We start from the raw sequence: 115343 nt of genomic DNA on the forward strand, positions 1-115343 counted from the left end.
GCGTACTCGGCGTGTACTTACTTTTCTATACCTTTAACTGGGCGGTGGAGCAGTATCCGGAGCAGGTGCGGCGGAAGGTGTTGCCGTATATTTTCATCGGTCCGGCCGTGATTTTGCTGGGATGGCTGCTGGTGCTGCCTGCCGTACGGACGTTGTACTTGAGCTTCTTTAACGCCTCGTCGGAGAAATTCGTTGGGCTCGCCAACTATGCGGCGATCTTCACCGATAAGCTGATGGGAACGGCGCTGCGCAACAACCTGCTGTGGGTGTTCCTAGGCACGCTTGCTTGCGTCACGCTTGGGCTGCTGATTGCCATCCTCGCCGACCGCAGCAGCTACGAGAAAATCGCCAAGTCGATTATCTTTATGCCGATGGCGATCTCGTTTGTGGCGGCGGGCGTCATCTGGAAGTTTGTTTATTATTATCAGCCCGGCGACCAGCAAATCGGTCTGTTTAATGCCATCGTCACCGCTCTAGGCGGTGAAGCGCAAGCCTGGACCAGCATGCTGCAGCCGTGGAACAACCTGTTTCTGATCTTAATTCTGATCTGGATGCAAACCGGGTTCGCCATGGTCATTTTCTCCGCGGCGATCAAAGGGGTTCCAGAGGATATTTTGGAAGCGGCACGTGTGGACGGGGCCGGTGAGATCAAAATCTTCTTCCGCATTATCATCCCGTATATCTCGGTGACAATCCTGACGGTGACGACGACGATCATTGTGTTTACGCTCAAAATTTTCGACGTGGTCATGGTCATGACTGGCGGACAATACGGGACGGAAGTGGTGGCCACGCAGTTCTATCGGCAATTCTTCATGTACCGTAATTTCGGGTACGGGTCCACGCTGGCGATCGTCTTGCTGATTGCCGTAACGCCGGTCATCTTCTTTAATCTGCGGCAGATCCGCAAGCAGGGGGGATTCTAATGGCGGGCACGAAATTGCATAAACGCAAACGCGGCAAAACGGTAGTTAACCTCGTTCTCGGTCTCATCTGCTTATTGTGGCTCATCCCGACACTGGGGCTGCTGATCTCTTCTTTCCGGCCGGCGGCAGACATTTTGCAAACCGGTTGGTGGAACGTGTTCCCGCACCGGGAATGGACGAATGCGGAAACGATTCAGCTCTCCAAGGATATCGACTTGCGCGAACCGATTGAAGTGAACGGAGAAACCTACAGTGACGACGAGCTGAAAGCCGGGGTAGTAAAAGACGGACAGCGGCTGATCTGGGAAAATCGCCGGGCCCGCACGATCCACGTCCAGGAGCAGGGCTGGGAGTTCAAGCCGGCGCTGACGCTGGAGAATTATAAGAACGTGCTGTCCGGTAAGGAATATAAGCTGAAGCTCGCCGATGGCAGCGAATCGATTCAGAAAGGGACCGGGTTGTCCCAGGCGTTCTGGAACACGCTAACGATCGCCGTTCCGGCAACGGTGATTCCGGTGCTGATCGCTTCGTTTGCCGCTTATGCCTTCGCCTGGCTGCGGTTCCCTGGCCGCAAAACGCTGTTCGTGGTGATCATCGCGATGCTGGTCATTCCGCTGCAGGTTGCGCTCATCCCGGTGTTGAAGGACTATACGGCGCTGGGTCTGAACGGCAGCTATCTGGGGATCTGGTTGGCGCATACGGCCTTTGGTTTGCCGCTCGTCACGTACTTTATGTATAACTTCATCAGCCAACTGCCCAAGGATTTGTTTGAGTCGGCCTTTATCGATGGGGCGAGCCATTTTACGATTTTCTCCCGGCTGATCCTGCCGTTGTCGGTGCCGGCGCTCGCTTCGATCAGTATCTTCCAGTTCCTGTGGGTCTGGAACGATTACCTGGTATCGCTGATCTTCATCGGCAACCAGCCAAGCGTACAGGTGATGTCGATGAAAATCGCCGATCTCGTGGGTTCGAGAGGCAACGACTGGCATTTGCTGACGTCCGCCGCGTTTATTTCGATGCTGATGCCGCTCGCGATCTTCTTCCTCCTGCAGAAGTACTTTGTTAGAGGGCTGATGGGAGGCTCGGTGAAAGGATGAACGAGCAGCCTTATGAGCATTCGGCGGACCTGTCGCTGAGCAAATTCATTAGCGTTCATACGACCCGGGATACCCGGGAGGAAGAGCTGCGGATGCGAAGCGAAGAAGTGCTGCGCTTGGCCGAGAGCCGCGGCTTTGACGGGCTGGCTGAGGAGCAGCACGCTTACCTGGACGCGTTCTGGAGCCGCGCCGACGTGGAAATTGCCAGCGATCCCGCGCTCCAGCAGGGGCTGCGGTTTAATGCGTTTGGCCTGCTGCAGTCGGCTGGACGCGACGGCATGACCAGCATGGCCGCGAAGGGGCTCACCGGCGAAGGGTACGAAGGGCATTATTTCTGGGATACCGAAATGTACGTGCTGCCCTTCTTTACCTTTACGACGCCGGAGATCGGCCGAGCCTTGCTGGAGTTCCGCTACCGCACGCTGGAGCAAGCGCGGCAGCGGGCGAAGAGAACTCCGCCTATTTCCCGGCGGGCACCTGGTCAGCTAACGTAGCGTCAACTCTACCGATTGGATTCGCCATTTTTATCTATAAAGCCGCTGGCGTGTGGAACGCCGTGAACAAAAGCGACCCCTTTGCATAAAACAAAGGTGGCCGCTTTTATTTTGTGAGGAAGAAGGGAGGAAAAAAGAACTTAAGGTGTTTTGTACCCTTACGCGGCTGCAACTGCGGCGTTATGATAGGGAAGGATCAAGCAGGAAGTGTTTATCCAATTATGGAGATCTTTAACTAATGACGAAAAGGAGGTGGAGCACGATGTATCTGAACGACTTGGACGTTGCCAAACAGTATATTCGGGATCTTCGCCAGGAGCTGGACCGGTGTTTGCTGGCTGAGCAAATCCGGCGCAGGGAGCGGGAGAAGTCAAAGCGTGAGCGGTCTAAAGTACCCATAGGCTTCAACTCGGTACTGGTTACCATCCTCACCAGGATGAGAAAACGGCTGTAACCTCGGCCATCCCCTCTGGTATGTTCCCCGATACAAGAAAGACCGCCCCTCGTAAGGAACGGTCCTTCGCTTCGCAACGATTTTCCATTTTCCGTTTGTTTATGTCGTAAGTTCCCGGTTCTCAGTATCTAGTGTTTATCTGGATTTCCGCGTCCGAGAGGATTGATACAACTCATCGATGAGCCGCAGCGTTTTGAGGCCTTCTTCGCCGTCAATCGCAAAGCGAGTTCCTGTTCGGACGCGGTCATAAAAGTCGGCGATTAACAACTGATGGCTGGAGCCCCAGTAGGATTTGCCGATGATTTGTCCTGCGTCGTTAAGGTTCGCCGGCGGTTCGCAGACCAGGCTTTCCTGACCGTCCCGGGTCAAATACAGGCAATCGTCCCGCTGACGCAGCGTGCCGCCTTCAAACACCAGCTCCAGTTCAACTGGGGTGTTGGTGAGGTACGCATTGGTGGCGTAAAACAACCCGTGAACGCCGTCCGCAAACCGGAGGCTGGCATGCGCCGTATCCTCCACCTCGATCACGTCGCCAAGGGCGTCGGCAGTGACGCTCCCCTGGACGGAGAGGACTTCGCCGCCGAACCATTGGAGCAGGTCAAGCGTATGGATCGCTTGATTGATCAGCACGCCGCCGCCTTCCGTCGACCAGCGGCCCCGCCATGGGCTGTCGGTATAATAAGCTTCGTCCCGGTGCCAGGTGACGATGCCTTTCAGGCAGATGAGCCGGCCCAGCGTTTTCGATTCCAGGAATTCGCGGATTTTTCGGGATGAGTCGTTATACCGATTCTGAAAAACAACCCCCAGCTGTGCCTCGCTGCGCCGAGCTTCTGCCACCAGGTTCTCCGCCGCTTTGAGGTCATGTGCGAGCGGTTTTTCCGTCAGCACATGTTTGCCGGCACGGAGCAGCTGCGTCGCCATCTCCGCATGCAGGTGATGGGGCGTACAGAGGTGGACGACTTGAATATCGTCACGATCCAGCAAGGTCAGGTAATCGCTGGCCGCTTCGCAGGAATACGCCGCTGCGGCCTGCTCTGCCTTGGCGGCATCGCTGTCGACGACCACTTTCAGCTTCACGCCGTCCAGTTGCTGCACAGCCCCGGCATGCAGCGGAAAAATCGCTCCGCAGCCGATAATCGCCGCGCCGATCGGTTCTTGCATCGTCATCGTAAGGTCCCTTCCTGTCCTAGTAAGTTGGGGTGACGCGAAGTGCCTGCTGCTGAGCTTTTAGACACAGCTCTGCGGCTTTGAAGGCGTGCTCCTGGGTCATGGCGTTTTCCGTGCGGTTCAGGCAATCCAGAATCAGCTCGCCAAAGAACGGATAGCCCACCTGCCCGCGTACGGCAAAATGCTGCTCCCCGTCCTGATTCACCAGGTAGACATGGTCGCCCTCCGCATCCCGGGCGAGGTCGACGTATTTGCGCAGCTCAATATACCCTTCGGTGCCCAAAATGAACGTCCGTCCGTCTCCCCAGGTGCTGAGTCCGTCCGGCGTAAACCAGTCCACGCGGAAATATTGCGTCGCCCCGTTATCTCCAACCAACGTCGCGTCGCCGAAGTCCTCCAGCTCGGGGTATTCGGGATGATGATAGTTGGCTACCTTGCTGTGCAGCACTTGGGCATCCTTGCACCCAGTATAGAACAGAAACTGCTCGATTTGATGACTGCCGATGTCGCAGAGAATACCGCCGTATTTTTCCTTCTGAAAAAACCACTCCGGCCGCGAACCCGCATTCAGCCGGTGCGGACCAAACCCGGTCACCTGCAGCACGCGCCCGATCGCCCCTTGCTGAACGAGCTGACCGGCATACACGGCGGATTCCACGTGCAGGCGTTCGCTGTAATAGACCATATATTTGCGTCCGGTTTCGCGTACCTTCTGACGCGCAGCTTCCAGTTGGGCCAGACGGGTGAACGGCGTCTTGTCGGTAAAATAATCCTTCCCGGCGTCCATCACCCTAAGCCCCAGCGGACCGCGCTCCGACGGCACCGCCGCTGCAGCGACGAGCCGCACCTCGGGGTCGGAGAGCACTTGATCCAGGCTGTCTGCCCGGGCGGCTTGCGGGTACTGCTCCACGAACGCCTGGACTTTGGCCGGGTCGGGATCATACACCCACTTCAAGGTCGCTCCGGCTTCGACCAGGCCGCCGGTCATGCCGTAAATATGCCCGTGGTCGAGGTGCACCGCAGCAAATATAAATTCACCGGGTTTCACGACGGCATGGGGACGTCCCTTCGGCGCATAGTTCATTCCGTCCTTCGCTTGAAAAGAGGGCTTCTGTTGTTGTGCATACATCGTATCGCCTTACATCCTTTCGTGGATAAACTCGGCAAATTGGCGGAGCATTTCTTTCGAGCCGTAGTGGCCGCTGAAATCCTCGATCCCCAGGTAGCCGTCGTAGCCGACGGATTTCAGGTCCCGGAGCAGGCGGCTGTAATCGATCACGCCGTCCGCCAGAGGCGACCACTCGCAGCGCCAGGCTGCGGTGCCGTCCTCGCGCGTACCGGTCTGCGACCAGGCGGCGTTTTTGACGTGGACATGTGCGAGATAGGGGCCCAGCAGCTCAAGTCCCATTTTGAATTGCTCATACCCTTCGTGCACCATGTTGCCCGGATCGTACAGGACGCCGATCTGATCGGGATCGCAGTGGCTGACGAGCCGATGGGCCAGGCTGGCGCTGGGCGCGATCGTCAGATGATGCGTTTCCACGACCCCTTTGACGCCGTATTGCTTGGCCAGGCGCTCTGCTTCCTTCAGATAGCGCACCGTTTTGTCGTACAGCTCAGGGTAGGGGGTGGTGCCGTCATATCCGGCCGCGCCGACGCGGATCATTTTGGCGCCGAGCAGGCGGGCGACGGAGAATACGCGCTCCGTTTCCTCGGCGGTTTTCAACCGGAAAGCGGCCTGCCTTTTGAACAATCGATCACCAAGTTCATCGACTATGTGCATGCCAAAGGGCTGAAAGCGGGCGGATATTCGACGCCGTTTACGATTTATGAGGAGTGGATCGACCTGCCGATCGAGGGGACGGGATTAACCCATCGTGACATCTGCCTGAAGGACGAGCAGGGGAACTTGATCAAAACCTATCTGAACACGTACGCGCTGGACCTCAGCCATCCGGTAGCTCAGCAGATTGTGAGTGCGAGGCGCCATTCAAATTGTTTTTGACGGTGAGTGTCTCAAGCTTGTCACCGTCAGCGTTCATGAAACACGCTTCGAGCTCTTGCGAGCTCACGTCAATACCGACAAAAAGCTTCAAGTGAAATTCCTCCTTTCGCTAGGGATTCAGGGAATGGACGCTCCGGGATGCCTCCGGCGCACGCGCAGATCTATCACCCTCGCGTATGAGGACACACTTCGGGCCATGAGCTGCCCCGGATCTGCTAAAACCGGGCATGGGATGCCGAAGGGAACAGCCAGCGGGTAAGAAGCTCAGACGCGTACCGGAGAAACAGACTTAAGGAGTAGACGATGCTACTGGAGGCAGAAGGATTTCCCCGAATGGACCCTACGTTCCATTGTCCAGAGGCATACCGGAAAGTCCAGTCCCTGATAGAATTTTCAAAGAACAAGCTGAAAATTTGGAGGCTGTTTTCCATCCCCCGGGGGGATGGAAATGAACCTAAAAGAGCTTTTTAAAGATACTATACGAGGAGGAAATGAAATGAATTATCGGATCGTAGACAAAGATGCTTTTCGGATCGTCGGCCTGCACAAGCGGGTGCCGGTTCAATTTCACGGAGTAAATCCGCATATCGCAGAAATGGCGCAGCAGTTAACCCCGGAGAAGATCGCTCAGCTGAAGGGGTTGTCCAATCTCGAACCGGCCGGGATCATCAGCGCGTCGATTAATTTCTCGGAAGGGCGCATGGAGGAGCAGGGGGAGCTGGACCATTATCTTGGCGTGGCGACAACGCAGGTTTGCCCGGACGGCTATGCATCGCTTGCGGTGGCCGCTTCGACATGGGCGGTGTTCACTGCCGTCGGCCCATTCCCGGATGCGCTGCAGAACGTTTGGGGACGGATTTATTCCGAGTGGTTCCCGTCCGCTCATTACGAGCTGGTCGAAGGACCGGAGCTCCTATGGAACGAGAGCCCGGACACCTCCCTGCCCAACTATCGAAGTGAAATCTGGATTCCGGTGGTGCGCAAAGGCTGAAGCTTCGACTGAGCTATGGTTGTTCTCCGGCTTAACCTATAGTACTATCTGCTAAGAGAGAGTGTTGAGCAGATAGGTGACAGGAAGGAAGAAGGAGAACCATGGAAAACGAGAAGCGCAAAGTGGGAGTGTTGTTTGTATGCCTGGGGAACATTTGCCGTTCGCCCATGGCGGAAGCCGTCTTTCGGCATCTGGTGAACGAAGCTGGATTCAGCGAACGGTTTGTGATCGATTCGGCGGGAACCGGCAACTGGCATACAGGCAATCCGCCGCATCACGGCACGCGCCGCATTTTGGATCAGTACGGCATTTCCTATGAAGGGCTGAAAGCGCGGCAGGTGGCGCAGGACGATTTTGCCAAGTTTGACTATATCATTGCGATGGATAACCAGAACGAACGTGATTTGAAGGCGTTGGCCCGCAAGACCGATGCCCGGATCGTGAAACTCTTGGATCTGGTGCCGGAATCGCAGCTAAAGGAAGTTCCCGATCCGTATTACACCGGGAATTTCGAAGAGGTCTACGGCCTGGTGCAGCAGGGCTGCCGCGCTTTACTGGAATTGATCCGGCAGGAGCACGCCCTTGGCTAAGCCCAGATCAGCCTAAACAAGAGCCAACCACAAACACAGAACCCGTCCGGCAATCGCCGCGACGGGTTTCTTAATTGTTAGCTTTTGATCGCGCCCATCATGATCCCTTTGACGAAATATTTTTGCACGAACGGGTACACCATGATGATCGGCAGCGTCGCCACCATCGTGACCGCCATCCGAATGCTTTCGCTGGAGACCGGGATGCGCTTGGCGTTTTGCGCCAGCTGCTGGGCATCGGTCATCATCGCGCCGGTCTGGAATTGGTTAAGGATCTTGACCAGAACGGCCTGCAGCGTCTTAAGCTCCGGTTTATACGTGTAAATATAGGAATCGTACCAAGCATTCCAGTGGCCGATGGCCAGGAACAAGCCAATCGTCGCCAGCACCGGTACACACAGCGGAAGAACGATGCGGACGAAAACCTGCAAATCGTTGGCGCCGTCGATTTTGGCCGATTCCTCGATTTCGCCGGGCAACTGCTCGATGAAGGTGCGAACGAGGATCATCAGAAACACTCCGATCAGCCCCGGGAAAATAAACACCCAGAACGAGTCAATTAACCCCAACGCCTTGATCACCATATACGTTGGAATCAAGCCGCCCCCGAAATACATCGTAAACACAAAGAAGAACGAAAAATACTTCCAGCCGAGCAAATACCGTTTGCTTAAGGAGTAAGCCAGCATGGAGATACAGATAATCGACACCGCGGTCCCGATCACTGTCCGCAGCGCCGTCACCTGCAGCGCACTCCAGATTTCCGGGTTGCGGAAGATGGTAATATAGCTGGCTGTCGTAAACTCTCGCGGCCAGAAATACAGGTTGCCGCGCAGCGAGTCCGTCGCATCGTTCAGCGAGATGATCAGGATGTTCCAGAACGGATAAAACGTGACGAGAAAGATGCACGTCAGGAACAGGTACAAGGCCGCATCAAACAGATGCTCGGTCATCGTTTTTTGATTTTTCATGCAGTTCCCTCCATGCCAGGTTTAGAATAAGGACTGGCCGTTGATTTTTTTCGCGATTTGGTTGACGATCACCACGATGATAAAGGCGACCACCGAGCTGAACATGCCGACAGCGGAAGCGTAAGAGAACATCCCGTTCTGGATCCCGTAGCGGAACGAGTAGGTTGAGAGCACGTCGGAGTAATCCTTCGTCAAATCGTTCCCGAGCAGGAAGTGCTGGTCGAACCCGGCGTTCAGAATGCCGCCCATGGCCAGAATCAGCAGGATGACGATCGTCGGCTTTAGATGCGGGAACGTGATATAACGGATTTGCTTAAACCGGTTGGCCCCATCCACCTTGGCCGCTTCGTACAATTCCGGGTTGATGGAAGAGATCGCCGCCAAATACATGATCGAGCTGTAGCCCATATCCTTCCACGTATTGCCCAAGGCGACAATCCACCAGAAGTACTTGCCGTTTTGCAGGAACAGGATGCTCTCATTGGTAATATGGAAAAACTTCAGCAACGCGTTCACCGCACCATCCGAGGACAGCAGCGTAACGATAATGTTGGCCGCGATAACCCAGGAGATGAAATACGGCAAATAGGAGGACGTTTGCACGATTTTTTTGAATTGGACGTTTTTGATTTCGTTAATGGCCAGCGCGATCAGGATTGGCATCGGAAACGAGAACAGGAGTGTAATCAACGTCGAAGCCAACGTGTTGCGCAGGATGATCAGGAAATCGCCGTTATTAAAAAAATAACGAAACCACTGCAATCCCACGAATTCGCTGTGGAACAGACTGTACCAGAAACGGCCGAGCGTGGGCTGGTAGTTCACGAACGACATATACAATCCGGCCATTGGAGCATAGGCGAACAGGATCGCCCAGATGAGCGCCGGCAGCATCAAGAGGAACAGGTATTTTTGTTGTTTGAAGACGGGCCAAACTTTCCGGCGCGGGAGGTTCAGGTCCGTGCCTTCACGTAGCTTCAAGTCGGTTTGCATAGCGGCACCTCGCATTGGTTTTCTAGTTCAAGTTCAAGTCAGGACGTCCAGCCTATGGCTTAAAAAAATTATAAGACCCCCGAAAAATCCGTGTCGATAAAGCAAAACATCGAATCATGCTTGAAAATAACTTTCATGCGAAAGGAGGATTCAGCTCCCGAAGATGTAAGCGCTATAATTAAAGTGGACGCAGGAAGTCGTAAGTTGAAAGGACCGTCCTCCCAGGACGGTGATCAGGCATAGAAAGACAACCGAAGGGGGCTTGCGGCATGTACAGCATTTTTCTGGTGGACGACGAGCAATTGGAATTGGAGATGATGCGGGACTTCATCCGTTGGGAGGAGATGGGGATATACGTCGCCGGCGTCGGCATCAACGGGAAGGATGCCCAAGAGAAGATCCAAGCCATTCAGCCTGACATTGTGCTGACAGACGTCCAGATGCCCTTCATGGACGGCCTGGAGTTGGCAAGGTGGGTCAGGGAGCAGTATGACTGGATGCAGATTGTATTTCTGACCGGTCATGACGAGTTTAGTTATGTGAAATCAGCCTTGCACGTCGGAGCGGTCGGTTATTTGCTTAAGCCGCTGGATCTGGAGGAAATCTCCGGAGTAATGGCGCGGGTGAAGCAAAAGTGCGAAGAGGTACGTTTAAAATATAAATCGGTTCAGATGACGAAAGCCAAGTTGTTGAAAGAGCTACTCCACGAAAAATCACCGGTTCGGCAGGAGCAGCTCACCGCCGAGCTTCGCAAGCTGGAACGGGGAGGAGCCTCCGGCCCTTCCTATTCGCTGGCGCTTTGCAGCGCGGACCGCAGCGCAAGCGGCATCAACGGCGGAGAGCCCGACGGCACAGGGGAGGCGGGTTCGTTGGAAGCCGCGATCTCCCGTCTGCCCGAGGTGACGGAGGAATATTTCCACGCCGTCCGTAAGGACGCGGTGGTTGCTGTGCTGCAGGAAGGGGAGCTGGCGATCTTTATCGCGGCTGAACCCGAAAGCGGAAGCCAGCCCGCCATGACGCGAGAGCAGTGGGGGACGCTGCAGCAGACGGTCCGGGGATTGTTGGGGCTGTCAGTCACGCTCGCCATCGGCAACGAAGCGGTCGAACCGGCCGGCATCGCCCAACTGTATGAACGGGTGCGCAGCTTGCGAGACGAGCGTTTTTTCCTTGGGCCGGGGCAGATTTTGGTCGCAGGTGACGTCAAACCGGGATACCGCTACGGCACGCTGCCGCCCTTCCCGGAGCAGGCGTGGCTGGAGGCGCTGCAGCAGCTGCGCAGCGAAGAGGCGGAAGCGATGTTGCATGATTATCTCATAAACGTTCGCCAGCTGCGGATCGATAAATCGCTTGTGTACGAGTGGGCGATCGACCTGCTGGACCGCTTGGAGGAACAGATTCACAGTCCGAGCTTAAACGGCCAGGCCGAACCGGTCAAACGTGCCGCCCTGTATCAATCGGTTTACGATTGTCAGACGCTGCAGGAGATCGAAGCGGCGATTTGGCGGGCGGCAGCGCATTATTTGGAGCTGCTGATGGAGCGGGCCACGGACAAGAACGCCAAGCTGGTGCATCAGGTCTGCCAGATCATCGATAATACGTATCATGAGCCGATCACCATTCAAAGCTTGTCCAGCCAAGTGTATTTGTCGCCGAACTATCTGCGCTCGATCTTCCGGGACAAAACCGGGATGACGATTCACGACTATCTGACTCGCATCCGCCTGGAGAAAGCGAAGGAGATGCTGGCGGATCCATCGCTGAAGGTACAGGATATCGCCCAGAAAATCGGTTACGAGAGCACGTCCTATTTCATTTCCTTATTCGTGAAAAACCAAGGAGTCACGCCAAATGAATATCGAAAAAATCTTTAAAGGGACGGAAGGAATGAACCCGATCGCTCGGCGGTTGTCCTTGTTCAGGCATCATTGGTTCGCCAATCTTCGGCTGCGCAACAAGCTGTTTATTATTTTCCTTCTCGTGTCTTTTATCCCGTGCTCCGTGCTGATTTATTATTCCTATACCTCCACGCGGAACACGATTACGGAGCAGACGTACGCTTCGTTAAGCGGGACGCTCAATCAGATCAATACGAACCTTGAAAACCGGCTGGGGTATTATGAGCAGCTGACCAATATTTTGTATATGGATGCGCAGCTGCGGAACTTTTTGTCCAACGATTACGAACAGGCCTATTATTATCTCGATGCGTTCCGCTACATCAATCGGACGATGTCCTCCATGATGATTTCCAACGCGAATATTCAGGGCATCACCATTTACATCGATAACAAGACGTTGTATTCCGATAAGCAGTACATCCGATATACCGAGGAGCTGCCGGAAACGGTGAAGCAGCAAGCGCTGAATGCGGCCGGGAGTCCGGTTTACACCCATATCGAAGATCCGCAAACCGGCACGTCCTATGTCACGCTGGCCCGTTCGCTCAGTTACTTTAGCTTGTCGCACCCTTACGGCATTCTAACGATCAATATCGACGACAAGGAAATCTATTCCCTGATCGAAAAAGAGAACGTTAATAAGAGCGTCTACATCATCGACGAGACCGGCCGCGTGATCAGCTCCGGTGATGCGGCGATGAAGGGGAATCAGCTGTTTGACCTTTATCCCATTCAAGCGGATTTAACGTTGTCCAGCGGGAAATTTGATAAGCGGATTGGCGGACAGGAGTTGTTTTTTACCTACAAAAAGCTACGCAACGGATGGACGACGGTAATTACCGTCCCTTATGACGAACTGCTCGCCAATACGAATAAAGCGACTAAACGGATTGTCTGGATTTCGGTCACTGTGATCGCGGTTGCCGCCCTGCTCATTTTCGTGACGGCGAAGGTGATCACGAAACGGATTGAGGGGCTGCTGCAGCAAATTCGCAAGGTGGAGCGGGGGAATTTCCAGGTTCAACGCATGCCGATGGGAAACGATGAGATCGGGCAGCTGTCGTACGCGTTCCAGAAGATGGCGGCGCGTATTCAGGAACTGATTAATGAGGTATACGTTAAGGAAATCGCCGTAAAGGATTCGGAGCTGACGACGCTGCAGGCGCAGATCAATCCGCATTTTCTATACAATACGTTGTCCTCGATCTCCTCGCTGGCTTTGAAGGAAGGCAGCATGCAGGTCTATCAGATGGTTAACCATTTATCGAAGTATTATCGAATCTCGCTGAACAAGGGCAAACGGGTGGTGTTGCTGGAACAGGAAATCCAGTTAGTCAAAAACTACGTTTCTATTCAGGCCATCCGGTTCCGCGGGATGCTGCATATGCACTACGATTTGGACGAGTCGTTGTTTAACCGGACGGTGATCAAGTTGATATTGCAGCCATTTATCGAGAACTGCATCCATCACGCGATCTGGAGTGAGACCGGCATCAACATTATCGTCAAGCTCAAGGCGGAAGGAGAGGATCTGTTGCTGCAGGTTATCGACGACGGACAGGGCATGACCCGCCAGCGGCTGGAGGAGGCGTTTAATAAATCAAGCAATCAATCCGGCTATGGTATCAAAAATGTCGACGACCGAATCAAACTGGCTTACGGGGAACGATATGGGGTGGAAATCTTCAGCCGGCTTGGCATCGGGACGAATGTGACGATCCGCCTGCCGCTGAATCCGAACGCGTCCGAGCTGGAAACGCGGCTGAATACGGGGTGATAACGAGCTATAGCAGGGGTTCAAACTGAGGGGAGCCGATGAAAGTCGTTTTCCATTATGAATAGTAACATTGCGTTATGGATATACATGGGGGCGCTTTTTACAATTGAGTTGAGCTTGAGGTCCAAGCGCAAATGTACAAGAGAGGGGTTTACGCAAATGAAGAAGAAGCTGCTATTCATGGTATCCTCTATGATGATCCTTGCCCTGCTCGCTGGCTGCGGGTCCGGGAACGCCCCGTCGGCGGGAGGAAATTCTCCTGCGGCGAACGGAGGGACAAACGGAGAGGCGGCAGATGATAAGTCGCCGATCACGTTGACGTTGTTTGACCAGAACACCGGGGATCCGTTTACGAACCCTGTGGCGAAAGCGATTACAGAAAAAACCGGCGTGACCGTAGAAATCCAGCAGCCCACCGGGAATCCAGCGGAGAAGCTGAACCTGATGCTGGCAAGTAACGATTTGCCGGACATCGTGCTAATGAGCCGCGGAAGCGACATCATGAACAAGTATATCTCCTCGGGAGCCGTGATCCCGCTGGACGATCTGATCGAGAAATACGGACCGAACATCAAGAAAATGTACGGGGATACGCTGAAGAAAACGCGCAGTGCGGACGGGAAGAACTACTATCTGGCCAACTGGTACGGCCTGGAGCAGTACCCGGTGTTTGGCTTCCTGATGCGGATGGACTTGATGAAGGAGCTGGGCGTTGGGGATAAGGTGAACAACGGCGAGCCGTTTACAGCCGAAGAGTTCGAGAACCTGTTAAAGGCGTTTAAGGAGAAGTACCCAACGATTGACGGCAAGGAAACCATTCCGATGACGTTAAATGGCGACAACATGAGTGGAGTTACCGGTACGTTCAAAGGAATGTATGGCATTATGCCGTATTACGAGAAGGACGGCAAGCTGCTGAAGGATATCCGCGATCCGCGGTATTTGGAAATGATGAAATTCATGAACTCCTTGTATCGCCAAGGCCTGCTCGACAAAGAGTGGGTGACGATGAAGACGAAGCAGTATGAGCAGAAGCTGGCGGCGGGGAACGTATTTGCTACGGCGGATGCCAGCTGGAACGTGGGCGGAGCGAACGGTTTGCTGAAGGCGGATGCTCCGGACCCAGCTAAGGCGGAGGAAAGACAGTTCTATCAATATAAGGTGCTGGCACCGGGGATTGGACCGGACCAAACGACGTATGGGCCGAAGAGCTCGTTGGGTTGGGACGGTATCTCCATCACCAAGACGAACAAGGATCCGGTCCGTACGATCAAGTTCTTGGATTTCCTTGCCAGCGAGGAAGGGCAGTATTTGATGATGTGGGGCGTGGAAGGCGTGCATTGGGACATGAAGGACGGCAAGCACGTGCCGCGTCAAGAAGTGCTGGACGCCTTCAAGAAGGATTGGGCGGAAGCTTCCCGCACGACCGGGATCCGCAAATGGACCTGGACGATCAAGAACGGACCAGGCTCCGACGGCACGCCGTATGACCTGATCGGCCGCGGGATGAGCGATCCGACGACGGACCTGGCGATCAAGAACCTCGCGGATACGTCGTTTGATACGGCGCCTTATGACAGCCTTGGCCCGGACGGCGGTACACCGGAAGCGATTATGGAGACGAAGGTCAACGAGACGATTAACGAGTACTTCCTGAAGATGGCCCTGGCTCCTAGCGAGCAAGACGTGGTAACCTTGTACAACACCATGATGAAGCAAGTAGAGGCTGCAGGCTTATCGAAACTGGAAGAAGTGTATAACAAGAAGTATCAAGAACGTATGGAATTGTGGAAATAAGACGGCCGTGACACGAGCGGCGGGGGATGAAGGTCCTCCGCCGCTTGTTTTTTGTTTGCACGGTATCTCTAATGTTCTATCAACTTCCAATCAGAACGACAGAAATCCAACCGTTGTTGTATGGTTCCGCTTACATGGCGGCCTTATAATGATCCCCAAGAGGTGATCCGATGCTTACCAAACTTGCAAAATACCGCTGGCAATACGTCATGGTGCTGCCCGCCGTCGTCCTGCTGTTCCTGTTCAGTTACGTGCCTATGGTGGGCATCCAGGTGGCGTTTCGGGATTTCCAAATCGGCACAACGATGTGGAACAGTCCTTGGGTGGGCTTCGAGAATTTTGCCTTTTTACGGGACGATCAATTTTGGCTGGTGGTGCGGAACACGGTGTACATCGCCGTTCTGAAATTCGTGTTCGGATTTCCGGCGCCGATCCTATTGGCGCTGCTGATCAACGAGCTGCGGCACAACGGGTTCAAGCGCTTCGTCCAATCGGTCAGCTATTTGCCGCATTTTTTCTCCTGGATCGTCGTTGCGTACATTTTGCAATCCTTCCTGACGCTGGACGGCGGGCTGGTGAACCAACTGATCGTGAATCTGGGCGGCGACCCGGTGTTCTTCCTTGGATCCACGGAGTGGTTCCGTCCAATGATTGTCGCCAGCAGCCTGTGGAAGGAAGTCGGCTGGAACACGATTCTGTACCTGGCCGCCATCACGACCATCGATCCGCAGCTGTATGAAGCGGCCAAGGTGGAGGGCGCCGGCAAATGGGCGCAGATGCGTCACATTACATTGCCGGGCATGATGCCCACCATTTCGATCGTGCTGATCCTCAGCATGCCAAGCTTGATCGCTGTCGGGATGGATCAAATTTATCCGCTGATGAACCCGGCCAATCAGCCGGTTGCGGACGTGCTGGATACGTATATTTTAAGAAGCGGCTTGCAGCAGGGGTATTTTGGAATGGCGACCGCCGTTGGGATGTTATCCTCATTGCTTAGCTTGCTCCTGGTGCTCAGCGCGAATCAGTTGTCTCGGAAAGCCAACGGAGAGGGGCTGTGGTAAACGATGCAAACTTCCACAAGCGATAAAATTAGTCAGGGCGTCATCATTTTCCTGATGCTGCTTCTCTGCGCCTCGGTCATCTATCCCTTCATGTATATGCTGTCGATTTCGCTAAACGTTGGCAGTGACGCAGCCAAAGGCGGGGTGTATTTGTGGCCACGGCAGTTCACTTGGGCCAATTACGAGATCGTATTGGGCAACGTCGTTATACGGCATGCCTACTTGATCACGGTAGCCCGAACCATTGTCGGCACGCTGGCCGGTTTGGTTGTGACGTTGCTCGCCGCATTTGGACTCTCTTACGAGCGGATGCCGTTTCGAAGCGCTCTGCTGACTTACGTGCTGATTACGATGCTGTTCAGCGGCGGATTAATCCCGTTTTACATTCAGCTCAACGAGCTTCATTTGCTGAACACGTTTTGGGTGTATATCGTTCCCGGGGCGTTCTCAGCCTGGAACATGTTCGTTATGCTGAAGTTCATTCAAGGAATTCCTGTGGCGCTTGTGGAATCCGCCGAGATTGACGGGGCCAACCCGGTCCGCGTACTGCTGTCGATCATCCTGCCGCTGTCGAAGCCGATGTTAGCCGCGCTTGCCTTATTTACGGCCGTCGGGCATTGGAACGACTGGTTTGCCGGGGCTTTTTTCGTCACGGACCAGAATCTGATCCCGGTGCAAACCTTCCTGCAGCAGCTGTTGTCGGCGCAAGACATGTCGACCGTGCTGGGCTCGAACAACAATATCGAAGCGCTTGCCCGCGGCACCCAGCTGTCCAATGTGACGCTGATGTCGATCAAGATGGCAACGGTGATGGTTAGCGCAATTCCGATCCTTTGCGTCTATCCGTTTTTGCAGAAATATTTCGTCAAGGGAGTGCTCATCGGCTCCGTCAAGGGGTGATGTGATCTCATAGAACACCACGGACCGGCAGAAGCATGTTGAATCATAAACGAAGGGGGAAACGAATTTGAATTCACGAAAATCTTGGACCCGAAAATGGATGGCCGCTGCACTCGCAGCGTTCATGCTCGCCATATCGGCTTGTTCCGGCGGCGGAGGGGGAAGTGAAGGGGCAGCAACGGGCAGCGCGGATGGAGGAAATGCAGGAACAGACGGCGGCGGCGTCGCATCCTTTAAGCTGTGGCTCGGCTGGACGGCGATGATCAACAACAACAGCATGGTGCAAAATTACTGGCGCGAGCATGAGCCGTTTATCGATCTCCAACTGGAATCCACTCAAGGCGATGCCATGACGGCGCTAAATCTGAAGCTGAACACAGGCGGCTTTGAGGATGCAGCGATCTTTGGACGCAGTGACATCGTTGATAACGCCATGATTCGCTCCAATACGATTCTGCCGCTGGAGCAATACTTCGATATGCCTGACAAGTACCCGGGGTTGGCTTCCATCCCGAAGGAATATTTAGAGCCCATGAAGGATGCGGAAGGCCATATTTGGTCGATTCCAACCTGGTTTGACCAGAATCCGGACGATCCCTGGCCGGGTTGGGCCTCCGGAGGCTGGTTCGTACGTACCGACGTCCTGGAGAAGGTCGGAATGACGATGGATGATCTAAAGACGCTGGACGGCGTGGAAAAATACTTAAGGCTGGCCGCTGAGCAAAAAGATGCCAACGGCAACAAGCTGATCCCGCTCAGCTTCCTGTCCGAGGCCAGCGACGAGAACGTCATTGTGAGCACTTTCGGCGTGACTACGGCGACGGCCGGCGGTGTCATCCCCGTAGAGAAGAAGGGTGACGACTACGTCTTCATCTACGACGACCCGCAATATAAGGCGGCTTATCAATGGATGAACAAGATGTACCGCGAGGGCTTGCTGGATCATGAAGTGATGACCGACAAGAAGGAGCGCTACAAGGAGAAAAACAAAACCGGACGTATTGCGATGAACGCCGGCGGTTTCTTTAATATGGACGCTCAGTTGTGGGAAATCCTTGACGGTCCGACGGAGCCGGCCTGGTATTATGAGACGATTCCGTACCCGCAGGTTGAGGGCGTTAGCAAGCCGGGTTATAACCAGATCATTAATCCGTACCCGGGAAATGACGTCTACATCAGCAAAAAAACGAAAAACCTGGAGGCGATCCTCAAGTTTTTTGATTACACGCTGCAGCCGAAGCCGGAACAACAGCAGGTGGTCAACGAAGGTCCGGCCGGCGTGTTCTGGGACTGGGTTGACGGTCCGCTCGGCAAATGGGAATACACGAACGCGGAATACCAAAAGCTGCACGACTCGGGAGATCAGGCGAAGAAGGTCAGCACCACGCCCGAACTCTATATGACCTCGTCCTACAGCAACGAATGGTACCCGTGGTGGAACTACAATTTGACCGAGCCGAAAGGCCGGCTCAAAACGATCGATTTCACCGAGAAAATCGGCAAAATGGGCACGATCCGCGTCGCGCAGCCGTATGACCGGGTCAAAGCGAAGGCGGGCGGCCTGTGGGAGAAATATTTGCCGGAGCTGGACGCCGTCAAAACGGAATACAAAGCCAAGCTGATCATGGCCAAGGACGAAGCGGCCTTCGAGGAGGCCTGGAACGAATTCCAGGCGGCGCTAGAGAAACGCGCCCACTGGAGCGAGCTGAAGACCGAATGGTATGAACAGCTGAATGTTGAAATGCAGAACGGGTAAAGTGGCCCCCTGCGCCAGAAACAAGGTTGCCCCGATCGATGGATGGATCGGGGTCAGCCCTGTTTTTGCTTGTGGAACGCGATGCGAATCCCGACGTGTGTAAAAGTCCACTCATCATCCGAGGGGAAGGAGTGCAGCTGACGTGAGAGCATGGCTAGAAAACCGTGTGATCCGCTTCACCCGGGGGATGAACCTCCGCAGGAAAATTTTTATCATGTACGGCTTGATTTTGCTGGTGCCCAGCCTGATTCTCGGCGGGGTCACGATGGGCATCGTCGTGCGCAGCTTTCACGAAAATTACGTGGCGACCGTCGACGAATCGATCAAACAAACGGCGATCAACATTGACTATAGCAAGAAAAGCTACGACTTGCTGGCGATCCGCACGGCGACCGACAGCGAGCTCATTGCCCGGCTGGGGCGGGAATATGCGGATATGACGCAGATCATCGACACCGTCGACTATCTGGATCGCAATTTTATGTTGACGAGCAAATATTTGCCTGGGATCGTGGATTTTCGCATCTATCATACCAACTCGACTTTGGTGGAGGACGGTCGGCTCTTGTGGCGGCCGCAGCAGCGGCTTCTGTCCGGTTTGGACGAACGAAGCTGGTACGAGAAGACGATGGCCTCCTCTACGCTGCTGCTCTGGAGCACGGCACCGGACGCACCGGGCCGGATCGTGCTGACGAGCAAAATTTTGAACAGCGCCGGGGAGCCGCTGGGCATGGTCTATATTTTGCTGGACTACAACGTCGTGTTTGGCAATTTGCTGAAACATCCTTTTGCCGATGGCGGCAGCTTGTACATCGTGGATGAGGAAAAGCGTATCTTAGCCACAACCAAACAGGATAAGATCGGCCTTCGCATTCTGGCGGAAGGCTGGCTGGAGGAGGGCGGAACGGATGACAGAAAGAGCGAAGGGGCAGGTAAACAAGCAGACGGAGGCGCCGCCGTTTATGACCTGACCGGGACCAAGCAGCTCGTGACGCTGGAGCCGCTGACCTCCGGGTGGTATGTCGTCGCTCTAACGCAGATGAAGTATATGGACGGACGGAGCATCACGTTGCTGGCGCTGATCGCCGGGACGGCCGTTTTGCTGCTGGCGTTGTCGATGTTTCTGATCACGACGATTATGAATAACGTCGTTCGGCGCATCCGGCGGCTGGGGCATCGCATGTTCGACCTGTCGCGCGGCGAATTTGACGTGACGATCCGCAACAAAGTACAGGATGAACTCGGCGATCTGGAGCTGATGTTTAACTCCATGTCGGAGCGGCTTGGCCATCTGGTGGAAGACATCCGAACAACAAGCCTGCAGGAACGAGAGCAAGCCTTTAAGGCGATGCAGGCGCAGATCAATCCGCACTTTATTTACAATTCCTTAAGCCTGCTGCGTTGGCGTGCGCTGGATGTGCAAGATGACGAGCAGGTCCGGATTATCGATGCATTGACCACCTTTTATAGGCAAACGTTAAACAACCAGGTTGCCGTCATTCCCATCCGTGAGGAATTAGAGCATGTAAAGGCGTATCTGGAGGTGCAGCAGCTGCGGTATCCAGGGCGGGTCCGGATCGAATGGGATATCGACGAGCAGGCTGGCTCCTTGTATACGTTAAAAACCTTGCTCCAGCCGATCGTGGAGAACTGTTACGCGCATGGGGCGATCACAAGGCAACAGGACGCTGTCATTCGGATCAGCGTAAAGCGCGAGGTTGGCTGTATGGTGATGACCGTGTTCGATAACGGCCAGGGGATTGCCCCGGAGCGGCTGGCTGCGCTGGAGGCAGGAACTTACCTTGGCAGCGGTAACGGGTTCGGGACGGCGAACATCCGGGAGCGGCTGGCATTATATTTTGGAGAGGCAGCGGCATTTAAGCTGGAGAGCGAAGCGGGAGCCTGGACGCGGGCGACGATCCGATTTCCGGCCTGTACCGAGCCGCCGATCCTCCGGAAGAAGGGGTGGATAGGAGATGGATTTGCTGAAGGTTCTGATCGTGGATGACGAGCCCTCCAACATTCAGGGCTTGGTGCGTTACATCCGGTGGCGGGAGCTGGGGTATGAGGAGCCGAAGACAGGAGAGTCGGGCGAAGAGGCGTTAGAAGCGATTAGGCAAACGCCCTTCGATGTATTGATCTCCGACGTGGCCATGCCTGGTATGAACGGCATCGAGCTGGTCGCCCGGACGAAGGAACTGCTTCCTCAGCTTCAAGTGCTGATGATCAGCGGGTACAACGAATTTGAATTCGTGCAGGATGCCATCCATGTCGGCGCGCAAGGGTACGTGCTGAAGCCGCTGAAGCTGGAGGAGGTATCCAGTCGCTTGACGGCAATGCGGGAAACGGTGGAGAACATGCGCAGGCTGGCCGAGCAAACCGAAGATTTGAAGCGAAAAGTGTCCGGCAGCCAGCGTCTGATCCAGGAACGGGTTCTCAGTGATCTGCTCGCCGGACTTGTTCCCGGGGAGGATAGGCAAGCCTCTTGGGACGGCTTGATGAAGCTGCCAGTAGGGGTTCGCGAACTCAACCTGTTCCTGTTCAGCCTGGATCACTTCTTGTCCCTGAAGCAACGGGCCGAAGAACGCGTGGTGCTGTCGGCCGCATTACGCCAGACGGTTGATGTGGCCTTGTCCGCGTTCAATTCGGTTTGGCTGGCGCAAACGTCCCCCGATGAAATGGTCGCCTTGCAAATGAACCCGACGGTGGAGGACAAAGCGCGGATGGAGAAGCAATTGAGGTTCGTTCAGGTGATTCTGCAGGAGCAGCATCACTCCACCGTAACGATTGGCTGCAGTCCAGCGGCAAGCACCTGGGAGGAGCTCCCCGATCTGTACAAGGAGATGAAGTTCCGCATCGCCCAGGCCCGCTTGATTGCAGATGGGCAAATTGTGCGGGGAGAGACGCCGGATGCCGGCGCGTTTGACGATTACCGTCTGCGGGAGCAATGGATGCCGGAGCTGATCCGGAAAATGGAGGAGGGAGATGCTGCTGCGGTCCGGGACACGATGAACCGGGTGGTGGATCTCCTGTCGGGGCAGCCTTCTTTTTCCTATGTGCAGGCCGTTGGCATGAGCTTTCTCAGCGAGTTGATCCGCACGCTTCGGCGGGGGAGCGAGGCAGACCGGGAAACGAATATCGTGCTTTGGCGTCGGATGCTGGATTGCAGCAGCACAGAGCAAATCATCGAATTCCTGATGGAATGCGTGGATCGGTACATGGCGGTGGAAGCGCGGGAACGGATGAATCAACAGCGCCTTTTGATCCGGAAGGTAGCCGCGTTCATAGACGAACGAGTGCGGGACAATTGGACGGTGAAGCAGCTTGGGGAGCAGTTTAATTTGAACGCCAGCTATTTGAGCGTGCTGTTTAAGAAAGAAATGGGCAAAACGATTTCCGAATACGTTCAAGAAACCCGCATCCGGCAGGCCAAGGAACTGCTGAGCGACCCGAACGTTAAAGTTTACGAGGTGGCGGATCGCGTAGGGATCCAGACTTCCGCTTATTTTACCTATCTGTTCAAGAAGCTGGTAGGCTGCACCCCTCAGGAGTTCCGAGATTATCGATAATCAAAAAAGGCATATCCCGTTATCAATCGGAACATCGTTGCATAGAACCCCGCAAGGTTCGACCTTATAATGGGGGCGAATAAGCGGAGAAGGGGTGGAGTTGAATGACCATAAACGGACCTATCACGGAAAAAGTTCGCTTCTGGGCGGAATCAGATACGCATAGGCATTTGGATAACGGGCTTGGCCGCTTAAGCTTTGATCTGGCCGGCGGCACCTTTGCCTGGACCTGCCGCGAAGCGCTGGTTTGGCAAGAGATTCGCAGCGCGTATCGGTGGCAGGGGAGGGAATACCATACCGGTCAGTATGAACGCCATGAAGTGATCGGGGAGCCGAAGGAGCTGAACGATGCTTTTGGGTATGGCCTGCAGGTGGGGATTCGTCATGAAAAACCGGGGTTACCGAAGTTGGAGCAGTATTTTTACCTTTATGAGCAGCAGCCTTTCTTCTTGATTCGGGTCGTTGTGGCAGGGGAGGCGGGGCTGAAGCTAAACCGCATTGCGGTGCTGCAGTCCGCCAAGCTGGATTTCGAAAAAGCCGATGGCAACGGGGAGGACCAACTGCATGCCCTGCGCATCCCATACGACAACGATAAATGGGTGCGTTACATCGCGAAGCCGCTGCCTTGGGAGACGGAAAGCTATGAAGCGGCAGCGTTGTTTTATCCGGGCAGCCGGCGGGGCTTCGTTACAGGCTCGGTGTCCCATGATGTTTGGAAAACGGGCATCCGCATCCGAAGCGAACGGGCTGGTAAGCTGGACGAGTTCGAGCTGTATGCCGGGGCAGCGGGCGAGATGACGCGGGATACGCAGCCGCACGGGTATGTGCACGGGCCGCGGGTCGAATCCCCGCTGGTGTTTGCGGGATACTACGACGATTACCGCGAGGGGCTGGAGGCATATGGCCGTGCTAACGCGGCGGTGGAGCCGCCGCTGAAGTGGGAAGGCGGCGTGCCGTTTGGCTGGAACAGCTGGTCGGCGGCGATGAGTACGCTGGATTACGAGTTGTATACGTCAACTAGTGATTTTCTGAAACGCGAGGTGCAGCCGCTGGGCTTTGAGAGCGGGGAGACGCTCTATATCAACTTCGACGCCTTCTGGGACCGGCTGACGGCGGAAGAGATGGCGGATGCGCTGCGCCGGGTGCGGGAGAACGGGCACAAGCCGGGCACGTATTGGACGCCGTTTGCGTTCTGGGGCAGTCCGGAGCAATTCAGCCGGGAAGTGGAGGGCACAAACGGCAAGTATACGTACGGCGAGATCCTGCTTCGCGATGCAGAAGGGGAGATCGTAGCCGACATTGCCGGCGGTTTGGCGATTGATCCAACGCATCCGGGGGCGCTGCAGCGGATCGATTGGTTTACGGAGAAGATCATTCGCGAAGGCTTCGAATACGTGAAGCTCGACTTCATGGCGCACGGGGCGCTGGAAGGGAAGCATTATGACCCTTCGATCACAACCGGCATCGCTGCTTACCGCCACGGCTTATCTTATCTGGCGTCGAAGCTGTCGCCGGAGGCGGTCGGACGGCCGTTTTTTATCAATCTGTCAATTGCACCGCTGTTTCCGTACGCTTTTGCCCATAGCCGCCGCATTTCCTGCGATGTATTTGGGCAGATCGGGGATACGGAATATTTGCTGAATTCATTGACTTATGGCTGGTGGATGAATGACCGCTTGTACCGATTTAACGACCCGGACCATACGGTACTGTACAAAAGCTTCAATCAGGAAGAGACAGCCTGGCACGAAGGGCGCAGCCGGCTGACGGCGTCGGTCATCGCCGGAACGCTGCTGCTGCTTGGCGACGACTTCCGCAAGGAAGGAGCGGCAGAACGCGCCAAAGCATGGCTTGGCAACCGCGCGGTGATGGACGTCGCTCGTTTGGGGCAAACCTTCCGCCCGTTGGAGTGGGGCTTTGGTGATCGGGCAGCCGATGTATTCGTGCTGGAAGCTCTCGCTTCAGAGACAACCGGCGGCAATGCGCTGTATGTGGCGGTGTTTAACTTCGACGGGACGAGGGGAGCCCGAAAGACGGTATCTCTGGCATGTGCGGGTCTCGATCCGAAGGTGCTGTACAAGGTTGATGATTTGTGGGAAGGCACGGAGCATGAAACCGCAGGTGAGTTGGTCGTTGACCTGAAACCGGCGGAAGCGAAACTATTTAAACTCAGCGGACGGTGATCTGAACATGGCAATTTGGGTGGATGAACAAAATCGATTATTTGCGTTGCAAACCAACGGCAGCTCCTACGTGTTTGGCCTGAATGAGAAGGGCCGGCTACAGCATTTGTATTGGGGAGCGCCGATCGATCCGGCAGAGGCATTGCCGCTGCTGGGGACGCGGGGGCATAGCTCCTTCGACGCGGAGATCGAACGGGAAGCGGAGGAGTACAGCTTCTGGGGCGGTGTCGGGTATGTTGAGCCGTCGCTGAAAGTGACTTGGCCGGATGGGGTGCGTGATTTTTGCCCGAAATATATCGGGTGCCGGGTCGATCAGCAAAATGGGAAAGATACGCTAACGCTGACGTTTCAAGATGAGGTGTATCCGTTTGAGGTTCGCTTGAGCTATGCGGCTATTGCCGAGCACGACGTGCTGGAGCGGTCCGCCAGCTTCGTGAATTTGGGAAGCGAGCCGGTGCTCCTGGAGACGACACAATCGGCTGCCTGGACGATGCCGGCGCTGCGGAACTATCGGTTTACGCATGTCACCGGGAAGTGGGCGGGTGAGTTCCAGCTGCGACGTACTTTCTTATCCGAAGGCAAAAAGGTCCTGGAATCGCGGCGCGGCTTCACCGACGGCCATGCCAATCCGTGGTTTGCCGTCGATGACGGGACGGCGGCGGAGGACCGCGGCGACGTCTGGTTCGGGGCGCTGGCGTGGAGCGGTAACTGGAAGATCGTCGCCGAACAAACCGCGTTTGGTCACGTTCGCGTCACTGGCGGCATCCACGACTTCGATAGCACGTGGCTGCTTGGCCCCGGCGAGACGTTTGCCGCGCCGATGTTTGTCGGCGGTTATAGCGCCGCCGGGTTCGGCGGGATGAGCCGGAAGCTGCATCGCTATCAGCACGATTACGTGCTGCCGAGCCGGGAGCCGCGCAAGGTGCTGTACAACTCCTGGGAAGCGACGTATTTCGATGTGAACGCCCAGGATCAAATGGCGTTAGCGGAGCGTGCGGCCAAGCTCGGCGTTGAGCTGTTCGTCGTTGACGACGGCTGGTTTGGGGCGCGCAATCACGATCGGGCCGGGTTGGGCGACTGGGTCGTCAACCGGGAAAAGTTCCCGAACGGGCTTGGCGAGCTGATCGATCGGGTGCAGGAGCTTGGCATGGAGTTCGGAATCTGGGTGGAGCCCGAGGCGGTGAACCCGGACAGCGACCTGTACCGGAGTCATCCGGATTGGGTGTACCATTTCCCGACGCGGGGACGGACGGAGCTGCGCAACCAGCTGCTCTTAAACATCTCCAAGCCGGAGGTCAAAAACTACATCCTGGAGTTCATGACCGATCTGCTTAGCCAGCATCAAATCAAGTTCATTAAATGGGACATGAACCGGACGGTGACGGAGCCGGGGATGAAGGATCATCCGCTGAACCGCCAGAAGGAGATTTGGATTCGGCACGTGCAAAGCCTGTATGAGATCTGGGCCGAGCTGCGCCGGCGTTTCCCGCACGTGGAATTTGAGACTTGTGCGGGCGGGGGATCGCGCATCGACCTCGGCATTTTCCGCTATGCCGACCAGGCTTGGCCCAGCGATAATACCGATGCCTTCGACCGGCTGAGCATTCAGGAGGGCTTCTCCTATGTGTATGCGCCGAAGATGATGACCTGCTGGGTGACGGAGTCCCCTACCGGGATGAACCGCCGCGTCCTGTCGCTGCCGTACCGGTTCCACAGTGCGATGATGGGGACGCTGGGCATCGGTGCGAACCTGAACCATTGGAGCGACGCGGAGCTTGAGGAGGCCGCCGGGTTCGTCCGGCAATACAAAGCGATCCGTCCGCTGGTGCAGTTCGGCGATCAGTACCGGCTGGATGCGCTGAGCCACCTGGGCGTGACGGCGGTCCAATACGTGGATAAGGCCCGCGGGGACAGCGTGCTGCTGGCGTTCCTGCATTCGCAGCGGCTGGGCGATCGCCTGCCTCGCTTGCGCCTGCAAGGCCTCGCGCCGGACAAAGCCTACGCGATCGAAGGGCTGCCCGGCACCTGGAGCGGCCGCAGCCTGATGCAAATCGGCATCGAGCTCCCGCTGCGCGGCGACTTCGACAGCGTGCTGTACCGGATTCGCGAAGCGTAGTGCGCGACCGAAACCCCAGCCGATAGAGGTTGGGGGTTCTTTACGTTGCCTGTTTAGCGGTAAAAATGTCCCTTATTTTCCACTCTACCTTGGAAATCGAGGAAATAAGGGACTTTTATGGTGCTATTTTGCAGAGAGAGCGACGAAATGGCGGAATTTCGACCAGCATCCGGAGAATAACGCCCTTTTTGGTCGTTATTTTCTGATATCTAGCCGATGAAGCCGCAATAACGGTAAAAAGTTCCGCTATTCCCGCTGAAAGGAAAATTTTTCTTGCCATACTCCCCAATTTAAGCCGGTGTTCGAAGAGGTGATCCGCAGCTTCTCGGCTTCATAAACTGATGTGGTTGTTCTTTTGAAGCACGATAAGCTATTTTAGAGGTAACTTATCAGATGAATCGGTGAACAAGGAGGGATGGATGATGCGGCAGGTGGATCTATCGGAAATGATTCGCCCGGCAAGCCGACGGAAGCAAAAGGAGATCATCCGTACTTCGGTATCTTTAAAGCCTGTACGATTGGAGGCCGAAATCAAGCTGTTAGCACGAAGCGTGAGAAGCCGATTTTTGAAGAGTCTTTCGGAAGGACGCATTCAAATCAACAGCGAGCGAGAATGGACCTTACGCTAAAAACCGGGGAGGGACGTTAGTGTCTACCATATGGGAAAGTGAAGGGTTTCGGGAAAAATTGATCGAGGTAAAAAAATCAGCCCCAAGCGGCATAAACCACTTGGGGCCGATCTTTTTTTCGGATCGTGTCCGAGACTTACCGGATCACGATTTTGTGAACCACGCTGTTCACCGCGCCGGCGTCATCGGTCACCGTCAAGGTGACGGTGTACGATCCAGCAGCGGAGAAGCGGTGTTTGACTTTGGGGCCGAGCTCGGTGCCGCCGTCGCTGAATGACCAGCTGTAGCGGACGATGCGGCCGTCGGCATCCGAGGAGGCGGAACCGTCAAAGTCAATTTGCTTATTCTTGGCCGCACGCTCCACGGCATGAATGACGGCTACCGGCAGGACGTTTGGCGTATTTCCGGGATCCTCGCCCGGATTTTCACCCGGCGCGCTGACGAACAAACGGCCCGGCGCTTGGAAATCGCCGCTGTTTCCAGCCGCATCGCGAACTGTAACCACGATCACGCCGCCTTCCAAGACAAGCGAGGCAGGTGTCGTGTACGTTCCTTCATAGTGCCCTGGTTCAGTTTCCGTCATCGAAATTCCGTTGCTCGAACCGCCCGATAACGATAACGGCAGTTCGATGCGGAACGAAGCCGTCAGCCCTGGAACGCTGTCAAAGGATACCGTCACCGCTTCACCTGCTGTTAAATGAACATCCTCTGCCGGTGTCAGATTAGTGATCTCCGGCAGCTCGGTATCCACGTAGACCGTCCGAGTGACCGTGGTTTCGTTTCCGGCGTGGTCCGTCGCGGTTACGGTGATCAGATTCTCACCGGCATTAATCAACATACGGTACGCGAACGCGCCGCTGCCTTCCAGCGGAACTTCTTGTCCGTTTACGGTCAGCTTGTTGATGAACTCATCAAGCGCAGAACCCGTCACGTTCAGCACTTCCGAATTGGTTCGGAAGCCGTCCACCGGTGAAACTATTTCGAGTTCCGGAGCGGTGGTGTCCAGTGTAATTGTGACTGGCAGTGAACGATCTGTTGCTTTTCCGTTCACGATGACTTCGGCGGACAACGCGTTGGCTCCGTCATGAAGCTCGATCGGCAGACTGAATTGTCCGTTTTCAACCGTAGTTTCACCCGCCAGCTCGGTGCCGTTGTACACCTTCACCTCAGCGTCGTTGGCTGGAGAGGTTCCGGTCACGGTAAAGGTAGATTGATTCGTATAAGAGCCGTCCTCCGGCGACGTAATGACCGGCGCGTCCACCGGGTAACGCACGATGGCACGAATCATGAAGTTGCCTTGTGCTTGTTCCGCCAAGCTCCACGCCCCATTGATTCGATTCCAGCTGCGACGGGCGTTCGGGCTGGATTCGTCGGCTGCAAGCCCCGGAGCGTTTGTTCCGGCCAAGGTTTGAATGTACACGATGTAGAAGTCGCCTTCGACAGTGACCGGTTCCGGCAGCTCGAGCACGGTCCATTGGTCATTACGCAAAGCGGTACCGTCAAAAGGACCGGCTACTTGCCGACCTGGCGCTCCGTCAGGGCCGGATGCGTCGTAAACGGCGTATTGAAACTCGGTTCCGCCCGGAACAGGCCATTCGGTATTCCAGAATCGAATCGATGCGCCGGTGACTTGCACCGCGCCGGCTTCCGGCGTCATGCGTACCGCCCAGGCGTTGTTTGCCGCGTTGAAGGCCCAAGCATTTTCCGGCGTGCCATCATCGTAGGCGATTTCGCCCGGCAAGCCCACAAACGGCCTGAGCGCCAACGAGCCGTCGGCTGTACCGTTCGGCGGTACCGTAACGGTTAACGTATTCGCGTAATAATCGGCCGCTCTTGCCGACAAGGTATAGGTGCCTTCCAGAAGCTCTAATGAGAAGCTGCCATCAGCCCCGGTGATTTGCGGTGCAACCATCGCATCTTCATGCACCATCACCGTTGCGCCTTCAATCGGCTCCCCAGTACGTTCATCGGTAATCGTTCCGGTGAGCGTACCTTTCGGAATCGGCTGCAGGGTGAAGTTGACCTTGGCGTTTACCTGATCGGCGATGGTCACATTGGCCGTTTGCGGATAATAGCCGTAGGCTTCCGCTTTCAGCGTGTAATCCCCAGCAACATGATTCAAGCTGTAGCGTCCGGTGGCTGGATCGGTTTTTACAGAGCGCCCGGTTTCCACCACCGTCACGGTTGCGCTGGCCGGCAGGCTGCTGATGCCGATGTCACCGGCTGGCTTCGCTTGTTTCACCTGCTGCTCGAATTCGGCCTTGCTTGTGCGGGTCAGCTTGTAGGCCGGCCCGGATTTTACGGCCTTGTCCGTTTTTGCTCCGGCTTCGCCAAGCACGTTTTGCGTCACCTGATCTTCCGGTGTATTTACGCTAAGCACCTGAACGTTGTCGATGTACCAGCCGGCTTTCACAACGCTGCCGTCCGTCGTTAAACGGAACCGCACCTGAACTTGCTCTCCGACATAATCTTCGAGATCGTAATAAGCGGTGCTCCAAACCTTGCCATTGGTGCTATGTGAAAATTTGCCCAGCTCGTTCCATGTCGTTCCGCCGTCGGAGCTGATTTCCACATAACCGTTATCATAATTGGTTTCAATTTCAAACCAATGATCAAACACAAGGGTAGCATTATCGACGGTGCTCAAATCGATCGTCGGGGAGATGAGCGAAGCATTTGTTCCATTCTCATAGTTGCTGTCGAGATCGGTTCCCCATACGTTTGGCTCGGAGACAGCGCTAGCCGGACCGGGTTCCACCGGGGTGCCGCGTTCCCATTCGTCCCGCGTGCCGCTGTGCGTCCAGCCGTTATCGCTGCTGCCGTCAAAGTTATCACTGAATACCGTCACCGGACGTACAACTGTCAGCTCCAGCTCATTGGATTTAGGGCCTTCGTTGTCACTGTAATCCGTAGCGGTGACCGCATAATAATAGGTATGATCCGTTTCAGTTGTTGTGTCGGTAAATTCCGTTTGGCCGCTTGTACCGATCACCTCATAGCCGGAGCCCGAAGTGGTCGAGCGGTACACCGTGTACAATTTCACGTCCTCATCGGCGGACGGAGACCAGGACAACTCGGCACTGCCGGCAAAGTTCACGGAGCCGGTCAGATCGGCAGGTGCTTCAGGTGCGGTGGTGTCAGGTACTTGCAGGGACAGATCGTCCAGGTACCAACCGGCCTTATGCACGGAGCCGTCGCTGGTCAGTCCAAACTGCAGGTAAACTTGCTCACCGGCATAGTCGCGCAGGTCCAGGTATTGTGTTTTCCAGCCGTCGCTTGTGCCAGTGAATTCCGCTACCGGTACGAACGCGTAATCGGTGTCTAAAGAAGCGATATACACCGTGCCGATATCGTAGCCCTCCTCAAGGTCATACCAATGCTTAAAAGAGAGCAATGCCCCTTGCGGACTATCGGTCAAATTGATCGGCGGCATAAGCAGATACGAATTGCTGTTGGGTGCGTAGGTGCCGGTCAGATTGCTGGCGTACACCTTCTCACCGGAGTAGGCGCTGCCCGGTCCGCTGACTGGCGTTCCCCAAGCCCAAGTGTTGCCGGCTCCGCCAGACTGGAATCCGATGGGTTCCGACTCGAAATCTTGCAAATATCCGGGCTCGATCCCGGCTGACACCGTCACAGAATAGTGCTCGCTGTCAAATCCGTTATTGCCGTAATCATTCACGTGGATATAATATTCAAGGCCGGCTGTTCCGATCAGGAAAGCGGGGATGGTGGCTTCATATACGCCATCCTTCTCGTTTCCGGATACCCGTGTGGCCGGAATATATAAATAATGGCTGGTTCCAGCTTCTTTCGCATAAAAATCGACCGATGTGACCGCCACCTCGTCGCTGACACGGGCGGATAATGTCAAATCAAAGCCTTCATATATTAAGGTAGGCGGCGTATGCTCTAGGACCGGTTCGTCCAAGTCTTCTCCGCCGGTCACCACGCGACCGGAGACGCTGCCGATCCCTTGGAGGACAGAGCCTACGGCGTTCAACGCATTTACAATGCCGTATCCATATCCGTTATTAGGGACTGTCTCATACTCGGCGTCTGTCCGCGGTGTGGCCGTGCTGGTCAGGATTTCCTCCAGCTGGTCTACCGTGAGGGAATGGTTGGCCTGCAGCAGCAAGGCCGCGATGGCTGTCGTATGCGGGCCTGCCATCGAGGTGCCGTCCCAGCCGCCTTCATAGGCACCACCGGGAACGGAGGACCGAATGTTGACCCCAGGTGCGGAAACTTCCGGTTTAATTTCACCGTAAGGCGAAGGTCCACGCAAAGAGAAATCCGCCAAATTCCCGTTGATGTCCGTAGCACCGGTGGCAAACGCTTCAGGATAGTTAGCTGGCGCAGCTACCGAACCGGGACCGCCGGGGTTGAAGATATCGGTGTTGCCCGCCGAGAACTCAGGGAAGATTTGCGCGCTTCTCCAAGCTTGTACGATCGGGCGGAACCATTCATCAATACCGGGGCCTCCTCCCCAGGAATTGTTCACCACGTCCGGAGCCAGCTCCGGATGCAGATTCCCTTCGGCATCCACCGGGGCGAGCAACCATTGGCCGCCGTCCAGAATGATGGCATCCGTGGTGGAGGGGTTAAAGATACGGACTGCGATCCATTTCGCCCCAGGCGCAACGCCGATCTGGTTCGAGCCGTCCGGCTCCGAACCAACCATCGTTCCCATGGTGTGCGTGCCGTGGCCGTGGCTATCGGTAGGCAGCGAAGCATGGCTGTGCGGATCATACCAGCTGAGTTCGGGATTCACGATATTGCCCGAAGAATCAAGGGCCCGCCATTTGCTCCGTAGAGCCGGGTGGTTGTAATCTACCCCGGTATCGAGGTTAGCTACAACGATGCCGGTGCCGTCGATGCCCATATTCCACACCTCGGGGGCATTGACCTGGGCGATGTTCCACTCGACGCTGCTTGGAGTAACGTCGGAGGGAGCTTGACTTGTGCCGCCCAGCGAAGAAGAAATTTCGTCGACCGGTTTCACGGCAGGCTCTGCAGCCGCATCTTTGTGGATTTCAACCTTTTGCAGATGTCGTTCTTCATTCGGCAGAATTTTCTCCACTTCGGGGAAAAGGGCGATTTGCTCCAGTACTTCTTTCGAGCTTGTCACCGCCATGGCATTTACGATAAAGTAGCTTTTGTAGTCTTTCACCTCTCCGGATTGCTGGGCTTTCCGCAAGTATTCCTCCAGCGCATATTGGGTGCGGGAGGCCGTTTCGCGCAGGGCGCTGACAACGGAAGTCCGTACGGACAGCTTCGCGGCGGAAGGAGTGGATTTCTCCAGCTGGGCTTTCTGAAGAGCCAGCTTGGCGACCGAAGTTGTATCGGTCTGCTCCTTGAGTTTGACCAGGTAGGTGACGAAGTCGTCTTGCTTAAACTGGGTCTGCAATTTAGCGTCGATCTTGGCTTCGGCCACTTGGGGCGCGCTCGATCTCAGGCTGCTTTGTCCCGATACGCTGCTGCTGCTGGCGGAGGCGACGGGAACGAGAGTTAACGCAAGAAGGATCGACATGCCAAGCGAGAAAGGTTTGCGAAATCTCTTGAGACTTATCAACTTCTTCACTCCCTTTGATTAAGTTTTAAGCCCAACATCCATCCTGTGACGGCCGCCCGGAGAAACGAATAGCTGAGTCCGGACGCATTACGCCTGACAAAAATTGAAGCAAGTGCCTCTTGGGTACATCACCTCCTTCATGTAAAATAGTGGAAGCGGGTGTAAGTAAGTCATGGTGGATGTGGATGTGAGTTGAAGCCAATGCTGTGGAGAGAATCGTTTTAGTTTAGCAGGGGTCATAGAGTGAAGATAAGTTAACACGGAGCGCACCTTATTTTTCAACAATTCATAAAATAAGGTAAAATCTGGGGTTGTTACGGACAGTATATATCTGTAAAATCAGGTATACAAGTGGGTGGATGAGTAAAATATACATATTTTCTTATAAAAATAGGAAAAAATAACTAGAATTCAACGTGAACCACCGGAATTTATGTAAGATATCTTGACATCTTGCTAGCTTCGGTTTACATTAAGCACAAATTCATATCGGCGAATGAGGATGATGGGAGAGTCCGCGGGCTGATCCGAAAAGGGACGCCAGCTTAGCGGCACCGAAGGAGCAAGGGCCGGTCCTGCAGCCGGCAGCCGAATCTCTCAGGTACAAGGACCATGATCGGACGCCACTCTGGAGAGAGCGAACAGCCACCCAAGAGGTACATGGACCCGGATGTTAAGTTGAACCGGGAACATTAAACTTTCAGGTAACGGGGACAGAGCGAAAGGCAGCAGCCTTTTTGCTCTGTCTCTTTTTCGTCATAGAAAAAATGAGGGGAAGATGTAGCGATGCGATTTAAAAGCGTATTTTCTATTATCGGTCCGGCGATGATTGGGCCTTCCAGCTCACATACGGCCGGGGCTGTACGGATTGGACGATTTGCCCGTCAGCTGCTCGGAACCGCGCCGGTCAAGGCGGAGATTTGTTTCTACGGCTCCTTTGCCGAAACGTACAGCGGGCACGGTACCGATCTGGCCATCGTTGGCGGCATTCTGGATTACCGTACGGACGACGAGCGAATCCGCCAGTCGATGCAGGACGCTGAAAAGCAGGGGATTGAGGTGGTGTTTGCCACCGGAGTCCTGCCTGGGGCCCATCCGAATACGGTAAAAATAAAACTAACCCGCCAAGACGGAAGTCATATCGAGGTCATGGGGGCATCCATTGGCGGAGGGACGATCGTCATTCGCAACATCGACGGTTTTGAGGTGAAATGCTCAGGCGAGCTGCCGACGCTGGTCATCTCCCACGCAGACCGGCAAGGGGTACTGGCAGGGATTACGGCCTTGTTCAGCCGGGAGAACGTCAATATCGGCTACATTATTACCGATCGGAAAGGGCGGACCGCTGAGGCACTGACTGTTGTGGAAGCCGATTCGTCCATTCCGCCGGAATTAGTGGAGGCGATCCGTGCGTTGGAGCATGTCAGCCAAGTGTCCTATATTGATCTGACGAAGTAAAATGAGGAGGGAGCACGATGCGTTTTAAAAATTTACGTGAGCTGGCCCAGCTCTGTGAGCGGGAATCTCGCACGATTTCCAGCATTATGATTCAGGACCAGGTGGAAGAGAGCGGGCAATCGGAGGAAGAAATTTTGGCCGCCATGAACGAATACTACCAAATCATGAAAACGGCGGTGCATAAGGGGCTGACGGAGGATATCGTCTCCACAAGCGGGCTGACCGGCGGCGATGCCAAAAGGGTGGAGGCTTACCGCAATCGCAGTGAGACCTCGGTTGGTGACATCGCATGTCAGGCCATGGCTTATGCGCTGGCCGTGTCCGAGGTGAACGCTTCGATGGGCCGGATCGTCGCCACGCCGACGGCGGGCTCGTGCGGCATCATCCCCGGCGTGTTCGTCAGCGCCCAAGAGCGCTTCGGCTGGGAGGATGAGCATCTTGTGCGCGGGTTGTTTTGCGCGGGGGCCATCGGGTACGTGATCGCCAACAACTCGTTTATTTCCGGTGCAGAAGGGGGCTGCCAAGCAGAAATCGGATCGGCGATTGGGATGGCGGCCGGTGCAATGGTTGAGCTACGCGGCGGGACGCCGGAGCAGGCGGTGCACGCCGTTGGCCTCGCGTTAAAGAACACGCTGGGGTTGATCTGTGATCCCGTTGGCGGTCTCGTCGAAATTCCTTGTATCGTGCGTAACGGCTTTGGGGCGGTGAATGCGCTGGCTGCCGCCGATATGGCCTTGGCCGGTGTGCGCAGTGCGATCCCGTCGGACGAAGTCATCGACGTGATGCTGGAGGTGGGCTCGGCGATGCCCAGCCGCCATCGCGAAACCGCGCAGGGCGGGCTGGCACAAACGCCTACCGGCCGCAAAATCATGAAGGAGCTGCGAAGCCGGAAGAAGTAGAAGGAGTTGCTCCAAAGGTTTTCTTTTTTCAGAGGTAGGGTATGGATTTTGACGGTCGATGACCGAACCCACTTTGCGGGAAGCGACCATCGCGAGGATCGAGCCCGGGAAGATGACCAGTCCGGCATGGCTGGCGGTTAATCCGAAGCGATGCACTAAAATTTGCGGCAGCAAAAACAAGGTGGCAAAGCTGCCAGCGATACGGCCGACATGATCAAGGCCATCGCTTTGCCGCGCCGCTGGATCGGAACGTAACGGGATAACGTAACCATCGACAACGAAACGACCGCTCCGGCACCGGATGCTTGCACGATGCGAACGGCGAGCAGAATCCAGAAGCTCGGGCTAAACAACCCGGCGACGGCGGCGAGGCCCAGTGTTGTTCGAAAATTATCGAACGATTGAAATATATCATGCCTTACCTTATGATATAAATAGGGGAGAATGAATTCATCACGAAATTTAGATATAAAGTCCAGCGGTATGATGTCAAGCTGTTGATTTAATCGAATTGGAAATTTCCCGTGCCTGTTGAGCGCGGAGTCACGAAAAAAGGGCGCATCAAACCAAACCCAGCCAAAAACCATGTCAGATACCAGATTTTTACTGGGAATTCGTGAAGGACTAAGGCAAAGGAGGCGTTAATCCTTGGCGCTATTCACCTTCCTTCGAGGCGTGTAGAGTTGGCCGCTGCGTAGCAGCACATCGACCAGACGCACGAGTTTTCTTGCCGTTAAGACGAGGGCGCGTTTGTGTTGATTCTTGGGCACTTCGTGATACTTCTTCCGGTAATATTCACCGAATTCTTCATCGCGCATCCTAACCGAGTTGGCAGCTTCAACGAGGTAGTAGCGCAGGAATCGGTTGCCGGATTTGATGCGGGCGGTGTCCTCCGCCTCGAAGACGCCGGACTGGTGCCTGCGCCACGTCAGACCCGCGTACTTGGCGACGGCGGCTTGATCCTTGAACCGTTCAATATCGCCGAGTTCGCCGAGCAGACCGGCTGCATAGACTTTGCCGATGCCGGGCACTGACAGCAAGCACTGAGCGCCTTGAATGCCGTCGAGGACCCGCTCGATCGCTTTGTCGAGATCCTTGAGCTGCTTCTGGATGCTGCGGATGGATTCGATGGAGGTGCCGAGCACCAGGTCAATCGAATCCTCCACGACCTTGGACAGCCGATAGGAGGCGCGGGCAGCTTGCTGAATGCAGCGGGCGACCCGCTCGGGATCGGGGAAACGATTGCGTCCCTTGTCCCGCAGATAGTCGGCCAGATCGGCCACGTCCATCTCGGCGATGTCATCGAGGCTGAACTTCTCGGAGAGCATCTCCATGAGCGCATGGCCAAACACGGAGCTGTCGACCTCGGTTGTAAACGCATTGCACTTGTAGAACAGGTTCTGCAAGAAGTACTGCTTCTCGCGAGCCAAGTTATGGACCAAGTGGAAACGCATGCGCGTGAGGCGTTGAAGGGCGACATACTGCTCCTGCATGACGATGGTGGTCGTCAGGCGGCCGAAGCGCAGGCGATCCGCAATGACCCAGGCGTCGAGCCGGTCGGTCTTGTCCATATCCGCATAGGCTTCTCTGAACTTGCTGATGAGCTTGGGGTTCAAGGTGAACACCTTGGCCTTGCGCTCTCGAAGCGCTGGATCCTGATGCAGGTACATGGCAGGGTGCCAGCTGTAGACGGAAGTGGCTTCCAAGCCGATGTGAATCTCGGTGACGGCCAACTTGTCCGCTGCAGCGACGATTTGGTCACGCAAGTGCGAGGCGCCATTCAAATTGTTTTTGACGGTGAGTGTCTCAAGCTTGTCACCGTCAGCGTTCATGAAACACGCTTCGAGCTCTTGCGAGCTCACGTCAATACCGACAAAAAGCTTCAAGTGAAATTCCTCCTTTCGCTAGGGATTCAGGGAATGGACGCTCCGGGATGCCTCCGGCGCACGCGCAGATCTATCACCCTCGCGTATGAGGACACACTTCGGGCCATGAGCTGCCCCGGATCTGCTAAAACCGGGCATGGGATGCCGAAGGGAACAGCCAGCGGGTAAGAAGCTCAGACGCGTACCGGAGAAACAGACTTAAGGAGTAGACGATGCTACTGGAGGCAGAAGGATTTCCCCGAATGGACCCTACGTTCCATTGTCCAGAGGCATACCGGAAAGTCCAGTCCCTGATGGAATTTTCAAAGAACAAGCTGGAAATTTGGAGGCTGTTTTCCATCCCCCGGGGGGATGGAAATGAACCTAAAAGAGCTTTTTAAAGATACTATACGAGGAGTTTTCCTTATGAAGGTTCTATATCACCCCGAACGGGATGAAATCCAATTGTCTTCCGTGTTGTACGCTTTAAGTGACCCGATTCGGCTTAGCGTTGTGGCGGAAATGCGCCGCTGCGGCGAACAGCCTTGCAATTATTTCGAGGTTCCCATCGCCAAATCGACGTTGTCGCACCATATCCGGACGCTGCGGGAAGCCGGCGTCATATCGACCCGGATCCAAGGCACGCAGCGGTTTATTTCGTTGCGGGAAGTGGATTTGGAGTCCCGCTTCCCAGGTTTGCTGACCTCGATCTTGGAGGCTTATGAGAAAACAGAACATAAAGAGCTAAACGTCAAATCGAAGTAAGATGATAAGCTGATCGTTAAAATAATACGAATATCCGATTAGGTAGAGACTTGAGCTATAAATCGGAGCCAAGGGGGAGCGTACCCGTGTTGAATATTGATCTCTCAGGACAAATCGCGCTGATTACCGGAGCAACCGGCCAGTTAGGCCGGGTAATCACCCGGACGTTGTCCGCTTGCGGAGCGAAAGTGGCGATTCACTACGTGAATAATGAAGCCAAAGCCCAGGAATTGCTGCAGGAGATTACCGAAGCCGGCAGAGAAGCGATGATCGTGCGAGGCGATATCACGAAGGAAGCGGATATCCAAGCGATGAAAGCGAAGGTAGCGGCCGAGCTTGGCGATCCGGATATCGTCGTCGCCAATGCCGTGGTGCAGTATAACTGGACCTCGGTTCTGGAGCAGCCGGCAGAGGATTATGTGAGCCAATTTGAATCCTGCGTTCTGCAGAGCGTGTTTCTGGCCAAGGCGTTTATTCCGGCGATGATGGGCAAAAGAAAAGGTCGCTTCATCGGAATTAATACCGAGTGCGCCATGCAGAATTTCCCCAACCAGTCGGCGTATACGGCAGGAAAAAGAGGCATGGACGGCGTTTACCGCGTCCTGGCCAAGGAGGTTGGGGAGTACGGGATTACCGTTAATCAGGTCGCCCCGGGCTGGACGATCAGCGATCGCGACCGCGAGCTTGCGGATCGGAATGATGCCGCTTATATCGCTGGAGTTCCGCTGAAGCGGCGGGGGGAAGATCAGGATATTGCCAATGCGGTTGCGTTCCTGGCTTCCGAGTTAGCCGGTTTTATCACGGGGGCGTACCTCCCGGTGACCGGTGGAAATGTCATGCCGGCCATCTAGGCCCATGACGACGACCAAGCTCTCGGGCAAGCAAGCCACCCCGAAGGCATACCTATCGGTACTCGGCCTGTGCTGGCTTGCGCTTGGATCGAGCGCCGCGGTACACCGCAGCCTTTGGGCATAGAGCTGCCGGTTGAAGCTGCATTGCCGGACTTAGACAGCGGGCTTCAGGAGGAGATCGGCCTGCTGCTGGCGCGTAAGCGGAGCGGAGCCCATCCGGAGCCTGAGCCGTGTCTTCTGCGAGTAGACAGCTATTTGTCCGACCGGATAGAAAAATTTGAGCAACTCGCATCGACCTGGGAATCCCAAAGCCCAAATACGGCCCCGGCTTTGTCATGTTGGATGAAGTGTTCATTTCTGTCCTGCAGGAAGTGTGGAACATGAGATTAGGGTAAGAACCGCTAAGGGAGTCTTGGCGGTTCTTTCTTTTTCTCTTTTATAATAAACTTCAAAAATTAGTGACACAGATGCATAAATGGTCTATAATCAACGGAAGAAAGCATAATGTAACAGAATGATCAAATAAGTAATACAGTCGCCGGAGTGAGAGGAGGGACGCTTATCATCACGTTGGAGCATGTCAGCAAGACGTACAGCTTGCGAAACGGGCGATTTGAAGCGTTGCGCAATGTCTCCCTGCAGATCCCGGAAGGCACCATCCACGGCATTATCGGGCCCAGTGGGGCAGGAAAATCAACGCTGCTGCGAATGATGAACGCTCTGGAGCTGCCGGATCAAGGGAAAGTGACGGTTCTGGGCCAGGAGCTCACTGCGCTCCCTGAAACTGCGCGGCGCGAGGTGCGGCGCTCGATCGGCATGATCTTTCAGCAGTTCCACCTGCTGAATAACCGGACGGTCAGTGGGAACGTGTCGGTACCGCTGGAGCTCGCCCGCTTGCCCAAGAAGGAGCGCGCCGAACGCGTGCGGGAATGTTTGCGTTTCGTCGGCCTGGAGGACAAGGCCGGCCAATATCCGGCTTCCCTCAGCGGGGGGCAGAAGCAGCGGGTGGCGATTGCACGGGCGCTGGCGAGCCGGCCAAGCATCCTGCTGTGCGATGAGCCGACCTCCTCGCTGGACCCGAAAACCACGGCAGAGATTCTCGAGGTGCTGCTGCATATCCACCGGACATTAGGGATGACGATCGTGATCGTCACGCATGAAATGGACGTGGTGCGCAGCATTTGCCAAGGGGTTTCGGTGATGGAAGAGGGCCGGATCACCGATGCGTTTACGCTCCAGCGAAACGATGCGGAAGTAGGCACCGCCGCAATGGCTGGTTACCACGCTTCGTATCGGGAGCAGTTGCTTGGCGGGATGGAGGTGTAAGGGCGTTGGATTTTCTCATGATGATGTGGGATGGTTTCGTCCAGTATCGCAGTCAAATTGGCGAAGCGATCGGCGAGACCTTCGTGATGGTTGGGATCGCGCTGCTGGCGGCCTTACTGATTGGCTTGCCCCTAGGTACAGCCTTGTATCTGACCGGTAAAGGCCAGCTATATGAGCACTCCCTGAGGTACGGCCTGCTAAACGGGATCGTGAACGTCGTTCGCTCTTTTCCGTTCCTGCTGTTGGTGGTGTTTATGATTCCGCTCACCCGCCTGATTGTTGGCACGGCGATCGGGACGCTGGCCGCCTCGATTCCGCTGGCCGTTGTGGCAATCGCTATTTATGCGCGGTTTGTCGAGCAATCGCTGCTGGAGGTGCCGCGCGGCGTAATTGAATCGGCACGGTCCATGGGGGCGTCCAAGCTGCAGATCATCACGAAATTTTTGTATGTAGAAGCCCGTCCCGGCCTGGTGTTGGGGTTAACTTCCTCGACGATCAGCTTCATTTCCTTTTCGACGGTCATGGGTGTGGTCGGCGGCGGAGGGGTTGGCGATTTTGCCATCCGTTACGGTTATCAGCGGTTCGAAACCGAGCTGATGGCTGTGGTGATTGTGCTGATGGTAATTTTGGTGCAAGGAATTCAATTTATAGGAAATGCGTTGTCCCGATGGTTGGATAAACGCTAACAATGGAGGGAGAAACCATGCTGAAAACAGGAAAATGGATCATGTCGCTCGTACTGCTGATGTTGGTGCTGAGCGCTTGCGGTAATAACAGCAACACCTCAAATAACGGGACAGGTGTGGGAGCACCGGCAGCGGCGGATACGGAGACGACAGAGAACGGAACCACGGAAACTACACTGAAGGTGGCTTCGTTGATTCCGCCGATGACGGACATCCTGGAGCTGATCAAACCGCAGCTGAAGGAAGAGGGCATCAACCTGGAAGTTGTGATCTTGTCCGACAATGTGCAGCCAAATGATGCGCTGGCGAACAAGGAAGTGGATGCGAACTTCTTCCAGCACGTCCCTTGGATGGAGGAGTACAATAAAAACAAAAACGCCAACCTCGTTCCGGTTCAGCCGGTGTACCATGCGGTATACGGCGCTTACTCCAAACGTTATAAATCCATGGAAGAGCTCCCGGACGGAGCAACGATCGTGATCGCAAACGACGCGTCTAACGGAGGACGCTCCCTTGACATGCTGGACAAAGCCGGCGTGATCAAGCTGAAGGAAGGCGTAGGGATTAACGGGACTCTTGCGGATATCGCAGAGAACAAGCATAACTATAAATTCGAGGAAGTTGACCTGCTCATGCTGGCCCGGATGCTGGACGATGCCGATTTGGTGCTGATGACCCCGGCTTATGCCAGCCCGCTGGGACTTACGCCGAAGAAGGATGCCTTGCTGACGGAAACCGTCGAATCGGCATTTGCAATCACTTTGGTGGCTCGTGAGGACAACCGTGATTCCGAGCCGATTCAGAAGCTGGCAAAGGCGATTTCCAGTCCGGAGGTCAAGAAGTTTCTCGAGGACAATTACGACGAGATTGCGATTCCGGCGTTCTAATTCAGTGTCCTGACACGAAATCTCGACACGGCGCCTTGCTGATCGGAATAGGTCAAACTTCCCTCTTCATAGGATGATGTTAGCATGATCCATATGGAGGAGGGGAGTCGATGCAGGTTCATATCGTCCAGCCAGGCCAAACGACGTATAGTATCGCACAAGCCTATGGCGTACCTTATGAGGATATCGTTGAAGCCAATGAATTGCCGAATCCGGAACAGCTCGTGGTTGGACAAACCTTGGTCATCCCGATTGTCGGCAGCTATTATTGGGTTCGGCCTGGGGACAGCTTATGGTCGATCGCCCAGCGATTTGGATTAAGTTATCAAGAGTTAGCCCGCGTTAACGCCATTAGCGTAGAGCGCCCCCTTTCGATCGGGTTTCGGCTGTACATTCCGCCGCGGCCGCGAAGAAGCGCTGAATTTAACGCTTATGTAGAACCGCGCGGCGGAACGGTTTCTCCGGCGCTGGAGGAAAGTGCGCGGGAAGCAGCGCAGCACCTGACATACCTGGCTCCGTTTAGCTTCCTAGCGCAACGGGACGGATCGCTTCGAGAGCCTCCGCTAAATCAATTTCCGGAAATTGCCCGGGCGAACCGGGTCGTGCTGATGATGGTGATCACGAATCAGGAGAATGATCAGTTCAGCGACGAGCTTGGCCGGATCTTACTCAACGATATCCCGATTCAAGATCGTTTTTTGGACAACATCGTCACGACAGCAAACAAATACGGATTTCGCGACATCCACTTTGATTTCGAGTATTTGCGGCCCGAGGACCGGGAGGCATACAACGCTTTTTTGCGTAAAGCCAAAGCGCGGTTCGCGGAGCAGGGCTGGCTGATGTCGACGGCTTTGGCGCCCAAGACCAGTGCCGGTCAGCAAGGCAAATGGTATGAAGGACATGATTACCGGGCCCACGGTGAAATTGCCGATTTTGTCGTGATCATGACCTATGAATGGGGCTACAGCGGTGGACCGGCCCAGGCGGTGTCGCCTATTGGTCCAGTCCGCCGGGTTCTTGAATATGCGCTGACGGAAATGCCAGGCTCCAAAATCATGATGGGGCAAAACTTATATGGGTACGACTGGACGTTGCCATTTGTGCCGGGAAGCACCGCACGGGCGATTAGTCCGCAGCAGGCGATCCAAATTGCCGCGCGGCATGGAGTCGCCATTCAATACAGCGAGCGGGATCAGGCACCGTTCTTCCATTATTGGGATGCGGAAGGAAGGGAACATGAAGTCTGGTTCGAGGACGCCCGCTCGATCCAAGCCAAGTTTAACCTGATCAAGGAGCTGGGGCTGCGCGGGATGAGTTATTGGAAGCTGGGTTTAAGTTTTCCGCAAAATTGGCTGCTGCTCGAAGACAATTTCGAGGTGGTCAAGCGGGGATAAAGATGAATTGTTGGGACATGATCAGGCTTTGTGATTTTTGCAACAGAGTCGCTTGACAGCCTGCGTTATGATAGAAACAACTTAAGTAATCCAAAATTAAATGAATAGAGATCTTCGGGGTAGGGTGAAATTCCCGACCGGCGGTGAGGTTTCGGCAAGAGGGAACCGCAGCCCGCGACTCGCAGATGGCCTTCACGGCCCGAAGCGACTGACTTGGTGAGAATCCAAGGCCGACGGTAAAGTCCGGATGGGAGGAGATCAATGAAGCTGAAGTTTGAATCAGGGACCTGCCATGGTCGCCTGCCAAGCTTATTTGGTCAGCCCCCGCAAAGCCTTTAGGAAGGTCGATGCGGGGGTTTTCTACGTAGACCCTCTATTCAAGAAGGGGACAGACACCATGGAGAAAGTCAAAGTAAGCAGTGGTATCCAAATTTCTGCTGGATTGAATGCAGGGGCACTTACGGGCGCATCCGGTCAGATTCAGCACTCGCCCAGAACGGCTCAAGCACGCAAATCGCGCAGCGGTTTCTGGCTTGTCGTGTTGGGTGCAGCATTGTGGGGCGTAGACCCGTTGTTTCGGGTGATCCTGCTGAAGTCGCTGACCTCGGCGCAAATCGTATTGATTGAGCATCTGATTATCGCGCTTTTTGCCATACCGGTCTTATGGAAAAACCGCACCGAGCTTAAAGGGCTTGGTTGGCGTCAAGGGGGCGCGCTGCTATTTATTTCGTGGGGCGGTTCGGCCATCGCCACGATTCTGTTTACGTTGGCCTTGTCAAGCGGTGACCTGAATGCAGTCCTGCTGCTGCAAAAAATGCAGCCGCTGTTTGCCATCCTGCTGGCCGGATTGCTGCTTAAAGAGAAGCTGCCGCGCCACTTTTTCGGATATCTGCTTATCGCGTTGCTTGGAACGTATTTGCTGACCTTCGGGTTTACGATGCCGATTGGGCATTGGAGCGATTTTGTGCAGATCGGCAGCCTGTTGTCGCTAGGCGCTGCCGCATTGTGGGGCGGATCCACGGTGATGGGCCGGTTGATGGTAGGGACGATGAAATATGAGACGGTGACATCGTTGCGGTTTATTTTGGCACTGCCGCTGCTGCTGGCTATCACTTGGAATGAAGGGGCCGCCTGGAGCCTGCCGACCGGCACCTCGCAAATCGCCGCATTTTCCCTCAATATGCTTGGACAAGCGTTGTTGCCGGGGCTGCTAAGCCTGCTCGTCTATTATAAAGGGCTGACAACAACCAAAGCGTCGGTCGCCACTCTGGCGGAGCTGAGCTTCCCAATGGTTGGCGTTCTGATCAACTGGATTGCGTTCCAGCAGTTGATTACAGTAGCCCAGGCATGTGGATTCGTGCTGATTTGGGGCACGTTATTCCTGATCTCCCGTCAGGGAGATACCAACCAATAATCCAGCAAGTCGATGAAAAAGCGGGATTTCCTCCTGTCCCACAGGATGGAAATCCTCGCTTTTTTTTTCATTCTCCACACCCCTCTTTGGTAAAATTTGTTATGTGATAATAAAAAGTATCAAAAAAGGATGAAGATCATTTGGCGGGAGACGGTGGAAAGTTTCATGTTGGATTTCCAAAGAATCGGCGGGCCTTCATGCACCATACGCGGGAGACATTGCGGCAATGCTGGAAGGAGGGGATTCCCGCCTCGTTTATTTTGATCGATGTCGACCACTGTAAGACGATTAACGACTCCTTTGGCCATCATATCGGAAACGAGCTGCTGCGGGAATTCGCCGGGAAGGTCCATCCTCGACTGCGGGAGGGGGATTTGTTTGGCGCATAACAGCGAAAGGCCGGGCCCATTAGGGCCCGGCTTTTGAAGATTTCAGAAAGTATAAACTTCGGGGCACTGGCATCCTGATATCGCAAGAAAAACTTCCGCTAAACGCGGTCTGTCTACTTTGAATGTACGTCGACAGACGTTTTTCTTAACATTATAGAATTTATAAAATTTTGAGGTGGAAGCAGGTCTTCCGCCTTATTTCTGTTTTTGGTAAGGTTAGGATATGGAGACGAACATCTTGAAACGAATCTTCTTTGATGAGCGAGGGCACTGGGATCGGTTTGTGGCAAAACATGGTGGCAAGCTGCGTGCCAATGTGCGGAAAGAAGTAGAGAAGTTCCGTCGATGCGGGGATCCCAGAAACGGTTTTAAGCTGATGGTATGTGAAGGATGTCATGACCTACGGCTCGTTCCGTATCGTTGTAAAGGAAGATTCTGTACGACCTGTTCATGCGGAGAAACAGAGGAATGGGCACGTCTCCTGGAACAAGATGTATTCCAAGTCAACCACCGCCATGTCGTCTTCACGATCGACGAAGGATTACGGGAAATCTTTCTGCTCCATCGGGCAAAATTACTCAAAGAATTTATGGATGAAGCGGTACGCTTAGTCAAAGAACATTTTGAGAAGAAACATAAGGTAACTCCCGGAATCGTAGCCGGGTTGCATACGTTTGGGGCACGGCTTAACTTCAATCCTCATGTACATATGCTTGTAACGATGGGAGGAATGAAGAAGACCGGCGAGTGGAAAACATACGATTTTATTCCGTTCGAGATGCTGCGTAAGCAATGGCAGACGGTTGTTTTGAAGCTGATTCGTCGAAAGTTAAGTGAACAAGAGAAAAAGCAAGTGCAGTCCCGTTTGCAAAAAGCTTACTGCGAGAACGGAGAAGGCTTTTATGTGCATGCTCCGAAACAGAAAGGGAACGTCAAGCAGCAACTCGGGTATATCGGGCGATACATGAGAAGACCAGCGATAGCGGTTAGCCGGATCGAAGCGTATGACGGAGAAAAGGTGACATTTCGTTACCGGGATAAGAATGACGGGGAAGAGAAGACCGAGACGATTTCGGTAGAAGAATTTATGGGTAGACTTGTGCGGCATATTCCGGATGAAAACTTCAAAACGATCCGTTACTACGGGGTTTATTCGCGGCGGATCAAGAGCCTGTGCAAGAAGTTAGTCAGTGAGTGGCAAAAAGCCGCGAGAAGATGGATTGTCAAGGCAAAGCGGATATTAAAACGCAGAACGTGGAGTGAACGGATCAAGGAGCAGACGGGGAAGCCGCCATGTTGCCCAAAATGCGAAAGTTATTACGAATACAAGGGAGAAGCCTGCCTTGAGGATGGGAAGTTGAAGGTGAAGTACGCGGTGTGCTCCACCTCAAAGGCATGTCTGGAGAGGATGATTCGGGATGTCGCCGGTGTCAAAGAAACGAAAGGTAGCGAAGAAAAAGAAAAAGCCGCAAAGCGGGCTGCATAGCAAAGCGAAAGTAACCTACATCTGTCTTCAATGTCATACAACAGAAGAGATTCCGCTGAATGTCGTTCGAAATTTCGATGCGATGGATGATGGAGATCCAACAGTACCTCCGCAATTCCGCTGCGAGGAATGTGGAGGAGGCATGTACCCGGAATATTACAAAGGAATTCATGGTTACGAGTACAGGATTAGTGACGTAAGAAAATAAGCCGGATGTAGATTGTTCCCCACACCCGGCTATTTTGCACGTATGAACTAAATCGTACGAACTAAAGGACGCCGTCAGGCGTTTTTCTTATGTTGCAGGCGGGTTTATTTCTCGTCCAGCCACAAAATCGCTGTTACACCGCGCGGATAATACCGGCTGCCGCAGATCACGCCGGCCATCATCTGGTCGCTCCAGCTCCAGTAGGCGTTCTTCTCGGAAGTCAACCAGGCCACATGCGCCGCATCGGCTGCTTGCCCTCGTTCGTCCCAAGGGAGGCCGAGGATCCGGCGGGCGATGAACTGGCAGAGATAAATTTTGCTGAGCCAGGAGTTGTTGCTCGTCGAGGACAGCTTCCAGCCACCGTCCTCGAACAGGCAGATCCCCGGCTGCAGCACCGTGTTCAGATGCGTGGAGAGCGCTGCGATATATGCGCCGAACCGACCGTTTGGATCCAGCGCTTCCTCGCAGCCGGTGTAAAGCGGGAAGATGAGCCCCTCGATCGCAGGAATGATCTTGGAGTCATTGTTCTCTTGAATGACGGCCGGAATGTAACCGCCTGGCAACAGGTGCGAGGTAATCGTGCCTGCGCACAGCTCGGCTTGTTGTCCGGCCAGCGCAGCCGCCGTTTCGCGGCTGTTGTCGCGAAGCAGCTTCTCCATTGCGACGTACGCCGCCCAGCTCTTGCCGGCCAAATAGATGTTGTTCCGCGCTTGCCCCAGCGAGACATCCAGGCTGTCATAGGTGGTAATCTCCGCTCCGCCCATCGTTCGGGAGCTGTCGAGGCCCATGATGCCGGTACGCTGGGACGGGTCAGGATGGTCGCGGTTCACCATGCTTTCCAGACATTGCTCTAGGATCGGCAGGTTGCGGTCCAACCATTCGCGGTCGTTCGTTTGATGCACGTAAACGGTGGCGCTTAGCACCCAGTTGACGAGCTGCTCATGAGTCATGTGAGAGAAGCAGTCATCGATCGCATGCAGCTCATAAGACGAATAGCCGGGACGGGAGAACGAGTTAGCCACGCCCATGTCATGCGTGAAGCTGATGCCGCCAGGATATTCGGTCGGATCCCCGGGAATCCGCACCGTATCCCGATAGCTGTAGCGGCTGGTGTAAAGGTCGAGTTCGTTTTTGACCGTCCATGGATTCATTTTTAGCTCGTAAAACAACTGGTCAACCAGCAAATCAAACGTATTCATCATCCGGTATTCGCCTTCATTGACGATCCAGAGCGGTTTGCCGTCATGCTCCAGCAGCTCAGTGGAACCGTAATAGCTGCGGATGGCATGCGCGAGCATAAACTTCTGGTCCTCGCTTAACTTGGCGTCGTTAACGAGCGCGTCCGCTTGGCGGGCGACCTCCAGCTTGCGGTCGAATTGTGCTAACGCATATTCAGCCACTTCTTCGATGTTCGCGAAATACCGCGTATAGTAGTAGGACGCATCCATCCCGGTCGTGACGTAACCGGCACGGTAGAAGCAAAGCGCAAAGCGGTAGGTGGCTTTCTCGCCGGCCGGGGTATCCATAAGCAGCGCGCCCACCGGCCCAAGGCCAAACCGGAGGTTTTCCGGAACCTTTGGCTTAAGAATCGATTCCATCTTAAAAAATCCGGCGCTGGTAATCCGCGGATCGCTCGCCGCAATAGCGGTATGGCGGCCTTGGCCAATGCCGCAAATACGTCCGCCCGTCACGTCCTCCAAGCGGCGGATGGCGCTGACAGGGTCATTGTTTTGCAGACCAAAGAAGGCTTTGCGCGTCGACGTTCCCCGGGTGTTGTCCACCGTGATCTCTGCAAGCACGGCCGGCATCAGCGCGAAACGCAGCTGCTCTTCCGTTGCCGTCTCGGGGTCAGGCACGCCTTCAAACGGAGAGATCAGGCGGAACGTCAAATCGCCGGCTTGCCATTCGTCAATCGCCGCACCAAACCGGCGGTCGATTTCGCTCCGGTTGTACGGGGTGATGAGATCGCTTTCTTTTTGCTGAACGGAATGCTGCTGGCTGGAGCCTGAACCGCTCTCCTCGGTCGTATAACGATCCCGCTCGTCCAGACCTTCGCCGAAGAACGGTAAAGCCCGGTAACGCTCTTGCCCATCATCCTGCAGTCCAATGTAGATGTTCTGTTTTGGCGGGCTGCCCAGCTCAAGGTCGAAGCCGCCGCTTTGGCCGGGATAACCTAGCGTAAAGCTGGCGAACGCTCCCATCGGGGAGTGATGCGCGTTAAAAAATATATTTTTACCCAAGTTAATTACCTCCTGTTCAATTCACAGCGGTTATGCTAGTTTGATTATAACAAGGCTTTGGAGGAACGCCCATGTCCAAACCGCCAATCGATTTATCCAAAACGTTCACGGTGGCGAGGCGGGGGAAAGCGATCATAGAAAAGCGGAGGGATAAGGGTGGCTAGAGAGCATCAGGTTACCGAGTATATGCTGCCAAATATGGATTCGACATTTAAGCTCTTTGCCGCGCATTTGCGTACGGTAACGCCGGAGTGGTCGTATCCGCGCCACAGCCACCCGCTGTTTGAGGTGAACTTGCTGCTGGCAGGCAGCCAGGAGATGATCGTCGGCGGCAAACGTTATGTGCAGCAGCCCGGCGATTTCCTGCTGCTTCGCCCTGAAGACGTGCATGAAAGCCGGGCGCTGGGGACGGAGCCAATGACGTATTATTGCTTGCATTTTAACGTCGACGAGCCCGTGCTTCGCGAGCTGCTGTGCCGAGGCGAGACACCGCTTCACACCGCAGACGGGCCGCTGGCCCAAGTCATTCGGCCGAGCTTGGATAAGCTGATCGCGCTTACCTCGGACGGGTCAGGTGCGAAGCTGGCGGACAAGATGCGGGCGATGGCTGCGGTGTTCGAGCTGTTTGCTGGCCTGAGCGAAGGGCTGGCAGAGCAGGAGTCCGGCGCGCCGAGCAGCCGGATGAACCGGATCGCGGCGGAGATCGCCGCCGCGCTGGAGCGCAGCGTCGAGGAGCCGGAGACGGCCTGGAGCGCGTCAACGTTGGGGAACGCAAGCTCCGGCAGCAATGGCGCCGGCGGGGATGGCTCCCATGGCAGCATCACCGGCGGAAGGAGTTCCGGCAGTAGCGTCTCCCGTGGTAACGGCTCCCACGGTCGTCGATCCGTCGACGTTCTGGACGGGGACCGGTCGCGTGAGACCGTCGCGGCGGTTACCGCTGGACTTGGGTACAGCGCGTCCTCCTGCAATCGGATCTTCCGCAGCGTGTACGGGATGTCGCCGCGCCAGTATTTATCGGCGCTGAAGCTAAAGAAGGCCAAGCTGTTGCTGATGGAGCCGGAGCTATCGGTCGAAGCCGTCTCGATACGACTTGGCTACAAGGATATTGCCCATTTCAGCCGTCAGTTCAAACGTTGGACTGGGGAATCGCCGGGCAAGTTTAGAGCACGATTTCATATTTAACTTTGAATTCATATCCATTTTAAATTGAAAGGGGCTAGCTGTTTTGACCATTGAAAATGAAAGCGCTGACTTATTGGCGTTACCGCGAAGCAAGCGGATTGTCTTTTTTGGCGACAGCATTACGGAGAACGGTACGTATATCCGGAACTTGGAGGCTTTTTTCCTAAAGCATCTGCCGGAACACCGGCTGGCCGCCGCTGGCGGAGGCGCTGCAGCAGGCCGAGGCACTGCTGCCGGCGATCGAGCGCGCCGCCGTGATGTAGGGCGGCGCGGAGAGCGCTGAGGCGCGCGAATGGATGGGGTTCGCGCGCACCGACCTATACTTCGGCGCCTTCGCGGACGCCGACCTGGCCCTGCTCGAGCAAGGCTGGCACCTAGCCTACTGCCGGCTGAGCCACCTCTACGGCTGCCCGTACGCCGCCGGGCAGATGGAAGCATTTCGCGCCTGGCTGACCGCGAAATACGGGCTCGCCCCGAAGCAGGTGCTGCTCGTATCCGGCGACGCCGATCTCGACGTGCCGTTTGAGGAGAACGGGGCGGTGCTTGAGCGCACCTACCGGGCACATGGCGGCACGGTGACGACCATCCTCAAGCCAGGCGGCGGCCATCACCCGCACAGCTTGCCCGACGTCACGCCGATTATGCAGTTTGTCCTTTCTTCGGCTGCGAACCGAATACAGTAGCTGCCTACAGCCGTCCGATGTGTAAGTGGAGGGCGTGTTCCTCTTCGTTAGGTTAGGGGAGGGGAACATAGTCTAGCCGCGCTCTTTTCAACGATTATCCCGTTGCATCAGGCAATGAAGAAAGAAAAAGAAATATGATATGCAAAGTCGAAGTAAGATGCTGCAAGAAAACCGATAAGTACGGATATATGCGATAGGGGGAACAGAATCTCTCTGCGGCCCTTTTTTTGACGATTATCCCGTTGAATCAGCTGGTGGAGAATGAGAAGGAAGTAGTCAAGTCAAGTGCAGTAGTAAAAAGATGCTGTGAGAAAACCGATGGATAGGAACATATGAAGGAACATATGAGCGACAACTCACTGAGTAGAGATAGATTGCGAAAAAAATTCGGTATAGCTGAATTCGGTATAGCTGTAAATGGGTCGATCAGCTGTGCTCGAAAGTCAAGGTAGGAGGCTCCTATTTCGTGTTGTTTGGCATTCCAATCAGCACCTCTATCATTGCTATTAATAACCTCTTAGTACCTCGATTAGCAGGTTTACGCCGCTGCTGCAAGGAAGGGCTTCTGACCACGTGCGATTAACTGGCGGTAAGGGATCGCTGGAATGGACAGGCACATCTGCAGCAGGTCCTGGCGCATTTCTTCCTCGGAAAAGGTCATGCGCAGGTAACGGCGGACGGTGTACTCATTCAAATACGCCTGCAAATGCGTTATCCCCAAGGCAACATACGTGCGTCTGATAGAGTCCCTCGCTTCTCTCACAACTCTCCGTAGGGGCAGATACATCCGATGAACGAAAGGGAACCACCGCTTGGTTGAGGTATGGACGTCTACATGCTTGTTGATGAACTCCGCGAGATCGCGCCGGGTAGCCCATTGCTCGCCTCCTCTTTTATGCGGTATCAGTTGGATCTTCACTCGCTCGGGCTCACCAGACTCCGTGACCGTGCAGCCGGCGACGACTGCGGTGGCATAAGGTTGAGAAGCTGGATGAAAGCGGTTGGTATCCGTCCCATACTGATCGCGGTTCACCTTCACCTCTCCAGAGAGCAGTTCCCGGGCATCACATTCACCGAGGATATGGCGGATTTTGTGCAGCATGAGCCACGCGGTCTTGTAGGTAACTTGGATTACCTGACTCAACCGCAGCGCCGAGATACCGTCGGGAAGCAGAAACAGTTCCATGGCTTGGAACCACTTCACCAAAGGCAGATGGGTTCTTTCAAAAATGGTGCCGACCAAAGGCGAGGCTTGATAGCCGCATCTTCTGCACTCAAACAAAGGAAGTCGTCGGGAGGACACGCGGGTGCATTCGGTATAAGCGCAGCGGGGGCAAACAAATCCGTTTGGCCACTTCATAGCGATGATCGCCTCGATGCAGTCGGCTTCACTTTGAAAACGGCTGCTGATAGATTGAAGCTCTGCATTCGTATAAAAACCCATGCCCGATCCCTCCAATTTAAATCCCTCTAACTCAACGAATATGAACATGTGTTCCTTTTGTTATCATTATACCAAACACCTGTTCGTGAATCAAGAAAAATATCCCAGATAAACCATCTTATCTTCGTAAAAACGGAACGATCAGCTCCACGGGCTATCTCATTTCTATCCCGCCTATGGAGTTCCCAGTTCTGAACCAAAGGGATAATCGTGTAAAGAGGCGTAGTTAGAAGATCCCCTTCGTCGATCTCCCCATTCTGAACCAAAGGGATAATCGTGCAAAAAAGGCGCGGTGAGAAGATCCTCTCCTAGATTCCTCGTTCTGAACGAAAGGGATAATCGTGTAAAAGGGCAAGCGGTTGTGAACATTGTTCGAAGACCTGTCACAATACTCCGGGAATTTCTGACAAACCTCCGGGTTTCTATCGACTCTTTTTTGGTAGTATGGTATTATGATAGTCTGATAACGTATTAGCGGACTAAAGCGAGGTTCTGAGCTAAGCTGATACTATTTGAGTTAATAGTTAAGCTAATAGTATTTGAGCTAACAGCATTACTCAGGGGGAGAGACAGATGAAAGCTAACAAAAAAATGATCATGATGAGCCTAGTGATGGCTCTGGTGTTAACGGTGCTGGCCGGCTGTTCGGGGTCGGGAGCGGGGAAAGAGGATAATAAGCTGGTGATCGGGATCGACGATAAATTCGCACCGATGGGCTTCCGCGATGAAAATAACGAGATTGTTGGCTTCGATATTGATTACGCCAAAGCGGCGGCGGAGAAAATGGGAATGGAAGCCACGTTCCAGCCGATCGACTGGTCGGCTAAGGAATCTGAGCTGAACAGCGGACGGATCGATCTGATCTGGAACGGATATACGATTACGGAGGAGCGTAAGGGCAAGGTCCTGTTTACGAAGCCTTACTTGAAAAATAGCCAGGTGGTCGTAACGCTGGCCGATTCGGAAATCACCCAGCTCAGCGATCTAGCTGGCAAGACGGTGGGCTTGCAGGCGTTGTCTTCCGCAGCGGATGCGCTGGACGCGGCTCCGATCAAGAGCGAGATCAAAACCATCTCGGAATTTCCGGATAACGTACTTGCGCTTACGGATCTCAAAACGAAACGGCTTGATGCGGTCGTGATCGACGAAGTTGTGGCGAGATACTATATGGCGAAGGAAGAAGGTACGTTTAAGCTGCTGGATGAGTCGCTGGCGCCTGAAGAATACGGCATCGGCGTGAAGAAGGGGAACGAGGAGCTGCTGAACAAGCTGCAGAAGGCGCTCGACGAGCTGAACCAGGACGGTACCGCGTCGGAAATTTCGAAGAAATGGTTTGGCGAAGACAAAGTGCTGAAGTAGAAACGAAACGCGTAAAAACCGGATTGCTTCGGAATCCGGTTTTTTGCTGGTTGTGTTAAAATCCAAGATGTTCCGAGGAGAGCGATCATGAGTCTGGAGTATTTGTTAAGTATCCTGGGGCCGATGCTGGAAGGGACGAAAACCACGATTTGGCTGTTTCTTCTGGCCATCGTGACATCGATTCCGCTGGGCTTCGCCTTTACCTTTATGGTTCGCAGCCGGATCAAGCCAGTCGCTTGGTTTGCCGGGGCTTATATTTATGTCATGCGCGGTACGCCGTTGCTGCTGCAAATGCTGTTCGTTTGCTTCGGGCTGCCGGTCATCCCGGTGATCGGCGAGTATCTCGTGATGGATCGGTTCGTCGCCGCTTGCGTTGCTTTTACACTGAATTACGCGGCGTACTTCGCTGAGATCTTCCGCGGCGGACTGCTGGCGATCGACAAGGGTCAATATGAAGCCGCGAAGGTGCTGGGGCTCAGCCGCTGGCAGACGACAACGCGGATCGTGCTGCCACAGATGCTGCGCATCGCGCTGCCCGCTGTCTCCAATGAGTCGATTACGCTGGTCAAGGATACAGCGCTGCTTTATGCAGTGGCCGTTCCCGAGCTGCTGCATTTTGCGCAAACGGCGGTCAACCGGGATTTTACGATCGTACCGTTTGTGCTTGCGGGCGTGCTGTACCTGTTGATGACGTTGGTACTGACCGTGCTGTTTAAGGCGCTGGAACGGAAGTTCAAATTTGAGTAAAGGGCTGGAATCATGGATCAAGCAATCGTTCAAGTCGAGCATTTACGAAAATCGTTTGGCCAGCTGGAGGTGCTGAAAAACGTCTCCTTTAACGTCGCTACGAGCGAGGTGCTGGCGGTGATCGGGCCGTCCGGTTCGGGCAAGAGCACCATGCTGCGTGCCTTGGCCCATCTTGAGGAAATCGACGGGGGTACGATCCGGATTGGAGGCGAGTCGCTGGTGGACAATGGGCGGTATGCCGGCAGTGCCAAGCTCAAGGAAATTACCGCCCGTATGGGCATGGTGTTCCAGCATTTCAATCTGTTCCCGCACCTCACGGTGCGCGGGAACCTGGAGCTCGCTCCCAAGCTGGTGAAAAGGCAGCCGGCTGCAGACATCCGCGCCAAGGCCACGGAGCTGCTGGAGAAGGTCGGGCTCTCCGATAAAGCGGAGGTTTATCCGGCCAACCTGTCCGGGGGGCAAAAGCAGCGGGTCGCCATTGCCCGGGCGCTGATGATGAATCCGGAGATTCTGCTGTTCGACGAGCCGACCTCTGCGCTGGATCCCGAGCTAACGGGCGAGGTGCTGCAGGTGATGAAGCAGCTCGCCGAAGAGCGGATGACGATGATCGTCGTCACGCATGAGATGGGCTTTGCGCGGGAGGTGGCCGACCGTGTGATGTTTATGGCGGACGGGGAGATGATCGAATCCGGCCGGCCGGAGCAGCTGTTTAGTGCGCCGCAGCATGAGCGGACGCGGTCTTTTTTGCAGCGGGTACTGTGACGTACAAATTCAAACGGCGGCAGCCTCAAACTTCGTAGTTGAAGTTCCGAGGCTGCCGCCGTTTTTTTGCCACCCTATTTTATTTCACCGAGTAAACCCCTTCTTTGTAAACCAACGTATAGATCATGCCAGAGTCGGTCAGAACGTACTGGTCCACTGCATCCTTGGACAAGCGGCGCTGTTTGCCGTCGACAGCAATATGGTATATGCCGGGCTCGTAGCCATGGGATACATAGTAGCCGCCGGACTTGTTGACCTCGAAGGTCGTATCAGCAGTAGCTCCGGGCGCCAGGGCAGCCAGCTTCTTCTCCTGGCCGGTGGACCGCCAGCGTATCCGGGTGTCACCGATTCGCCGTTAACAAGCATGGTCGTGCTATTCACCTTGAACTTGACCGTTCGCTACCTATGGCCAGCATCATGTTTGGCATACCCATCCGCTGGATTTTGCCGTCGCCACACCGATGGGAATGATGAATGGGCTGGCCAATACCGGCACGCAACTGCTGGAGCCCATTTTGCATGCCCGTATCGTTGTTCCTGAAGAGAATGCCGGCCGGGTGATGAACGACCTCGTGCAGATGCGCGGCCGTTTCGAGCCGCCGCAGCGGCAAGGGGAACGCGTATTGATTGAGGGACATGTGCCGCTCTCGACTTCGCTCGATTACCCGATTGAACTTAGTTCGTATACCAAAAATGTTAGGGTCGCGCATAAAGGTATCCAAATACTGCCAGAATCCGCGGCGGGCTAACGCTTTGCCGATCAATATAAAGCATGGATACCTTCGATTTGAAAACTTCGCCGACTTCGGATTGTTCGACTTTCAGCCTGCGACGGATAATGGACAGATTGGTCCCTATTGATTCATTAAAGGCGTCATGCGGTCCGACGATCACGGTCTCCGCAAAAAAAGAATGCTGCCCTTTGCTCGCAGCATTCTGTGCGTGATCGTCTTTACATGGATTCGCTCAATAATAGCCGGGATAATTCGGCATAACTGGCAACCGGGGTATGGGGGAGATGCGGATCGGATTCGGGCGGGATTCCGCGGTGATTGAACCAAATGGAGTGCCAGCCGGCGCCGGCCGCCCCTACGACATCGTTGCGCCAGGAATCTCCGATATACCAGCACTGATCCGGTGCTATGCCCAGTTTCCCTGCAATCAGGTTGAACAAGCGTGCATCCGGTTTCGTCAAGCCAACCGCACCCGAGATGAACACCAGCTCGGCGGGAATCAGCCGATCGACCCCCAGTGCCCGGATCTTTCGCCATTGGTGGTCCGGCGGTCCGTTCGTAATGATTCCGACGACGGCGCCCCGCGCCTGGAGTTCGCCGATCAGCTCCAGCGCTCCGGGAAACGGCCGAATGTCAAATTGACGGCCTAGGTAAGCGGCCTGTACCGCCGCGGCTTGTTCGGTTGTCAGCGAGAGCCCAAACTCCCCTAGAGAACGCACGAAACGTTCGGTGCGCATCGATTCCAGCACCTGCCCGTAGGTGGGCGTACCCCCGGCTTGGGCGGAAAGATAATCGCTGTAATAGCGCATCCGGTGATACGCCGATTCATAGGGGAAGTTCGGCCCGGTGTGCAGGATCTCTTCCAGTGCCTCGCGAAAAGGCTGCAGGTGGTCGTATAACGTATCATCCACGTCAAAAAAGACCGCGTGGTTTGGCGTAATTGTGTTCATTGTGATGATCCCCTTCTCTTTACCAGCCGCAGTAGAAAACCTTGGCTTTTTCCTATAAAATGCTTATGTATTGTACTGGCTACGGGAGCCGTCGCCTTCCCATTATACGTGACAATTTCGAAAAATCCATAGTTCACCCGGTCCTTTTCGGATATGATGGGATCGGATTGTATACTTTGGGTGGAAAGGTTTGGAGCGGACGTGAAAAAGCCGAAACGATGGTTTACCTTAAGAAATCAAATCTTCATCAGTTTTATGCTGCTGATGATTTTTGTCCTGGGAATCGCCAGCGTACTCACTTATTATCGGATGTCCGCACTGCTGGAAACCAATGCTGAGAAGCATATCAGTCAAACCGCGATGCAGGCCAACGGCCGATTGGATGCGCTGATTGCCCAGATCAATACGCTGACCACGCAGGTCGCCACCGATGATTACGTCCAGAAGCTGCTGCTCGCTGAGGTGCAAGGGAAGGAGACGCCCTTTAGCTCGCGCCAATCGCTGCTGCCGCTGTTTAGTGACTATCAGGCCTATGTGACCGGCATCAAGTCGCTTGAGTTATATACTAACGATTATCGCCGATTGTTCCCGCTGAACGAAACCGAGTTGATCGACACGATCGATTCGGAATGGATTAACGCCGCGAATTGGGGCAAAGGTGCGCTCGTCTGGATTGGCATCGATCCGCGCGATCCGTCTACCGTGCTGGCGCTGCGCCGGGTGAGCTTGCTGGACCGCTGGTTTTCGTCCGGGGGATATTTAATGGTGCGGCTCGATCGGACTTATTTTCAAATCCATGAGCAGATCGACGAAGAGGTTGGGGAGTATATCCTGCTGGTTGACGGGAATCAGCGTCCCGTGGCATCCAATTTCAGCTTTCCTGCGGAAGAATTAAATTTGAAGGAGCTGCTGAGCAACGAAGGAAAAAATATCACCATCGGCGGGCAGAGGTTTATTGAGGTCAAACAAGCCTCCAAAGCTACGGGGTGGACGCTGGTCTTCTTCACGCCCATGAGCTACGTCACCAGCGGGATCTCCGCGCTGCGAACAGCTGTCCTCGCTTCGGGAGCCATAGGGGTGCTGCTGTTCCTGATCATGTCGCTGTCGCTGTCCACGATGATCACCCGGCCCATCTTCCGGTTGATCAAGGCGATGCGCGGGGCGAGATTCGGGGTGCTGCAGCGGAACCCGATGTTCTCGAGCACGATGGAAATCAACGAGCTGAACAATTCCTACAACCAAATGGTCGACAATATGAACGAATTGATCCGTGTCGTTTACGAGAAGGAGCTCCTGCAAAGCCGGACCGAATTAAAGGCGTTGCAAGCTCAAATCAACCCTCATTTTCTGTTTAATACGCTGGAGGCCTTCTATTGGTCGCTGGAGGACAAGGGGGAGGAGGAGCTGGCCAACCTGGTCGTCGGCATGTCCAACTTGTTCCGGTACATTATCAGCAGCCCCAACCAGGACGAGTGGGTGACGATCGAGGACGAGCTGGAGCATGTGGAACGATACCTGCAGCTGATGACTATCCGACTTGCGGAACGGTTAACCTGGTCCATTGATGCCGGCGAATTCCGCCATGTTAAAATTCCAAAGCTTCTGATTCAGCCGCTGGTGGAAAACGCAATTTTGCACGGGGTTGAAAAGCAACTCGGCCAGGGCAAAGTAAGCGTATGCGTCGAATCCTCAGACAAGGAAGGTTACGTGAAAATCACCGTGCGGGACAACGGTCCCGGCATGGATGAGGAAACGTTAAACGGCCTACTGCAGGCGATGGAAGGCGGACCTTCCATTTCCTCGAAGGGGACAGGCGTCGGGATTGTAAATGTACAACGGCGACTTCGCCTGTATTATGATGAGGAGCAAGGGAAGAAGCACGGTTTGCAAGTGACCAGCCGCCCGGGCGAAGGAACGTCCGTAAGCTTTGAAATACCTAGTGATTACGGGGGAACGGTATGAAGCAGACAAAAACCATACTTGTGGTGGAAGATGAACCGAGAACAAGACAGGGCTTTACGAAAACATTGGAAGCCTGGTCTGCCGGCCGGTACCGGATCGAGGCGGCGGACAGCGGGCAGGCGGCGCTGGCTTGGCTGGAGAATCATGTCGCTCATCTGCTGATCACGGACATCCGCATGCCCGGCATCAGCGGGCTGGAGCTGATCGAAATGCAGCAGCGCCATAAGCAGTTCAAGCCGGTGGCGATTATCATTTCGGGTTATGCGGAATTCGAATACGCGCAAAAAGCGATGCAGCTCGGCGTCGTCAATTACTTGCTGAAGCCGGTGGACAAGCACAAGCTGGTTCAGGCCGTAGAGCAGGCGTTGCGGGTGGAGGACGACCGGCATCGAATCGAAACGATGGAGAAGCTGGTTGACCCGCGGCTGCTGGAGACAAAGGATACGGATACGCAATATACGCCCCAGGTGCGGGAGGCACTGAATTACCTGGACGAGCATTTGCACGAGCCGATTACGATGCGCCAGGTGGCCGACCATCTGCATCTGAATCCGAGTTACTTCAGCGTGCTATTCAAAGAGCAGACCGACCTTACCTTCAGCGAATATATCACCCGATTGCGGGTGCTCCGCGCTAAGGAGCTGCTGCTGCGGACGACGTTGTCCGTTGGGGAGATCGCTGAGCGTGTAGGTTATCAAAGCGACAAATATTTTATCAAGGTGTTCAAAAACTATGAAGGGATGAGTCCCAGCAAATACCGCAGCCGGACGAAAGAGACGGAAGATGACGCCTAAGCCTTAGCCGTTCAATCACGGATATTTGCGGCGAACGGTTTGTTGCCCTCTGCTTGCTATGGAAGCGGAATCATCAACGTGATAAACTTGGGTTGAAGCGGTTACACGAATAGCCGGGATAACTAGGGGGCTAAAGCATGTCCAACCAGAAAACAGCATCTACCCTGTGGATTGCGCTTCTCCTGCTGCTGGGACTTTCCGGCTGCGTCGGCGACAAGGCGGCGGGGGGCGGCGGGGCGGATGACCAAGAAGCATCGGCGGCCAGCGAGAAGGTAACGATTCAATTTATGCATTTGTGGCCGGCAGGTGCCTCTCCGCAGCAAAATAGACTGGTGAACGAGATCATCGACCAATATCAATCCGAGCATCCGAATATCACAATTCAGCAAGAAGTGATGGAAAATGAGCAATACAAAAATAAATTAAAAATTTTGTCCGCGGCGAACGAGCTTCCTGACGTTGGCGTCACCTGGGCTGCCGGCTTCATGGACCCCTACGTGAAGGGTGACCTGTTCGCCCCGCTTGACGATTTGCTGGAACGCGGCTTGAAGGACCAGTTCGTCCCGGGGGCGACCGATGCTTATGCGGTGCAGGGCAAAACGTACGGCTTGCCGATCGAACTGAACATCTCGCCGATTTATTATAATAAGGCGATTTTTGACAAATACGATTTGGAAGTGCCGCAAACCTATGATCAGTTCCTGGACGTGATCCGCACGCTGAACAGCAAGGGGGTAACCCCGATCGCGCTGGGGAACCGGGACCGGTGGACGGGCTCGATCTGGTATATGTACCTGGCCGACCGGATCGGCGGACCGGAAACGATGAAGCAGGCGATCGACCGCTCCCGCAGCTTCGAGGACCCGGCGCTGATTCAGGCGGCGGCGGAAATCCAGAAGCTGGTGGATATGAACGCTTTTAATAAAGGCTTTAACGGCTTGTCCAATGAGGAAGGCAAAATGGTATTCATGAAAGAACAAGCTGCCATGTTCCTGGCTGGGACCTGGGAGGTGCCTAACTTTACGAGTAACCCGGACGTGCCTCAGCAATTTAAAGATAATGTCGGGTTCTTCAAATTCCCAACCTTTACCGGCGGTAAAGGGGACATTAACAGCTGGGTAGGCGGACCGGGGGTCGGCTTGTTCGTTGCGGAGAACTCCAAAGTCAAAGACGAAGCGAAGAAGTTTGTGGAATATTTCATCAGCAAGTGGGGGGCCGAATCGGTCAGTACGGCCGGGGTGATTCCGGCAACCAAGGTGGATACGGCGGCTTCGGATTTGCCTCAGCTCTACATCGATTTGCTGGATGAGCTGAACAATGCCAGCAACCTGACCTTATTTGCCGACGTGCAAATGAAATGGAATGCGGCCCAGACGCACTTAAATATGATTCAAGCCTTGTTCGGTAAGGCGGTGACGCCGGAGCAATTCGTGAAGGAGCATGAAGCCGCGCTGCAGCAAGACGAATAAAGCATCCGAGCATAAAGCAAGAACCTTCCGCCCTAATGGCGCAAGGTTCTTTATTTTTGGGGACTATCCGACGTATTTGGATAAGGAAATCAGGGCAGTCATCGTAATGATGTTCAGCAGCGTGGAGATCAGCACGGTTTGCGAGGCAAAATCCGGTTCGTTGTCGTACTCCTCCGCAAGGATGGTGCTGTTGACTCCGGTGGGCATGCCGGAAGCGATCAGCAGCGCTTGGGCTGGAATTCCTTTGAGGCCCAGCGCCCATACCAAAATGAACCCGATCACCGGGCCAATCAGCAGACGCAGCGCGACGCTGACGTAGACGTCAATCCGATCGAGCCGCAGCGGATATTTTACAATTTGTGCGCCAAGCGTTAGTAAGGCGATCGCCACCATCGAGTCGGCGATGTACCCAAGCGGCTTGGACACAAAGTAAGGGATTGGCCATTGAAGCAAATGCAGCGCCATCCCAAGCACCAAGGCGTAAGGGACGGGCATCTTAAGAAACCCGATCAACGCGGCCTTCAGCGTGCCGCCGGACTTGGCCCGTTGCACGGACATCACGCCATAGGTGAACGTGACCAGGCTCTGGAACGTCATTACCAGCGCTTGAACGGAAGCAGCCAATGGATCGCCTTTAAAGGCCAGCTGATTAATCGGCAGCCCGTAATTGCCGGAGTTGTCGAGGATCAGACTGTTAGTGAAGGCGGCCCGCATGCCGGGTCCAAACTTCAGAGGCCAGCTGACAAGCCGGCTGACCCCATAGAGCAGCAGGACGTACAAAATATAAAACCCCGTAACGCTTCCCAGAAGATCCGCGGACATCTCCGATTCGTACATGCTGACGAAGACGACGGCAGGCGTCACGAAGTAGAAGTTGATTTTGGCCAGCGTATACAAATCAAGCTTAAAGGCTCGCTGCATCAAGGCGCCTAATCCGATGAGGATAAAAATGGGCAAAACGACATCCAATACAATATCGCCGATCATCTCTTGCTGTTCACTTCTTTCTTATGCGCTAATATGGAATTAGACGCTTATATGGAATCGAATACCGTTTAATGGCAGTCGCTAGTTATTATATCACGCCTGCCGCTGCGTAGAAGATGCAAATTGATCTACTGCTGCTGAATTGCGTGAGAACGTGAAAAGGAGTAAACGCCTATGATGACCCTCTCCAGACAGTCCCATCCCGTCCTTCGCGACGTGGAACGATTGGTTCAGTTGGAGACGGAGCTGACGAAGTTTAATAACGAACGCTCGCTGATCGAGCAGTCGCGCGGCGGGGACGGTTCTGCGTTGGACGAGGGAATGGTGAAGCGGAAGATCCGGTACTACTACCAGGACGATTTTCAAAATTTCGTCGCTTATCTTGGCGGGGAGCCTGCAGGAATGGGTTCTTTATTTATGCGCGGCGATACCGGGTATTTGGCCAACGATTTTACGTTCCCAGCGTACCGGAAGCGCGGCATCCAAACGGCGCTGATCCGGCACCGGCTGCAAACGGCAAGGGAGCTCGGACTGAAGCGGGTTTACACCGATGTGGAGTTTGCATCGGCCAGCCATGCGAACATGCTGAAATGCGGTTTTGAGCTGGTGTATGTCAATACGTTTTGGATGAAAACGGCGCTGCCGCGATAAGCGGTTAGCGCTTGTTTATGGTTTGGCTGTTCGCTTGCGAAGCCGCTGCGGGATCCGCCGGATCAAGAGCTGGCCGAGCACCTCGGACAAGACGAGCCCCATCGCGATCGAACCGGATAGGAGGAAGGCTTTAGCGGCAAGCTCCACAGCCAAATTGTATTCGTTCTCCACGAACCGCCGCATCGCGTCATACGCCAGCCCGCCCGGAACCAACGGGATAATCCCGGCCACGCTGAATATAATGACAGGCTTCTTGTAAACGCGGGCAAACAGCTGGCTAAGGACGCCAACCAAGAACGTAGCCGCAACGGTCGAAAATACACTCTCCATCCTTGGCTCCAGCAGGATGTAGACGAGCCAGCCAAGCATGCCGGACAGGCCGCATTGGAGCAGGGTTCGTTTAGGAGCGTTAAAGAGGATGCCAAAAGCCCCTGAAGCAATAAAACTAATAAGCAGATGAACGAGTATATACATCGGACGGTAGGTCCCCTTTACATACGAATTAAATCAAAGTAAATACGACGGCGATTCCGGCTCCGATGGCAAAGGCGGTGAGAAAGGCCTCCGCTCCGCGGGACAACCCGGATACGAGATGTCCGGCCATCAGGTCCCGGACCGCATTGGTAATGAGCAGTCCCGGCACGAGCGGCATCACCGAACCGATAATGATCTTATCCAAGTCCCGGCCTAGCGATAATTGCACAAAACCCGTGGCCAACAGGCCGATGATCAGTGCAGCGGTAAACTCGGCGAAAAATTTTACCTTCACCAGCCGATGGAACAGCAGATACGCGGCAAACCCCACACCGCCGCACAATATGCCCGGCAGGAAATCTTCCGCCTGGCCGCGGAACATTAAGGTGAAGCAGCCGCTGGACAAGGCTGCAGCCGCCATTTGCAGCGGCATCGGATAGGCGTGCTTCTCCGACTCGATCTCGCGCAGCAAGGCATGCGCTTCTGCTACCGTGACATCCCCGCTGTGCAGCTTCCGGGAGATGTCGTTCACCGCGGACACCTTCTGCAGATCGGTTGTCCGCTCCACGATGCGGATCAGCTTGGCGGATTCCGCTTCTCCGGATTGAAAGACGATCCCCGTCGGCGTCACATAACTATGCGAGCCCGAGAGTCCCAGCGCATTGGCCATCCGGGTCATCGTATCCTCCACGCGGTATGTTTCTGCTCCGCTTTGAAGCATGATTTTTCCCGCCAATAGACACACCTGTACAGGCTCCTGTCCTTGGACTGCAGCCATGTCGTTCATCACCGTCACCCTTTCAACAATCTGACGCCATTATATCATGACCAGGAGAGCAGAAAAACGGATTCGACAAAACCTGTCTAAATGTGTCGAATATAATCGAAAATTAGTAAAAATATCTTATTTTTGTCGCATTTATATGTTATGCTAGCACTACTTACATAATGCTTTATACATCTGAGAGGAACATTTGGGCAGGTGATGCTGTGCTGCTGCAAATCGCTGATGTGATGCGGGAGACGTTCTCGCCGCGGGATCATATTGCCCGCAAGGGCGGCGAGGAATTTGTGATTTTGGTCGATCGTTGCGATGCCGAGCAAATTAAAGTGATCGCCGAACGGTTGCGCCGCAATGTGGAGAACCATCGTTTTATTTTACCGGATGGAGGGGAATTAAAGCTAACGATCTCGGGAGGGAGTGCGACCTACCCGAATGTTGATGAGGTGGAGTTGTTCGTCAAGGCGGATCAGGCACTTTATCAAGCGAAGGAGGATGGACGAAACCGGGTGTACGTGACCTAGATCTCGCGCTAAGAATTACCTGTTCAAGACGGATTCCAATGACTATTGAAGCGATTTTAGGAGGCATATCATCGTGAGTCGACAGATTTCATTATCCATTCGTCAAAATCGGGAGCGGCAGGGTCGATGGGACTGTCCTTCTGGATCGCGTCCGCATCGGGCACATCGGGAAGCGGATCATCCTCGCTGACGAACGCATCGTTAGGTTCACTGATGCCTTGGACAATTCGCGTATCATGCGGGAGCAGGTCATCGCCGGGAATATCATTCTCCGGGCGATACTCCTTGAGCAGCTTGTACCGCTCATATTCGAAGTCCGCGGAGTTTTTGTTGATATTGGGGTCCACGTCAGATCAGCGCCTTTCTTTTTTAAATTGCGATTCCCCCAAAAGTTTACCCCAAAATAAAGAGTATTACTTTGAGGAAGATTTTACCGAAAGAACCGATCGGCGGCTTCCTTGACGGTCCTCAGGAGGAATCTGCGTTCCAGATGCCTACCGGACTGGAGGCGGACGCTTCCGGAAATATTCTATGTCGGGCCATCATGCCATAGGCATCACCGTAAAACGAAACCCAATCGCAAGGTTCAGGAAATTCCCGGGCCTTGCGATTTTTTCCTGACCGAAGGATTCATGCGCTTGACATAGACTGGTTGACTTCCGACCAAGCTGCGGCTACAATGGCCTGTGAATCCCGGTTTCGAGCTGGCTTGGATCCGGGCAGAGGAGATGAGAAATGTGATAACCATTTATGATATCGCACAAAGGACCGGTTTTTCGCCTACGACCGTATCCAAGGTGTTTAACGGATATTCCGACGTCAGTGAGAAGACGCGCCGCAAAATTCTGGACGCTGCGGATGAGCTCGGCTATGTGCCCAATGCTCACGCCCGTTCGCTGACCACCAAACGCTCTTGGACGATTGGCGTGCTGTTTATTGAGCCTTCCGGCGCGGGCATCCTGCATCCGTTTTTTGGCGGTGTGATCGAAGGCTTCAAGCGGGTGGCTACCTCCAAGGGTTATGATCTGATGTTTCTTTCCAAGGATATCGGCGGCAAGAAAAGCAGCTATCTGGAGCACTGTAAAATCCGCGGTATCGACGGCGTGGTCGTGGTGTTGCCGGATGCAACCGATCCGTATTTTCAGGAGCTGTTGGAGTCCGACATTCCTTGCGTGCTGTTGGATCAGGAATCTTCCGACAAGAGTACGGTGTATTCGGACAATATGGAAGGCGCCCGGCAGGCCGTGGCTTATTTGCATTCCTTGGGCCACCGGAAAATCGCGCATATCGGCGGTGGTCCAACCTTCGCTGGCGAGCAGCGGTTAAACGGGTTTCGGCAAGCGATGCAAGAGCTTGGGCTGACGATCCATCCCCAGCATATCGTACAAGGAAGCTACGATTATACCGTAGAGAGCGGCAGCAAAGCGATGGAGGAGCTGTTGCAGGCGGACGAACGGCCTACCGCCGTGTTTGCAGCCGGCGACAATTTGGCGGTTGGGGCCATGATGGCGATGAAGCGGCATGGCTTGCGCGTGCCTGAAGACATTTCGCTGGTAGGCTTCGACGACATCGAAATGGCGAAATATTTAACACCTGCGTTAACGACGGTACGACAAAACACAGATGTACTTGGCAGCAGGGCAGCCGACATGTTAATCTATTCGATAGAAGGCGGGGAAGACGTGCAACAAGGCGTAATCCCGGTGGAGCTGATTATTCGCGATTCTTGCCGATCGCTGTAGACAGCTTGGCCTCTATTTTTTTACAAGAGATCGAAACCGGTTTCGTTCCGCGTATTTCTTCAATTTGTTGAAGATTGGGTGCGTTTTGCCGGCGCTGCTCTTGTATGTTTTGTAATCGATTACAGAAACACCAATTTCGGAAACCAAGGAGAGGATTAACGATGGCAAAATGGGTGAAGGTGCTCACTTCGCGTGATTCGGCGGACCGTCTGCAGCCGCAAGGGGAAGTGGCGGTTCAATCTGGCGCAGCAGCTGGCGCGGGACAGAAGCTGAAGGTCCTGCCGGAGCAGACTTACCAAACGGTGATGGGGTTTGGCGGTGCGTTCACCGAAGCGGCCGCTTATACGTTGTCCCGGATCAGCCCGCAGAAGCGGGAAGAAGTGATTCGCCGGTATTTCGATCCGGAGGAGGGGCTGGGGTATACGCTGGGTCGCGTGCACATCCACAGCTGCGACTTCGCGCTGGAGAACTACACGTATATCGAGGACGGCGACGTGGAGCTGAAAACGTTCGATATTTCCCGCGATCACAAATGGGTGATCCCGCTCGTTCACGATGCGGCAAAAACAGCCGGGAAGAACATTACCATGCTGGCCTCTCCTTGGAGCCCTCCGGCTTGGATGAAAACGAATGGCGATATGAACCACGGCGGCCAGCTGAAGCCGGAATATCGCGAGGTGTGGGCGCTGTATTATACGAAGTTCATCAAAGCTTACCGTGAAGCAGGCATCCCGATCTGGGGGATCACGGTACAGAATGAACCGGCGGCGGTGCAAACCTGGGATTCCTGTATTTACAGCGGCGAGGAAGAACGCGATTTCGTACGCGATTACCTGGGGCCGGTGATGCATCGGGAAGGCCTGGCGGACGTCCAAATTCTCATTTGGGACCACAACCGGGATATTATCGTCGAGCGGGCCTCCGCCGTGCTGAGCGATCCCGAAGCGGCTAAATACGTGTGGGGTACTGGCTTCCACTGGTACGTCAGCGAAGCGTTCGAGAACGTCGGCAAAGTGCATGAGCTGTTCCCTGACAAGCATCTCTTGTTCACGGAAGGCTGCCAGGAAGGCGGCGTGAAGCTTGGCAAATGGTTCACCGGCGAGCGTTATGGCCGGAACATCATCGGCGACTTGAACAATTGGAACGAAGGGTTCCTGGATTGGAACCTGGTGCTGGACGAAACGGGCGGTCCGAACCATGTGGGCAACCTGTGTGATGCGCCGATCATCGCGGATACCACAACCGATACGCTCCACTACAACAGCTCGTACTTCTACATCGGACATTTCAGCAAATACATCAAACCGGGGGCGGTACGCATCGGTTTAGAAGCCCACGCTCCGGCGCTGCTGGCTACCTCATTCCGCAATCCGGACGGCAGCATTGCGGTTGTCGTGCAGAACGAAAGCGATGAGGCACAGCCGTTTGCCCTGGAACTGGGCGGCGAGGCTGCAGGTGAGACGCTGCCGGCCCATTCGATTGCAACGTATATCATCCAAGGCTAGTTACATCTTTTTATTTAACGGAGGGATAGACCTTATGCCGAATTATACTTTTGAGGAAAATGCGTTCGTGATCGAACAGTTTGACCGGGCGAAGCCGTTCTCGAGCTTCCTCCCCGGCCTTGCCGGCTTGAAGGGGATTCCGATGTGGACGTTTTACGTCAACCGGGGGCAGGCGGTCTGCAGCTTTGGGATCCGGGACAAAAACAGCCCGATCATGGAATTCTCCCCGGCTAGCATTACGTATCAATCGGTTGCGATGAAAGGCTTCCGGACGTTTATCAAAATCGCAGGGAAAGCGGGGATCTACGAGCCCTTCCAAAGCGCTTTCCCCGATGCGTCGGCCGTTCGCCGCATGCACATTTTGACCAATGAGCTGACGATTGAAGAAACCCATGAAGCGCAGGGGTTGCGGGTGAAGGTGAGTTATTTTCAACTCCCCAACGACGATTATGCGGCACTGGTGCGTCAAGTGGAGGTTACGAATATTTCCGGAGCGCCGGTGCAGCTGGAGATGCTGGACGGGATGCCGGAGATTCTTCCGTACGGGGTAGAGAACGCCGGCTACAAGGAAATCGGGAATCTGCTGCGCAGCTGGATGGAGGTCGACAATCTGGAGAACGGAATTCCGTTCTACCGGGTCCGCTCCAGTACCCATGATGAGGCCGAAGTCAGCGAGGTGCAAAGCGGTCATTTCTACCTCACCTTTGGAGAGGACGGGAAGCTGCTGAAGACGATTGCCGACTTTGCGGTCATTTTCGGCGATAATACGTCGCTGGCTTATCCCGACCGCTTTGCCGAGCAGCCGCTGGCGGCCTTAACGGCGGCACCGCAGTATTGCACCAACAAGGTGCCTTGCGGATTTTCGGCATTAGCTGCCGAGCTGGCCCGCGGCGAAAGCCGCCGCATTTATACCTTAATCGGGCATATCGAAAGCGTTGAACGGTTAAATCGCAAAGCGGCCGAGATTGCCAGCCCTGCTTATGTTGCCCGCAAGCATGCGGAGGCTAGCCAGTTGACCGAGGAGCTAACCGCAGACATCGCCACGAAAACAGCCCTGCCGCTGTTTGATGCCTACTGCCGGCAGAGCTATCTGGACAATTTTCTGCGCGGCGGGTATCTGTTTATTTTCGAAAACGGCCGGGAAGGATTCGTTGTTCACTTGTATTCCCGGAAGCACGGGGATCTGGAGCGGGATTACAACTTCTTCTCGATCGCCCCGGAATTTTATTCGCAGGGCAACGGCAATTTCCGAGATGCTAACCAAAACCGGCGCAATGATGTATATTTTAACCCGCGGGTCGGAACGTTTAATATTCGCACGTTCTTCAGCCTCATTCAGGCTGATGGCTATAATCCGCTGGGCGTGGAAGGCACCACGTTCCGGGTTCCGGCCGAACGGGCGGCGGAGCTGTCCGCTTTTCTGGAGCAGGCGGCGGCCGATCATCGGGAGGAGTTGGCCGCTTTGTGCTTGGGTTCGTTTACTCCGGGGAAACTGATCTCGCTCGTTAACCACCGCGGCGTACGGTTGCTCGCGGAGGAGAACGAGCTGTTGACCGGTGTGCTGTCGCTCGCCGAACAGCAAATCGAAGCCTCCTTTGGGGAAGGTTACTGGACGGATCATTGGACTTATAATATGGACTTGATCGACAGTTATCTTGATATTTTCCCGGATCGCAAGGTGCAGCTGCTGTTCGGAGAACGGGAGTACACGTACTTCGACAGTCCGGCCCGCGTGCTGCCGCGCAGCGAGAAGTACGTGATCAGCGGCGGAAAGGTTCGCCAATACGGCGCATTGGTTCACGATGAGGAGAAAATGGCCAAATTCGGTCTGACGTTAAAGAGCACCAACTGGTTAAAAACAGAACATGGCCGGGGAGAAATTTACCGGACGACCTTGTTCGTCAAACTGCTGTCGCTGGGCCTGGTCAAGTTCGCCACCCTGGATCCGTTTGGCATGGGCGTGGAGATGGAAGCGAACAAGCCGGGATGGAACGATGCGATGAACGGCTTGCCTGGACTGTTTGGCTCGGGCATGAGCGAAACCTTTGAGTTAAAAAGGCTGCTGAAGTTCGTTCAGGAAGTTTGTGATGATCCTGAAGCTGCTGGCAACAACCAAGTCGTGCAAGTGCCTGAGGAAATCGCCGCGCTGCTCAGCGAAGTCGGGAAGCTGCTGGAAGCCCGCTTAGCGGGGAGCCTGGCGCCGTTTGATTATTGGGATCAGGTGACGACGGCGCGCGAGAAATACCGGGAAGCCATTCGTTTCGGGATCAGCGGGACGGAAACCTCGCTGGAGCTTCGTGCGATCGGCCAGCTGGCGGCCCGTATGCTCGAGCAAATCGAGCGCGGGATTCAAGAGGCTATCCGACTGGGCGACGGCGTGACACCGACGTATTTCGCCTACGAGGCGGCGGAATTTGAGCCGGTGACCGATGCCCAAGGAAAGCCGATCATCAGCGGATATGGACTGCAGAAGGCGGTCGTGAAGAAATTTACCGTTCGTCCGCTGCCGCATTTCCTGGAAGGTCCTGCTCGTTGGTTGAAGACGGTCGAGGACCGTAACGAAGCTAAGCGGACTTATGAGCAAATTCGCCGCAGCGACCTGTTCGACGACCAGCTTCAAATGTACAAAACCTCGGTCAGCCTGGATGCGGAGACCCATGAAATCGGTCGGATTCGCGCCTTTACGCCAGGCTGGCTGGAACGGGAATCGGTATTCCTGCATATGAGCTACAAGTACCTGCTGGCGCTGCTTAAGAGCGGCTTGACCGAGGAGTTCTTCACCGAGCTTCGCACTTCGTTGATTCCGTTCCTCGATCCGGCTGTGTATGGCCGCAGCACGCTGGAGAACTCGTCCTTTATCGCAACGAGCGTGAATCCGGATCCGGATACCCACGGCCGCGGTTATGTCGCCCGGCTTAGCGGATCAACCGCCGAGTTCCTTAGCATGTGGATGTCGATGATGGCCGGAAAACGGATCTTCCGCCTGCATGAAGGCAAGCTCCGGCTTGCGCTTAACCCGCACTTGCCCGGATGGCTCTTTGATGAGCAAGGCGAGGTGTCGTTCCGCTTCCTGGGCACAACGGAGGTCGTCTACCGGAACCCGCAGAAGAAGGATACCTATGGCCCGGATGCTGCAGCGATTCGCCGGTTGGTGGTTCAGAAGCACGATGGAACGGAGCTTGCGGTTGAAGGCGCCGTGATCGACGGTGAGTTAGCGGAGGAGGTCCGCAGCGGCAAGGTGCGGCGGATTGAAGCGGAGTTGGCTTAACAGAACGGATAACAGCGTCATGAATAAATACTCCGGATAGGTAATGGACAGCAATGCCTGCTACCTTCCGGAGTTTTTTTAATAGAAAATGAAAACTATTCATAGATAAAACCACTTATCCAAGGTAAAATAACTGTGGCACGTTTCTTCTAAAAAAAATTATCACTATTTCCATAAATTGAAGGTTATTGCGAGATTTTAATCGAATGGTTTAAAGTAGCCCTACTCAGATCCTTTCGAACTGAGGCGCGTCAACCGGGTTAACACTTTATAATATCTCCAGAGGTGCTCTAATGAAGTCTTTGATCAAAGGATTTGTCGTCTTGTTTGTCATATTCATTGCTGCTTTTTACGGCATCATTTTTAGAAATTCGGGTGCAGCGGGCTCGGAGGTACAGCAAATCAGAAACTGGCAGGTCACTTGGACGGACCGGCTGGATCCTAATCCGAGCAAGGAATGGCTTGAGGGACTGGACGGCTGGACGAGTGTAAGCGCGGGAGAAGAGAACCCGGTGAAGCCGGATAAGGGCATGGTTCAGTGGATCAAAATCACGCTTCCCCAAATAACGGAAAATTCCCAGGTCGTATTGATCGATAAAATATATGGTAAACACATTACGGTAAGTTTGGATGGAGCCAAAGTCTTCGAATCCCAGCGCAAATTTAACTTTAGCATCAACAGCGTGCTGGTGCCGGTGTCTTCGCACAATTCGGGTCAAACGCTGTATATCGGCGTATCCTCGACGACAAATACGATCGGGATCTTTGACCCGATTCGAATCGGAAATAACCAGGAATTGATCAAGAGCTTTGTGCGCGGCAACATCACCGACTTAATTTTGGGCAGCACGCTGATCTTCATCGCGGTGATTATGCTGTTCTGTTCTGTTTTTCTGAAGTATGTGAATATGCCGATGTGGTTCTCGCTGTGTGCGGTCATTTTTTCCAGCGGCTTGCTTGTGCTGACGTATTCTCCGTTTGTATTTTGGCTGTTTGACTATACGACGGCGGGCAGAATACTGGTGGTGATGTTTGACCTGGCTTTGTTCATCCTGCTTCCTTCGTTTATCTTTTTCTTTGAAAAAATCTTTGGTCCCGGATATTTTGCTTTAATCCGGCGTTCGCGCAAAGTGTTTGTGGTCTTCTCCGCGCTCTGTATGCTACTGCTGTTAGCGAACGAGTTGTCCGGTAATCGCTACTATGATGTCTATAAGCTCATTACGACTCAATTTGCAGGTTATCTGATTATTGCGCAATTTCTGATCTTGGCTGGCATTTTAACCGTTTATGTAGCGAAAGGGAACAAAGAGGCGCTGATCTTTCTGGCCGGGGTACTCTCGTTCACGCTGCTATCCGCAGGCGAATTGATTTGGTATTACTATTACGACGGATACTATAAGCTGTTTTTGTGGAAATTAGGCATCGTTTGCTTCTTGACCTCGTTGATTATCATCTTGGGCCGAAGATTTGCGGAGAATCACCGGCAAGTCGTGGAATACTCCAAGCAGTTGGAGATGTTTAATAACGAGCTGCAGCGTTCGGAGAAAATGGAGATCATCAGCGAATTAGCCGCTTCGGTCGCCCACGAGGTCCGCAACCCGCTGCAGGTGACCCGAGGCTTTCTGCAACTGCTCGTTGAGAAGCAGCAGAATTCGGACAAGGTGTATTTAAGCATGGCGTTGGAAGAGCTTGATCGCGCTTCGGCGATTATTACGGACTTCCTCACTTTCGCCAAGCCGGAAGGCGGCAAGGTGACGACGCTGAACGTGCTGGAAGAATTTATTCATATCGAAGGGATCCTGATTCCTCTAGCGAATTTGCAGGGGGGCAAAATCACGGTTCATATTCCTAAAAACCTTTATGTGCGCGGCAATTCTTCCAAATTCAAGCAAGCATTTATCAATATCATCAAGAATAGTATTGAAGCACTTCGGGGCGAAGGCGACATCCAAATTTGGAGCTATGAAGAAAACGACGATGTGGTGATCCATATCAAGGACAACGGCGAGGGGATGGACGAAGAAGTGCTGGCCCGCTTGGGTGAGCCTTATTTCTCCAACAAAACGAAGGGGACGGGGCTAGGTTTGATGGTGACGTTCCGGATTATTGAGGTGATGAACGGTCAAATTCATTTTACGAGCAAAAAAGGAGCAGGGACCGAAGTCGTTATCCGCTTCCCCTCCGTTCAAGTTGAGGAGTATGCGATGGGATAAGTTCGTTCGGTCCCTGCCTGAGTGCTAGCGAAGATCGGTAGGGGTTATTCGCCCCAGATTCCTGCTGGTTTGATTTTGCTCATAACAACTTTCTCCGGTTGAGGCGGCAGTACGACGTAAAATTCGTCCGTGCTCTCCTCTACTGCTTTGATTTTGATGTGATCCGGGAGAACTACACCGAGTGCCTCCTGGATCGCAGCTTTCGGGTCGGCAAGTAGCTTCGCTTTGAAGCTAGGATCTTGCCAAGCTTTTTCAACAACTTGCGTTTGAAGGAGCGCTCCTGATGTCATAAGATCACCCTTTCTCAGAAAAAATAGTTATATTTTCCTTATTACTATAACATGGAATTCGATAGAACGCTAGGATAGGATCTTCTGATTTGCCAACCAATAGGCTAAACCGCCTTGGGCTAGCAAACTCCGCTCATCTCTTAAACTTTCTGCTCCCTGCCGGAGATTGGTTCTGAGATAATCGTGGAACTCGTGTAAGTGCGTCAGACCCGGGGCATTCACCTCTAAAATTGCTGCATTCTGATCCGTTCGTTCGGCAAAAATGAACAGGATGTCCCGCACATGCAAGGCGTGTTTGACTTCATCCGGTGTAGGTCTGCGATCCGATGGAATTTGCAGTTCGTGCTGCACGACGGAAATCAGAGAATTATAGCTTCCTTCTCGTAAATCTTTCTCCCAATCCTCCCAATCATCCAGCATCTGGAGCGTCACCAATACGGCATCAACGGCGGCTTCGAAAGGAGCAATCAGCCGGTCGTGTTCGGTCAGGAGCAGCATGCCAGCCACGGACAGCTTTACAGGGGAAGCTTTATGCGCAATGCGAACCGGGTTGTCTTGGAAGAAATCATGTTGATTTTCTAACAAGACCGCTTCCGCCCATTCTGCAGCATATTTCCGGTAATAACTCCAAAACGGGGAATCGGAAGCGTACAAAGCGGCGTAAATGCGAGTAAATTCAAGTTGAAGCAAATTCGCCAGCGGCAGCTTCCACTTGTCCCCCGCCTCTGGATTGTCCATCACTTCATCGATTAAATGGTAATGCAGCATGACCAAGATCATGGCTACGGTTAACTCGCGGCTGAGCTCCGGCTTGGCGCCGGCAGCCTCCTGCATCCAGAATGGCAGTAAATAGCATATGTAGTTCTGGGAGCCAGATTTTTTCAACGCGTGGAATTTCCCCAAGTAATTGAGGCCATGTCCTCGAAATTCCTCCGGCAGCCCGGAAAGAATCGTCTCGGCCTGATCGAAAGCCGCCGCTAAATCCTTTTCATAGCTATGAAACCAATTCCAGTTCATAAATCGAACCTCCCTTATTAGGAACCATCCTCTTCATTATATAGGAAAATTTGTAGACAAGGTAGTTTGCTAGAAACTCAGCAAAGCCCCTTAGGATAAAAGGGGCTTCGCTAATCGTGTGCGATGTTTAAAAGAGTTGATGAATGCCAATGAGGATTAACAGCAGGCCGGAAATGACAGTGGCCCGGTTTCCGAATTTCTCCGCGGCGACCTTCTCGGCAAAGCCGGCGCATGCGGCCAGCAACAGGTAGCTGAACAAGCCAACGGACAGCGAAGTATACCAGATGTTCAGTTGGGTGATACCGGCATTAAAGCCGCCGGCCAGCGCATTCATGGCCAAGGCGATCCCCAGGACAATCGATTCGCCAAGACTGATGGATTTGGAGCTGTCCTTGTCTGCTTCTTCAGGATTGCGCAGCAAGCGGGTCAGCGGATTGACGTCATCCTCCTCCTGGATAGCTATGTTCTTCTTCTCCAGAAATGGCTGCAATAGTACCCATACGCCAACCCCAATGATCACAATCGTCCCCAACAACTGTCCGATCCAGGGATGGACCCACGAGGATAACCAGCTTCCGAAATAACCCGACACCAGAGTGGCCAAGAAGGAGATGGCGGCGATGGCCAGATTGGAATACCATGGAATGCGGATTTTTCGTACTCCGTAGGCGATACCGACTCCCGCATTATCCAAGTTGGACGCGATTCCAATGGCGATGACGGCCAACAGACTGTAAGAACCCATGATGTTCGCTCCTTTGCAATACATGATGACACAGCATATGCCCAGAAGAGGGAAATGGTTTATGGCCTAGCGTCGTCTTGTTTGCAGGGACAGCCGGAACTGATGATAAAGGGTTTCCATTGTATTCAATAAAGTAGTATAATGTCCACAAGGATACTCGATGGGAGTGATAAATGTGCTTGAAAACTTGTTGCGTCCGTCTCATTTGCTGCTTCTAGTCATCGCAGCATTGTTGTTATTTGGTCCCAGCAAGCTGCCGGAATTAGGGCGCAGCTTTGGCACGATGCTCAAGGAATTTAAGAGAGGCGCGCGCGGGGAGATTCTCGAAGACGAGCAGCCGCAGAAAGCGGAAGTTCAACCCGCTGCAGATACGAATAAATCATCTTGATGCCAATAAACGAGACTCCGATGGGGTCTTTTTTTTGTGAGGTTGTTATCGCGATCAAAAAAGCGCGTGCTGCCGGGAATACCCGGGCACGCGCTTTTTGGCTTGAACGGCGGGAAGGCCGTTTGCTTTCGTGCGTTAGACTTGCAACAGCAGAAGAATGATGGACGACAGTCCCAGACAGGTGCTGATCAGGTACAGGAACATAACCACCTGCTTCTGATTTAACCCGGCCCGAAGCAGCCGATAATGGACTTGGCTGGCATCGGCGACGTAAGGTGATTTTCCTTGCAGCATCCGCTTGATCACGACAAACAGATTATCGAAAATCGGTACGCCGAGGGCAAGCACCGGAATAAACAGGGACAGGACCGTAGCTTGCTTGAAGGCGCCGTCCAGTGCGATCACCGCCAGCATAAACCCAAGGAACGTAGCTCCGGCATCGCCCATAAAAACTTTGGCCGGCGGCTTGTTGTACCGCAGGTAGGCCAGCGTTACCCCAATCAGGGCAACCGAGAGCATCGCGGAGTTGGTTTGCCCTTTGGTTAAGGCCACCACAAACAGCGTCACGGCCGAGATCGCGGATAATCCTCCGGCCAAGCCGTCCAATCCGTCCGAGAAATTGATGACGGTGGTGACGCCAAAGATCCAGAGAATCGTTAAAATGAACTGAAGCCAGGCCGGCAACAGGACATAATCGCCGCTAAACGGATTTACAAAGCCACTGAAGGTGATGCCGGATGCATAAACCAGCACTGCAGCGGACACTTGGACGATCAGTTTAGGCAGCGCCGGAAAGTCTTTGCCTTTGGTTTTGTACCAGTCGTCGATGGTCCCAATGGCCAGCAAAAGCACCCCGCCGGCAAACAGCGCTCCCGTCTCCCAGGAGAAGTTGCGCGTAAACAGCAGGTATGCAATGAAGAACCCGGCAAATATCGCATAGCTGGCCGTCAGCGGAATCGGCTGACGATGGATCTTGCGTTCGACGTCCGCTCGGGGTTTGTCCACGAAGTCCAGGCGGAAGGCCAGCTTACCGAGCGGGGGAATCAGGAAATACACGATCAGAAACGATAACAGAAAAGTACATAAGTATAAAATCGCTACTCACCACCAGATGTTAGACTCAGGCTATTGATTATTATAAAAAGAAATCGGGACAATGTCGAATACTTGTATCACCCGCATCATAACGTGAAGATGAACGAAAGGGCAATAATGTGGTACATTAGAGTAGATACGACTGCTTTTGCAGATTAACTGCGTTGGATAACCTTTTAGGCAGGTACGGAGGGATTTGGAATGCAAGACGATTACGCGCGCAAGCTGGAAGACCAGAAAAGCTTATTTCGGCAATTAGGGATTAAGCTGGATGCGCTCTCCATTCACGAAAAAGATTTTGACGCCAAAATGCGGGGCTACGATAAGGAGGAAGTCGATCGCTTCCTGGATGACATTATCGTTGATTATGAACGCTTCTACGATATTATTACCGATCTGCTGGACAAATATAAAGAAATCCAGCGCCGGCAAGCGTATTGGGAAGAGGAGAAGAAGGCTCTGGCCCGCAGGCCTTCCTTTGATTTGGAAAATGCGGTGGATCGCAGATTGGTGGAGGACGGCATTCGCCAAGTGGAGCGAAGCCTGGAGCAATTTAAGCTGCATCTGCGCGGCGAGCGGTAAATGGAGTAGAACCGAACCGGAGGACTGTACCGGTTCGGTTCTTTTGTATATGAAGGGCGGAAGAGGTGCAGAATAAACCTGATGCTTGTTGGAATTTCATGCAATATTCATGAAAATGATGGTTGCATATCTAAAAGTGGAGTGGTATGATATAAACAAGATTTAGATTTAGTCTAAATTTAAGTTAGTTCAAGTTTTAGGTATTTGTCACAATGGCTTATCAAATAACTGATATGTTGAATGGAGGAATTCACTATGGCAAACCAAACCTTAACTCAAGCAAATCAAGAACTGCAGAAACAACTGAACCTGCAAATCGCGAACTGGACGGTCCTGTACACGAAGCTGCACAATTTCCACTGGTTCGTGAAAGGTCCAAACTTCTTTACGCTTCATGAGAAATTCGAAGCCCTTTATAACGAAGCGGCTGGTTATATCGATGATATTGCCGAACGTCTGCTGGCCATTGGCGGCACACCGATCGCAACCCTGCGCGAAGCCCTTGCGACGGCCAGCATCTCCGAAGCCAGCGGCAAGGAAAGCGCTGATGAAATGGTAGCAGCCATCGTAGCGGATTTTGCGAAATTGGACAGCGAGCTGAAGGAAGGCATGGAAGCGGCAGAAAGAGCGGAAGATGAAGCCACGAGCGATCTGCTGCTCGGCATCGTCTCCTCGCTGGAGAAACACCGCTGGATGCTGAACGCCTACCTTGGCAAATAAGTCCTTGGCGGATACATGAAAGACCTTGCCCAGCAAGCCTTCTTGCTGGGCAAGGTCTTTTTAGCAACTTACATCACTTTAAAGCGTTCGATCATCGTATGAAGCCGTTCGGCTAGACCGGACAGGAAGCTGGCGGAAGCATCAACCTCCTCCATAGCAGCCAACTGTTGCTGGGAGAATGAGGACATGTCCTGTGCGCCGACCGCCGTATGGCCCGCAAACCGCACGATTTCGTCAATCGACTGCACCAGTCTTTGCGAGTTGTCGGACAGGAGCCGAACCGCTTCACTGATATCAGCGATCGATGCAGCGGTAATTTCCGACGAGGCTGCGATGTCGGTAAAAGAAGCTCCGGCGCTGCGCACCAGCTCGACGCCTCGCTTCGTTTCACGGACGGTCTCGTCCATTGCGCTGCCGGTGAGCTCTACCTGCCCAACGATGTGGGTGATCAGCTCGCTAATTTGCTTCGCCGAGGCTGCGGAACGTTCCGCCAGCTTGCGGACCGAGGAGGCGACTACGGCAAATCCGCTGCCGTATTCTCCGGCGCGGGCCGCTTCAATTGAAGCATTTAACGCGAGCAGGTTGGTTTCGGCGGCGATGTCGGTCATGATGTCCAGGATGCTCTGCACTTCTTTGGAGCGGCTGCCCAGCTCCTCAATGATCGCAGAGAGCTGAACGATTTTGGCTTCCATGGTGGACATTTGCTCTACGCTGGACTGGATGGCTTGTTCCCCTTGGTTTGATGCGGCGGAGACCTGCTGCGCCGATGTTAAGACGCCTTCGGCATGGCGAGCGATCTGCCCAATCCGATCGGACATGTCACGCAGCATGGTCGCCCCGGTTTCCAGGTTCGTAAGTTGTCGCTCCGCACCTTCGGCAAGGGATTGGGTAATTTCAGCCGCTTGCTCACCCGCTTTTCCGGTTTGCTGTGCACTCGCGGATAGCTGCTCCGAGGACGAGGCCACCTGCATCGAAGTGACGTTCACCTCGGTGATCAACTGCCGCAAGCTGCCCACCATCTTCGCAAAATTTTGCGTTAATTTGCCGATTTCATCCTGACCTTGAAGCACGTTCGTCTGTACGGTCAAATCGCCCTCGGCAACCCGCTCCACCTGCCGGGACAACGTTTCCAGCGGCCGAATCATCCGGTGGATAAAGAAGTACACGAAAACAACTGCGGCGAGCAGGACAACGATGCCGATGATAAAAGGCAGGAGCAGGATGTCGCGAGTTCTCTCCCCGATGATCGAGGCGTCGAAGTTAATGACCATTAGACCGATGATCTCTTGGTCGGGGTCATGATTTTTGTAGATCGGGCCGTAACCGCTGAGCAGCTTCACGCCGTCATAAGAATAGACCTTGGTATACACAGGATGCTTCATCTCAAGAATCATGTCCCGGTCCTGATCATTGAAATAAAAAGCGTCTCCCGCTTGATATCCCCGGCTTTTGAGGTTCTGGTCAGCCGCAAGAATGGTGCCGTCCAGCGACATCAAAAACACTTCCTTAAACAACGACTTATGCTCTACCGTCCAGTTTAATCGTTTCTCCAGCTCCGCAAGGCCGGTACGGTCTCCGGAGGCAAGACGGGCAACCGCTTCCGGATCTACAAGCCCGGTGGTAATATTGGCACAGCCCACCGTTTCAATACCGACGGATGTCTCGACCTCACGATACGTTGTTTGATAAGCAAATATCCCGATCAGCAAACCAACTAGAAGCAGTAGTCCGATCAGAACAGAGGTAATTTTTTGAGCAAAACTCATATTCCATCTCCTATCCCCATAGGCTTGAAGACTGTATATGCCAGCAACACTAAGACACATTATATAGAGAATCGATGCGCTGGATGTAACTAATCGCACTTCTAATTGTCGAAACAAGTGAAAAAAGTGAGAAAAATATCACAAAAGGTGACGAGTCATGTCAGTAAATGAAGAAAAATGGAGATTATTTATCGCCATCCCTCTTCCGCAAGAGGTCAAGTATAAGCTGGAGGAGTGGTGCAGCGAGCAAAAAACGAGATTGGATTTCAAAAAATGGGTACATGCCGAAGACTACCATATTACCGTGCAGTTTCTGGGAGATACGGCTCCGGGGCGTTTGGACGAGCTGCTGGCTTCATTATCGCGGGCAGCAAAGGGGATGGGCCCGCTGGAATTGGAAGCGGCGGGGATTGGTACCTTTGGACGTCCGGCAAGTCCCAGCGTGTTATGGGCTGGCGTCCGCGGTGAGGTGGCCGGGCTGGAGAGCCTGCACAGCCGGGTGACGTCGGAGAACCGGGCACTCGGCTTTGTGCCGGAGGAACGGCGCTTCAGCCCGCATATTACGTTGGCCCGGAAATATCGAGAAGGGGCCAGATTAGATCCTGCAGCGCTGCAGACCCAACCGGAATTCGGCAGTTGGAGGGCCGATCGTCTGGTCATCTATCAGACGCATATGCACAAGCGTCCGATGTATGAGGTGGTTGGATCTGCGCTGTTGACTTAGTTGGCCTGCTGCTCGGCAGGGCTGGCCGTCTGCAGGCGTACGCGGACCGGAGCGGCTGCCTGATACAGCAGATGAAGGACAGCTTCTGCACAGCGGTCAGGCTGATAGCTGGGTTGCAGCAAGGCAGGCTCCGGTCCGGGTTGAAGATCCGAAGCGTGTCGATTGCGGATTTGTTCAAACCATACGTCCAGCACGTCCGGTGAAGTCAGCTCAGCCCCATAGCCGTGCTGAACGAAATATTCGCGATTCTTCTCCTCCTGACCTGGGATCGACTCAAAGAACAACATCGGGATGCTTTTGGCCATTCCCTCGGTGCAGGTCATTCCGCCGGGTTTGGTAATCAGAAGGTCGGAGGCATCCATCCATTTGCCGATTTGCCGCGTGAACCCGATCACCTTCATGTTTGGATGCTGAAGGGCCGGATGCGCACGTAGTCGAGCAGCAAGCTTCTCGTTGCTGCCGGTGCAGCAGACGACTTGGATCTCCTCTCGCCAAGCCGCCAGTTTGTCCAGCAGCTCCTCACGAAGCAGCAATCCCCAGCCGCCGCCCATGACAAGGGCAGTGGGCATATTCTTTAACCCCAATTCCTCCCGGGCGGACGCCTTCTCTTGCTTGCTCCAGAAATCCGGGTGCACGGGAATGCCTGTCACCTGCACCTTGGAGGGGGCTACCCCGCGCTGCACGAGCAGAGCTTTGACCTCAGGGGCGGAGACGAGGTACCGATCCACACCGGGACTCATCCAGGAACCGTGGGCATCGTAATCCGTGATGAGCGTGCACAGCGGCACGTTCAGATCTGAAGTGAGCTTCAGGTAGGACATGATGGCGCTGGGAATCGGATGCGTGCAGACGATCAGATCGGGCTGAAGCTGCGCGATGACTTCGGCCGCGTGGGTATAGAACATTTTGTGCAAGGCCAAACGGGCAAACTTGCCTACCGGCTTCTCGTACTTGTGCTTATAAAAAAGGCCTACCAACGCAGGGCTCGTATTTACCGTCATCCGATACGCGGATAGGATTAGGGGCGCCACCGTCGGATTCAGAAACGAGCCCAGCTCCAGCACCTTCGTCTGGATTTGCGGGTTTTTCCGCTTCAGTCCGGCCGCCAGCGCATGTCCGGCCTGCGTATGTCCACTTCCAAAGCCTTCCGATAGGATCAACACTCTTCTTTTTCGCATGAGGATATCACCTGCTTCTATTAGATCGTTCCGATTCATTGCTTCCTAATACTAAGTTTATGTTGTTTATATTCCGGTTTAAAGGGGCTGGGGACGGGTCGACCCACTGGACCTAGGTCGGGGAGAATCAAGGGAAAAGGGCCTTGGAACAAGCTGGTGAAAGTGAATGAAAAATTCTGAAAAAAACATCTTGCATTTCTGAAGCGAAAGGAGTAAAGTATGAATTGACCAAATGACCGAAAATGAATTTCAGTCATTTTTTGGCCGGGAAATGTTTTTCCATTATTCCAAGCGCAGGGAGGTGACATGGATGGCTGTGGTAGATCGCCGTAAACTCGTCATCGAAGCAGCAGAAAAGTCCTTTGCTTTATTTGGCTACAAAGCGACGACGATGGACCAAGTGGCGAAAATAGCAAATGTGGCAAAGGGAACCATCTACACCTTCTTCACGAACAAAGAGGAGTTGTTCGATGAAATTCTGCGTTCCGTCATTATGGAGATGAAGCGGGTCATCGAGCCGGAAATTGACGAGGAGAAGCCCTTCTTTGAGAACTTGCATCGGGCGATGGATGCGCTGCTGGAATTCCGCCGTGAGCATGAGCTCCTCATCAAGTTGTCCCAAGAGGTTCGCGACTTCGGCACTCCGAAAGCGAAGGAGGGATTGGAGCAGATCGAACACGCGATTCTGGAATATCTGGAGCGCCATCTGTCCCGGGCGGCCGAGCGGCAAGAGATCCGCTCGTATGATCCCAAGCTGCTCGCTTTCGTTGTGTTTAAGCTCTATATCGCGTTAACCTCGGACTGGAACAAGAATAATCCGCCTTTGAGCAAAGAACAAATCAAGGAGTTTATCCGCGATTTTCTGGCTGGAGGCCTGCTTCTGCCAAGGGAAGTTTAAAGGAACTACATTCAACAATTTAGAGAAAGAAGCCACCAAGGGGAGAGAAAGCAAAAATGAAATCATTAAGTGTATTTTTCAAGGATATGGGAGCCACCTTTAAAAATCCTAAAGTGTTCATCCCGATTCTTGTTGTGCTGTTCATTCCCGTACTGTACAGCGGCATGTTCCTGACGGCCTTCTGGGATCCGTACGGGAAGATGAACGAGCTGCCGGTAGCGGTGGTGAACGAGGATCAGGGCGCGCAATACGAGGGGAAGGAACTGAAGGTCGGCGAGGACCTCGTTGCCGAACTGAAGAAGAGCGACGACTTCCAATGGAAGTTCGTCACCCGCGAGCAAGCGGAAACCGGGATGAAGAATAATGAGTATTACATGACGATCATCATTCCGGACAATTTCTCTTCACAAGCGACCACATTGATGGATGAAAATCCGTCGCCGGCTCAGTTGATCTTTGAGCCAAACGAAGGTTACAACTTCCTGGCCGCGCAAATCGGCGGTACGGCTGTGAAAGAGATCAAATCGAAAGTGTCCGCCAAAGTGACGGAAGCCTATACGGAAACCTTGTTTGACCAAGTGGAGAAAATCTCCGGCGGCCTCAGTGAGGCGGGCGACGGGGCCAGCACCCTCAACGAAGGGGCGGCCAAGCTTGACGACGGAACCAAGAAGCTGAAAGAAAATCTGGCGAAGCTCGTCGCCGGCACGATGAAACTCGAAGACGGCGTAGCGCCTCTGGAGAAAGGTACGCAGTCGTTATATCAAGGCATCAATGAAGTGAAGGACGGTGCTGGCAGCCTCGCCAGCGGCTTGAAGCAGCTGGAAGCGGCCAGCCAACAGCTGGAAGCTGGCGCAAAGCAAGCGCATCAAGGCGGTACCAAGCTGCAGGCAGGCCTTCAATCGTCGCTGGAAGGCGCGAAGAAGCTGGAAGCTGGCTTGACCGCATCTGAACAAGGCAGCGCCCAACTGCAATCCGGCCTGGAAGCGTCGGTGCAAGGAAGCGAGAAGGTAGCCGCAGGGGCGAACAGCGTGGCGCAAGGCTTGGAACAGCTGGCCCAAGCGAATCCGGAACTGGCGAAGAACGCGGCGGTTCAGCAGTTGATCGCGGCCAGCAAGCAGGTCGCCCAAGGCAGCGAGCAGTTGCACCAAGGGAATCAGCAGCTGCTGAAAGGCAGCCAAGACCTACACAGCGCCCAGCAGCAGTTGGTTCAAGGCGGGCAGCAATTAACGGCGGGTCAAGAGCAGCTGTTGCAAGGCATGACCGAGCTGAACGCCGGACAAGAGAAGCTGGCGAGCGGCCTGGAGCAATTTAGCGGCAAGCTGTCGGAAGCGGCGGCTGGCGGCAAGAAGCTGGCAAGCGGTGCCGGACAGCTGAGCGCAGGCGCCAAACAACTGCTCGGCGGTGTTGAGCAATTGTCTGGCGGCGTAGGCACGCTGGCGGACGGCTCGAAGCAGCTGGATGCAGGTGCGGGTGAACTGAAGGACGGCATGGATCAACTGACAGAAGGCTCGGGCGAGCTGGCTTCGAAGCTGACCGATGCCGCAGAACAAACCTCCGGCGTGAAGAAAACCGATGCGCTTGTGAACATGTATGCTCAGCCGATTGAGATCAACGAGCAGAAGGTTAATGAAGTACCTAACTACGGCACCGGCTTTGCACCATACTTCTTGTCGCTGGGCCTGTTCGTTGGGGCGCTGATCTCGACGCTGGTTGTGCCGGTCAGAGGCACTTCGGTGGCGGAAGCCAGCGGCTGGAGCCGCTTCGTAAGCCGTACGCTGACTTTTGCCGGCATGAGTCTGATACAGTCCTTGCTGGCGTCTGCACTGGTTCTTTACGGATTGGGGCTTGAGGTCAAGAGCGTTCCGCTCTTCTATCTCTTCGCCTTTGTCACCAGCTTGTGCTACATGTTGATCATTCAAGCACTTGTAACCTGGATGGAGAACCCGGGACGGTTCTTGGCGATCCTGATGCTGATTTTCCAACTGACGACCAGCGCAGGAACGTTCCCGCTCGAACTGATTCCGAACTGGATGAAAGCCTTCAATCCGATCCTGCCGATGACGTACAGCGTCAAAGGCTTCAAGGCGGTCATCTCCACCGGCGATATGCCGATGGCTTGGGAAAACATCGGATGGTTGGTTGCGTTTGGCGTTGTATTTCTGGCGTTTACGCTGGTGTACTTCCTGCGCCACGAACGCAGTACAGAACGCAGTCCTGAAGCCAACCTGAGCGTACAGTCGCACTAATCAAATCATGATTACAGAAGATCCGCTCTCTGGAATTCCGGAGGGCGGATCTTTTTTGTAGGTGGGTAGATATCCCTGAGCCGAGCCTTTTGCAGGATGATCCCGAATCATCAGTCGAGTTTGGCCGGGACACATTCTTTACCGGGACATAAACTCTATAGTAAAGTTCCCGATCGGGTTACGGACCTTAGGAGCAACGGGCAACAGGTTCGCTCCTACCCCTTAAAAAAAGGGATAATGGTGCAAATAGACACGCAGAGACAACCACACGTCTTCATATGGTGACGCTTTCGTGGCAAAACCGCCCTGTCACGGCCTAAAAGTTCTAATCAATAGTGCAAAATAAAGAGAATATAATGCAAAAACAGATGTGACATTTTCCGTTAGAATAAAAAGAAAGATTGAACCGGGCTTATCCGGCGTAGTCGCAGGACATAGGGACTGATCCATTCTATTCGCTAATGATGTTTGAACTACCTCTAAATAGAAAGGTTGCGTCAGATGATGAAACATACCGTTATACCTCCCAAGCAGGGACTCTATGATCCCGCTTTCGAAAAAGACGCTTGCGGCATGGGCTTCGTGGCTCATATCAAAGGGAAAGCCTCCCATGATATCGTCAGCCAAGCGCTGACCATGCTGGCGAATATGGAACACCGGGGCGGCCAAGGCAGCGAACCGAATTCGGGGGATGGCGCAGGTATTTTACTGCAAATCCCGCACCGTTTTTTTGCCGCTGAAGCAGCAAAGCTTGGATTTACACTGCCGGAGGCAGGACAATATGGCGTTGGGATGCTGTTCCTGCCTCATGACGAAGCGGTTCGGGCTAAGCAGGAGGAAGAGCTCGTGCGTATCGCCGAGGAGGAAGGACAACGCGTCCTTGGCTTCCGTACGGTGCCAACTCGCGACGATATGCTGGGCCAATCGGCCAAAGCGGCTAAACCGTTCGTCCGCCAGATTTTTATCGAGCGTTCCGCAGATCTGAAGGAGGATCTGGACTTTGAGCGCAAGCTGTACGTGATCCGGCGCCGGGCTGAACGCGCGATCCGCTATAGCGGCGCCGAGCAAGGGGATGCTTTTTACGTACCCAGCTTATCGTGCCGGAAAGTAGTCTACAAAGGGATGCTGACCACGGAGCAGGTCGGGCAATTCTACCTCGACTTGCGGGACGAGAGACTGGAATCGGCTATCGCGATGGTGCACTCGCGCTTCAGTACGAATACGTTCCCAAGCTGGGAGCGGGCGCATCCGTACCGCTTTATGATTCACAACGGCGAGATTAATACGCTGCGCGGCAACGTGAACTGGATGCATGCCCGTCAGTCGATGTTCAAGAGCGAGAAGTTTGGCGACGATTTGGAAAAGGTAAAACCGATCATCAATCCGGACGGCTCGGATACGGCGATGTTCGACAATACGTTTGAATTCCTGTACTTGAGCGGACGCTCCCTGCCTCACGTAGCGATGATGATGGTGCCTGAGCCTTGGGTTGGCCGGGACGACATGGACCCGGACAAAAAGGCGTTCTACGAATACCACAGCACGATGATGGAGCCATGGGACGGGCCTGCGGCGATGGGCTTTACCGACGGGATCCAGATTGGGGCGATTTTGGACCGGAACGGCTTGCGTCCATCGCGTTATTACGTAACGAAGGACGACTTGATCGTCCTCTCCTCGGAGGTTGGCGTGCTTGATATCCCGGCGGAGAATGTGCTCTATAAGGACCGGCTGCGTCCGGGCCGGATGCTGCTGGTCGACACGCAGGTAGGCCGGATCATTTCCGACGAGGAAGTGAAATCCGCCATCGCGAAGGAGCATCCGTACCGTGAATGGCTGAACGAGCATCTCGTTGAGCTGGAAGATCTGCCGGAAGCGAAAGAACTGCCGCCGGAGAGTCATGAAGACATTGCGCGCCGTCAAATGGCGTTTGGCTATACGTATGAAGACCTGCGGAAGGTGCTTGAGCCGATGGCCTTAACCGGTCAGGAAAATATCGCTTCGATGGGTTACGACGCGCCGCTCGCCGTCTTGTCCGAACATCCGCAGCGATTGTACAACTACTTCAAGCAGATGTTTGCGCAGGTTACCAACCCGCCGATCGATGCGATCCGCGAGGAGCTCGTTACCTCGACCGCAACGACGATTGGGCCGGAGCGCAACCTGCTTCAGCCGGAGCCGGAGAGCTGCCGTCAAATCCGGTTGGATTCGCCGATTCTGTCCAATGAGGACTTTGCGAAAATCCGCCATCTGCACCGGCCAGGGTTTAAAGCGATCACGATTCCAATCCTGTTCCCGGCTGCCGAAGGAGCGGAGGGGCTGCGCAAGGCGTTGGATACGTTATGCGAAGCAGCAGATCGGGTCATCGCCAAGGGCCATAATATCCTGATCTTGTCCGACCGCGATATGGATGCGGAGAACGCGGCTATCCCGGCGTTGCTGGCAGTATCCTGCTTGCATCACCATCTGATCCGTGAAGAGACGCGGACCAAGGTCAGCCTGCTGCTGGAGTCGGGCGAGCCGCGTGAAGTACACCATTTTGCGTTGCTGCTTGGTTACGGCGTCAGCGCAGTGAATCCATATCTTGCGTTCGAATCGTTAAAGGATATGATTGCTCAAGGGATGCTGCAGGGCATTTCGCATGAAAAAGCGGTGTACAACTTCATTAAAGCTGCGACCAAAGGGGTCGTTAAAACGTTGTCCAAAATGGGCATCTCGACGATTCAATCGTACCGCGGGGCGCAAATTTTCGAAGCGGTTGGCCTGGAGCCTTCCTTCGTAGACCGTTACTTTACGTGGACGCCGTCGCGGATCGGGGGCATTGGCTTGAAAGAAGTGGCCGCCGAAACGCTCGCCCATCATTTCCGTGCCTTTACCGATAAGGATGGCAATGACAAGGTGCTGGATTCCATCGGGGAATACCAGTGGCGCAGCGGCGGGGAAGAGCATCTATTCAACCCGCAAACGGTGCATTTGCTGCAGCAGGCGGTCCGTACGGGCGATTATAAACTGTATAAGAAATTCGCCGAGCTGGTGCAAGGCGAGAACAATAAACATTTGACGCTGCGCTCTTTGCTGGAGCTGAAGCCGGTCGGGCCGAAGGTGCCGCTGGAGGAAGTGGAATCGGCTGCTTCGATCATGCGCCGCTTCAAGACCGGGGCGATGTCGTTTGGCTCGATCAGTAAAGAAGCGCATGAGACGATTGCGATCGCGATGAACCGCATCGGAGGCAAGAGCAACACCGGCGAAGGCGGCGAGGATCCGGCGCGTTATGTGCCGGACGCTAACGGCGATCTGCGCCGCAGCGCGATCAAGCAGGTGGCGTCGGGACGGTTTGGTGTTACATCGCACTACTTGGTGAACGCCGACGAAATCCAGATTAAGATGGCGCAAGGGGCGAAACCGGGTGAAGGCGGTCAGCTGCCGGGCCGTAAGGTGTATCCTTGGGTAGCGGAAGTACGCGGCTCCACGCCGGGGGTTGGCTTGATTTCGCCGCCGCCGCACCATGATATCTATTCGATCGAGGATTTGGCGGAGTTGATTTACGATCTGAAGAACGCCAATCCGAAAGCGCGTATCAACGTGAAGCTGGTTGCAGAGGCCGGCGTCGGAACGATTGCTGCCGGCGTTGCTAAAGGCCGCGCGGACGTCATTCTGATCAGCGGTTATGACGGGGGCACTGGTGCTTCGCCGCAAAGCTCGATCCGCCATGCGGGCTTGCCGTGGGAGCTGGGGCTGGCTGAAACGCATCAGACCCTAATCCTAAACAACCTGCGCGACCGCGTCGTACTGGAAACCGACGGCAAGATGCTGAACGGCCGCGACCTCGCTGTCGCCGCACTGCTTGGGGCTGAGGAGTTTGGCTTCTCGACTGCACCTCTGGTGGCGGTTGGCTGTATCATGATGCGGGTATGCCAGCTGGATACATGCCCAGTAGGGGTTGCCACGCAAAATCCGGAGCTGCGCAAAAACTTCACCGGAGATCCGCAGCACGTTGTCAACTTTATGACCTTCGTGGCAGAGGATCTGCGCGAATGGATGTCCGAGCTGGGCTTCCGCACACTGGAAGAAATGATCGGACGCACCGACTGCCTGGATGCGGTGAAGGCGGTGGATCATTGGAAGAAGAAAGGCGTTGATCTCAGCTCGTTGCTGCATATGCCGGAGCTTCCGGAAGGAAGCAGCCGCTATTGCACGAAACAGCAAAACCATGGGCTGGAAGAGACGTTGGATATGACGAAGCTGCTGCCGCTGGCTCTGCCTGCGCTGGAGCGCGGCGAAGCCGTCAGCGCCCGGCTGCCGATCTGCAACGTGAACCGGGCGACCGGGACGATTGTAGGCTACGAAGTTACCCGCCGTTATGGACAGCAAGGGCTGCCTGAGGATACGATCACGTTCCATTTTGAAGGTTCTGCGGGCCAAAGCTTTGGGGCGTTTATCCCGAAAGGCATGACCCTCACCGTCGAAGGCGATGCCAACGACTACACCGGCAAGGGGCTGTCCGGCGGCAAGGTGATTGTGAAGCCGTCGCCGCGTGCAACGTTTGTCCCAGAGGAGAACATCATCATTGGCAATACGTCGTTCTATGGTGCAACGAGCGGGGAGGCTTACATCCGCGGGATTGCCGGGGAACGGTTTGCGGTGCGGAACTCCGGGGCCAACGTCGTCGTTGAAGGCGTCGGTGACCATGGCTGCGAATATATGACCGGCGGACGGGTTGTCATCTTGGGTGAAACCGGCCGGAACTTTGCAGCCGGGATGTCCGGCGGGATCGCATACGTGTTTGATGAGAGCGGAGATTTTGCGGGCCGCTGCAACCTGGAAATGGTGCTGCTCGAGTCGGTGGAGGATCCGGCGGAAATCGATCAGCTGCGGACGTTAATCAGCCGTCACATCCTGTACACGGATAGTACGGTTGGACGCCGCGTGCTGGATCGTTGGAACGAGTACCTGCCGAAATTCGTCCGCGTCATTCCGAAGGACTACAAACGGATGTTGGAGCAAATCCGTAAAGTTGAAAATGAAGGGCTGAAGGGTGAAGCCGCGCTGCTCGCTGCATTTGAAGCGAATGCGCGCGAGCTGGCCCGTGCCGGCAACAACTAATAGATTTTAGCGATAGCAATGAGGAAGTTGACCGCCCCGGTTGTCTGAACAAGACTGCGGGGCGGTTTTGTTAGGTAAAAATAAACCGATTGTGCGAACATACGTTTTTCGTGTAATATGATTTGGAGAATATTAGGAAGTGAATGGGAAAGGGGGAGCGGCCTTTGGCTGAACAAACTGTTGCATCGCAAGGCGGCAAACGAAGGACGAGACCTCTAGGGCATTATCTCGAAATGCTGGAGAAATACGTGTTCACGCAACGCAAGCTGCTGTTCAGTATGGCTGCGTTGCTGTTGATCTCGATCGCTTTGCAGCTGATTAATCCGCAAGTCATTCGTTATTTTATCGATACCGCGCAGGGGGATGGAAGTTTAAAGCCTTTATATATCGCGGCGGGACTCTTCATCGGCTTCTCTCTGATCCAACAGCTCGTATCGGTGTGCGCGTCCTACTTCAGCGAGAACCTGGGCTGGACGACAACAAACAAGCTGCGTGCGGACCTCGTCAGACATTGCCTGTCGCTGGATATGTCGTTCCACAAGTCGAACACTTCCGGTTCTTTGATTGAACGGGTGGACGGCGACGTCAACGCGCTGGCCAACTTCTTCTCCAGCTTCCTGATCCATATGCTGGGCAATTTGCTGCTGATGACGGGCATCCTGTTGCTGCTGTTCCGTGAAAGCATCTGGATTGGTGCAGCGATGAGCTTATTTGTCGTTGGTGCCATCTTTATGATTCGGAAAATTCGTGAGTTTACGGTTCCGGTGTGGACCAAGTGGCGTGTCCAAAATGCCGAGCTTTACGGGTTTATCGGCGAACAGCTGGAAGGCACCGAGGATACCCGGGCGAACGGGGCAGCCGGTTACGTGCTGGAACGCTTCTATGCCATGGCCCGGCGGATGCTGCCGATACGCGTTCGCGCCTCGGTGGGCTTCGGTATGATGTGGGGGACAACGATTCTCGTGTTCGCTCTGGGCAATGCCGCCGCCTTTCTGGTTTGCGCCTGGTTGTGGAGACGGGGCGAGCTGACGATCGGTTCGATCTACCTTGTGTTTTATTACACGGAGCTGCTGGCTCAGCCGATTGAGAAGATCCGTACCCAGCTGGATGATCTGCAAAAAGCCGACGCCAGTCTAATCCGCGTCCGGGATCTGCTGAATACGAAATCGCGGATTACCGACGGTCCAGGCGCACCGCTGCCGAAGGGGCCGTTATCCGTGAAAATCGACCGCCTGACGTTCTCGTACGAGGAAGACGGAGAGCCGACACTGCATGAGGTGGATTTGATGCTGAAGCCGGGAGAAACGCTCGGCTTGCTAGGCCGCACTGGCAGCGGAAAATCTACATTGGCGCGGCTGCTGCTGCGCTTCTACGATCCCCAACAGGGCAAGATCGAGCTGTCGGGCATCGACATCCGCGAGTGCAAGCTGCACGAGCTGCGGAGCGGGGTGGCGATGGTGACGCAAAACATCGAGATTATGGAAGGCACCGTTCGCGATAATCTGGCTCTGTTTGATGAAAGCATACGGGATGAGGACATCATCGCGGTGTTAAATGAGTTGGGATTGCAGGAGTGGTATGCTGCTTTGCCTGATGGACTGGATACAGTGCTCTCCTCCGGAGGGGGAAGTCTGTCGGCTGGGGAAGCGCAGCTGCTGGCGTTTGCTCGGGTATTCCTGACGAACCCGGGGCTGGTTATCCTGGACGAAGCCAGCTCCCGTCTCGACCCGCTGACCGAAAACCGGATCGAGACGGCGATCACCCGGCTGCTGGAGTCGCGGACGTGCATGATCATCGCGCACCGTTTATCAACCGTGCAGCGAGCCGATCAGATCCTTATTTTGGAGAATGGCCGAATCGTGGAATATGGACCACGCAAAGAGCTGGCGGCTGACCCCGGTTCTCGGTTTAGCCGGATGCTGTCCGTTGGCCTGGAGGAGGTGTTGGCATGAGCACGCGGCATTTTTTCTGGAGATTGCTGCTGAATCGTCCGGCTTTTTATATCGCGAACCTGCTCTCCTGGACGATCATTCATATGATCCCGCTGCTTCCGGGCCTGATTACGAAGGCGTTCTTCGATGATTTGGAAGGCAGCGCCAACCTCCCATTCGGAGTTGAGGGACTAACGGCGTTGCTTATCGGCGTGGCGCTGGCGCGCATCGCGATGATCGCTGTAGGCTGCTGGACAGATGGCAGCTACCGATTCCGGATCAGCATGCTGCTGCGGCGAAATATGCTGGCCCATGTGCTTCGGGAGCCCGGCGCCAAAGCGATCCCTTGCGCACCGGGGGAGGCGATCAGCAATTTCCGCGATGACGTGGATCAAGCGGAGGAAGCGATGAGCTGGTCGGTGGATATGCTTGGCCTGATGGGCTTTGTTGTGATCTCCAGTTATATTCTGATTTCAATCGATGCGCAGTTGACGTTCTTCGTCTTTGTACCGCTCATTCTGGTCGTGACAGCCGCGCAAATCGCCACGGCGCGCATTCAGAAGTACCGGGCTGCCAGCCGCGCTGCCACAGCGAATGTAACCAGCTCAATCAGCGAGATGTTCGCGAACGTACAGGCGATTCAAGTCGCGGGAGCGGAAGAGCGGATCGTCCGGCGGTTCGAACGTCTGAGCGACGAGCGCCGGAAGATGATGGTCAAAGATAAGCTGATCACCGAATCGCTGTCCTCTGTGTTTACGAACTCCGTCAACCTCGGAACCGGAATGATTCTGGTGCTGGCCGGTTACAAGATGCGCAGCGGATCGTTTTCCGTCGGTGACTTGTCGCTGTTCATCTATTACTTAACCTTTGTCACCCAATTGATTTCGAACGTCGGGAACTTTATGACGTTTTATAAGCAAATGGCGATCAGCTTCTCCCGCCTGAAGCACATGCTTCAAGGCGCTCCGGCCAAGCTGCTGACGGTTCCGGCGTACATCGGAATCGGCAAGCGGCGGGAGTCGGACACCGATCACGGGATGAAGGGCGCAGCAACTGCGTTAAGCGTCTCGGGATTGGGGACGTATCCGGCTGAATCTCCGTTAGAGCAGGACGACCGGAATGTACTTGCAGCCGATCTGCCGGCAGAGCCGCTGCAGCTGCTGGAGGTAAGCGGACTAACCTATCGCTATCCGGAGACTGGCCGGGGCATCGAGAACGTCAGTCTGCGCCTGCCGCGCGGATCGTTTACGGTCGTCACCGGCATGATCGGCTCCGGCAAAACCACGCTGCTGCGGGCGTTGCTTGGCCTGCTGCCGGCGGAAGCCGGGGAGATCCGCTGGAACGGCCGCATCGTCCGTACGCCGGCTGACTTTTTTGTTCCGCCGCAAAGCGCGTATACGGCGCAAATCCCGCGCCTGTACAGCGACAAGCTGCGGAACAACATCCTGCTCGGGCTGCCCGAGGACGAGGGCAGCCTGACGCAGGCGCTGCACGTCGCCGTGCTGGAGGACGACGTGGCGCAGCTCGCGCATGGCCTCGACACGATGGTCGGACCGCGCGGCGTCAAGCTCTCCGGCGGCCAGGTCCAACGGACCGCGGCCGCCCGGATGCTCGTGCGCGAGGCACAGCTGTACGTGTTCGACGACCTGTCGAGCGCGCTCGACGTTGAAACCGAACGTAAGCTGTGGGAGCGGTTGTTCCAATCCCGAGGCGAGGCAACCTGCCTCGTGGTGTCGCACCGCAAGGCCGCGCTCTCGCACGCGGACCATATCATCGTGCTGAAGGACGGCACGATTGAAGCCGAAGGCACGGCGGAGCAGCTGCTCGCCACCAGCGCCAGCTTCCGCCAGCTCTGGTACGGCGAGGAGCCGCAGGCCGACGGGGCATAAGACTGCAAATCCCAGCCCAAAGCGCCAACAGGAGGTCTGAAGGGGGCGGCTGATGGCATTATGGCCCGGGTCAATCTCCGGTAGATCGCCTGGGTAAATCGTCCGGGTGAATCACCCGGGTAGATTGACCTATGTCAGCCCTCTGTCAGTCCCTCATCACTGCCCGGAGCTTTAGCTGACGGAAGCCTTATGGTAGAATAGGGGAAATTATCCTGATTTAACGGGATACAGTTCGAAAAGAGAGTGGGGAGTATCCTATGGAGATGACGCAGGAACCCGTCGTACGCATGCGGGACGTCACCAAGCGCATCGGCAGCAAGACGCTGATCGACCGATTAACGCTGGATATCCCGAGAGGACAAGTATACGGCTTCCTGGGTCCCAACGGAGCCGGGAAAACGACCACGATCCGGATGATGGTCGGACTGATGTCGATATCGGAAGGCGATATCCTGATCGAAGGGGCCAGCATTAAGGATCGTTTCGAAGAGGCGATATCGCATGTCGGCGCCATCGTGGAGAATCCGGAGATGTACAAGTTCCTGACCGGGTACCAGAATTTGCTACATTACGCCCGCATGTCTCCGGGGGTCACGAAACAGCGGATCTGGGAGGCGGTCGAGCGGGTTGGCATGCAGAACCGCATCCATGACAAAGTCAAGACGTATTCGCTGGGCATGCGCCAGCGGCTTGGGGTTGCGCAGGCCATCCTGCATCGGCCGAAGCTGCTGGTGCTGGACGAGCCCACCAACGGGCTCGACCCGCAGGGCATCCGCGAGCTCCGCGATTATCTGCGGGCGCTGGCGCGGGAGGAAGGGACGACCGTGTTTGTCTCCAGCCATTTGCTGTCGGAAATGGAGCTGATGTGCGACACGGTCGCGGTTATCCAGCAGGGACGGCTGGTGGACGTCAAGTCCCTGCACCCGGAAGCCGTCGAAGGCCGGGCGCAGGAGACGGCCTTCGACGTAAGCGATCCGCAGCGCGCGGTAGGGCTGATCGCAGGCGCTCGCCTCGAAGGCGGCCGGCTGATCGTGTCCGCCGACCGGAAGGCTGCGGCGGAGATCAACGCGAAGCTGGTCTTGGCGGGCATTGACGTGTACGCCATCCAGGCGGTGACGCGTTCGCTGGAGGATCAATTCCTGGAGCTGACGGGAGGGAAGGACATTGAATAATTTTCTCGCGCTGGTCCAAAACGAAAACATGAAGATTTACCGGCGGGTTCGCACCTGGATTATGTTTGGGCTGCTTGTCCTGCTGACGATCCTGTTTGGGGTGCTGTTCTCGTTGGACGGCGGCAGCCAGCGGCTGAGCGCCTGGGACGCTCTGGACCAACTCAGTTTCCTGTATTATCTCGTCAGCATCTATGCCGCCGTTATTGCCGCTGACATCGTAGCCGGTGAGTTCACCTGGGGAACGATCAAGCTGCTGCTGATCCGTCCTTGGACGCGGACGAAGGTGCTGCTGTCCAAGCTGCTGGCCGTGCTGCTATTTACGCTGGCGATGAGCGCGGTATTTTTCGCCATCGCCCTGGCCGTTTCGTTCCTGATTTTCCCGAATGAGCCATCGCAATACCTAGGGGCAAGCCCGCTGAGCCGGATTCTGGAAAGTCTGCTGTACAGCTATATCGATTTGCTGGTAATTGCAGCATTTTCGTTTATGCTGTCGACGGTCTTTCGCTCTAGCGGCATTGCCATCGGACTGTCGCTCTTCATCTTGTTTGCGGGCAACATCTTTACGTTGTTGTTCCACCCGTCGCGTTATGCTTGGGCCAAATATCTGCTGTTTACCAATATGGATCTAGGCCAATATCGCGGGGGGCAGGTCGGACCGGCCGGGATGACGCTGGGCTTCTCCATCACGGTGCTGGCGGTCTACGTCCTGCTGTTCCTGGCGGTGGCCTGGCTCGTATTCAAGAAGCGTGACGTTGCTGCATAAGCTTGTTCCCTTGCAAAAAATAAGAAGCTCCCGCCTTTCTCATTTGGCGGGAGCTTCTTTTATGACTGATTTGTTTTACCCTGCTTCGGGGCGCGCGGCTTTCTTGACCTTGCCTTTGCCGCTAGAAGCCGATGGGGTGGGGGCGGGGGCCACCCGTTCCATTTTGCTCGATCCGTTCAGCAGTCCACCTTCAACGATGATCAGCTTGGCCACATCCACGTTGCCGTCGACTTGACCGCTTGCGGTGATTGTGAGTTTCCCTGTAGTGGTGACATCTCCGATGACTTTGCCGGCGACGATCACATCGGCGCCTTTAATGTTGGACATGGCCTCGCCGGTTTCGCCGATGATGATCTGTCCCTGGCAGTCGATCTCCCCATGGATTTGACCCTCCACACGCAGATTGGACTTGCACTCCAGCTTGCCTTCTACCAGGCTGCCTTGGCCGATCAGGGTATCGGTCAGACGGGGGGCTTTCTTGTCTTTGAACATAGCGCTTCATCAACTTCCTTTCCACATGCGGATTACTTCAAATAAGGCATCGGATCAACGGCTTTGCCGCCCTTGACGATCTCAAAATGCAAATGGGGTCCGGTACTGCGTCCGGTGCTGCCCAGATTGCCGATGCTGTCCCCTTTCTTCACCTCATCCCCGACGGAAACATCGATGTCGCTCAGATGCATGTACCAGGTTTGCAGACCGCCCGGGTGCTCAATCACGATGTATTTGCCGTGGGATCCGTCCCGGGTGGCGGTAACGACCTTGCCTGCAGCTGCGGCATACACGGGGTCCCCGACTTTACCGGCAATGTCGATGCCCGCGTGGAAAGCTGCTCGGCCGGTAAACGGATCGGTGCGGTAACCAAAATTAGAGGTTAGCCGCGTGGACAACGTGGGCCATTCCGAGGGTGTGCCGGAGAGGGAGTATTGGGTCTGCTTCGCTTTTTTCAAGGTGAGCGGCACGTGCTTCTCCATCTCGTCCAGCATTTCGTTCATCGCGGCAAATTCGTCTCGCGTATTCGCTGCAAGTCTCTCGATCTCGTTGTCATGTACGGCAATGAACTCGCCGCCAACCCCGCTGTCCCCAAGAGCGTCCAGCGTCTCATCCCAGGACAACGAAGACAGCTTGCCGAGATTCTTCGCATCCCCCTCTCCGTATTTATCGATAAATTTCTGAAGCTCTGCTTCGAGCTCGGCTACCCGCTCCATCCGGTCCATCATTTCCTTGGACTGGCTCGATAAAGAGATCACTTCGTTCTGCAAGCGCTGAATCGCTTCGTCTTTGTTGGTCACCACCGCTTCAAAGGCTAGGGTTTGCTGCTCCAGCTGATGTTCCAGGCGGGAAACGGTCTGTTCCGAATGAACCTGCAGGCTGACGATCAGCCCGGAAATGGACAGCAGCGCCAGCAAAGGCACGGCAACGACAAGCGGCTTGGAGACTTGCATCTGTTTGACGGGCCGGCTGGCATCCCGAAGGACAAGCAGCGTCATCCGGTTGGGATTCGGTACGCTTACGCTCCTCATGGCATCCCCTCCCTACGCTTCGTTGGTTCTATAACTTATCTATTCCTATGATTCTTAAATCATGTCAAAAAAACAGGTCCTGTCTAATATAAGTGCGGCGGGATCCGTTATTTTCGAAATCTGTCATGAATAAACCGCAGCCCGGATGGTTAATGATGATGGCAGGGGAGGGTGGAAGGCATGCTCTGGCTGATTGGCATTTTACTGCTTTTTATCGTACACGTCGCACTGATCCTGCTGCTTGAATTCCGCAATCCCGCCAAGGCGGTTGCCTGGTTGTTTATCTTGTTTTTGTGCCCTCCCTTGGGTCCGGTCCTCTACTATTTCATGGCCCGGGACTATAGGAAGCGCAAAAAACTGCTGCACCGGGGCCCCGTCCCGTTCCATAGCTTACGGATGCTGCTGCGCGACCAGTTGGCAAGCCCGGTTCGCTTGGAGGAGATGAGCAACCCGGAAATGCTTCATCAGGAACGGCTATATCAGCTGCTGACGCATCATGCGGCAAACCCGATCACAGGCGGAAACCAAACGGAAGTGTATTCCGCCGGGGAAACGGCGTTTGGGGCCATGCTGGAGCGGATGGAGCAAGCGCGAGATCATATCCATCTTGAATTTTATATTTTCCGCAGCGACATGATCGGCTCGGCCTTTGCAGAAGTGATGATCCGGAAAGCCCAGGAAGGGGTCAAGGTCCGGATGATCTGCGATGGGCTGGGGAGCTTTAAGCTGGAGCATGCGTTTATTGAGCGGCTGAGGGCTGCAGGGGTGGAGGTCTACTTCTTTCTGCCAGCGCGGGTCGCCGTGCGGAACCGCCGGGTCAATTACCGCAATCATCGCAAAATCCTCGTGGTGGACGGAAAGTTCGGGTTCGTGGGCGGACTTAATGTGGGTGACGACTATTTAGGCCTTTATGAAAAAATGGGGTACTGGCGCGATACGCATCTGCAGCTGGAAGGAGATTCGGTTTATTATTTGCAGCTCACCTTCCTGGAGGATTGGCTGCTGGCTTCGGGTCAGGATCTCGGGGACCCTGCTCTGTTTCCGCCCCATGAAGGGCCCGGGCAGGAGCAAGTGCAGATCCTGACCAGCGGCCCGAATTTGCCGCGTAACCCGATTCATGAAATGTGCTTTAATTCGATTGCGGTGGCGAAGCGCCGGATCTGGATCGCTTCGCCCTATTTCATTCCCGACCCCAGCGTATATTCCGCACTGAAAACGGCGGCATTAAGCGGAGTCGAAGTGAACATCATCATGCCTTACCATCCGGACAGCCGCTTGGTGAAGCTGGCTTCCTTGTCTTACGTGGAGGAGCTGCTGGGGGCCGGGGTAAAGTTCTTTCAATATACGAAGGGCTTTATTCATGCCAAAGTGATGATCATCGACGACCTGCTCGCTTCGGTGGGGACGGCGAACATGGATATGCGCAGCTTTTTTTATAACTTTGAAATGACGGCGTTGTTGTTTGATCCGGGGACGATCACCCGGCTGGAGAGCGACTTCAAGCAGGATCTGGCCGATTCGATCCCGATTCGGTTTGAGGAATTCGCTCGGCGGCCGAAAGGGCAGAAGCTGCTTGAGCTGCTAGCGCGGCTGTTGTCGCCGTTGCTGTAGCGGAGGTTGCCAGCCGTTGTCGTTGTGCAGCGAAGGCTTCCCTTGTTTAAGACCGGCCGGGGGATTTTAAATGCTGCAAGATCAGCTTGAGGGACTGGGGAGGGATGGTCTCGAGCAAATCTCCCCGTTCCTTCAGTCGTTGACCGATATTCAGCAGGTTAAAATCCGCAGGCTTGGGGTTCCGCCGTACCTCATCCCAGGTCAGCGGGGTCGACACGCTGGCGGCTGCCCGGGCGCGCGGGGTATAGGGGGCGGCCAGCGTCTTGCCGCCGTAATGCTGCAAGTAGTCGAAGTAGATTTTGTCGCCGCGGTCTTTTTTTAGCCGTTCGATGGTAAATAGGTTGGGGTGTTTTTCGGTGACGTAACGGGCGACGAAATGTCCAACCATCCGCAGCTCGTCGAAGGTGATGCCGTATTCGATTGGCACGATGATCTGCACGCCGGTAGCGCCGGACGTCTTCGGCACGGATTGCAAGCCGAGCGAGGCCAAAATCTCCCCGACCAAAGCGGCCGCCTCCATAATTCGCGGCTCGTCCTCCAGCGTGGGGTCCAGGTCAATCATCCATTCGCACGGCAACTCCTCTCCGGCATAATGCAGAGACGGATGGAATTCGATGCAAGCCAGGTTGCCGAGCCACAGCAGCACCGGCAGCCGGTCAAGCACGACATAATTGATGTTCTCGTGAACGGCGGTGCGGACGAAGGGCGGCAGCGGTTCGGGGGCATTTTTCTGGTAAAAAAACTTGCCGTGAATCCCGCCGGGATAACGAATCGTGGTCAGCAGCCGGTTGCGGCAATATTTCAGCAGGTAAGGCGACAGCTCGGCCAGCTTCTCCAAATACATCCGCTTGGTGATGCCGGCTTCGGGCCATAACAGCTTATCCGGGTTGGAGACGGAAATCTCTTCACCTTCGACGGTGATCGTTCCTTTAATTGTTCGGGGCATGACGGTTCCTCCTTGCTGAAATCGGATGAAAATCGGAAGAAAGATGTTCGCCCTGCTTAGGGTTGTTGGTTCTAGGCTTGCCTGGGGACGGGGAAACTATGAGCGAACTAACGCCCGGAATGGTTCAAGAGAGGCAGGGGCAAACTGGGGAACAAGCGGAGGTTCGGGGTTGGAGAAGGTAAAGACAAGGATTGTGCACATTGGAGCTGGGGAGGTGGAGAGCGCCGCATGGAATGGAAACCGATCACACCGTTTGAACCGATTCGCAACGATACGATTCCGCAAGGCGAAGAATGGGTGGCCCAGGTCAAGTGGGACGGGGTGCGGATGTTAACTTATCATGACGGCCGCGAGGTCAAGCTGATTAACCGCAAGGGCAACGATCGTAGTTTGCAGTACCCGGAGTTTCTCGATACGCATGAGTTTTGCCGGGCGCATTCGGTGATTCTTGACGGCGAGATGATTGCCCTCTCGGGCGGCAAGCCGTCGTTTCACGAGATTATGCGGCGGGACAGCTTGCGGCGGGAGCAGGAAATTCGCTTTGCAGCCCAGCGGATTCCTGCGATCTATATGATCTTTGACATCTTGCACTATGATGGCAAGTGGGTGAACGGAGAGCCGTTAGCGAATCGCCAGCAGCTGTTGCAGGAGCTGGTGATCCCCTCCGAGCGGGTGCAGATTGTCCCCAATGTGGCGGACGGAGAACTGTTATTCGACTTGATGAAGCAACGGGGCTGGGAAGGGATTGTCTCGAAGCGGCTCGACAGCACCTATGCGTTTGGAGGCAAGGATGCCCGCTGGGTTAAGAAGAAGCTGGCCCGCGACCTGTATGCCGCCATCGGCGGGGTGACATATCGCGATGGTGGGGTGAACGCCATTTTACTGGGCTTGTACGACCCGGAGGGTCGGTTTATCTACATCGGCCATGCCGGCAGTGGCAAATGGAAGGTGGCGGATTGGCGCGACCTGACCGAAAACGTGAAGCCATTGATCATCCCCAAGCGTCCGTTTGCCAACGTCCCTGAACGCATCAAAGGGGCCGTCTGGATTCAGCCGGCCCTGACTGTAAAGGTGCAGTTCATGGAGTGGACGCCCGGCGGCACGATGCGCCACCCGATCATCCAAGGGTGGGCGAATGTCCCGCCCGAGGCTTGTAATATGGAGCAAAGCATGTAGCGTCTGGCCGGTGAACCAACAGGTGGTGACGGTACGGCCTTCGGTCTATTTCGCCTCCGGCTTGGTGGTGGTGCGGCGTTTGGGCTTCGGCTTCACCGCCACGGTTGGCGTTACGGTTTCGTTGTCTGTGCCGGCCTTTTTGGCCTTTCCTGCGGCAGGCTTGGTTTCCGGCTCGGTCTTTGCTTTTTTGGCGGCCGGCTTGCGTGTGCGCTTTGCCGGAGCAGCGGCGGCGGGACCCGGATCGGTCGCGACCGGCCTCACCGCCTCGATGCTTGCCTGCAGCGCCGCCATCAGGTCGATGACGTTGGTCTCCGGTTTGGCCGGTGCCAGACTGATTTCCTCGCCGGCCACTTTTTGCTCGATCAGATGCAGTAACCCCTCGCGGTAGTCGTCGGTGTATTTCTCCGGCTCAAACGGGGTGGACAGCTGCTCGATCAGCATTTTTGCCATCGTCAACTCTTTGTCGTTCACTTGAATGTTCTCCGGTAAGTTAGGCACTTGGGAGATCGGACGGATTTCGTCCGGATAAAAGATCGTTTCGATGGCCAAGCATCCCTCCATTACGCGGATGGCGGCCAAGCTGCTTTTGGAGCGGATGGCGATTTTGGCGATTCCGATTTTTCCTGTTTCACGCATCGCTTCAAGCAGCAGCTGATAGGCGTTCCCTCCGGCTTGGTCCGGCGCCAGATAATACGTCTTCTGAAAATAAATCGGATCAATCTCCTTCAAATCCACGAAATCGATGATGTTGATCGTTTTTTCAGCGTGGGCGGACAGCTGCTCCAGTTCCTCTTTTTCAAAAAGGACGTACTTGCCCTTCTCGTATTCGTAACCGCGCGAAATGTCTTCCCAATTCACGTCAACGTCGCACGCCGGACAACGCCGTACATACGAAATCGGGCTGCCGCACACTTTATGAATGTATTTCATGGAGATGTCCTTGTCTTCGGTGGCCGAAAACATTTTGACCGGCACATGGACCAGCCCGAAGCTGATCGCTCCTTTCCAGACGGTATGCATGGTGTAAACCCCTTTCTATGCGCTTCCTTCAAATCCTCGCTTACGAAATTGCTGTTATTCCGTAGTATGGTTTGAAATCTATTTTCTATTTACGCAGGGTTAGTGAATCTTTCGTTCAGGTGCTCTGCGGTTGCGGGGGGTGCGGCGGACCGATATAATGAGGACAGGCCTAGCAAGGATTTGAGACATGAACTGTAACGGACACCAATGACGCTATTTGCCTGCAGGACGGAATTCTGGAATTTAACGGACAAGAAAGACCTTATTTACCGGGTTTGGGCTGCTTATTCTTCCAAAACGTTGGAATAACGTCTCCTGAGTCCGTTAGCACGGGAAATGTCCGGGAAATCAGTGCTTAAGGTCATCTCGGTCCGTTAGCGGAGCTGGGGTGAGCTTGGGGCAGCTCTTGGGTCAGCTTAGGCAGCTTAGGTGCTCGAAGGAATGGCGATTTCGTTGGAACGTGATAAAGGTGGTAAGCTAAAGTGAGCATGGATCAAAACAATGGCAGCACCTCAGCGCGGTGGGTATACGAAGCCGAGGATCTGAAGGGGACGGAGCGGCTGGCGGAGGCGTTGGCGAAGCTGGCACAGCCGGGAACGGTGATCGCCCTGGACGGGGATCTTGGCGCGGGCAAAACGGCGTTTTCCCAGCTGTTCGCGAAGCACCTCGGCGTGAAGGACACCGTGAACAGTCCGACCTTTACTTTAATTAAGGAGTATGAGGGCAGGCTGCCTTTTTATCATATGGACGTCTATCGGCTGTCGCTGGATGAGGCGGATGAGCTGGGGCTGGACGAGTATTTCTACGGCAATGGCGTGACGCTGGTGGAGTGGGCCAGCTTGATTGAGGAACTGCTCCCGGAGGACGTGCTGCGGATGTACATCGAGACGGTGTCGGCCACGGGGCGGCGTATGCATATCAACGTGCAGGGGGCAACCTATGAGCAATGGGGGCCAGCCCTGAAAGAGATTGGAGTATCCGAGCCATGAACGAACATGAAAATATACGGCCATCGCAGCGGCTGTTAGCGTTGGACACCGCCACTTCTTCGCTGGCGGTGGCGGTGATGGAGGGCGGCCGCGTGCTGGCCGAGCGAACGATCCATGCCGAACGGAACCATTCGGCATATTTGGTCACGGCGATCGGAGATTGCCTGAAGGCGGCGGGGCTCGCCAAGCAGGATCTGGACGGGATCGCCGTCGGGGTGGGGCCAGGCTCCTACACCGGGATCCGGATTGCCGTCACGACCGCCAAAACCTTGGCGTGGTCGTTACGGCTGCCGGTCTACGGCGTCTCGAGCCTGGCCGCCTTGGCGCTGGGCGGTTGGGCCAGCGCCAGCGGGCAAGACGCCGCGCTGGGCGAGCTCGCCGCGCGGCGGGGCGCGCCGGCCGGCCCAGCACGGCCGGCGCTGGCTGCCGGCGGCGATGCCGGGGGCGAATCCGCCCCCACCGCCGCCGGCAGCCACTGGATCGCGCCGCTGATCGACGCGCGGCGCGGCCAGGCCTATTCGGCGCTGTTCGCTGCACCAGCGCCGGGCGGTCTGCCGGAGCGTCTCGAACCCGACGCGATCCGGCTCATGGACGGGTGGGCCGACGAGCTGAAGCGGCAGCTGGAGCAGCTGCCCGCAGAGGAACGGCCGGCCCGCCTCTGGTTCGTGGGCGAGACCGAGAAGCATGAGGCGGCGATCGCGCCGCTGATCGCCGCCTTCGGCGAGCTCGTCCAGCTCGTGCCCTACGAGCTGGAGGGCGCATGGGTCGGCATCGCCGGCGTGGCGCGCACCGTGCTGCCGGCGGACGACGTACATGCGCTGGAGCCGAACTATACGCAGCTGGCCGAAGCCGAAGCCAAACGGCTGCGGCTGCGGAACGCTTAAGGCGAGGGGGCGGCGAAGCTGGAACAAGATATCGTATTTCGCAACATGACGCTGGCGGATCTGCCGGCCGTCATGGTGATCGAGCATGAATCGTTTACGCTCCCGTGGAGTGAGGAAGCGTTCCGCAACGAGTTAACACATAACCATTTTGCACGGTATCAAATCATGGAATATCGCGGCGAACCGATTGGGTATGCCGGGATGTGGACGATCCTCGATGAGGCCCATGTCACGAACATTGCTGTTCGTACCGCTTATCGCGGCCGCCATCTCGGGGAGAAGCTGCTGCGTCGGATGATGGACTGGGCCATTGAGCTGGGGATGGTCCGGATGACGCTGGAGGTGCGGGTGTCCAATATCGTTGCCCGCACGCTTTATGAGAAAATGGGCTTTACCCCGGCAGGCGTGCGAAAAGGGTATTATTCCGATAATCATGAAGATGCAATCATAATGTGGTGCGAGCTGCCAAGGTCGCAGTCGGAAACCGGGGAAGGAAGCGAAGGTTCGTGGTAAAGCAAGAGCAAGATGTGTATATTTTGGCGGTGGAAACGAGTTGTGACGAAACCTCGGCCGCCGTGGTGAAGAACGGGACGGAGGTTCTGTCCAACCTCATCGCCAGCCAGATCGAAACGCACCGGGCGTTTGGCGGCGTGGTGCCGGAGGTCGCTTCGCGCAAGCATGTCGAGAGCATTACGCGGATGCTGGAGGAAGCGGTGCAGGAGGCGGGAATTGCGCCGGAATCGCTGTCAGCGATCGCCGTGACGGAAGGGCCCGGCTTGGTTGGCGCGTTGCTCGTCGGCATTATGGCGGCCAAGAGCCTTGCTTTCGCATTGGACAAGCCGCTGATTGGCGTTCATCATATCGCCGGTCACATCTACGCCAATCGCTTGGAGGCGGAGATGTTGTATCCGTCCATGGCGCTGGTTGTCTCGGGTGGTCATACGGAGCTGGTGCTGATGGAGCGGGAAGGAAGCTTCCGCCTGCTCGGACGGACGCGCGATGATGCCGTTGGCGAGGCTTATGACAAGGTGGCCCGGGCGTTGGGCTTCCCCTATCCCGGAGGCCCCTTCGTGGACAAGCTCGCTGCAGAGGCGGAGGAAGCAGAGGAGCTGCCTCGGGCTTGGCTGGAGCCGGACTCTTACGACTTCAGCTTAAGCGGACTCAAATCGGCTGTACTAAACGCGGTGAACCAGCACAAGATGCGCGGCGAGGACGGCTACCAAGCGGCGATTGCCCGCGGATTCCAAGAGTCGGTGATCGAAGTGCTGGTGGAAAAAGCTGTCCGCGCCGTCAAGGCAACCGGCTCCCGCCAGCTGTTGCTTTGCGGGGGCGTCGCTGCCAATCGCGGGCTGCGCGCGGCGTTGACCGAGCGCTGTGAGCGCGAAGGCATCGCCTTGTTGATTCCTTCGCTGAAGTATTGCACCGACAACGCCGCGATGATTGGCGCAGCCGCCTACTTGAAATGGCGCAGCGGTGAATTTTCCGACCTGGAGCTGAAAGCCGAGCCTTCCCTTTCGCTGGAGGGCTGGTCTGTCGGCCAGGGTTAAGGTTCAAATCGGGCCCATCGCCCAAAACAAAAGGCCGGACAAACTGTCCGGCCTTTTTTCTTATTCGATTCCTGGTATCACCAGGTTTTATAAACGTCGTCGTTTTCCTGCTTGGCGTTATTTTTGGCAGGAGGGGTTATGTCGGAAGCAGCAACTGCAGCCGCAGTTTCTTTCAATGCCTCGTTGTCGACCTTGTCCGCTCCGCCCATTTTACTGGTCCCTTCAAACACGCTGCCTTCTTCAATGGAAAGGGAAGAGGCGACCATGTTCCCGAACAGCTTGCCTTTGGATGTGATCGATAGCTTGTTTTTCGCATGAACGTTGCCGTTGACGGTGCCGGCGATGATGATATTGCGGGCCAAAATATTAGAATGGACCACGCCCTTCTCCCCAACCGTCACATCGCCTTCGCATTCGATGTCGCCGGTGATTTGCCCTTCGATGCGCACGCCGGCGTCCGAGCGGATTTTTCCTTCAAAAATGCTGCCTTCCCCGATCAAAGTATCTGTCGTGTTCGGGTCCAGCTTCACGGATTTTGCATTATTCCTTAATTTCATGGATCACTCTTCCTCTCCGGGTTTTCTAAGGTAATTGGCCGGATCGACCGTACTGCCGTTCTTGACGACCTCAAAGTGCAGATGGGGTCCGGTGCTGCGGCCGGTGGAGCCTAGCTCCGCAATGATCTCGCCTTGTTTGACGGTGGCGCCAACCTTGGTCAAAATTTTGCTCAAATGCATATAGTTCGTTTTCAATCCCGAGGGATGGGAAATCGTGACATAGTTGCCGCGAGCGCTGGTGCGTCCGGTTTCGATGACCTTGCCGTTGGCTGCAGCATAAATGGGGTCGCCGATGCTCCCCCCGATATCCATTCCGGCATGCTTCGTTAACCGCCCGGTAAATGGATCTTCCCGTTCACCGTAATCGGAAGTGACCCGGGTGGAATCTGTAGGCCAATAGGTTGGCAAGATCGCCATCAGCGCCTTGTATTCCTCGACGGCCACTTTGGTCTGCTCCAGCCGCTGCTGTAAACCGGGCATCTCCTTCAGCGAGGTAGTAATGCTCTCCTTCGTCTCCTGAACCAAATTCGCGATGTCCTGATCGGTCAGCGGAATCGATTCTCCGCCAACTCCGCCTTCGTCAGCGAGGGAGGCCTTCGCCGGAGTGCTGGTAGCGGCTGCTGTTTTGTCCTTCGCTTTGCCGGCCCCACCGTTCGTTAGCGATTGAAGCTCGGCTTCCAATTGCTCCAGTTCGCTCATTTTCGATTCGATCGTTTTCGATTTTTCCGACAGTTCCATCAGCTCATTTAACAGCCGGTCAATCTCCTGCTCCTTGTTGACGACGGTGTTCCTGAACTGGTTCGACGAATCCGACAGCTGGGCTTCAAGCGTCCCAATCCGGTTCGTGTGGGTGCGGTTCATCGCATATAGGACCAATACCGAAGTGAGCAGCGCAGCTGCAGCGACCAGAATGGCCAATAAGTAGAAAAAGCGAAATTTTAAACGGAACACGGGGCTGGTACCTTCCGGTACAATGAGCAGTGTGTAGCGCCGGTTCACGTTTTTTTTGAATCGAAACTTCATTTCTTCCTCCTGATCATCTTGAGTTGAGCCTGTCATTATGTAGGACCAAGATCATATCTTTCTAATGCCAATACAACTATTTCGGCAAATTGTGGCAAATCCCTTTTTCATTTAAAAAAATTTTGTAACTATTTTCACGGGTAAAGCAGGAATTTGTCGAAGGGAAGCGAAATGAGAAATGATTGGAAATGTCTTATTTCCTAGATGTGAGGAGGTAATTATGATCAGAATTGCCGGAATCGACGTTGGCAATGACAGCGTTAAGGTAGTAGTTGACGGTTCGCAACGACCGATCATTATTCCGAGTATCGTTTCTCCCGGATATGATAGACATGTGCTGCAAGAAGAGGACTCTCCGCTGAAGGCGCTGGATGTTCGAGTCTATAGCCCTAAATTAAAGAGAAATAACCAGCGGTATTTCGTAGGCCTATTAGCGATGGAGGACCAGGACAACTCCGAACTGGAGGAAACGGACAACAAAGCGACCAGCGATCAGTCTCTGGTCGTGGCGCTGACGGCGTTAGCCTATGCGGCCCTTGCCGGACAAACCTATCCGACCACGGGAACCGGGATCGAAGAGGTGGAATACATTCTTGGTACCGGGTTGCCGGTACGCACTTATGTGGCCTTTCACAAAGCGTTCGAGGAGCGGTTAACCGGGGAGCACGAAGTGACGTTCCTGTCTACGCCGGAGCTGCGCGGGCGTACGGTGCGCATTAACATCCGCCGTACGATCGTTTCGGTCGAGGGGGCGGCTGCCCTGTTCCATTTGGCCACAAACGATACGCTACAAGTACGGAACGAAGAACTGCATAACGGCTGCATCGGGATTTGCGAGATCGGCGCCTTGACCACCGATTTCCCGGTGGTGAAGCGGATGAATATCGATAATCAGTTCAGTACCGGTGAGCAGTTTGGCCTCGCTACATATCTGGATTCGATTATCCGCGATGTTGAGGATCAGTTCGGTTATCGCTTCCCGAGCCGTACGAAGCTGATCGGGCGCATCCGCAACCGTGAGTTCATCATCCAAAGAGTAGGGGAAGGACAAGCGGACATCCGGCCAATTGTTGACATGTATTTTAGCCGGGCGGCCCAGAAGCTGGTCGATCTGATCCGCAAGCGGTGGAAGAAATACCCCGATATCGAATGCTTCTACGTGCTTGGCGGCGGCGCGGCAGCGCTGAAATCGTACCTGATCGAAGCGGCTGGCCCGATGCGTTTGCGGTTTGAAGAGAATAGCGAGATTCTGAACGTGCAGGGTTACTTGAAGCTGGCCAAGAACAAGGCAGGGCAACAACCTAACCCGGCGTAAAACTCCTAGTCATTGTCCCGGCGGTGTGTGTACCGCCGGATTTTTTTTGGTTTTGAAGCTCCTGGAACCGGTGATATTCTTTAAATTTAATCCTTCAGGTATAATAAGGAAAAACCGAAGGAGGCTGGGAGCCGTGAGCTACTAAAATACCTTTATTCGCGTGTCGGCTGATTGCCCCGTGGACCGCGGGATCGTCCCGGTGTCGACGAGAGCTGCGAAACCAGCCCATCTCATCCATCTCATTCAATATGAGCTGCCAGCTGGTTTGGATATACACAAGAGTCCTGATGGAGGGATCACAATGGGGAAAATGTTTGATTCGTTGTTGCCGGAGCATGAAGCGTTTTATTCGCCGGCAGCATCTCTTTTTTGTGGTCTCAGCACCGCTAAGTGCCGAGGGGCATGTTAATCTGTCGCCCAGAGGGGAAGATGCGCTTCGGATTCTGTTGCCTAACGAGGTTGCTTACTTGGATTTGACAGGCAGCGCGAACGAAACGGCAGCCCGTCAGCCTGGACGGCTTGCCGTCGTCGTTCGCTGAGTAGAGCAATATAGGAGAGATGAAACATGATGGAGGAAATTCAAGGGGAATTGTACACGGTGGAGACGATGCAGGCGGATTTGAGGGCTCTAGGCGTGAAGGAAGGAGTTACGCTGCTCGTCCATTCCTCGTTTAAAGCGTTAGGAAAGTGGGTGTGCGGCGGTCCTGCGGCGGTCGTCCTTGCTTTGGAGGCGGCGCTGGGCGAGCAAGGCACCTTGGTGATGCCAACCCATTCGAGCGACCTTGGGGATCCGGCCCGCTGGCAGAATCCGCCGGTGCCTCAGGCGTGGTGGGATACGATTCGCGAGCAGATGCCGGCCTACGATCCTGACCTGACCCCGCTATGGTATATGGGCGTCATCCCAGACACGTTTCGCCGGCAGAAGGGCACGATTCGCAGCGGTCATCCGCAGGTGTCGTTTGCAGCCAGAGGCCGAGAGGCCCTGAAGATCACGGCAGATCACGGCTTGGAGTTCGGGCTGGGTGAGCGCTCGCCGCTCGCGCGGATTTACGAGCTGCGCGGAGAGGTTTTGCTGCTTGGAGTAGGGCACGAGAACAATACGTCGATCCATTTGGCGGAGTGCCGGGCGAACTATCCAGGGAAGCAGACCTACACGGCCAAGGCGCCGTTGCTGGTGAATGGGGAAAGACGTTGGGTAGAGTTTACCGAGCTGGAGTACGATTCAGAGGATTTTGAGCGGCTGGGCGCCGACTTTGCGCGGGACACCGGGTTGGTGAAGCAGGGACAAGTAGCCGGGGCCACCGCGCTGCTGATGCCCCAACGGGAATTGGTAGATTATGCGGTAGGATGGTTGGAGCGCCACCGGGTTTCATAGGATACCGGATTGTGTTCCAGTTCCCATTTTATTGGTATAGCTGCCCACCTCTGCTGAAGAAGTGGTTTGACGATGTCCTGACTTTCGGCTTTCGTTGCTTACAGTGTCAAACATGCGAGTGAGGCGGATCTGGCACATGAAGCAGAAAAGGATGTGGAATTTATCCGGTCGCCAAGAGCCGTACTCGTCCATTGATTCTAAAATAAAGGGACAGCCTCGTAGAGCTTGGAAGCTCTCTCGGGACTGTCCCTATTGTATTGCTCGATGATGATGTTCCGCTGGATTCTGCGGTTAACGTGATGCATCCTCGTCGAATCCGTACTCGACCTCAAGGTCCCAACCAAGCATCCCGCCCAGAAAATTGTGAACCCGTTCAAAGCCCTGCGCCTGCAAGTAACGAGCTACCTCGTAGCTGCGTGAACCGCTGCGGCACACAAACACATATTCCTGCTTCGGATCGAGCTCATCCAGCCGGTCCGGAATTTCACCCATTGGGATTAATGGAATCCCGGGAATATGACCGGCTTCGTATTCAAACGGCTCGCGCACGTCGATTACGATCGTTTCGTTGGCGGGATCCTGAAGCAAGGCGTGCAGTTCGTCCTTATCGATATGGGAGATGCCTCCGATCATTTGGGGCATGGTATCAGTCCTCTTTTCCATAGAGTAGGATAGTAGATTACTTCTTTCGTTTAACCTTCGGCGCCTGTCGGCTCGTTAAAAATCCCCATGCTCAAGTATCTCTCCCCGGTATCCGGTGCGATGCATAATACGCGTTTGCCAGGGCCTAACCGTCTGGCTAATTGGATCCCCGCCCACACCGAAGCTCCGGACGACGGCCCAACTAAGATGCCCTCGCGAGCGGCCAAGCGCCGCGTCGTCTCCAGTGCATCTTCATCGCTGACTTGGACGATCTCGTCATAGATGGCGGTATTCAGCACCGGCGGGATAAACCCGGGGCTGGTTCCCACCAGCTTGTGCGGCCCCGGCTCTCCGCCGGACAGCACTGGCGAGCCTTGCGGCTCAACAACGGTGATATGGAGGTTTGGGATCTTACTTCGCAAATATTCCCCGGTCCCGGTAATCGTGCCGCCCGTGCCAGCCGTTGCGACAAACCCGTCGAGCCGGCCTTCCATTTGCTGCACGATCTCCGGCCCGGTGGTAAGCCGGTGAATTTCCGGATTCGCAGGGTTCTGGAACTGCTGCGGCATAAAGCTGCCGGGGATTTGGGCCAGCAGTTCTTTGGCTTTGGCGATCGCACCGGGCATCCGCTGCGCTGCAGGCGTCAACACGACTTCAGCTCCGTAAGCCTGCAGCAGGCGAATCCGTTCCTTCGTCATGTTGTCCGGCATGACCAGAATGATCCGATACCCTTTGGCTGCGGCGTTCATAGCCAGCCCAATGCCTGTATTCCCGCTGGTCGGCTCGATGATCGTGGCGCCGGGAGTGAGCAGACCTGCTTGTTCGGCCGTCCTGAGCATGTGGGCAGCCGCCCGGTCCTTGACGCTTCCGCTTGGATTGGCAAACTCCAGCTTGACGTATACGTCCGCATCCTGCGGTGAGACGAGCCGGTTTAATTTGACGACCGGAGTCTCGCCGATCAAGTCGGTGACGTTACGGACCGTTTTACGATTCATGGCGGTGTGGCCCCTCTCTCTTAAATTTAAAGTTATTTTATTATTCTACTCGGGAACCTCTTATGGTTTCAAGCAAGCGCCCCTTGGAGAGCAGAATAAAGCCGGGCAACCCAACGCGTGGGGCCCGGCAGAATAGGATCGAGCTGGATTTTCAGACCTTTGCGTTACCAAGTGGATAAAGCGGTCCGTTTCCAGGTGTCTTTCGCAACGCAGACGTAAATATAGTTTTCATCCCAGGCGATATCTCCGGGGTTCCCTGGAGCCTTGGAGGAAGCCGGCGTGCGGGACTCGCGGATACGGATGCTGTCCCCCTCGATGTCCAGGGCGCTTTGCGGATCCTCTGTGCCGATACCAACTTGGCCGTTCTCGCGTTTGACCGTAAGCGCGCTGTCGATCGCTTCTCCTTTATCCGAATAACGGATCAGGTTAAAATCCGCTCCGGCGTTGTTGCCGCTGAGCTCAGCGCTGTTGGCGCGCAGGCTCCAGAGCGGAGCCGTGGCATTATCCTTGCCGGTGACGGCGAATTGTACATCCCGATTACCTTCGCCGGCTACCCGCAAAATGCCGTCCATGACGTTGAAGTTGGACGAATGGGTGCGAATCTCTGCGACGTCAGTATCGTAAGGGATTTCCAGGCGGGTAAACAGCTGATCCTTATATTCCCCAGTCGGCGACATCGTGGTTTCGATCGAAATATGCTTATGATCATGTTGTTCCGGATTGTTCGCTTTATCATGCGAGATAATCGCCGTTTTGTCTTTGCCTTGCTCATCGGCCCAAGCGATTGCCGGTTTGGCGCGGTCTCCTGTCCATTGCAGACGGATCAGGTCGGACAGATGGCCTTCACTTTCGATCCATTGCTTATTCGTTGACAGATGGAGCCGTTCGTTTTCCGGAAGGGCCAGACCTCCGCCAGGCAGCTTGGATTCCGTAAAAGGGGAAGTCGTGGAAGAAGCGCCTTTGGATGTGCCAAGCATTTGGCATCCTCCCACAAAGATGAGGCTGACGCCCAGTGCGGCGATTGAAGCGCATTTGACAAATTTCATTCCATTCTCTCCTTTTCGGTGAATATTTGACGGCGAATGTGTTTTTTCGGCCGCAACTCTACTAGAGATCATAAAGATTTTAAAATACGCAGGGCAATAGGCATTTCGAATGGTTTCAAGAGGCGCAGCTGAGAGATCATCACGAAATGGAAGAAAAATGGGAAGGAAGCATCAGAAGCTTGGGATGGTTGTGAAGCAAAACATCAGCTTGGAGAAAGTTGAGGAGATAGACCTAAGACGAAAGTTTTGTCAAGTTGTGGACAAGCTTATCCACAACTTGTTAGCTATCTTTGTGAAAAAAGGATGAAAGCTTGGTGTACCAGTGAATTGAGCAGGTTTCAGAAAATGATTTGTTGTGTTTTCAGAAAACTGTGGATATTGTGAATAATTTAGTGGATAAAACTAGCATGCGACAAAAAACGACGATATCCCCGCGAAAAAACGGCCCAGCGGGCCGTCTTGAAGTTTTGTTGATTCTGCATAATGGGGATAAAGTTGTGAATAACTTGAACGAGAAAAAATGAACAATTGTTTAAAAAATTGTGACCTTACCCCTCGGCCAGCGCTTCCCATTCTTCATAGGCGGAGGAGAGCTGTTCTTTCCTACGGTCGATCCCGTCTTGCCGTTCTTGAACCGCCGTATAATCCTGATACACCTCGGGGAGGGCCAGTTCGTTTTCGAGCTCGGCGATTTCTTCCTCCAGCTTGGAGATCAGCGCCTCCAGCTGCTCGATGCGGCGTTGGCGGTTTCGCTCCTCCCGTTTGGCCTGCTTATCGGCTTCATAGGAAGCGGCGCCGGACTTGGCGGCAGGTGCCTCCGGCTCGGCTTGTTTTTGAGCGGAATTTACGGATGCTTTCGCGGTCCCGGCGTTCGTCTGATCGGCGGCGAGTTCGGCAAGCTCCTGTTTTTTTGCCAAATAATCATCATAATTACCCAGGAAATGTTCTGCACCGTTCGGATGCAGTTCGACAATCCGCTCGGCCATCTTGTTCAGGAAGTAACGGTCATGGGAAATGAACAGCAGCGTCCCGTCGTATTCGATTAATGCGGACTCCAGCACTTCCTTACTGAATAGGTCCAAATGGTTGGTCGGTTCGTCCAGGATCAGCACGTTGGCCTTTAACAGCATCAGCTTGGCCAGCGCAACCCGAGCTTTCTCACCGCCGCTTAACGCCGCTACCTTCTTGAGCACGTCGTCGCCGCTGAACAGGAAATTGCCCAGTACGCTGCGAATCCGGGCTTCTTCGATGTGGGGAAATGCGCCCCACACTTCCTCCAGCACGGTGTTGGCCGGGTTCAGATGCGTTTGCTCTTGGTCGTAATAACCGATCTTGACCTTAGCTCCCCAGGTGATGGTCCCATCCGTTGGCTGCAACTCGCCGGTCAGGATTTTCAGTAAAGTCGACTTCCCGATCCCGTTAGGTCCGATCAAGGCAACCGTTTCACCGCGGTACAGGTCGAAGTTAACGTTTTGGAATAACGGTTTGGATTTGTCCGCAAACGCGTAGGACAGGCCGTTGACGTGCAGCACTTCCTTGCCGGTCATCACTTCGGCCTCGAAGGAGAAGCTTGCGCGTTTCGGATCGCCGAGCGGTCGGTCCAGGATTTCCATCTTCTCCAACGCTTTGCGCCGGCTTTGCGCCCGCTTCGTTGTGGAAGCCCGAACGATGTTCTTCTGAATAAATGCCTCCATCCGGGCGATTTCATCCTGCTGTTTCTCATATTGCTTCAGCTGGCTTTCGTATTCCGCCGCCTTCAACTCGATATACCGGCTGTAGTTGCCCGTGTAGCGGCGCGATTGATGGCGTTCAATCTCTACGATAGCCGTGACAAGCCGGTCTAAGAAATAGCGGTCATGCGAAACGACCAGCAGGGCGCCGGAATAATTGCGCAAATAATCCTCGAGCCAGGTTAACGTTTCGATATCGAGATGGTTGGTTGGTTCGTCCAGCATTAGCAGGTCAGGAGCTTGGAGCAAAATCCGGGCAAGAGCGAGCCGGGTCTTCTGCCCGCCGCTTAACGTTGCGATAGGGGTGTCCGGCGCAAAATCGCCAAATCCCATGCCGTGCAGCACCATCCGGATGCGGGTTTCCATTTCATAGCCGCCGTGGTCTTTGAACCAATCGGATTTCAGCGCATAGCGGTCGAGCAATTCCTGGTGCGCTTTCTCATCCCGGGCCAGTTCCGGATCGGCAATCTGCTCCTCCATCCGGCGCAGCTCGCGTTCCGTTTCGATCAGCGGGGCGAACACGGCCAGCATCTCTTCCCAGATGGTGCGGTCCGATTGCAATCCGCTGTTTTGCGCCAAGTACCCGATCGTTGTCTCTTTGGCTTTGAAAATTTGTCCTCCGTCATAAGAGAGTTCGCCCGCCAAAATTTGCAGAAACGTCGATTTGCCCGCGCCGTTGACGCCTACGAGACCGATCCGGTCCCGTTCGAGCACCTGCAGATTAATGCCTTCCAGCACGGGGGTCACGCCGTACAATTTCGTAATGTTCGAAGCTTGAAGCAGCATAACGGTTTCGATCCTCCAAAAAAAGATTTGCAGTCTGTGCATGATAAATAGAACAGATTCGGTGAAACACGTACCTTCAGTGTACATGAAACCAACGCGAAATGCATCGCTGATTGCTTGAAAGTTCAGCTTTTGCAAAGTGGATGCTTTAGTTTTCATTTTGATATAACAATGATACACTAAGGAAGAGATCAGCCGGGTTCGTCCAAGCCTCTTGAACGAGGGCCGGCTAACGTGAGCCGGGAACGGAAAGGGAGGTTACACATGGAGCCAGCGGATGCCAAAAAGGAGCTGCGCCAGCAAATGCTGGCGGTTCGCGCTCAAATCCCGGACGCTTCCCGGTCAGAACAATCACTGGCTGCCAGCCGGATCGCGGAGCTGGAGGTGCTAAAGCCCTTGCGGGCACGGCGCGGCGGGAAGCTGAACGTGTTCTGCTATGTTTCTTTCCGGTACGAGCCGGATACTCGGCCTTTACTGGCCAGCTGCCAGGCCCAAGGGGACCGGTTGCTTGTGCCGAAGATTGGTGCACAGCGGAGCCTAACCTTGCATGAGTTGACGGGGATGGCTGACTTAGTACCTGGCACCTGGGGAATTCCGGAGCCGGCAGCGCATACGGCCATTTG

At 54.8% G+C, this 115343-nt stretch carries 98 protein-coding genes, 2 pseudogenes and 2 riboswitches (2 of these 102 running past the window's edge); of the genes and pseudogenes, 68 read left to right on the forward strand and 32 right to left on the reverse strand.

All coding sequences use genetic code 11. From position 1 onward, the window contains the following. The 4 genes from U9M73_RS00480 to U9M73_RS00495 form a co-directional block, all read left to right on the forward strand. Positions 1-926, forward strand: partial view of a carbohydrate ABC transporter permease gene (locus tag U9M73_RS00480; RefSeq protein WP_407673853.1) — the 3' portion only. 160 nt of this gene lie to the left of the window's left edge; the window shows 926 of its 1086 coding nt (coding positions 161-1086); its start codon lies off the left edge, out of view; it ends in the stop codon at positions 924-926. After that, entirely contained in the window at positions 926-2023 is a 1098-nt protein-coding gene (locus U9M73_RS00485) for a carbohydrate ABC transporter permease (RefSeq protein ID WP_260069777.1), read from the forward strand. The genes U9M73_RS00480 and U9M73_RS00485 overlap by 1 nt, the downstream gene beginning before the upstream one ends. Then, positions 2020-2517 (forward strand): hypothetical protein, encoded by a 498-nt coding sequence (locus U9M73_RS00490; RefSeq protein WP_323075874.1) that lies wholly within the window; start codon positions 2020-2022, stop codon positions 2515-2517. Before U9M73_RS00485 ends, U9M73_RS00490 begins: the two co-directional genes overlap by 4 nt. A 262-nt stretch (positions 2518-2779) precedes the next feature. Continuing rightward, positions 2780-2971, forward strand: coding sequence for a hypothetical protein (locus U9M73_RS00495; protein ID WP_036644918.1), 192 nt, complete (start codon positions 2780-2782; stop codon positions 2969-2971). A gap of 135 nt (positions 2972-3106) precedes the next feature. Here the strand turns inward: U9M73_RS00495 and U9M73_RS00500 are convergent, their stop codons facing one another. Genes U9M73_RS00500 through U9M73_RS00510 form a run of 3 tightly spaced genes read right to left on the reverse strand, consistent with a single transcriptional unit; the run spans position 3107 to position 5891 of the window. Then, complete coding sequence (locus U9M73_RS00500) at positions 3107-4138, reverse strand: Gfo/Idh/MocA family protein (RefSeq protein ID WP_323075875.1); 1032 nt, start codon at positions 4136-4138, stop codon at positions 3107-3109. Between the two features lie 19 nt (positions 4139-4157). Further along, positions 4158-5267, reverse strand: coding sequence for a Gfo/Idh/MocA family protein (locus tag U9M73_RS00505; RefSeq protein WP_323075877.1), 1110 nt, complete (start codon positions 5265-5267; stop codon positions 4158-4160). Between the two features lie 9 nt (positions 5268-5276). Then, complete coding sequence (locus U9M73_RS00510) at positions 5277-5891, reverse strand: sugar phosphate isomerase/epimerase family protein (protein ID WP_323075878.1); 615 nt, start codon at positions 5889-5891, stop codon at positions 5277-5279. A 24-nt stretch (positions 5892-5915) separates the two neighbouring features. On the opposite strand from U9M73_RS00510, the gene U9M73_RS00515 reads away from it, so the two are divergent. From U9M73_RS00515 to U9M73_RS00525, 3 genes and pseudogenes are all read left to right on the forward strand, one after another. Beyond that, complete coding sequence (locus U9M73_RS00515; RefSeq protein ID WP_323075880.1) at positions 5916-6143, forward strand: hypothetical protein; 228 nt, start codon at positions 5916-5918, stop codon at positions 6141-6143. A gap of 466 nt (positions 6144-6609) precedes the next feature. Further along, positions 6610-7134: pseudogene (locus U9M73_RS00520) on the forward strand (GyrI-like domain-containing protein); the annotation flags it as partial. Positions 7135-7235: 101 nt separating this feature from the next. Next, on the forward strand, positions 7236-7724 hold the full coding sequence (locus U9M73_RS00525) for a low molecular weight protein-tyrosine-phosphatase (protein WP_323075881.1): 489 nt from the start codon (positions 7236-7238) through the stop codon (positions 7722-7724). Between the two features lie 77 nt (positions 7725-7801). Here the strand turns inward: U9M73_RS00525 and U9M73_RS00530 are convergent, their stop codons facing one another. Beyond that, on the reverse strand, positions 7802-8695 hold the full coding sequence (locus U9M73_RS00530) for a carbohydrate ABC transporter permease (protein ID WP_009224678.1): 894 nt from the start codon (positions 8693-8695) through the stop codon (positions 7802-7804). A gap of 21 nt (positions 8696-8716) precedes the next feature. Further along, a complete protein-coding gene (locus tag U9M73_RS00535; RefSeq protein WP_323075883.1) occupies positions 8717-9688 on the reverse strand; it encodes an ABC transporter permease in 972 nt (323 codons plus the stop codon). A gap of 269 nt (positions 9689-9957) precedes the next feature. Between U9M73_RS00535 and U9M73_RS00540 the strand changes: the two genes are divergently transcribed. The 11 genes from U9M73_RS00540 (at position 9958) to U9M73_RS00590 (ending at position 27377) form a co-directional block, all read left to right on the forward strand. Continuing rightward, positions 9958-11559 (forward strand): response regulator transcription factor, encoded by a 1602-nt coding sequence (locus tag U9M73_RS00540; protein WP_009224680.1) that lies wholly within the window; start codon positions 9958-9960, stop codon positions 11557-11559. Next, positions 11537-13363 carry a sensor histidine kinase gene (locus U9M73_RS00545; RefSeq protein ID WP_009224681.1) on the forward strand — a complete coding sequence of 609 codons (1827 nt, stop codon included), beginning with the start codon at positions 11537-11539 and terminating at the stop codon, positions 13361-13363. The genes U9M73_RS00540 and U9M73_RS00545 overlap by 23 nt, the downstream gene beginning before the upstream one ends. A 159-nt stretch (positions 13364-13522) precedes the next feature. Next, positions 13523-15160 carry an ABC transporter substrate-binding protein gene (locus U9M73_RS00550; protein ID WP_036644921.1) on the forward strand — a complete coding sequence of 546 codons (1638 nt, stop codon included), beginning with the start codon at positions 13523-13525 and terminating at the stop codon, positions 15158-15160. A gap of 170 nt (positions 15161-15330) precedes the next feature. Continuing rightward, positions 15331-16224 carry an ABC transporter permease gene (locus U9M73_RS00555; protein WP_323075885.1) on the forward strand — a complete coding sequence of 298 codons (894 nt, stop codon included), beginning with the start codon at positions 15331-15333 and terminating at the stop codon, positions 16222-16224. A gap of 3 nt (positions 16225-16227) precedes the next feature. Next, positions 16228-17124 carry a carbohydrate ABC transporter permease gene (locus U9M73_RS00560; RefSeq protein ID WP_260069788.1) on the forward strand — a complete coding sequence of 299 codons (897 nt, stop codon included), beginning with the start codon at positions 16228-16230 and terminating at the stop codon, positions 17122-17124. 67 nt (positions 17125-17191) lie between these two features. Further along, positions 17192-18880, forward strand: coding sequence for a type 2 periplasmic-binding domain-containing protein (locus tag U9M73_RS00565; RefSeq protein ID WP_260069789.1), 1689 nt, complete (start codon positions 17192-17194; stop codon positions 18878-18880). 142 nt (positions 18881-19022) lie between these two features. Beyond that, positions 19023-20888: a sensor histidine kinase gene (locus U9M73_RS00570; protein WP_260069790.1), complete on the forward strand. Its 1866-nt coding sequence runs from the start codon at positions 19023-19025 to the stop codon at positions 20886-20888. Next, positions 20857-22449: a response regulator gene (locus U9M73_RS00575; protein ID WP_323075889.1), complete on the forward strand. Its 1593-nt coding sequence runs from the start codon at positions 20857-20859 to the stop codon at positions 22447-22449. The genes U9M73_RS00570 and U9M73_RS00575 overlap by 32 nt, the downstream gene beginning before the upstream one ends. Before the next feature lie 104 nt (positions 22450-22553). Continuing rightward, the gene (locus U9M73_RS00580) at positions 22554-24632 is read left to right on the forward strand and encodes an alpha-galactosidase (protein ID WP_323075891.1); all 2079 of its coding nucleotides are present in this window, start codon (positions 22554-22556) and stop codon (positions 24630-24632) included. Positions 24633-24639: 7 nt separating this feature from the next. Then, the gene (locus U9M73_RS00585) at positions 24640-26748 is read left to right on the forward strand and encodes an alpha-galactosidase (protein ID WP_323075892.1); all 2109 of its coding nucleotides are present in this window, start codon (positions 24640-24642) and stop codon (positions 26746-26748) included. Positions 26749-27167: 419 nt separating this feature from the next. Continuing rightward, positions 27168-27377: a hypothetical protein gene (locus U9M73_RS00590; protein ID WP_323075894.1), complete on the forward strand. Its 210-nt coding sequence runs from the start codon at positions 27168-27170 to the stop codon at positions 27375-27377. Between the two features lie 136 nt (positions 27378-27513). On the opposite strand, the gene U9M73_RS00595 is transcribed toward U9M73_RS00590, so the two are convergent. Further along, the gene (locus U9M73_RS00595) at positions 27514-32946 is read right to left on the reverse strand and encodes a S8 family serine peptidase (protein ID WP_323075895.1); all 5433 of its coding nucleotides are present in this window, start codon (positions 32944-32946) and stop codon (positions 27514-27516) included. Between the two features lie 496 nt (positions 32947-33442). Beyond that, positions 33443-33569, forward strand: a riboswitch (glycine riboswitch). 163 nt (positions 33570-33732) lie between these two features. On the opposite strand from U9M73_RS00595, the gene sdaAB reads away from it, so the two are divergent. Both sdaAB and sdaAA read left to right on the forward strand, forming a co-directional pair. Continuing rightward, positions 33733-34404, forward strand: coding sequence for an L-serine ammonia-lyase, iron-sulfur-dependent subunit beta (sdaAB, locus tag U9M73_RS00600; RefSeq protein WP_009226214.1), 672 nt, complete (start codon positions 33733-33735; stop codon positions 34402-34404). A gap of 17 nt (positions 34405-34421) precedes the next feature. Then, positions 34422-35303: an L-serine ammonia-lyase, iron-sulfur-dependent, subunit alpha gene (gene sdaAA, locus U9M73_RS00605; protein ID WP_009226215.1), complete on the forward strand. Its 882-nt coding sequence runs from the start codon at positions 34422-34424 to the stop codon at positions 35301-35303. Between the two features lie 155 nt (positions 35304-35458). Here the strand turns inward: sdaAA and U9M73_RS00610 are convergent, their stop codons facing one another. Together U9M73_RS00610 and U9M73_RS00615 are read right to left on the reverse strand one after the other, a co-directional pair. Continuing rightward, positions 35459-35656: an MFS transporter gene (locus U9M73_RS00610; protein WP_323075897.1), complete on the reverse strand. Its 198-nt coding sequence runs from the start codon at positions 35654-35656 to the stop codon at positions 35459-35461. 288 nt (positions 35657-35944) lie between these two features. After that, on the reverse strand, positions 35945-37189 hold the full coding sequence (locus U9M73_RS00615; protein ID WP_016310842.1) for an IS110 family RNA-guided transposase: 1245 nt from the start codon (positions 37187-37189) through the stop codon (positions 35945-35947). A gap of 405 nt (positions 37190-37594) precedes the next feature. Here U9M73_RS00615 and U9M73_RS00620 point away from each other — a divergent pair, with 405 nt between their 5' ends. From U9M73_RS00620 to U9M73_RS00660, 10 genes are all read left to right on the forward strand, one after another. Then, positions 37595-37933, forward strand: coding sequence for an ArsR/SmtB family transcription factor (locus tag U9M73_RS00620; RefSeq protein WP_009226217.1), 339 nt, complete (start codon positions 37595-37597; stop codon positions 37931-37933). 89 nt (positions 37934-38022) lie between these two features. Beyond that, positions 38023-38784: an SDR family NAD(P)-dependent oxidoreductase gene (locus U9M73_RS00625; protein WP_316010094.1), complete on the forward strand. Its 762-nt coding sequence runs from the start codon at positions 38023-38025 to the stop codon at positions 38782-38784. Positions 38785-38853: 69 nt separating this feature from the next. Next, positions 38854-39168: a DNA polymerase beta superfamily protein gene (locus U9M73_RS22120; RefSeq protein ID WP_397376573.1), complete on the forward strand. Its 315-nt coding sequence runs from the start codon at positions 38854-38856 to the stop codon at positions 39166-39168. A 177-nt stretch (positions 39169-39345) separates the two neighbouring features. After that, the gene (locus U9M73_RS00630) at positions 39346-40110 is read left to right on the forward strand and encodes a methionine ABC transporter ATP-binding protein (RefSeq protein WP_260069808.1); all 765 of its coding nucleotides are present in this window, start codon (positions 39346-39348) and stop codon (positions 40108-40110) included. 17 nt (positions 40111-40127) lie between these two features. After that, a complete protein-coding gene (locus tag U9M73_RS00635; RefSeq protein WP_036646124.1) occupies positions 40128-40796 on the forward strand; it encodes a methionine ABC transporter permease in 669 nt (222 codons plus the stop codon). 17 nt (positions 40797-40813) lie between these two features. Next, positions 40814-41683, forward strand: coding sequence for a MetQ/NlpA family ABC transporter substrate-binding protein (locus U9M73_RS00640; protein WP_323075901.1), 870 nt, complete (start codon positions 40814-40816; stop codon positions 41681-41683). Positions 41684-41793: 110 nt separating this feature from the next. Next, positions 41794-43080: a glycoside hydrolase family 18 protein gene (locus U9M73_RS00645; RefSeq protein ID WP_009226223.1), complete on the forward strand. Its 1287-nt coding sequence runs from the start codon at positions 41794-41796 to the stop codon at positions 43078-43080. 106 nt (positions 43081-43186) lie between these two features. Continuing rightward, a riboswitch (FMN riboswitch) is annotated at positions 43187-43343 on the forward strand. Positions 43344-43477: 134 nt separating this feature from the next. After that, positions 43478-44494: a DMT family transporter gene (locus tag U9M73_RS00650; protein WP_323075903.1), complete on the forward strand. Its 1017-nt coding sequence runs from the start codon at positions 43478-43480 to the stop codon at positions 44492-44494. A gap of 140 nt (positions 44495-44634) precedes the next feature. Further along, entirely contained in the window at positions 44635-44883 is a 249-nt protein-coding gene (locus tag U9M73_RS00655) for a diguanylate cyclase (RefSeq protein WP_323075905.1), read from the forward strand. Positions 44884-45106: 223 nt separating this feature from the next. Beyond that, positions 45107-46369 carry an IS91 family transposase gene (locus U9M73_RS00660; RefSeq protein ID WP_110945313.1) on the forward strand — a complete coding sequence of 421 codons (1263 nt, stop codon included), beginning with the start codon at positions 45107-45109 and terminating at the stop codon, positions 46367-46369. Between the two features lie 312 nt (positions 46370-46681). Here the strand turns inward: U9M73_RS00660 and U9M73_RS00665 are convergent, their stop codons facing one another. After that, positions 46682-48817 carry a glycoside hydrolase family 52 protein gene (locus U9M73_RS00665; protein WP_009226226.1) on the reverse strand — a complete coding sequence of 712 codons (2136 nt, stop codon included), beginning with the start codon at positions 48815-48817 and terminating at the stop codon, positions 46682-46684. A 156-nt stretch (positions 48818-48973) separates the two neighbouring features. Between U9M73_RS00665 and U9M73_RS00670 the strand changes: the two genes are divergently transcribed. From U9M73_RS00670 to U9M73_RS00680, 3 genes are read left to right on the forward strand one after another with little or no spacing between them, the layout of a single operon-like run. Beyond that, on the forward strand, positions 48974-49999 hold the full coding sequence (locus U9M73_RS00670) for an AraC family transcriptional regulator (RefSeq protein ID WP_260069800.1): 1026 nt from the start codon (positions 48974-48976) through the stop codon (positions 49997-49999). Positions 50000-50042: 43 nt separating this feature from the next. Continuing rightward, the gene (locus U9M73_RS00675) at positions 50043-50282 is read left to right on the forward strand and encodes a hypothetical protein (RefSeq protein ID WP_323075909.1); all 240 of its coding nucleotides are present in this window, start codon (positions 50043-50045) and stop codon (positions 50280-50282) included. Positions 50283-50295: 13 nt separating this feature from the next. Beyond that, positions 50296-50682 carry a hypothetical protein gene (locus tag U9M73_RS00680; RefSeq protein WP_323075910.1) on the forward strand — a complete coding sequence of 129 codons (387 nt, stop codon included), beginning with the start codon at positions 50296-50298 and terminating at the stop codon, positions 50680-50682. Between the two features lie 538 nt (positions 50683-51220). On the opposite strand, the gene U9M73_RS00685 is transcribed toward U9M73_RS00680, so the two are convergent. Next, complete coding sequence (locus U9M73_RS00685; RefSeq protein WP_323075912.1) at positions 51221-52126, reverse strand: IS1595 family transposase; 906 nt, start codon at positions 52124-52126, stop codon at positions 51221-51223. A gap of 573 nt (positions 52127-52699) precedes the next feature. Here U9M73_RS00685 and U9M73_RS00690 point away from each other — a divergent pair. From U9M73_RS00690 to U9M73_RS00705, 4 genes are all read left to right on the forward strand, one after another. Next, positions 52700-53485, forward strand: coding sequence for an amino acid ABC transporter substrate-binding protein (locus U9M73_RS00690; RefSeq protein ID WP_009226231.1), 786 nt, complete (start codon positions 52700-52702; stop codon positions 53483-53485). Positions 53486-53572: 87 nt separating this feature from the next. After that, a complete protein-coding gene (locus U9M73_RS00695; protein WP_009226232.1) occupies positions 53573-54232 on the forward strand; it encodes an amino acid ABC transporter permease in 660 nt (219 codons plus the stop codon). A 12-nt stretch (positions 54233-54244) separates the two neighbouring features. Next, positions 54245-54994, forward strand: coding sequence for an amino acid ABC transporter ATP-binding protein (locus tag U9M73_RS00700; protein ID WP_311202306.1), 750 nt, complete (start codon positions 54245-54247; stop codon positions 54992-54994). A 461-nt stretch (positions 54995-55455) separates the two neighbouring features. After that, positions 55456-55743, forward strand: a complete 288-nt coding sequence (locus U9M73_RS00705; protein ID WP_009226234.1) for a hypothetical protein — start codon at positions 55456-55458, stop codon at positions 55741-55743. Here U9M73_RS00705 and U9M73_RS00710 read toward each other — a convergent pair. Both U9M73_RS00710 and U9M73_RS00715 read right to left on the reverse strand, forming a co-directional pair. Beyond that, positions 55691-55888, reverse strand: coding sequence for a spore germination protein (locus U9M73_RS00710; protein ID WP_323075914.1), 198 nt, complete (start codon positions 55886-55888; stop codon positions 55691-55693). The genes U9M73_RS00705 and U9M73_RS00710 overlap by 53 nt on opposite strands. A gap of 58 nt (positions 55889-55946) precedes the next feature. Next, positions 55947-56678: an HAD family hydrolase gene (locus U9M73_RS00715; protein WP_009226235.1), complete on the reverse strand. Its 732-nt coding sequence runs from the start codon at positions 56676-56678 to the stop codon at positions 55947-55949. 201 nt (positions 56679-56879) lie between these two features. On the opposite strand from U9M73_RS00715, the gene U9M73_RS00720 reads away from it, so the two are divergent. The 3 genes from U9M73_RS00720 (at position 56880) to U9M73_RS00730 (ending at position 60903) form a co-directional block, all read left to right on the forward strand. Continuing rightward, positions 56880-58640, forward strand: coding sequence for a sensor histidine kinase (locus tag U9M73_RS00720; protein ID WP_009226236.1), 1761 nt, complete (start codon positions 56880-56882; stop codon positions 58638-58640). Then, on the forward strand, positions 58637-59434 hold the full coding sequence (locus tag U9M73_RS00725; RefSeq protein WP_009226237.1) for a response regulator transcription factor: 798 nt from the start codon (positions 58637-58639) through the stop codon (positions 59432-59434). Before U9M73_RS00720 ends, U9M73_RS00725 begins: the two co-directional genes overlap by 4 nt. Before the next feature lie 137 nt (positions 59435-59571). Continuing rightward, positions 59572-60903, forward strand: coding sequence for an extracellular solute-binding protein (locus U9M73_RS00730; RefSeq protein ID WP_009226238.1), 1332 nt, complete (start codon positions 59572-59574; stop codon positions 60901-60903). 63 nt (positions 60904-60966) lie between these two features. On the opposite strand, the gene U9M73_RS00735 is transcribed toward U9M73_RS00730, so the two are convergent. Beyond that, positions 60967-61890, reverse strand: a complete 924-nt coding sequence (locus tag U9M73_RS00735; protein ID WP_009226239.1) for an AEC family transporter — start codon at positions 61888-61890, stop codon at positions 60967-60969. 174 nt (positions 61891-62064) lie between these two features. Here U9M73_RS00735 and U9M73_RS00740 point away from each other — a divergent pair, with 174 nt between their 5' ends. After that, positions 62065-62541 (forward strand): GNAT family N-acetyltransferase, encoded by a 477-nt coding sequence (locus tag U9M73_RS00740; RefSeq protein ID WP_323075917.1) that lies wholly within the window; start codon positions 62065-62067, stop codon positions 62539-62541. Between the two features lie 15 nt (positions 62542-62556). Here U9M73_RS00740 and U9M73_RS00745 read toward each other — a convergent pair whose 3' ends face one another. Then, a complete protein-coding gene (locus U9M73_RS00745) occupies positions 62557-63015 on the reverse strand; it encodes a threonine/serine exporter family protein (RefSeq protein ID WP_009226241.1) in 459 nt (152 codons plus the stop codon). Positions 63016-63043: 28 nt separating this feature from the next. Continuing rightward, complete coding sequence (locus U9M73_RS00750; RefSeq protein WP_323075919.1) at positions 63044-63802, reverse strand: threonine/serine exporter family protein; 759 nt, start codon at positions 63800-63802, stop codon at positions 63044-63046. Positions 63803-64005: 203 nt separating this feature from the next. Here U9M73_RS00750 and U9M73_RS00755 point away from each other — a divergent pair, with 203 nt between their 5' ends. After that, complete coding sequence (locus U9M73_RS00755) at positions 64006-64320, forward strand: GGDEF domain-containing protein (RefSeq protein WP_050769805.1); 315 nt, start codon at positions 64006-64008, stop codon at positions 64318-64320. A 68-nt stretch (positions 64321-64388) separates the two neighbouring features. Here U9M73_RS00755 and U9M73_RS00760 read toward each other — a convergent pair whose 3' ends face one another. After that, on the reverse strand, positions 64389-64667 hold the full coding sequence (locus tag U9M73_RS00760) for a hypothetical protein (protein ID WP_260071815.1): 279 nt from the start codon (positions 64665-64667) through the stop codon (positions 64389-64391). Between the two features lie 390 nt (positions 64668-65057). On the opposite strand from U9M73_RS00760, the gene U9M73_RS00765 reads away from it, so the two are divergent. The 4 genes from U9M73_RS00765 to U9M73_RS00780 all read left to right on the forward strand — a co-directional run bounded on the left by U9M73_RS00765 (position 65058) and on the right by U9M73_RS00780 (position 73048). Next, a complete protein-coding gene (locus U9M73_RS00765; protein WP_036646091.1) occupies positions 65058-66062 on the forward strand; it encodes a LacI family DNA-binding transcriptional regulator in 1005 nt (334 codons plus the stop codon). A gap of 161 nt (positions 66063-66223) precedes the next feature. Beyond that, positions 66224-67567 carry a glycoside hydrolase family 30 protein gene (locus U9M73_RS00770; protein ID WP_323075922.1) on the forward strand — a complete coding sequence of 448 codons (1344 nt, stop codon included), beginning with the start codon at positions 66224-66226 and terminating at the stop codon, positions 67565-67567. A 34-nt stretch (positions 67568-67601) separates the two neighbouring features. Beyond that, positions 67602-70835, forward strand: coding sequence for a cellobiose phosphorylase (locus tag U9M73_RS00775; RefSeq protein ID WP_323075923.1), 3234 nt, complete (start codon positions 67602-67604; stop codon positions 70833-70835). A gap of 293 nt (positions 70836-71128) precedes the next feature. After that, a complete protein-coding gene (locus U9M73_RS00780) occupies positions 71129-73048 on the forward strand; it encodes an ATP-binding protein (protein ID WP_323075925.1) in 1920 nt (639 codons plus the stop codon). Positions 73049-73092: 44 nt separating this feature from the next. Here U9M73_RS00780 and U9M73_RS00785 read toward each other — a convergent pair whose 3' ends face one another. The 3 genes from U9M73_RS00785 to ytaF form a co-directional block, all read right to left on the reverse strand. Continuing rightward, positions 73093-73338, reverse strand: coding sequence for an NHLP leader peptide family RiPP precursor (locus tag U9M73_RS00785; protein ID WP_009226249.1), 246 nt, complete (start codon positions 73336-73338; stop codon positions 73093-73095). Between the two features lie 69 nt (positions 73339-73407). Next, positions 73408-74355: a hypothetical protein gene (locus U9M73_RS00790; RefSeq protein WP_260071594.1), complete on the reverse strand. Its 948-nt coding sequence runs from the start codon at positions 74353-74355 to the stop codon at positions 73408-73410. A 127-nt stretch (positions 74356-74482) separates the two neighbouring features. Next, positions 74483-75100 carry a sporulation membrane protein YtaF gene (ytaF, locus tag U9M73_RS00795; RefSeq protein ID WP_260071593.1) on the reverse strand — a complete coding sequence of 206 codons (618 nt, stop codon included), beginning with the start codon at positions 75098-75100 and terminating at the stop codon, positions 74483-74485. A gap of 160 nt (positions 75101-75260) precedes the next feature. On the opposite strand from ytaF, the gene U9M73_RS00800 reads away from it, so the two are divergent. Next, positions 75261-75488 carry a twin-arginine translocase TatA/TatE family subunit gene (locus tag U9M73_RS00800; protein WP_260071592.1) on the forward strand — a complete coding sequence of 76 codons (228 nt, stop codon included), beginning with the start codon at positions 75261-75263 and terminating at the stop codon, positions 75486-75488. Between the two features lie 135 nt (positions 75489-75623). On the opposite strand, the gene U9M73_RS00805 is transcribed toward U9M73_RS00800, so the two are convergent. Continuing rightward, the gene (locus U9M73_RS00805; protein WP_036646094.1) at positions 75624-76583 is read right to left on the reverse strand and encodes an MraY family glycosyltransferase; all 960 of its coding nucleotides are present in this window, start codon (positions 76581-76583) and stop codon (positions 75624-75626) included. Between the two features lie 201 nt (positions 76584-76784). Between U9M73_RS00805 and U9M73_RS00810 the strand changes: the two genes are divergently transcribed. Together U9M73_RS00810 and U9M73_RS00815 are read left to right on the forward strand one after the other, a co-directional pair. Then, positions 76785-77165 carry a DivIVA domain-containing protein gene (locus tag U9M73_RS00810; protein WP_009226254.1) on the forward strand — a complete coding sequence of 127 codons (381 nt, stop codon included), beginning with the start codon at positions 76785-76787 and terminating at the stop codon, positions 77163-77165. A gap of 255 nt (positions 77166-77420) precedes the next feature. Then, the gene (locus tag U9M73_RS00815; protein WP_009226255.1) at positions 77421-77885 is read left to right on the forward strand and encodes a Dps family protein; all 465 of its coding nucleotides are present in this window, start codon (positions 77421-77423) and stop codon (positions 77883-77885) included. Between the two features lie 68 nt (positions 77886-77953). On the opposite strand, the gene U9M73_RS00820 is transcribed toward U9M73_RS00815, so the two are convergent. Next, a complete protein-coding gene (locus tag U9M73_RS00820; protein ID WP_323075928.1) occupies positions 77954-79651 on the reverse strand; it encodes a methyl-accepting chemotaxis protein in 1698 nt (565 codons plus the stop codon). A gap of 157 nt (positions 79652-79808) precedes the next feature. Between U9M73_RS00820 and thpR the strand changes: the two genes are divergently transcribed. Further along, positions 79809-80375, forward strand: coding sequence for an RNA 2',3'-cyclic phosphodiesterase (thpR, locus tag U9M73_RS00825; RefSeq protein ID WP_316010125.1), 567 nt, complete (start codon positions 79809-79811; stop codon positions 80373-80375). Here thpR and U9M73_RS00830 read toward each other — a convergent pair. Beyond that, on the reverse strand, positions 80372-81553 hold the full coding sequence (locus U9M73_RS00830) for an MGDG synthase family glycosyltransferase (RefSeq protein ID WP_009226258.1): 1182 nt from the start codon (positions 81551-81553) through the stop codon (positions 80372-80374). The two genes, thpR and U9M73_RS00830, sit on opposite strands and share 4 nt — an antisense overlap. A gap of 310 nt (positions 81554-81863) precedes the next feature. On the opposite strand from U9M73_RS00830, the gene U9M73_RS00835 reads away from it, so the two are divergent. From U9M73_RS00835 to U9M73_RS00865, 7 genes are all read left to right on the forward strand, one after another. Then, the gene (locus tag U9M73_RS00835; RefSeq protein ID WP_009226259.1) at positions 81864-82451 is read left to right on the forward strand and encodes a TetR/AcrR family transcriptional regulator; all 588 of its coding nucleotides are present in this window, start codon (positions 81864-81866) and stop codon (positions 82449-82451) included. A gap of 56 nt (positions 82452-82507) precedes the next feature. Further along, positions 82508-84697, forward strand: coding sequence for a YhgE/Pip domain-containing protein (locus U9M73_RS00840; RefSeq protein ID WP_323075931.1), 2190 nt, complete (start codon positions 82508-82510; stop codon positions 84695-84697). A 504-nt stretch (positions 84698-85201) separates the two neighbouring features. Next, positions 85202-89800: a glutamate synthase large subunit gene (gene gltB, locus U9M73_RS00845; RefSeq protein WP_323079034.1), complete on the forward strand. Its 4599-nt coding sequence runs from the start codon at positions 85202-85204 to the stop codon at positions 89798-89800. A 143-nt stretch (positions 89801-89943) separates the two neighbouring features. Beyond that, entirely contained in the window at positions 89944-91752 is a 1809-nt protein-coding gene (locus tag U9M73_RS00850; RefSeq protein WP_407673857.1) for an ABC transporter ATP-binding protein, read from the forward strand. Beyond that, a complete protein-coding gene (locus U9M73_RS00855) occupies positions 91749-93620 on the forward strand; it encodes an ABC transporter ATP-binding protein (RefSeq protein WP_323075932.1) in 1872 nt (623 codons plus the stop codon). Before U9M73_RS00850 ends, U9M73_RS00855 begins: the two co-directional genes overlap by 4 nt. Positions 93621-93883: 263 nt before the next feature. Then, positions 93884-94792, forward strand: coding sequence for an ABC transporter ATP-binding protein (locus U9M73_RS00860; protein WP_157273505.1), 909 nt, complete (start codon positions 93884-93886; stop codon positions 94790-94792). Next, entirely contained in the window at positions 94785-95555 is a 771-nt protein-coding gene (locus U9M73_RS00865; RefSeq protein ID WP_009226265.1) for an ABC transporter permease, read from the forward strand. The genes U9M73_RS00860 and U9M73_RS00865 overlap by 8 nt, the downstream gene beginning before the upstream one ends. A 75-nt stretch (positions 95556-95630) precedes the next feature. Here the strand turns inward: U9M73_RS00865 and U9M73_RS00870 are convergent, their stop codons facing one another. Together U9M73_RS00870 and U9M73_RS00875 are read right to left on the reverse strand one after the other, a co-directional pair. Further along, positions 95631-96047, reverse strand: coding sequence for a bactofilin family protein (locus U9M73_RS00870; RefSeq protein WP_009226266.1), 417 nt, complete (start codon positions 96045-96047; stop codon positions 95631-95633). Between the two features lie 32 nt (positions 96048-96079). After that, positions 96080-97078 (reverse strand): M23 family metallopeptidase, encoded by a 999-nt coding sequence (locus tag U9M73_RS00875; protein ID WP_009226267.1) that lies wholly within the window; start codon positions 97076-97078, stop codon positions 96080-96082. 180 nt (positions 97079-97258) lie between these two features. On the opposite strand from U9M73_RS00875, the gene cls reads away from it, so the two are divergent. Next, positions 97259-98689 carry a cardiolipin synthase gene (gene cls, locus U9M73_RS00880; protein WP_323075934.1) on the forward strand — a complete coding sequence of 477 codons (1431 nt, stop codon included), beginning with the start codon at positions 97259-97261 and terminating at the stop codon, positions 98687-98689. 46 nt (positions 98690-98735) lie between these two features. On the opposite strand, the gene ligD is transcribed toward cls, so the two are convergent. Continuing rightward, positions 98736-99635, reverse strand: a complete 900-nt coding sequence (gene ligD / locus U9M73_RS00885; RefSeq protein WP_009226269.1) for a non-homologous end-joining DNA ligase — start codon at positions 99633-99635, stop codon at positions 98736-98738. Positions 99636-99863: 228 nt separating this feature from the next. Between ligD and U9M73_RS00890 the strand changes: the two genes are divergently transcribed. After that, the gene (locus U9M73_RS00890) at positions 99864-100811 is read left to right on the forward strand and encodes an ATP-dependent DNA ligase (RefSeq protein ID WP_323075936.1); all 948 of its coding nucleotides are present in this window, start codon (positions 99864-99866) and stop codon (positions 100809-100811) included. Positions 100812-100856: 45 nt separating this feature from the next. On the opposite strand, the gene ku is transcribed toward U9M73_RS00890, so the two are convergent. Further along, the gene (gene ku, locus U9M73_RS00895; RefSeq protein ID WP_009226271.1) at positions 100857-101831 is read right to left on the reverse strand and encodes a non-homologous end joining protein Ku; all 975 of its coding nucleotides are present in this window, start codon (positions 101829-101831) and stop codon (positions 100857-100859) included. Positions 101832-102319: 488 nt separating this feature from the next. Between ku and tsaE the strand changes: the two genes are divergently transcribed. Genes tsaE through tsaD form a run of 4 tightly spaced genes read left to right on the forward strand, consistent with a single transcriptional unit; the run spans position 102320 to position 105251 of the window. Then, positions 102320-102820, forward strand: a complete 501-nt coding sequence (gene tsaE / locus U9M73_RS00900) for a tRNA (adenosine(37)-N6)-threonylcarbamoyltransferase complex ATPase subunit type 1 TsaE (protein WP_260071596.1) — start codon at positions 102320-102322, stop codon at positions 102818-102820. Then, on the forward strand, positions 102817-103704 hold the full coding sequence (tsaB, locus tag U9M73_RS00905) for a tRNA (adenosine(37)-N6)-threonylcarbamoyltransferase complex dimerization subunit type 1 TsaB (protein ID WP_323075938.1): 888 nt from the start codon (positions 102817-102819) through the stop codon (positions 103702-103704). The genes tsaE and tsaB overlap by 4 nt, the downstream gene beginning before the upstream one ends. Before the next feature lie 18 nt (positions 103705-103722). Further along, a complete protein-coding gene (gene rimI / locus U9M73_RS00910; RefSeq protein WP_323079036.1) occupies positions 103723-104217 on the forward strand; it encodes a ribosomal protein S18-alanine N-acetyltransferase in 495 nt (164 codons plus the stop codon). After that, positions 104211-105251 (forward strand): tRNA (adenosine(37)-N6)-threonylcarbamoyltransferase complex transferase subunit TsaD, encoded by a 1041-nt coding sequence (tsaD, locus tag U9M73_RS00915; RefSeq protein ID WP_009226276.1) that lies wholly within the window; start codon positions 104211-104213, stop codon positions 105249-105251. Before rimI ends, tsaD begins: the two co-directional genes overlap by 7 nt. A 77-nt stretch (positions 105252-105328) precedes the next feature. Here tsaD and U9M73_RS00920 read toward each other — a convergent pair whose 3' ends face one another. After that, positions 105329-105808, reverse strand: a complete 480-nt coding sequence (locus U9M73_RS00920; protein ID WP_009226277.1) for a bactofilin family protein — start codon at positions 105806-105808, stop codon at positions 105329-105331. A gap of 3 nt (positions 105809-105811) precedes the next feature. Continuing rightward, a complete protein-coding gene (locus tag U9M73_RS00925) occupies positions 105812-106831 on the reverse strand; it encodes a M23 family metallopeptidase (RefSeq protein ID WP_036646110.1) in 1020 nt (339 codons plus the stop codon). 220 nt (positions 106832-107051) lie between these two features. On the opposite strand from U9M73_RS00925, the gene U9M73_RS00930 reads away from it, so the two are divergent. From U9M73_RS00930 to U9M73_RS00945, 4 genes and pseudogenes are all read left to right on the forward strand, one after another. Next, positions 107052-108146, forward strand: coding sequence for a ParM/StbA family protein (locus tag U9M73_RS00930; protein ID WP_157273502.1), 1095 nt, complete (start codon positions 107052-107054; stop codon positions 108144-108146). A 335-nt stretch (positions 108147-108481) separates the two neighbouring features. Next, positions 108482-108685 (forward strand): hypothetical protein, encoded by a 204-nt coding sequence (locus U9M73_RS00935; RefSeq protein WP_323075941.1) that lies wholly within the window; start codon positions 108482-108484, stop codon positions 108683-108685. A gap of 29 nt (positions 108686-108714) precedes the next feature. Then, a complete protein-coding gene (locus U9M73_RS00940) occupies positions 108715-109521 on the forward strand; it encodes an AAC(3) family N-acetyltransferase (RefSeq protein WP_036646140.1) in 807 nt (268 codons plus the stop codon). Between the two features lie 5 nt (positions 109522-109526). Continuing rightward, positions 109527-109613, forward strand: a pseudogene (locus U9M73_RS00945) (NAD(P)H-dependent oxidoreductase); the annotation flags it as partial. Between the two features lie 199 nt (positions 109614-109812). Here U9M73_RS00945 and U9M73_RS00950 read toward each other — a convergent pair. The 4 genes from U9M73_RS00950 to U9M73_RS00965 all read right to left on the reverse strand — a co-directional run bounded on the left by U9M73_RS00950 (position 109813) and on the right by U9M73_RS00965 (position 114720). Then, positions 109813-110163: a rhodanese-like domain-containing protein gene (locus tag U9M73_RS00950; RefSeq protein ID WP_323075943.1), complete on the reverse strand. Its 351-nt coding sequence runs from the start codon at positions 110161-110163 to the stop codon at positions 109813-109815. A 50-nt stretch (positions 110164-110213) separates the two neighbouring features. Continuing rightward, entirely contained in the window at positions 110214-111158 is a 945-nt protein-coding gene (cysK, locus tag U9M73_RS00955; RefSeq protein ID WP_323075944.1) for a cysteine synthase A, read from the reverse strand. Positions 111159-111322: 164 nt separating this feature from the next. Further along, complete coding sequence (locus U9M73_RS00960) at positions 111323-112204, reverse strand: hypothetical protein (RefSeq protein ID WP_323075946.1); 882 nt, start codon at positions 112202-112204, stop codon at positions 111323-111325. Positions 112205-112752: 548 nt separating this feature from the next. Continuing rightward, positions 112753-114720, reverse strand: coding sequence for an ABC-F family ATP-binding cassette domain-containing protein (locus U9M73_RS00965; RefSeq protein ID WP_323075948.1), 1968 nt, complete (start codon positions 114718-114720; stop codon positions 112753-112755). A 264-nt stretch (positions 114721-114984) separates the two neighbouring features. On the opposite strand from U9M73_RS00965, the gene U9M73_RS00970 reads away from it, so the two are divergent. Continuing rightward, positions 114985-115343: the 5' portion of a 5-formyltetrahydrofolate cyclo-ligase gene (locus U9M73_RS00970; RefSeq protein ID WP_323075950.1), read on the forward strand. Its footprint extends 319 nt past the window's final position; 359 of the gene's 678 nt are visible here — the first part of the coding sequence; it begins with the start codon at positions 114985-114987; its stop codon lies off the right edge, out of view.

It is taken from the genome of Paenibacillus phoenicis, from assembly GCF_034718895.1.
Taxonomy (GTDB): Bacteria; Bacillota; Bacilli; order Paenibacillales; family Paenibacillaceae; genus Fontibacillus; species Fontibacillus phoenicis.

Excerpts from the sequence above, each read along its gene's own strand:
- U9M73_RS00940 (WP_036646140.1), top strand. The coding sequence starts at position 108,715 with ATGGAGGAAATTCAAGGGGAATTGTACACGGTGGAGACGATGCAGGCG.
- U9M73_RS00495 (WP_036644918.1), top strand. The coding sequence starts at position 2,780 with ATGTATCTGAACGACTTGGACGTTGCCAAACAGTATATTCGGGATCTT.
- U9M73_RS00920 (WP_009226277.1), bottom strand. The coding sequence starts at position 105,808 with ATGAAATTAAGGAATAATGCAAAATCCGTGAAGCTGGACCCGAACACG.
- cysK (WP_323075944.1), bottom strand. The coding sequence starts at position 111,158 with ATGAATCGTAAAACGGTCCGTAACGTCACCGACTTGATCGGCGAGACT.
- U9M73_RS00560 (WP_260069788.1), top strand. The coding sequence starts at position 16,228 with ATGCAAACTTCCACAAGCGATAAAATTAGTCAGGGCGTCATCATTTTC.
- U9M73_RS00785 (WP_009226249.1), bottom strand. The coding sequence starts at position 73,338 with ATGACATCAGGAGCGCTCCTTCAAACGCAAGTTGTTGAAAAAGCTTGG.
- U9M73_RS00660 (WP_110945313.1), top strand. The coding sequence starts at position 45,107 with ATGGAGACGAACATCTTGAAACGAATCTTCTTTGATGAGCGAGGGCAC.
- U9M73_RS00770 (WP_323075922.1), top strand. The coding sequence starts at position 66,224 with ATGGCAAAATGGGTGAAGGTGCTCACTTCGCGTGATTCGGCGGACCGT.
- U9M73_RS00890 (WP_323075936.1), top strand. The coding sequence starts at position 99,864 with ATGGAATGGAAACCGATCACACCGTTTGAACCGATTCGCAACGATACG.
- U9M73_RS00855 (WP_323075932.1), top strand. The coding sequence starts at position 91,749 with ATGAGCACGCGGCATTTTTTCTGGAGATTGCTGCTGAATCGTCCGGCT.
- U9M73_RS00645 (WP_009226223.1), top strand. The coding sequence starts at position 41,794 with ATGCAGGTTCATATCGTCCAGCCAGGCCAAACGACGTATAGTATCGCA.
- U9M73_RS00780 (WP_323075925.1), top strand. The coding sequence starts at position 71,129 with ATGAAGTCTTTGATCAAAGGATTTGTCGTCTTGTTTGTCATATTCATT.
- U9M73_RS00725 (WP_009226237.1), top strand. The coding sequence starts at position 58,637 with ATGAAGCAGACAAAAACCATACTTGTGGTGGAAGATGAACCGAGAACA.
- U9M73_RS00485 (WP_260069777.1), top strand. The coding sequence starts at position 926 with ATGGCGGGCACGAAATTGCATAAACGCAAACGCGGCAAAACGGTAGTT.
- U9M73_RS00650 (WP_323075903.1), top strand. The coding sequence starts at position 43,478 with ATGGAGAAAGTCAAAGTAAGCAGTGGTATCCAAATTTCTGCTGGATTG.
- U9M73_RS00535 (WP_323075883.1), bottom strand. The coding sequence starts at position 9,688 with ATGCAAACCGACTTGAAGCTACGTGAAGGCACGGACCTGAACCTCCCG.
- U9M73_RS00680 (WP_323075910.1), top strand. The coding sequence starts at position 50,296 with ATGGGGTTCGCGCGCACCGACCTATACTTCGGCGCCTTCGCGGACGCC.
- U9M73_RS00815 (WP_009226255.1), top strand. The coding sequence starts at position 77,421 with ATGGCAAACCAAACCTTAACTCAAGCAAATCAAGAACTGCAGAAACAA.
- U9M73_RS00730 (WP_009226238.1), top strand. The coding sequence starts at position 59,572 with ATGTCCAACCAGAAAACAGCATCTACCCTGTGGATTGCGCTTCTCCTG.
- tsaB (WP_323075938.1), top strand. The coding sequence starts at position 102,817 with ATGAACGAACATGAAAATATACGGCCATCGCAGCGGCTGTTAGCGTTG.
- U9M73_RS00735 (WP_009226239.1), bottom strand. The coding sequence starts at position 61,890 with ATGATCGGCGATATTGTATTGGATGTCGTTTTGCCCATTTTTATCCTC.
- U9M73_RS00745 (WP_009226241.1), bottom strand. The coding sequence starts at position 63,015 with ATGTATATACTCGTTCATCTGCTTATTAGTTTTATTGCTTCAGGGGCT.
- thpR (WP_316010125.1), top strand. The coding sequence starts at position 79,809 with ATGTCAGTAAATGAAGAAAAATGGAGATTATTTATCGCCATCCCTCTT.
- U9M73_RS00500 (WP_323075875.1), bottom strand. The coding sequence starts at position 4,138 with ATGACGATGCAAGAACCGATCGGCGCGGCGATTATCGGCTGCGGAGCG.
- U9M73_RS00875 (WP_009226267.1), bottom strand. The coding sequence starts at position 97,078 with ATGAGGAGCGTAAGCGTACCGAATCCCAACCGGATGACGCTGCTTGTC.
- U9M73_RS00965 (WP_323075948.1), bottom strand. The coding sequence starts at position 114,720 with ATGCTGCTTCAAGCTTCGAACATTACGAAATTGTACGGCGTGACCCCC.
- U9M73_RS00790 (WP_260071594.1), bottom strand. The coding sequence starts at position 74,355 with ATGAACTGGAATTGGTTTCATAGCTATGAAAAGGATTTAGCGGCGGCT.
- U9M73_RS00830 (WP_009226258.1), bottom strand. The coding sequence starts at position 81,553 with ATGCGAAAAAGAAGAGTGTTGATCCTATCGGAAGGCTTTGGAAGTGGA.
- U9M73_RS00550 (WP_036644921.1), top strand. The coding sequence starts at position 13,523 with ATGAAGAAGAAGCTGCTATTCATGGTATCCTCTATGATGATCCTTGCC.
- gltB (WP_323079034.1), top strand. The coding sequence starts at position 85,202 with ATGAAACATACCGTTATACCTCCCAAGCAGGGACTCTATGATCCCGCT.
- U9M73_RS00925 (WP_036646110.1), bottom strand. The coding sequence starts at position 106,831 with ATGAAGTTTCGATTCAAAAAAAACGTGAACCGGCGCTACACACTGCTC.
- U9M73_RS00635 (WP_036646124.1), top strand. The coding sequence starts at position 40,128 with ATGATGATGTGGGATGGTTTCGTCCAGTATCGCAGTCAAATTGGCGAA.
- U9M73_RS00840 (WP_323075931.1), top strand. The coding sequence starts at position 82,508 with ATGAAATCATTAAGTGTATTTTTCAAGGATATGGGAGCCACCTTTAAA.
- U9M73_RS00690 (WP_009226231.1), top strand. The coding sequence starts at position 52,700 with ATGAAAGCTAACAAAAAAATGATCATGATGAGCCTAGTGATGGCTCTG.
- cls (WP_323075934.1), top strand. The coding sequence starts at position 97,259 with ATGCTCTGGCTGATTGGCATTTTACTGCTTTTTATCGTACACGTCGCA.
- U9M73_RS00705 (WP_009226234.1), top strand. The coding sequence starts at position 55,456 with ATGGGAATGATGAATGGGCTGGCCAATACCGGCACGCAACTGCTGGAG.
- ytaF (WP_260071593.1), bottom strand. The coding sequence starts at position 75,100 with ATGGGTTCTTACAGTCTGTTGGCCGTCATCGCCATTGGAATCGCGTCC.
- U9M73_RS00490 (WP_323075874.1), top strand. The coding sequence starts at position 2,020 with ATGAACGAGCAGCCTTATGAGCATTCGGCGGACCTGTCGCTGAGCAAA.
- U9M73_RS00715 (WP_009226235.1), bottom strand. The coding sequence starts at position 56,678 with ATGAACACAATTACGCCAAACCACGCGGTCTTTTTTGACGTGGATGAT.
- U9M73_RS00575 (WP_323075889.1), top strand. The coding sequence starts at position 20,857 with ATGGATTTGCTGAAGGTTCTGATCGTGGATGACGAGCCCTCCAACATT.
- U9M73_RS00775 (WP_323075923.1), top strand. The coding sequence starts at position 67,602 with ATGCCGAATTATACTTTTGAGGAAAATGCGTTCGTGATCGAACAGTTT.
- sdaAB (WP_009226214.1), top strand. The coding sequence starts at position 33,733 with ATGCGATTTAAAAGCGTATTTTCTATTATCGGTCCGGCGATGATTGGG.
- U9M73_RS00580 (WP_323075891.1), top strand. The coding sequence starts at position 22,554 with ATGACCATAAACGGACCTATCACGGAAAAAGTTCGCTTCTGGGCGGAA.
- U9M73_RS00525 (WP_323075881.1), top strand. The coding sequence starts at position 7,236 with ATGGAAAACGAGAAGCGCAAAGTGGGAGTGTTGTTTGTATGCCTGGGG.
- ku (WP_009226271.1), bottom strand. The coding sequence starts at position 101,831 with ATGCATACCGTCTGGAAAGGAGCGATCAGCTTCGGGCTGGTCCATGTG.
- U9M73_RS00530 (WP_009224678.1), bottom strand. The coding sequence starts at position 8,695 with ATGAAAAATCAAAAAACGATGACCGAGCATCTGTTTGATGCGGCCTTG.
- U9M73_RS00820 (WP_323075928.1), bottom strand. The coding sequence starts at position 79,651 with ATGAGTTTTGCTCAAAAAATTACCTCTGTTCTGATCGGACTACTGCTT.
- U9M73_RS00835 (WP_009226259.1), top strand. The coding sequence starts at position 81,864 with ATGGCTGTGGTAGATCGCCGTAAACTCGTCATCGAAGCAGCAGAAAAG.
- U9M73_RS00930 (WP_157273502.1), top strand. The coding sequence starts at position 107,052 with ATGATCAGAATTGCCGGAATCGACGTTGGCAATGACAGCGTTAAGGTA.
- U9M73_RS00800 (WP_260071592.1), top strand. The coding sequence starts at position 75,261 with ATGGGAGTGATAAATGTGCTTGAAAACTTGTTGCGTCCGTCTCATTTG.
- ligD (WP_009226269.1), bottom strand. The coding sequence starts at position 99,635 with ATGCCCCGAACAATTAAAGGAACGATCACCGTCGAAGGTGAAGAGATT.
- U9M73_RS00750 (WP_323075919.1), bottom strand. The coding sequence starts at position 63,802 with ATGAACGACATGGCTGCAGTCCAAGGACAGGAGCCTGTACAGGTGTGT.
- sdaAA (WP_009226215.1), top strand. The coding sequence starts at position 34,422 with ATGCGTTTTAAAAATTTACGTGAGCTGGCCCAGCTCTGTGAGCGGGAA.
- U9M73_RS00935 (WP_323075941.1), top strand. The coding sequence starts at position 108,482 with ATGAAGCGTTTTATTCGCCGGCAGCATCTCTTTTTTGTGGTCTCAGCA.
- U9M73_RS00540 (WP_009224680.1), top strand. The coding sequence starts at position 9,958 with ATGTACAGCATTTTTCTGGTGGACGACGAGCAATTGGAATTGGAGATG.
- U9M73_RS00700 (WP_311202306.1), top strand. The coding sequence starts at position 54,245 with ATGGATCAAGCAATCGTTCAAGTCGAGCATTTACGAAAATCGTTTGGC.
- U9M73_RS00555 (WP_323075885.1), top strand. The coding sequence starts at position 15,331 with ATGCTTACCAAACTTGCAAAATACCGCTGGCAATACGTCATGGTGCTG.
- U9M73_RS00585 (WP_323075892.1), top strand. The coding sequence starts at position 24,640 with ATGGCAATTTGGGTGGATGAACAAAATCGATTATTTGCGTTGCAAACC.
- U9M73_RS00870 (WP_009226266.1), bottom strand. The coding sequence starts at position 96,047 with ATGTTCAAAGACAAGAAAGCCCCCCGTCTGACCGATACCCTGATCGGC.
- U9M73_RS00685 (WP_323075912.1), bottom strand. The coding sequence starts at position 52,126 with ATGGGTTTTTATACGAATGCAGAGCTTCAATCTATCAGCAGCCGTTTT.
- U9M73_RS00545 (WP_009224681.1), top strand. The coding sequence starts at position 11,537 with ATGAATATCGAAAAAATCTTTAAAGGGACGGAAGGAATGAACCCGATC.
- tsaE (WP_260071596.1), top strand. The coding sequence starts at position 102,320 with ATGGATCAAAACAATGGCAGCACCTCAGCGCGGTGGGTATACGAAGCC.
- U9M73_RS00640 (WP_323075901.1), top strand. The coding sequence starts at position 40,814 with ATGCTGAAAACAGGAAAATGGATCATGTCGCTCGTACTGCTGATGTTG.
- U9M73_RS00810 (WP_009226254.1), top strand. The coding sequence starts at position 76,785 with ATGCAAGACGATTACGCGCGCAAGCTGGAAGACCAGAAAAGCTTATTT.
- U9M73_RS00950 (WP_323075943.1), bottom strand. The coding sequence starts at position 110,163 with ATGCCCCAAATGATCGGAGGCATCTCCCATATCGATAAGGACGAACTG.
- U9M73_RS00695 (WP_009226232.1), top strand. The coding sequence starts at position 53,573 with ATGAGTCTGGAGTATTTGTTAAGTATCCTGGGGCCGATGCTGGAAGGG.
- U9M73_RS00620 (WP_009226217.1), top strand. The coding sequence starts at position 37,595 with ATGAAGGTTCTATATCACCCCGAACGGGATGAAATCCAATTGTCTTCC.
- U9M73_RS00850 (WP_407673857.1), top strand. The coding sequence starts at position 89,944 with ATGGGAAAGGGGGAGCGGCCTTTGGCTGAACAAACTGTTGCATCGCAA.
- U9M73_RS00505 (WP_323075877.1), bottom strand. The coding sequence starts at position 5,267 with ATGTATGCACAACAACAGAAGCCCTCTTTTCAAGCGAAGGACGGAATG.
- U9M73_RS00960 (WP_323075946.1), bottom strand. The coding sequence starts at position 112,204 with ATGAAATTTGTCAAATGCGCTTCAATCGCCGCACTGGGCGTCAGCCTC.
- U9M73_RS00590 (WP_323075894.1), top strand. The coding sequence starts at position 27,168 with ATGATGCGGCAGGTGGATCTATCGGAAATGATTCGCCCGGCAAGCCGA.
- U9M73_RS00860 (WP_157273505.1), top strand. The coding sequence starts at position 93,884 with ATGACGCAGGAACCCGTCGTACGCATGCGGGACGTCACCAAGCGCATC.
- U9M73_RS00740 (WP_323075917.1), top strand. The coding sequence starts at position 62,065 with ATGATGACCCTCTCCAGACAGTCCCATCCCGTCCTTCGCGACGTGGAA.